Origin of the sequence: Allobosea sp. BH3 (assembly GCF_025499465.1) — a bacterium.
In the GTDB taxonomy this organism is placed as follows: Bacteria; Pseudomonadota; Alphaproteobacteria; order Rhizobiales; family Beijerinckiaceae; genus Allobosea.
The window spans coordinates 390,403-501,814 of sequence record NZ_JAIMCA010000005.1; the positions used below are offsets into that span (position 1 = coordinate 390,403).

Annotated in this window: 104 protein-coding genes and 1 riboswitch (2 of these 105 running past the window's edge); of the genes, 42 read left to right on the plus strand and 62 right to left on the minus strand. The window is 67.5% G+C overall.

The window, feature by feature from the left end:
• The 4 genes in view from BoBH3_RS18495 to BoBH3_RS18510 are tightly spaced (at most 16 nt apart) and all read left to right on the plus strand, a layout consistent with a single transcriptional unit that may run on beyond the window.
• On the plus strand, positions 1-680 hold the 3' portion of the coding sequence (locus BoBH3_RS18495; RefSeq protein ID WP_262332306.1) for a GntR family transcriptional regulator. It extends 28 nt beyond the left edge of the window; the window shows 680 of its 708 coding nt (coding positions 29-708); its start codon lies beyond the left edge, outside the window; it ends in the stop codon at positions 678-680.
• Entirely contained in the window at positions 677-1,624 is a 948-nt protein-coding gene (locus BoBH3_RS18500) for an isocitrate lyase/PEP mutase family protein (protein ID WP_262332307.1), read from the plus strand. The genes BoBH3_RS18495 and BoBH3_RS18500 overlap by 4 nt, the downstream gene beginning before the upstream one ends.
• A 12-nt stretch (positions 1,625-1,636) precedes the next feature.
• The gene (locus tag BoBH3_RS18505) at positions 1,637-3,031 is read left to right on the plus strand and encodes an FAD-dependent oxidoreductase (RefSeq protein WP_262332308.1); all 1,395 of its coding nucleotides are present in this window, start codon (positions 1,637-1,639) and stop codon (positions 3,029-3,031) included.
• Positions 3,032-3,047: 16 nt separating this feature from the next.
• A complete protein-coding gene (locus BoBH3_RS18510; protein ID WP_262332309.1) occupies positions 3,048-3,974 on the plus strand; it encodes a LysR family transcriptional regulator in 927 nt (308 codons plus the stop codon).
• Positions 3,975-3,980: 6 nt separating this feature from the next.
• On the opposite strand, the gene BoBH3_RS18515 is transcribed toward BoBH3_RS18510, so the two are convergent.
• Genes BoBH3_RS18515 through BoBH3_RS18525 form a run of 3 tightly spaced genes read right to left on the minus strand, consistent with a single transcriptional unit; the run spans position 3,981 to position 6,374 of the window.
• On the minus strand, positions 3,981-4,700 hold the full coding sequence (locus BoBH3_RS18515; protein WP_262332310.1) for an SDR family NAD(P)-dependent oxidoreductase: 720 nt from the start codon (positions 4,698-4,700) through the stop codon (positions 3,981-3,983).
• Positions 4,693-5,736 carry an LLM class flavin-dependent oxidoreductase gene (locus BoBH3_RS18520; protein ID WP_262332311.1) on the minus strand — a complete coding sequence of 348 codons (1,044 nt, stop codon included), beginning with the start codon at positions 5,734-5,736 and terminating at the stop codon, positions 4,693-4,695. Before BoBH3_RS18520 ends, BoBH3_RS18515 begins: the two co-directional genes overlap by 8 nt.
• Positions 5,733-6,374 carry an NADPH-dependent FMN reductase gene (locus BoBH3_RS18525; protein ID WP_262332312.1) on the minus strand — a complete coding sequence of 214 codons (642 nt, stop codon included), beginning with the start codon at positions 6,372-6,374 and terminating at the stop codon, positions 5,733-5,735. Before BoBH3_RS18525 ends, BoBH3_RS18520 begins: the two co-directional genes overlap by 4 nt.
• Positions 6,375-6,765: 391 nt before the next feature.
• Here BoBH3_RS18525 and BoBH3_RS18530 point away from each other — a divergent pair, with 391 nt between their 5' ends.
• From BoBH3_RS18530 to BoBH3_RS18540, 3 genes are read left to right on the plus strand one after another with little or no spacing between them, the layout of a single operon-like run.
• The gene (locus BoBH3_RS18530) at positions 6,766-7,746 is read left to right on the plus strand and encodes a Bug family tripartite tricarboxylate transporter substrate binding protein (RefSeq protein WP_262332313.1); all 981 of its coding nucleotides are present in this window, start codon (positions 6,766-6,768) and stop codon (positions 7,744-7,746) included.
• An 8-nt stretch (positions 7,747-7,754) separates the two neighbouring features.
• Positions 7,755-8,228 carry a tripartite tricarboxylate transporter TctB family protein gene (locus BoBH3_RS18535; protein ID WP_262332314.1) on the plus strand — a complete coding sequence of 158 codons (474 nt, stop codon included), beginning with the start codon at positions 7,755-7,757 and terminating at the stop codon, positions 8,226-8,228.
• Positions 8,228-9,727: a tripartite tricarboxylate transporter permease gene (locus tag BoBH3_RS18540; RefSeq protein ID WP_262332315.1), complete on the plus strand. Its 1,500-nt coding sequence runs from the start codon at positions 8,228-8,230 to the stop codon at positions 9,725-9,727. The genes BoBH3_RS18535 and BoBH3_RS18540 overlap by 1 nt, the downstream gene beginning before the upstream one ends.
• A gap of 15 nt (positions 9,728-9,742) precedes the next feature.
• Here the strand turns inward: BoBH3_RS18540 and BoBH3_RS18545 are convergent, their stop codons facing one another.
• From BoBH3_RS18545 to BoBH3_RS18585, 9 genes are all read right to left on the minus strand, one after another.
• Positions 9,743-10,735 (minus strand): ABC transporter ATP-binding protein, encoded by a 993-nt coding sequence (locus BoBH3_RS18545; RefSeq protein WP_262332316.1) that lies wholly within the window; start codon positions 10,733-10,735, stop codon positions 9,743-9,745.
• The gene (locus BoBH3_RS18550) at positions 10,732-11,781 is read right to left on the minus strand and encodes an ABC transporter ATP-binding protein (protein ID WP_262332317.1); all 1,050 of its coding nucleotides are present in this window, start codon (positions 11,779-11,781) and stop codon (positions 10,732-10,734) included. The genes BoBH3_RS18545 and BoBH3_RS18550 overlap by 4 nt, the downstream gene beginning before the upstream one ends.
• Positions 11,778-12,665 carry an ABC transporter permease gene (locus tag BoBH3_RS18555; RefSeq protein WP_262332318.1) on the minus strand — a complete coding sequence of 296 codons (888 nt, stop codon included), beginning with the start codon at positions 12,663-12,665 and terminating at the stop codon, positions 11,778-11,780. Before BoBH3_RS18555 ends, BoBH3_RS18550 begins: the two co-directional genes overlap by 4 nt.
• A 2-nt stretch (positions 12,666-12,667) precedes the next feature.
• Complete coding sequence (locus BoBH3_RS18560) at positions 12,668-13,621, minus strand: ABC transporter permease (RefSeq protein ID WP_262332319.1); 954 nt, start codon at positions 13,619-13,621, stop codon at positions 12,668-12,670.
• 70 nt (positions 13,622-13,691) lie between these two features.
• Entirely contained in the window at positions 13,692-15,299 is a 1,608-nt protein-coding gene (locus BoBH3_RS18565) for an ABC transporter substrate-binding protein (RefSeq protein WP_262332320.1), read from the minus strand.
• A 98-nt stretch (positions 15,300-15,397) separates the two neighbouring features.
• Positions 15,398-16,405, minus strand: coding sequence for an MsnO8 family LLM class oxidoreductase (locus BoBH3_RS18570; protein WP_262332321.1), 1,008 nt, complete (start codon positions 16,403-16,405; stop codon positions 15,398-15,400).
• A 53-nt stretch (positions 16,406-16,458) separates the two neighbouring features.
• Entirely contained in the window at positions 16,459-17,412 is a 954-nt protein-coding gene (locus BoBH3_RS18575) for an ABC transporter substrate-binding protein (protein ID WP_262332322.1), read from the minus strand.
• Between the two features lie 12 nt (positions 17,413-17,424).
• Positions 17,425-18,195 (minus strand): ABC transporter ATP-binding protein, encoded by a 771-nt coding sequence (locus BoBH3_RS18580; protein ID WP_262332323.1) that lies wholly within the window; start codon positions 18,193-18,195, stop codon positions 17,425-17,427.
• The gene (locus BoBH3_RS18585) at positions 18,188-18,934 is read right to left on the minus strand and encodes an ABC transporter permease (RefSeq protein ID WP_262332324.1); all 747 of its coding nucleotides are present in this window, start codon (positions 18,932-18,934) and stop codon (positions 18,188-18,190) included. The genes BoBH3_RS18580 and BoBH3_RS18585 overlap by 8 nt, the downstream gene beginning before the upstream one ends.
• 283 nt (positions 18,935-19,217) lie before the next feature.
• On the opposite strand from BoBH3_RS18585, the gene BoBH3_RS18590 reads away from it, so the two are divergent.
• The 12 genes from BoBH3_RS18590 to ureG all read left to right on the plus strand — a co-directional run bounded on the left by BoBH3_RS18590 (position 19,218) and on the right by ureG (position 30,037).
• Positions 19,218-20,687 carry a M81 family metallopeptidase gene (locus BoBH3_RS18590; protein ID WP_262332325.1) on the plus strand — a complete coding sequence of 490 codons (1,470 nt, stop codon included), beginning with the start codon at positions 19,218-19,220 and terminating at the stop codon, positions 20,685-20,687.
• A 106-nt stretch (positions 20,688-20,793) separates the two neighbouring features.
• Entirely contained in the window at positions 20,794-22,395 is a 1,602-nt protein-coding gene (locus BoBH3_RS18595) for an ABC transporter substrate-binding protein (protein ID WP_262332326.1), read from the plus strand.
• A 127-nt stretch (positions 22,396-22,522) separates the two neighbouring features.
• Positions 22,523-23,464: an ABC transporter permease gene (locus BoBH3_RS18600; protein ID WP_262332327.1), complete on the plus strand. Its 942-nt coding sequence runs from the start codon at positions 22,523-22,525 to the stop codon at positions 23,462-23,464.
• A 10-nt stretch (positions 23,465-23,474) separates the two neighbouring features.
• The gene (locus BoBH3_RS18605; RefSeq protein WP_262332328.1) at positions 23,475-24,359 is read left to right on the plus strand and encodes an ABC transporter permease; all 885 of its coding nucleotides are present in this window, start codon (positions 23,475-23,477) and stop codon (positions 24,357-24,359) included.
• Between the two features lie 128 nt (positions 24,360-24,487).
• Complete coding sequence (locus BoBH3_RS18610) at positions 24,488-25,327, plus strand: urease accessory protein UreD (RefSeq protein WP_262332329.1); 840 nt, start codon at positions 24,488-24,490, stop codon at positions 25,325-25,327.
• A gap of 8 nt (positions 25,328-25,335) precedes the next feature.
• Entirely contained in the window at positions 25,336-25,638 is a 303-nt protein-coding gene (locus BoBH3_RS18615) for an urease subunit gamma (RefSeq protein WP_262332330.1), read from the plus strand.
• Between the two features lie 39 nt (positions 25,639-25,677).
• Positions 25,678-26,259: a HupE/UreJ family protein gene (locus tag BoBH3_RS18620; protein WP_262332331.1), complete on the plus strand. Its 582-nt coding sequence runs from the start codon at positions 25,678-25,680 to the stop codon at positions 26,257-26,259.
• Between the two features lie 4 nt (positions 26,260-26,263).
• Positions 26,264-26,569, plus strand: coding sequence for an urease subunit beta (locus BoBH3_RS18625; protein WP_262332332.1), 306 nt, complete (start codon positions 26,264-26,266; stop codon positions 26,567-26,569).
• Complete coding sequence (gene ureC / locus BoBH3_RS18630; protein ID WP_262332333.1) at positions 26,569-28,281, plus strand: urease subunit alpha; 1,713 nt, start codon at positions 26,569-26,571, stop codon at positions 28,279-28,281. Before BoBH3_RS18625 ends, ureC begins: the two co-directional genes overlap by 1 nt.
• 1 nt (position 28,282) lies before the next feature.
• Positions 28,283-28,765 carry an urease accessory protein UreE gene (locus tag BoBH3_RS18635; RefSeq protein WP_262332334.1) on the plus strand — a complete coding sequence of 161 codons (483 nt, stop codon included), beginning with the start codon at positions 28,283-28,285 and terminating at the stop codon, positions 28,763-28,765.
• Positions 28,704-29,420 (plus strand): urease accessory protein UreF, encoded by a 717-nt coding sequence (locus BoBH3_RS18640; RefSeq protein ID WP_262332335.1) that lies wholly within the window; start codon positions 28,704-28,706, stop codon positions 29,418-29,420. Before BoBH3_RS18635 ends, BoBH3_RS18640 begins: the two co-directional genes overlap by 62 nt.
• Positions 29,417-30,037 (plus strand): urease accessory protein UreG, encoded by a 621-nt coding sequence (ureG, locus tag BoBH3_RS18645; RefSeq protein ID WP_262332336.1) that lies wholly within the window; start codon positions 29,417-29,419, stop codon positions 30,035-30,037. Before BoBH3_RS18640 ends, ureG begins: the two co-directional genes overlap by 4 nt.
• A gap of 221 nt (positions 30,038-30,258) precedes the next feature.
• On the opposite strand, the gene BoBH3_RS18650 is transcribed toward ureG, so the two are convergent.
• Both BoBH3_RS18650 and BoBH3_RS18655 read right to left on the minus strand, forming a co-directional pair.
• Entirely contained in the window at positions 30,259-31,878 is a 1,620-nt protein-coding gene (locus BoBH3_RS18650; protein WP_262332337.1) for a caspase family protein, read from the minus strand.
• Positions 31,879-32,277: 399 nt separating this feature from the next.
• Positions 32,278-32,808, minus strand: a complete 531-nt coding sequence (locus tag BoBH3_RS18655) for a hydrolase (RefSeq protein WP_262332338.1) — start codon at positions 32,806-32,808, stop codon at positions 32,278-32,280.
• Positions 32,809-32,931: 123 nt separating this feature from the next.
• Between BoBH3_RS18655 and BoBH3_RS18660 the strand changes: the two genes are divergently transcribed.
• Positions 32,932-34,425 carry an MDR family MFS transporter gene (locus BoBH3_RS18660; protein ID WP_262332339.1) on the plus strand — a complete coding sequence of 498 codons (1,494 nt, stop codon included), beginning with the start codon at positions 32,932-32,934 and terminating at the stop codon, positions 34,423-34,425.
• A 122-nt stretch (positions 34,426-34,547) separates the two neighbouring features.
• Here the strand turns inward: BoBH3_RS18660 and dapD are convergent, their stop codons facing one another.
• From dapD to BoBH3_RS18680, 4 genes are all read right to left on the minus strand, one after another.
• Positions 34,548-35,390, minus strand: coding sequence for a 2,3,4,5-tetrahydropyridine-2,6-dicarboxylate N-succinyltransferase (gene dapD / locus BoBH3_RS18665; RefSeq protein ID WP_262332340.1), 843 nt, complete (start codon positions 35,388-35,390; stop codon positions 34,548-34,550).
• A 63-nt stretch (positions 35,391-35,453) separates the two neighbouring features.
• Entirely contained in the window at positions 35,454-36,212 is a 759-nt protein-coding gene (gene cobF / locus BoBH3_RS18670; RefSeq protein ID WP_262332341.1) for a precorrin-6A synthase (deacetylating), read from the minus strand.
• A 175-nt stretch (positions 36,213-36,387) separates the two neighbouring features.
• Positions 36,388-36,654 (minus strand): hypothetical protein, encoded by a 267-nt coding sequence (locus tag BoBH3_RS18675; RefSeq protein ID WP_262332342.1) that lies wholly within the window; start codon positions 36,652-36,654, stop codon positions 36,388-36,390.
• A gap of 175 nt (positions 36,655-36,829) precedes the next feature.
• The gene (locus BoBH3_RS18680) at positions 36,830-37,816 is read right to left on the minus strand and encodes a TRAP transporter substrate-binding protein (protein WP_262332343.1); all 987 of its coding nucleotides are present in this window, start codon (positions 37,814-37,816) and stop codon (positions 36,830-36,832) included.
• A gap of 141 nt (positions 37,817-37,957) precedes the next feature.
• On the opposite strand from BoBH3_RS18680, the gene BoBH3_RS18685 reads away from it, so the two are divergent.
• Complete coding sequence (locus BoBH3_RS18685) at positions 37,958-38,833, plus strand: aldose 1-epimerase family protein (RefSeq protein WP_262332344.1); 876 nt, start codon at positions 37,958-37,960, stop codon at positions 38,831-38,833.
• Positions 38,834-38,845: 12 nt separating this feature from the next.
• Here the strand turns inward: BoBH3_RS18685 and BoBH3_RS18690 are convergent, their stop codons facing one another.
• From BoBH3_RS18690 to BoBH3_RS18715, 6 genes are all read right to left on the minus strand, one after another.
• A complete protein-coding gene (locus BoBH3_RS18690) occupies positions 38,846-40,435 on the minus strand; it encodes an ABC transporter substrate-binding protein (RefSeq protein ID WP_262332345.1) in 1,590 nt (529 codons plus the stop codon).
• 37 nt (positions 40,436-40,472) lie between these two features.
• On the minus strand, positions 40,473-41,981 hold the full coding sequence (locus BoBH3_RS18695) for a serine hydrolase domain-containing protein (RefSeq protein WP_262332346.1): 1,509 nt from the start codon (positions 41,979-41,981) through the stop codon (positions 40,473-40,475).
• A 10-nt stretch (positions 41,982-41,991) separates the two neighbouring features.
• Positions 41,992-43,152, minus strand: a complete 1,161-nt coding sequence (locus tag BoBH3_RS18700) for an amidohydrolase (RefSeq protein WP_262332347.1) — start codon at positions 43,150-43,152, stop codon at positions 41,992-41,994.
• Between the two features lie 168 nt (positions 43,153-43,320).
• Positions 43,321-43,467, minus strand: coding sequence for a hypothetical protein (locus tag BoBH3_RS18705; protein WP_262332348.1), 147 nt, complete (start codon positions 43,465-43,467; stop codon positions 43,321-43,323).
• 315 nt (positions 43,468-43,782) lie between these two features.
• Entirely contained in the window at positions 43,783-44,523 is a 741-nt protein-coding gene (locus BoBH3_RS18710; RefSeq protein ID WP_262332349.1) for a M48 family metallopeptidase, read from the minus strand.
• A 44-nt stretch (positions 44,524-44,567) separates the two neighbouring features.
• Positions 44,568-45,869 (minus strand): polyhydroxyalkanoate depolymerase, encoded by a 1,302-nt coding sequence (locus tag BoBH3_RS18715; RefSeq protein ID WP_262332350.1) that lies wholly within the window; start codon positions 45,867-45,869, stop codon positions 44,568-44,570.
• Between the two features lie 173 nt (positions 45,870-46,042).
• On the opposite strand from BoBH3_RS18715, the gene BoBH3_RS18720 reads away from it, so the two are divergent.
• On the plus strand, positions 46,043-47,377 hold the full coding sequence (locus tag BoBH3_RS18720; protein WP_262332351.1) for an ActS/PrrB/RegB family redox-sensitive histidine kinase: 1,335 nt from the start codon (positions 46,043-46,045) through the stop codon (positions 47,375-47,377).
• 99 nt (positions 47,378-47,476) lie between these two features.
• Positions 47,477-48,043, plus strand: a complete 567-nt coding sequence (locus BoBH3_RS18725) for an ActR/PrrA/RegA family redox response regulator transcription factor (RefSeq protein ID WP_262332352.1) — start codon at positions 47,477-47,479, stop codon at positions 48,041-48,043.
• A gap of 68 nt (positions 48,044-48,111) precedes the next feature.
• Here the strand turns inward: BoBH3_RS18725 and BoBH3_RS18730 are convergent, their stop codons facing one another.
• Positions 48,112-49,290 carry an MFS transporter gene (locus BoBH3_RS18730; RefSeq protein ID WP_262332353.1) on the minus strand — a complete coding sequence of 393 codons (1,179 nt, stop codon included), beginning with the start codon at positions 49,288-49,290 and terminating at the stop codon, positions 48,112-48,114.
• Between the two features lie 98 nt (positions 49,291-49,388).
• On the opposite strand from BoBH3_RS18730, the gene BoBH3_RS18735 reads away from it, so the two are divergent.
• Positions 49,389-50,348, plus strand: a complete 960-nt coding sequence (locus tag BoBH3_RS18735) for a LysR family transcriptional regulator (protein WP_262332354.1) — start codon at positions 49,389-49,391, stop codon at positions 50,346-50,348.
• On the opposite strand, the gene BoBH3_RS18740 is transcribed toward BoBH3_RS18735, so the two are convergent.
• The 6 genes from BoBH3_RS18740 to cbiE all read right to left on the minus strand — a co-directional run bounded on the left by BoBH3_RS18740 (position 50,340) and on the right by cbiE (position 55,298).
• Complete coding sequence (locus BoBH3_RS18740) at positions 50,340-50,807, minus strand: MmcB family DNA repair protein (protein WP_262332355.1); 468 nt, start codon at positions 50,805-50,807, stop codon at positions 50,340-50,342. The two genes, BoBH3_RS18735 and BoBH3_RS18740, sit on opposite strands and share 9 nt — an antisense overlap.
• 148 nt (positions 50,808-50,955) lie before the next feature.
• Entirely contained in the window at positions 50,956-51,567 is a 612-nt protein-coding gene (gene bluB, locus BoBH3_RS18745; RefSeq protein WP_262332356.1) for a 5,6-dimethylbenzimidazole synthase, read from the minus strand.
• Complete coding sequence (locus BoBH3_RS18750) at positions 51,564-52,892, minus strand: cobyrinate a,c-diamide synthase (protein WP_262332357.1); 1,329 nt, start codon at positions 52,890-52,892, stop codon at positions 51,564-51,566. Before BoBH3_RS18750 ends, bluB begins: the two co-directional genes overlap by 4 nt.
• Positions 52,889-53,653: a precorrin-4 C(11)-methyltransferase gene (gene cobM / locus BoBH3_RS18755; protein ID WP_262332358.1), complete on the minus strand. Its 765-nt coding sequence runs from the start codon at positions 53,651-53,653 to the stop codon at positions 52,889-52,891. Before cobM ends, BoBH3_RS18750 begins: the two co-directional genes overlap by 4 nt.
• Entirely contained in the window at positions 53,650-54,042 is a 393-nt protein-coding gene (locus BoBH3_RS18760; RefSeq protein WP_262332359.1) for a cobalamin biosynthesis protein, read from the minus strand. The genes cobM and BoBH3_RS18760 overlap by 4 nt, the downstream gene beginning before the upstream one ends.
• Positions 54,039-55,298, minus strand: coding sequence for a precorrin-6y C5,15-methyltransferase (decarboxylating) subunit CbiE (gene cbiE, locus BoBH3_RS18765; protein ID WP_262332360.1), 1,260 nt, complete (start codon positions 55,296-55,298; stop codon positions 54,039-54,041). The genes BoBH3_RS18760 and cbiE overlap by 4 nt, the downstream gene beginning before the upstream one ends.
• Here cbiE and BoBH3_RS18770 point away from each other — a divergent pair.
• Positions 55,297-56,061, plus strand: a complete 765-nt coding sequence (locus BoBH3_RS18770) for a cobalt-precorrin-6A reductase (protein WP_262332361.1) — start codon at positions 55,297-55,299, stop codon at positions 56,059-56,061. The genes cbiE and BoBH3_RS18770 overlap by 2 nt on opposite strands.
• Here BoBH3_RS18770 and cobJ read toward each other — a convergent pair.
• The 9 genes from cobJ to BoBH3_RS18815 all read right to left on the minus strand — a co-directional run bounded on the left by cobJ (position 56,004) and on the right by BoBH3_RS18815 (position 65,279).
• Positions 56,004-56,795, minus strand: coding sequence for a precorrin-3B C(17)-methyltransferase (gene cobJ, locus BoBH3_RS18775; protein WP_262332362.1), 792 nt, complete (start codon positions 56,793-56,795; stop codon positions 56,004-56,006). The genes BoBH3_RS18770 and cobJ overlap by 58 nt on opposite strands.
• Complete coding sequence (locus BoBH3_RS18780; RefSeq protein ID WP_410050629.1) at positions 56,792-57,469, minus strand: precorrin-2 C(20)-methyltransferase; 678 nt, start codon at positions 57,467-57,469, stop codon at positions 56,792-56,794. The genes cobJ and BoBH3_RS18780 overlap by 4 nt, the downstream gene beginning before the upstream one ends.
• A 66-nt stretch (positions 57,470-57,535) precedes the next feature.
• Complete coding sequence (locus tag BoBH3_RS18785; protein ID WP_262332364.1) at positions 57,536-58,165, minus strand: precorrin-8X methylmutase; 630 nt, start codon at positions 58,163-58,165, stop codon at positions 57,536-57,538.
• Positions 58,162-59,439 carry a precorrin-3B synthase gene (gene cobG / locus BoBH3_RS18790; protein ID WP_262332365.1) on the minus strand — a complete coding sequence of 426 codons (1,278 nt, stop codon included), beginning with the start codon at positions 59,437-59,439 and terminating at the stop codon, positions 58,162-58,164. The genes BoBH3_RS18785 and cobG overlap by 4 nt, the downstream gene beginning before the upstream one ends.
• Positions 59,436-62,831, minus strand: a complete 3,396-nt coding sequence (gene cobN / locus BoBH3_RS18795) for a cobaltochelatase subunit CobN (protein ID WP_262332366.1) — start codon at positions 62,829-62,831, stop codon at positions 59,436-59,438. Before cobN ends, cobG begins: the two co-directional genes overlap by 4 nt.
• Before the next feature lie 9 nt (positions 62,832-62,840).
• The gene (gene cobW, locus BoBH3_RS18800; protein WP_262332367.1) at positions 62,841-63,902 is read right to left on the minus strand and encodes a cobalamin biosynthesis protein CobW; all 1,062 of its coding nucleotides are present in this window, start codon (positions 63,900-63,902) and stop codon (positions 62,841-62,843) included.
• A 4-nt stretch (positions 63,903-63,906) separates the two neighbouring features.
• Positions 63,907-64,296, minus strand: coding sequence for a DUF1636 domain-containing protein (locus BoBH3_RS18805; protein WP_262332368.1), 390 nt, complete (start codon positions 64,294-64,296; stop codon positions 63,907-63,909).
• A 50-nt stretch (positions 64,297-64,346) separates the two neighbouring features.
• Positions 64,347-65,090 carry a CbtA family protein gene (locus tag BoBH3_RS18810; protein ID WP_262332369.1) on the minus strand — a complete coding sequence of 248 codons (744 nt, stop codon included), beginning with the start codon at positions 65,088-65,090 and terminating at the stop codon, positions 64,347-64,349.
• A gap of 12 nt (positions 65,091-65,102) precedes the next feature.
• The gene (locus tag BoBH3_RS18815; protein WP_262332370.1) at positions 65,103-65,279 is read right to left on the minus strand and encodes a CbtB domain-containing protein; all 177 of its coding nucleotides are present in this window, start codon (positions 65,277-65,279) and stop codon (positions 65,103-65,105) included.
• Between the two features lie 36 nt (positions 65,280-65,315).
• Positions 65,316-65,501: riboswitch (cobalamin riboswitch) on the minus strand.
• A gap of 179 nt (positions 65,502-65,680) precedes the next feature.
• Between BoBH3_RS18815 and cobU the strand changes: the two genes are divergently transcribed.
• Positions 65,681-66,199 (plus strand): bifunctional adenosylcobinamide kinase/adenosylcobinamide-phosphate guanylyltransferase, encoded by a 519-nt coding sequence (cobU, locus tag BoBH3_RS18820; RefSeq protein WP_262332557.1) that lies wholly within the window; start codon positions 65,681-65,683, stop codon positions 66,197-66,199.
• 13 nt (positions 66,200-66,212) lie between these two features.
• Positions 66,213-66,821, plus strand: a complete 609-nt coding sequence (gene cobO, locus BoBH3_RS18825; RefSeq protein WP_262332371.1) for a cob(I)yrinic acid a,c-diamide adenosyltransferase — start codon at positions 66,213-66,215, stop codon at positions 66,819-66,821.
• A 118-nt stretch (positions 66,822-66,939) separates the two neighbouring features.
• Here cobO and cbiB read toward each other — a convergent pair whose 3' ends face one another.
• Positions 66,940-67,917, minus strand: coding sequence for an adenosylcobinamide-phosphate synthase CbiB (gene cbiB / locus BoBH3_RS18830; protein ID WP_262332372.1), 978 nt, complete (start codon positions 67,915-67,917; stop codon positions 66,940-66,942).
• A 23-nt stretch (positions 67,918-67,940) separates the two neighbouring features.
• On the opposite strand from cbiB, the gene cobD reads away from it, so the two are divergent.
• The 3 genes from cobD (at position 67,941) to BoBH3_RS18845 (ending at position 71,244) form a co-directional block, all read left to right on the plus strand.
• The gene (cobD, locus tag BoBH3_RS18835) at positions 67,941-68,957 is read left to right on the plus strand and encodes a threonine-phosphate decarboxylase CobD (protein ID WP_262332373.1); all 1,017 of its coding nucleotides are present in this window, start codon (positions 67,941-67,943) and stop codon (positions 68,955-68,957) included.
• 82 nt (positions 68,958-69,039) lie between these two features.
• Positions 69,040-70,011, plus strand: a complete 972-nt coding sequence (locus tag BoBH3_RS18840) for a D-2-hydroxyacid dehydrogenase (RefSeq protein WP_262332374.1) — start codon at positions 69,040-69,042, stop codon at positions 70,009-70,011.
• Between the two features lie 18 nt (positions 70,012-70,029).
• Positions 70,030-71,244 (plus strand): MFS transporter, encoded by a 1,215-nt coding sequence (locus BoBH3_RS18845; protein WP_262332375.1) that lies wholly within the window; start codon positions 70,030-70,032, stop codon positions 71,242-71,244.
• 4 nt (positions 71,245-71,248) lie between these two features.
• Here BoBH3_RS18845 and BoBH3_RS18850 read toward each other — a convergent pair whose 3' ends face one another.
• Both BoBH3_RS18850 and BoBH3_RS18855 read right to left on the minus strand, forming a co-directional pair.
• Positions 71,249-71,770 carry a hypothetical protein gene (locus BoBH3_RS18850; protein ID WP_262332376.1) on the minus strand — a complete coding sequence of 174 codons (522 nt, stop codon included), beginning with the start codon at positions 71,768-71,770 and terminating at the stop codon, positions 71,249-71,251.
• Between the two features lie 105 nt (positions 71,771-71,875).
• Positions 71,876-73,522, minus strand: a complete 1,647-nt coding sequence (locus BoBH3_RS18855) for a GMC family oxidoreductase (protein ID WP_262332377.1) — start codon at positions 73,520-73,522, stop codon at positions 71,876-71,878.
• Between the two features lie 273 nt (positions 73,523-73,795).
• On the opposite strand from BoBH3_RS18855, the gene BoBH3_RS18860 reads away from it, so the two are divergent.
• The gene (locus tag BoBH3_RS18860) at positions 73,796-75,208 is read left to right on the plus strand and encodes a mannose-1-phosphate guanylyltransferase/mannose-6-phosphate isomerase (RefSeq protein WP_262332378.1); all 1,413 of its coding nucleotides are present in this window, start codon (positions 73,796-73,798) and stop codon (positions 75,206-75,208) included.
• An 18-nt stretch (positions 75,209-75,226) separates the two neighbouring features.
• Positions 75,227-77,266 (plus strand): NAD(+) synthase, encoded by a 2,040-nt coding sequence (locus BoBH3_RS18865; protein ID WP_262332379.1) that lies wholly within the window; start codon positions 75,227-75,229, stop codon positions 77,264-77,266.
• Positions 77,267-77,359: 93 nt separating this feature from the next.
• On the opposite strand, the gene BoBH3_RS18870 is transcribed toward BoBH3_RS18865, so the two are convergent.
• From BoBH3_RS18870 to purU, 11 genes are all read right to left on the minus strand, one after another.
• Positions 77,360-78,358 (minus strand): G1 family glutamic endopeptidase, encoded by a 999-nt coding sequence (locus tag BoBH3_RS18870; RefSeq protein WP_262332380.1) that lies wholly within the window; start codon positions 78,356-78,358, stop codon positions 77,360-77,362.
• On the minus strand, positions 78,358-79,236 hold the full coding sequence (locus BoBH3_RS18875) for a phosphatase PAP2 family protein (RefSeq protein ID WP_262332381.1): 879 nt from the start codon (positions 79,234-79,236) through the stop codon (positions 78,358-78,360). Before BoBH3_RS18875 ends, BoBH3_RS18870 begins: the two co-directional genes overlap by 1 nt.
• 27 nt (positions 79,237-79,263) lie before the next feature.
• Positions 79,264-81,210: an adenylate/guanylate cyclase domain-containing protein gene (locus BoBH3_RS18880; protein WP_262332382.1), complete on the minus strand. Its 1,947-nt coding sequence runs from the start codon at positions 81,208-81,210 to the stop codon at positions 79,264-79,266.
• Between the two features lie 95 nt (positions 81,211-81,305).
• On the minus strand, positions 81,306-81,713 hold the full coding sequence (locus tag BoBH3_RS18885) for a carboxymuconolactone decarboxylase family protein (protein WP_262332383.1): 408 nt from the start codon (positions 81,711-81,713) through the stop codon (positions 81,306-81,308).
• Between the two features lie 124 nt (positions 81,714-81,837).
• Positions 81,838-85,188: an autotransporter outer membrane beta-barrel domain-containing protein gene (locus BoBH3_RS24505; protein ID WP_316045116.1), complete on the minus strand. Its 3,351-nt coding sequence runs from the start codon at positions 85,186-85,188 to the stop codon at positions 81,838-81,840.
• 328 nt (positions 85,189-85,516) lie between these two features.
• On the minus strand, positions 85,517-86,491 hold the full coding sequence (argC, locus tag BoBH3_RS18900; protein ID WP_262332384.1) for an N-acetyl-gamma-glutamyl-phosphate reductase: 975 nt from the start codon (positions 86,489-86,491) through the stop codon (positions 85,517-85,519).
• A 346-nt stretch (positions 86,492-86,837) separates the two neighbouring features.
• Positions 86,838-88,694, minus strand: a complete 1,857-nt coding sequence (locus BoBH3_RS18905) for an ABC transporter ATP-binding protein (protein WP_262332385.1) — start codon at positions 88,692-88,694, stop codon at positions 86,838-86,840.
• Positions 88,695-88,713: 19 nt separating this feature from the next.
• Positions 88,714-89,655, minus strand: coding sequence for an ABC transporter permease (locus BoBH3_RS18910; RefSeq protein ID WP_262332386.1), 942 nt, complete (start codon positions 89,653-89,655; stop codon positions 88,714-88,716).
• The gene (locus BoBH3_RS18915; RefSeq protein ID WP_262332387.1) at positions 89,621-90,580 is read right to left on the minus strand and encodes an ABC transporter permease; all 960 of its coding nucleotides are present in this window, start codon (positions 90,578-90,580) and stop codon (positions 89,621-89,623) included. Before BoBH3_RS18915 ends, BoBH3_RS18910 begins: the two co-directional genes overlap by 35 nt.
• A 152-nt stretch (positions 90,581-90,732) precedes the next feature.
• Positions 90,733-92,520, minus strand: a complete 1,788-nt coding sequence (locus tag BoBH3_RS18920) for a peptide ABC transporter substrate-binding protein (RefSeq protein WP_262332388.1) — start codon at positions 92,518-92,520, stop codon at positions 90,733-90,735.
• Between the two features lie 207 nt (positions 92,521-92,727).
• Entirely contained in the window at positions 92,728-93,597 is an 870-nt protein-coding gene (gene purU / locus BoBH3_RS18925) for a formyltetrahydrofolate deformylase (RefSeq protein ID WP_262332389.1), read from the minus strand.
• A 338-nt stretch (positions 93,598-93,935) separates the two neighbouring features.
• On the opposite strand from purU, the gene BoBH3_RS18930 reads away from it, so the two are divergent.
• The 4 genes from BoBH3_RS18930 to BoBH3_RS18945 all read left to right on the plus strand — a co-directional run bounded on the left by BoBH3_RS18930 (position 93,936) and on the right by BoBH3_RS18945 (position 98,632).
• Positions 93,936-94,736, plus strand: coding sequence for an SDR family oxidoreductase (locus BoBH3_RS18930; protein ID WP_262332390.1), 801 nt, complete (start codon positions 93,936-93,938; stop codon positions 94,734-94,736).
• A 143-nt stretch (positions 94,737-94,879) separates the two neighbouring features.
• On the plus strand, positions 94,880-95,878 hold the full coding sequence (gene iolG, locus BoBH3_RS18935) for an inositol 2-dehydrogenase (RefSeq protein ID WP_262332391.1): 999 nt from the start codon (positions 94,880-94,882) through the stop codon (positions 95,876-95,878).
• Positions 95,878-96,675: an inositol monophosphatase family protein gene (locus BoBH3_RS18940; RefSeq protein ID WP_262332392.1), complete on the plus strand. Its 798-nt coding sequence runs from the start codon at positions 95,878-95,880 to the stop codon at positions 96,673-96,675. The genes iolG and BoBH3_RS18940 overlap by 1 nt, the downstream gene beginning before the upstream one ends.
• A gap of 229 nt (positions 96,676-96,904) precedes the next feature.
• A complete protein-coding gene (locus BoBH3_RS18945; protein ID WP_262332393.1) occupies positions 96,905-98,632 on the plus strand; it encodes a Na/Pi cotransporter family protein in 1,728 nt (575 codons plus the stop codon).
• Positions 98,633-98,796: 164 nt separating this feature from the next.
• Here BoBH3_RS18945 and BoBH3_RS18950 read toward each other — a convergent pair whose 3' ends face one another.
• Positions 98,797-99,117, minus strand: coding sequence for a YnfA family protein (locus BoBH3_RS18950; RefSeq protein WP_262332394.1), 321 nt, complete (start codon positions 99,115-99,117; stop codon positions 98,797-98,799).
• A 163-nt stretch (positions 99,118-99,280) separates the two neighbouring features.
• On the opposite strand from BoBH3_RS18950, the gene BoBH3_RS18955 reads away from it, so the two are divergent.
• The 3 genes from BoBH3_RS18955 (at position 99,281) to uvrB (ending at position 103,767) form a co-directional block, all read left to right on the plus strand.
• Positions 99,281-100,507 (plus strand): TIGR03862 family flavoprotein, encoded by a 1,227-nt coding sequence (locus tag BoBH3_RS18955; RefSeq protein ID WP_262332395.1) that lies wholly within the window; start codon positions 99,281-99,283, stop codon positions 100,505-100,507.
• A gap of 134 nt (positions 100,508-100,641) precedes the next feature.
• Positions 100,642-100,863, plus strand: coding sequence for a hypervirulence associated TUDOR domain-containing protein (locus BoBH3_RS18960; RefSeq protein WP_262332396.1), 222 nt, complete (start codon positions 100,642-100,644; stop codon positions 100,861-100,863).
• A gap of 171 nt (positions 100,864-101,034) precedes the next feature.
• Positions 101,035-103,767, plus strand: coding sequence for an excinuclease ABC subunit UvrB (gene uvrB / locus BoBH3_RS18965; protein ID WP_316045117.1), 2,733 nt, complete (start codon positions 101,035-101,037; stop codon positions 103,765-103,767).
• 34 nt (positions 103,768-103,801) lie between these two features.
• Here uvrB and BoBH3_RS18970 read toward each other — a convergent pair whose 3' ends face one another.
• Together BoBH3_RS18970 and BoBH3_RS18975 are read right to left on the minus strand one after the other, a co-directional pair.
• A complete protein-coding gene (locus tag BoBH3_RS18970) occupies positions 103,802-104,311 on the minus strand; it encodes a HEPN domain-containing protein (protein WP_262332397.1) in 510 nt (169 codons plus the stop codon).
• Complete coding sequence (locus BoBH3_RS18975; protein ID WP_262332398.1) at positions 104,298-105,380, minus strand: DUF262 domain-containing protein; 1,083 nt, start codon at positions 105,378-105,380, stop codon at positions 104,298-104,300. The genes BoBH3_RS18970 and BoBH3_RS18975 overlap by 14 nt, the downstream gene beginning before the upstream one ends.
• Positions 105,381-106,270: 890 nt before the next feature.
• Here BoBH3_RS18975 and BoBH3_RS18980 point away from each other — a divergent pair.
• Together BoBH3_RS18980 and BoBH3_RS18985 are read left to right on the plus strand one after the other, a co-directional pair.
• Positions 106,271-106,657, plus strand: coding sequence for a DUF6152 family protein (locus tag BoBH3_RS18980; RefSeq protein ID WP_262332399.1), 387 nt, complete (start codon positions 106,271-106,273; stop codon positions 106,655-106,657).
• Between the two features lie 70 nt (positions 106,658-106,727).
• The gene (locus tag BoBH3_RS18985) at positions 106,728-107,198 is read left to right on the plus strand and encodes a DUF6644 family protein (protein ID WP_262332400.1); all 471 of its coding nucleotides are present in this window, start codon (positions 106,728-106,730) and stop codon (positions 107,196-107,198) included.
• Positions 107,199-107,207: 9 nt separating this feature from the next.
• Here BoBH3_RS18985 and BoBH3_RS18990 read toward each other — a convergent pair whose 3' ends face one another.
• From BoBH3_RS18990 to BoBH3_RS19010, 5 genes are all read right to left on the minus strand, one after another.
• Positions 107,208-107,606: an NUDIX hydrolase gene (locus tag BoBH3_RS18990; protein ID WP_316045118.1), complete on the minus strand. Its 399-nt coding sequence runs from the start codon at positions 107,604-107,606 to the stop codon at positions 107,208-107,210.
• A 243-nt stretch (positions 107,607-107,849) separates the two neighbouring features.
• Positions 107,850-108,251, minus strand: coding sequence for a c-type cytochrome (locus BoBH3_RS18995; RefSeq protein WP_262332402.1), 402 nt, complete (start codon positions 108,249-108,251; stop codon positions 107,850-107,852).
• Positions 108,252-108,395: 144 nt separating this feature from the next.
• Positions 108,396-109,208 (minus strand): alpha/beta fold hydrolase, encoded by an 813-nt coding sequence (locus BoBH3_RS19000; protein WP_262332403.1) that lies wholly within the window; start codon positions 109,206-109,208, stop codon positions 108,396-108,398.
• Between the two features lie 292 nt (positions 109,209-109,500).
• Positions 109,501-110,199 carry a flavin reductase family protein gene (locus tag BoBH3_RS19005; protein WP_262332404.1) on the minus strand — a complete coding sequence of 233 codons (699 nt, stop codon included), beginning with the start codon at positions 110,197-110,199 and terminating at the stop codon, positions 109,501-109,503.
• Positions 110,196-110,903: a GntR family transcriptional regulator gene (locus BoBH3_RS19010; RefSeq protein WP_262332405.1), complete on the minus strand. Its 708-nt coding sequence runs from the start codon at positions 110,901-110,903 to the stop codon at positions 110,196-110,198. Before BoBH3_RS19010 ends, BoBH3_RS19005 begins: the two co-directional genes overlap by 4 nt.
• Positions 110,904-111,145: 242 nt before the next feature.
• Between BoBH3_RS19010 and BoBH3_RS19015 the strand changes: the two genes are divergently transcribed.
• A protein-coding gene (locus BoBH3_RS19015; protein ID WP_262332406.1) for an ABC transporter substrate-binding protein crosses the window boundary here: on the plus strand, positions 111,146-111,412 show its beginning. Its footprint extends 1,302 nt past the window's final position; only the first 267 of its 1,569 coding nucleotides appear in the window; it begins with the start codon at positions 111,146-111,148; its stop codon lies off the right edge, out of view.

A 111,412-nucleotide genomic window follows, 5' to 3' on the forward strand; every position in this document is an offset into this window, starting at 1 on the left:
GCAATGGCGGGCGACGCTCGGAGACCCTCGGCGACGAGGTCTTCGGGCATATCCTCGATCTGATCTACAATTGCGAGCTCGAGCCCGGCATGGTCGTCAACGAATCCGCTCTGGCCGGGCGCTTCGGTGTGAGCCGCGGTCCGATCCGCGAGGCGATCCGCCGCCTGCAGGGCATCCAGCTCGTCTCGCGTGAGCCCTTCATGCGCGCTCGCGTCGTCTCGCTGTCCAAGCAGGCGATCGCGGAGCTTTTCCAGATGCGCGAAGCGTTGGAGGGCTATGCCTGCCGGCTGGCTGCGACGCAGATGCCGGCTGCCGACATCGACGGGCTGATCGCCGATCTGGAGGCCGCCCGTGGCGGGCTTCTGCCGTCCGGCGAACGCTTCGACTTCCATGAACGGGTCGTGCGGGCGAGCGGCAACAGCCGCATCATCGATACGCTCTGCGGCGATCTCTACCATCTGCTGCGCATTTATCGCCGGATCTCCGGCGCCGTGCCCGAGCGGCACGAACTTGCTTTCACCGAGCATTGGCAGATCTCGCGCGCGATCAAGGCGCGCGACGCCACGCTCGCCGAATCCCTCATGCGCTCGCATGTCGAGCGCGCCGGCCGGCATGTGCTGGAACAGGTCCCCGAAGCGCCGGCGGCAGGCGCCGATGGCGAGGAGAAGAAGGCATCATGATCGCGAAGCGTGAAATCTCGGCCCCCGCGGCTTTCCGGGCGCTGCTGAACTCGGGCGAGTTCATCGTTTCGCCAGGTGTCTATGACGGCTACAGCGCCCGCCTCGTCGAGGCGTCGGGCTACAAGAGCGCCTGCACCAGCGGCGCCGCCATCGCCAACGCCATCCTCGGCGTCGAGGATCTCGGCATGATGGGCCTCAGCGAGAACGTCAATCACTGCCGGCAGCTCGCCCGCTCGATCTCGATCCCGCTGACCTGCGACGCCGACAATGGCTACGGCAACCCGATGAACGTGCACTACACCGTGCAGATGTTCGAGGAGGCGGGCGTCGCCGGCGTCAATCTCGAGGACCAGGTCAGCCCCAAGCGCTGCGGCCACATGCTCGGCAAGGAAGTGGTCTCGCGCGAGGAGATGGTGAAGAAGATCGAGGCCGCCTGCCTCGCTCGCCGCGACGACGACTTCGTCATCATCGCCCGCACCGATGCTCTCGCCGTCGAAGGCATCGAGGCGACGCTGGAGCGCATCCGCGCCTATGTCGCGGCCGGCGCTGATGCGATCTTCCCCGATGCGGTGAAGACCGAGGAGGACATCGCGCGCATCGTCGAGGCGGCCGCTGGCAAGCCCGTCTCCGTCAATATGGGTTTCGGCATTCGCCAGCGTCCCACGACGCCGCTCATTCCGCTCCCGCGCCTCAAGGCGCTCGGCGTGCGCCGCATCAGCCTGCCGCGCATGCTGCCGGCCGCTGCGATCAAGGCGATGCGCGAGGCTCTCACGGTGATGCGCGAAGTCATGGAGACCGGCGTTCCGGCAGACCGTTCGGATCTGCTGGTTGGCATCGACGAGATCTGGAACCTGATGGGCTTCCCGGCCATGCAGGCGCTGGAAAAGCAACTCCTGACCGTCGACAGCTACGAGACCAAGTACAAGACCGCTAGAAGCGCGTGATCCGATCGACCAATGACCTCTCTTCCTGACGGCGGCGCCGATCTCGACGTCGATGTTCTCGTGATCGGCGCTGGCGGCTGCGGGTTCGTGGCGGCGCTCGCCGCCCATGAGGCCGGGGCCGAGGTCGCGGTGGTCGAGAAACTGCCCCGCCTCGCCGGCAACACCATGCTGTCGAGCGGCTCCATCCCCGCCGCCGGCACGCGCTTCCAGAAGGCCGTCGGCATCGACGATTCCCCGGAACTCTTTGCAGCCGATCTGCGCCGCACCGCCGGCCCGCACGAGGCCGAGGCATTGGTCGACCGGCTCGCCGCCACCTCCGCCTCGATGGTGGAATGGCTCGCCGATCATCTTGGCCTGCCGATCGAGCTGATCGGCGCCTACAAGCATGTCGGCCACAGCGTGAACCGGCTTCACGCCGTGCCCTCGCGCCGCGGCGCCGATTTGATGCAGGGTCTTTGGCAGGCGGCCGAGGACAGGGGCATCCCTGTCGCCTTCGCCAGTCCGGCGACGGAGCTGATCGTCGAGGACGGGCGGGTGCGCGGTGCCCGCGTCGCCACACAGGGCAGCGAGGCGAGCGTGATCGGCGCCCGCGCCGTCATCCTCGCCTGCAACGGCTTCGGCCATGATCGCGAACTCCTGCTGCGCCATGCGCCGGACATTGCGGGCGCCGAATATTTCGGCGCGCTGGGGAGTGATGGCGAAGCCGTGCGCTGGGGTGAGGCGCTGGGCGCCCGCCTCGCCAATATGGGCGCCTATCAGGCCCATTCCGCCATCGCCCAGCCGCATGGCGAGTTGGTGACCTGGACGGTCGTCGAAAAGGGCGGGATCATCGTCGACGAAACCGGCCGCCGCTTTGCCGACGAGACGCTGGGCTATTCCGCCTTCGCCGCTCCGGCACTGGCGCGCGGCGGGCGCATCTTCGCGATCTATGACAGCCGCATCCGCGAGGCGACAGCCGCCGGCCAGCCGGATTTCGGTGTGCTGGTCGCCCATGGCGGCGCGCCGGACTACGTTGATGCCGCGTCGCTGGCCGCGGCCTGCAACCTGCCGGCCGATGCCCTCGCCGGCACGGTCACCGAGGCCGGGCGCGTGGCGGCCGGCGAGATGGCGGACCCGCTCGGGCGGCGCCAATGGGGCATGGGGCCGCTGCAGGGGCCGCTCGTGGCGACGCGCATCGCTCCGGCCCTGTTCCACACGCAGGGCGGCCTGCAGGTCGACGACGAGGCGCGGGTCATGCGCCGTGACGGCGGCTTCGTGCCGGGCCTTTACGCCGGGGGCGGCGCGGCGGCGGGCGTCAGTGGCCGTGCCGGCGGGGCTGGCTATGCCTCGGGCAACGGCCTGCTCGCGGCCATGGGTCTCGGCTTCATCGCCGGTCGGGCGGCGGCGCGGGACGGGTTGGCAGGCTGAAGGGGAAGCGCGGCGGATGGACCTCAGGGCGCTGCGCTATTTCCGGACCGTCGCCGAATGCGGTAGCTTCAGCCGCGCCTCTGACCTGCTGCGCATTTCCCAGCCGGCGGTCAGCCGCACGATCCGCGAACTCGAAGCCGAGCTTGGCAAGGAATTGCTGACCCGCGGGCGCGAGGGCGCGCGGCTGACCGAGGCCGGCCGCATCCTTTTCGAGCACAGCGCCCAGCTGCTGCGGCAGGTGGAGCAGGCGGCGAGCGAGGTGCGTCGCGGAACCGCGGCGCTCGCCGGCCGGCTGACCGTTGGCATGCCGCCCGGTGTCGGCCATCTGCTGGCGCCGCCGCTGCTCGCGCGTTTCGGCGCTGATTATCCCGATGTCGAGGTCCGCGTGATTGGTGGCTTCTCCAGCCAGCTTCACGACATGCTGGCGCGTCGGCAGGTCGATCTTGCCTTCGCGCATGATCCGCTGCCGCAGCGCGGCCTCAAGGTCACGCCGCTCCTGCGCGAGGAGGTCTTCGTCGTCGGCCTCGCCAGTCAACTGGCAGCAGGCGCCGACGGGCTGCCCTCGGGTGAGATCGTCAAGCTGCCGCTGATCCTGCCGAGCCGGCCCAATGCCTCGCGCCGGCTGTTGGATGCCTGGGCGGCCCGCGAGGGTCTCTGGATCGAGGCGCGCTACGAGGTCGACGATCACGTCATCACCAGTGGCCTCGTCAAGGCCGGCCTCGGCGTCAGCCTGATGACGCGGGCCACCATCGCCGCAGACATGTTGATCGACGCCATCGTCGCGCGGCCCATCGCGCCGCGCGCCTATTGGCCGCTGGCGCTGGTCGAGCCTGATCTGCCGACGCCAGCCCCGATCCTCGCCGCCTTCACGACGATGGCGCTCGGCGTGGTGCGCGAGATGACGGAGCATGATCGCTGGCTGGGTGCCATCGGCGCGGAGTGACCGCGCTCAGACCGGGGCGACCAGCGAGGCGCCGCCGCAGACATAGAGCGTCTGGCCGGTCATCGCGCCAGCCTCGGGCGCCAGCAGGCACTGCGCCAGATAGGCGACCTCGCCGGGCTCGATCAGCCTGCCGATCGGCAGGTTGACCGCCGGGGCCTCGCCGCGCGCGGGATCGCGCAGCATCGGCGTGTCGGTCGCGGCTGGAGCGATGACATTGACCGTGATGCCGCGCGGCGCCAGCTCCAGAGCCCAGCTCCGGGCGAGGCCGTTCAGCGCAGCCTTCGTCGCGGCATAAACGCCACGCGCTGGGCGTCCGAGCGCGCCACGGCTGGAGAGCAGCACGACGCGGCCGCCGCGATCCGGCAGCACGGCGGCGAGATCGCGCATGATCGTGATCGCTGCCCCGACATGCAGGCGCCAGAGCGTATCGACATCGGCGTCTCGAACCTCTTCGATACGCCCGGTCCGCATCACCCCCGCGCAATGCACGAAGGCGGTCGGTCGCGACGCCAGGATCGCGGGCAGCACAGCATCGAGTGCCGGCGCGTCCAGCAGATCAAGGATGACGGTCTTGAGCCCCGCGGCTTTTGCCTCGGACGGAGGAGCGGAACGGTCGAGCCCCGTCACCTGCCAGCCGGCCGCGAGCAGGCGGCAGGCGAGCGCGAGCCCGATGCCGGACGAGCTGCCGGTGATCAGCGCGTGCCGAGTTGGCATCGGATCAACCATGCACGGCCTCCGGCTGCGCGACCGGGACGCGCTCGCGCAGCAGCGGCATCACCTCCTCTGCGAAGGTGGTCAGCCCCTCGGCCATCGGGTGGAAGCGCAGCATCAGGCAGTCGACTCCGATCCGCTCGTAAGCCTCGATCCGCTCGGCCAGCTGTTCAGCCGTGCCGACCAGCCCGGCGCCAAGGCCCCGCGCCGCGACGGCCGCGATGCGGCTCGTCTTGCCGTATTCCAGAAGCTCCTCGGCGCGCGCAAGGGCCTCGTCCGAGGTTGGGGCGCAGATCACATGGGCGCTGAGGCCGATCTGGAGCTCGCGCCCATGGCCCGCCGCAAGCGCTTTCATCTCGGCGATCTCGGCGGTCATGTCGGCGAGGTTGCTCTCATAGAGCCGGTAGTCGGGCACATAGTCGGCAAACCAGAGGTCGCAGCTTTCCGCCACCAGCGCCTTGCCTTCGGGCGAGCGGCTTGCGGCGTAGATCGGCGGCGGCGTCCGGCGCGTCTTCAACGGCAGGCTTGCCTTGTCGACGTCGTAATAGCGCCCGTGGAATGAGAAGTCGTCCTGCGTCCAGAGACCGCGCAGCACCTGCACGAACTCGCCGAGCCGCGCGGCGCGTTCAGCGCTGTCCTCGAGCCAGCTGCCGTTGCCGAACAGGTTGAGCTCGTCCGGCCACCAGCCATTGACGAGGTTGATGGCGAAGCGTCCGCCACTGATGCGGTCGAGCGAGGCGCCCATCTTGGCGACCGCCTGCGGCGTCACGATACCGGGATGAGCGGCGACCATCAGCTCCATGCGGGAGGTCCGCTGCGACAGCGCCGACGCCATGACCCAGGATTCGAGGTCCGGCCCGAGCCAGCGCTCGGCGATCAGCGAGATCGAGAAGCCCGCCGCCTCGGCCTGCTGCAGGATCGCGCAGGCGAATTCGAATGAGCTGTCCGAATCTCCTCCCGCGCCCGGCGTGGTCAGCTCCGCGATCGCCTGCTTCATCTCCGGTTCGGAGCGGATCGTATGGGGCAGTGGCGCCCAGATGCCGAACTTCATGACATGGCTCCCGCCAAGCTGGGGTGATTGGAGGGCGTGCTCTGCGGCACGGCAAGCTGCTGCCGTGTGCGGGCGAATGCGAGCACCTGATCTCCGACGCGCTTCAGCTCGGCGGTGACGCCCTCGTCGCGGCAGCGGCCATCGACGAACAGGTCCTGCGACGTGCGGATCGCGGCGCCATAGGGCGTCGGCCAGCCACGCAGCGCATGGGCGATCGCCCGCAGTGCCGCCAGCGTCTGGCCGGCGGCCTGCCAGCCCGCCGCGCAGGCGATGAGCCCGATCGGGATGCCGTCGAGATAGGGGCGGGGATACCGGGAGAGCTCCTCGGCATAGTCGAGCGCGTTCTTGACGAGCCCGGAGATGCTGCCGTGATAGGCCGGGCTTGCGATCACGAGGCCGTCGCAGGCGGCCAGCGCCGAAACGAGAGCAGTGGCGCGATCATCGAGTGCAGCGCCGGGCTGATAAAGCGGCAGCATGAGCTCGCTACCCGCGAAGACGCGGATCTCCGCCTCTGTGGCCGCCGCGGAAAGCGCGAGCCGCATCGCCTGCTCGCTGCTGGAACGGTCGCGCAGCGTACCGCCGATCCCGACGATCAGGGGGCGCTTGGCGACGTTTCGTCGAGGCTTGGATGGCTGCATCGGGTCCGGCTCGTGGATGATCTGCCTGCACCAGAGCGCGCTGTGCTCTCCACGTCCAAGACCGTTTCGACATCGTGACCATAACGGAAGTGCATCAGCGGCCCGCATAACTGTTGACACTACATGTCGTTACGGGAGACTGCGCTGCCGTGCGGAGCTCAAGTTGGGGGTCATGGCGGGGATGTGAGTTTTAAAGAGTCGCTGCAGATTGCATCAGGGGTTGGGATTTTGACGCCACGGCGCAAGTCCACTCAAAATTTGCACAAATATACGGCAATCGCACGACCACAAAGTGTTGACATTTATCTGTCGTCGGCAAACTCTCGTGCTTGAAGGCGCCGCGGGATCGTCATTCGCGGCACCGAACGAGAGCCATAAGGGGATCACGACGATGAGCGTTGATGGTGGAGCCGGGGTCGGCCGGCGTACGGTATTGGCTGGCCTGGTCGGATCGGCAGGCATTCTCGCCAGCCGCAATGCCTGGGCGTTTCCGACCCAGCCGATCACCTTCATCGTTCCCTACGCGCCGGGCTCGACCGACCAGTTCGCCCGCGCCTTCGGCACCGAGATGGAAAAGACCCTCGGCAAGACCGTTCTGGTCGAGACGCGGCCCGGTGCCGGCGGCACGATCGGTGCGAACTATGTCGCCAAGCTCGCCAAGTCCGACGGCCATACCCTGCTGTTCTCGACCTCGGCGCCGCTCTCGGTTGCGCCCCATCAGAACCAACTTCCCTATGTGGTTTCTGACCTGCGCCCCGTCGCGCGCGTCGGCCTCGGCCCCAATGTCATGGGCGCCCGCGTCGGCGCTCCCTTCAACGATGTGAAGAGCCTCGTCGCCTATGCCAAGGCCAACCCCGAAAAGGTGACCTTCGGCAGCGCCGGCGCCGGCGGCGGCACCCATCTGGCGGGCGAGGCCTTCGCGCTGGCGGCCGGGATCAAGCTGACACATGTGCCGTTCCCGGGCGCGACGCCGGCCGTCGCGGCGACCGTTGGCGGCACCATCGATCTCGCGCTGGGCTTCGCCCAGTCCATCGTGCCGCAGGCCAAGGGCGGGCGCATGGTGCCCATCGCCCAGTTCGGCAAGACCCGCGCCAAGATCCTGCCCGACGTGCCGACCTTCATGGAATCGGGCGTCGATCTCGGCCTCTCGCCGCTGGTCGGCATCTGGGCGCCGAAGGCGACGCCCGACGCGGTTGTCCAGCAGATCGCCGCGGCTGTCGAGAAGGCAGCGACCGGCCCGGCCGTCGTCGCCTTCGCGCAGAGCACGATGACCGAGGTCGAATATGCCGGCCCCGATGTCTTCGCTCGCGAGATCGAGGAGGAGAGCGCGCTGATGAAGCCGCTGCTCGTCAAGCTCGGCATGGCCAAGTGAGCGATGAGGTGATCCGACCGGCGGACCGGGTCCGCCATCGGCTTGGCGGCGCGGCCGGCATCCTGTGCGGCCTCGTCGGGGCGTTCGCCTCGATGCAGCTCCCGCTCGGCAATGCGCGGCTGCTCGGCCCCGGCGCCGTGCCGCTCGTGCTTTCGCTGGCGATGATCGGCCTCAGCGCCGCCATGCTCCTGAGGCCGGCAAAGCCGGAGCCTGCGGATGAGGAGGATGGCGGGCTGCATGGCGCGGCGATGGTCGGCATCGTCGTGCTGCTGATCGCCGCCTTCGGCTTCCTGCTCACCCGGATCGGCTTCCTCCTTTCCGGCGGCCTGTTGATGTACGGCCTTTATGCAATCGGCGAGGAGCGCGTTCTGTCGCTCGGAGCGCTGGTCAAGGCCGTGCTGAGCATGATCGCCGCCTATCTGCTTTTCGTTGTTGCATTGTCGGTCAACATGCCGGCCGGTTCGCTCTGGGGTTACTACTGATGGAAGGCTTGCTCGGAGGCTTCGCCGTTGCTCTGCAGCCGGGCAATCTGGTCTTCTGCTTTGCCGGCGCCTTTGTCGGGACGCTGATCGGCGTTCTCCCCGGTCTCGGCCCCACGGCCGCCATCGCCATGCTGCTGCCGCTGACCATCGGGCTCGATCCGGTCTCGGCCATCATCATGATCGCCGGCATCTATTACGGCGCGAGCTATGGCGGCTCGACCACGGCGATCCTCGTCAAGATTCCGGGCGAGGCGCAGAGCGTCGTCACCTGCCTGGACGGCTACAAGATGGCCCAGCAGGGTCGCGCCGGCAGCGCCATCGCGATTGCCGCCATCGGCTCCTTCGTCGCCGGCACGGTGGGCGCGCTCGCCATCGGGCTCATCAGCATGCCGCTGGTCGAGTTCGCGGTGCGCTTCGGCCCGGCCGAGAACCTGGCGCTGCTGCTGCTCGGCTTCATCGTCATCCTCGTCCTGGCCAAGGGCAACGTCGTCAAGTCGCTGATCATGATCTGCGCCGGCTTGCTGCTCAGCATGGTCGGGCAGGATGTCATCACCGGCCAGCCGCGCTTCACGCTGGGTATTCCGGAACTGGCGGACGGCTTCGGTGTCGTCGTCGTCGCCATGGGTATCTTCGGCCTCGGCGAGGTCTTCGACAATGTCGAGAAGTTCCGCACCCGCGACATGCAGGCGGTCCCGGTCGGCAGCCTGATGCCGACGAAGGAGGATCTGAAGCGCTCGAGCATGCCGATCCTGCGCGGTTCGGTGCTCGGCTTCCTGATCGGCCTTCTGCCGGGCGGCGGCGCGACGCTCGCCTCGTTCATCTCCTATGGCGTGGAGAAGAAGTTCACCAAGCATCCGGAGGAATTCGGCAACGGCGCCGTCGAAGGTGTCGCAGGCCCGGAAGCTGCCAACAATGCAGGCGCGGCAGGGTCCTTCATCCCGCTGCTGGCGCTCGGCCTGCCGGGCAACCCCGTCACCGCCCTGCTGCTCGGCGCGCTGATCGTCCACAACGTCACGCCCGGCCCGCTGATGATCCAGGAGCGGCCCGAGATCTTCTGGGGCGTTGTCGCCTCGATGTATGTCGGCAACGTCATGCTGGTGCTGCTGAACCTGCCGCTGATCGGCGTCTGGGTGCAGCTTCTCAAGGTGCCTTACCGGGCGCTCTACGCCGCGCTGATCCTGTTCATGATCATCGGCGCCTACTCGCTCAACAATAACCCCACCGAGGTCCTGCTCCTGCTCGTCTTCGGCGTGCTGGGCTATGTGCTGCGCAAGCTCTCCTTCGATACCGCGCCGCTGATCCTCGCCTTCGTCCTCGGCGGCCCCATCGAGTTCAACCTGCGCCAGACCATGATGCTGGCGCGCGAGCCGGTCGAATATCTGATGGGCCGGCCGATCGCGCTGACGATCCTGGCTTTCGCGCTGCTGCTGATCGTGCTGCCGATGTTCTCGGCGGTGCGCCAGAAGCTGATGGTCGCCCGCGCCGTCAACGAGCTCTGAGAGCCGGCCGCTTCCTCAGGCCGGCGCCATGGCCGCAGCGGCGAGCAGGCAGCGGGCCTCATGCGCCACGCCGACCCGGACATTCTCCGGAACGGCCCTGGCGCATGCCTCCGCGAAGCTGTCGCAGCGCGGGCCGAAGGCGCAGCCCGGAGGCGGCGCCGCGAGGTCCGGCGGCGCGCCCGGAATGGCCCTGAGTCTCTGATCGGGCGCCAGCGTGCCATGGGCGCGGGAGGCGAGCAGCCCCTGCGTATAGGGATGGGCGGCGTTGCGGATCACGTCCCGGCAGGAGCCGCTCTCGACGATGCGGCCGGCATACATCACCGCGATCCTGTCCGCGATCTCGACCGCGACGCCGATGTCGTGCGTCACGAAGACGATGGCCAGGCCGAATTCCCGCTGCAGCTCGCGCAGCAGCAGCAGCACCTGGATCTGCACGGTGGCGTCGAGCGCCGTCGTCGGCTCGTCGGCGAGCAGCACCTTGGGCCGGCAGGCCAGCGCCAGCGCGATCATCGCCCGCTGGCGCATGCCGCCCGACATCTCGTGCGGGTAGTTGTCGAGCCGTCGCTCCGGCGAGGGAATGCGCACGCGCTCGAACAGCTCCAGCGCGCGTCGGCGGGCCTCGCTGCGGGAGACGCGCTCATGTCGCATCACCGATTCCGCGATCTGGTCGCCGATCCGGTAGACCGGGTCGAAGGCGAGGCCGGGGTCCTGGAAGATCATCGAGATGGTCTTGCCGCGATAGGCCGAGAGCTCGCGCGGGCTCATCGCCAGCACGTCGCGCCCGTCGACGCGCACGCTGCCGCCGATCTTCGCGGAAGAAGGATGCAGCCGCATCAACGCCCGCAGCGAGACACTTTTCCCCGACCCGGATTCCCCCAGCAGCGCCAGCGTTTCGCCGGGCTTCAGCGACAGATCCACGCCACTCACGGCCCGGATCAGCCCCTTGCCGGAGGCGAAGTCGACGGTGAGGCCGCTGGCCTCGACGATGGTGTCCGCGGTCGTGCTCATGCGGCGGCGAGCCTCGGATGGCCGGATTGCGGGTTGACGAGATGGCAGGCGGCGAGATGGTCCTGCCCCATCGTGCTGAGCTGCGGCTCGGCCTGGCTGCACAGCGTCGAGACCATCTTGCAGCGCGGATGGAAGCGGCAGCCGCTCGGCGGGTCGATTGGGTTCGGCGGGTCGCCTGTCAACGGCGCCTCCTCGGTGCGGTGGTCCGGGTCCATGGACGGCATGGAGGAGAGCAGCGCGACCGTATAGGGATGGCCGGGTGTGGCGAAGATCGGCTCGGAGGGGCCGAGCTCGGCGACCTTGCCGAGATACATCACCATGATCCGGTCGGACATGAAGCGCACGACGTTGAGGTCGTGGGTAATGAACATGTAGGTCAGGCCGAAATCGCGCTTGAGGTCGAGCAGCAGGTTCAGCACCTGCGCCTCCACCGACTTGTCGAGCGCCGAGACCGCCTCGTCGAGGATGAGCAGTCGCGGGTCGAGCGAGAGCGCGCGGGCGATGTTGACGCGCTGGCGCTGGCCGCCGGAGATCTCATGCGGATAGCGCCCGGCGAAGCGGCGCGGCTCCAGGCCGACGCGATGCAGCAGGTCATGCGCCTTCGCCAGCGCGGCGCCGGATTTCGCGCCATGCACGCGCGGCCCGAAGGCGACCGTCTCCTCGACCGTCAGCCGTGGGTTGAGCGAGGCGTAGCTGTCCTGGAAGACCATCTGCACCTGCCGGCGGAACGCGCCGAGGCTCAGCGCCTGGCTGCCGACGGCCTCGCCGTCGAACAGGATGTCGCCGGCATCCGGCTTGATGATCTGCATGACGAGCCGCGCCGTCGTCGACTTGCCGCAGCCGGACTCGCCGACGATGCCGAGCGTCTCGCCCTTGGCGATGCTGAAATCGACGCCGTCGACGGCGCGCACCACGCCGCTCTTACCCTTCCCGAAGAGGCCGCCCTTGCCGCCGAAATGCCTGACGAGACCGCGCACTTCCAGGAGCGGCGTGCCGGGGCCGCCCCGGTCTCGACTTGTTGGAACGGGAGGGGCACCGATGATCATTGCCGGACCTCCATCGCGCCGCGCAGCCCGTCGGAGAAGAGGTTGAAGGAGATCGAGGTGATGAAGATCATCACGCCGGGCAGCGCCGCCACCAGCGGCTGGTTGTAGATCGCCGTGCGCAGCGTGTTCAGCATCAGCCCCCATTCCGGCTCGGGCGGCTTCACGCCGAGGCCGAGGAAGGAGAGGCCCGAGGACAGGATCATCGAGACGCTGATCAGGCTCGTCGCATAGACGAAGATCGGCCCCAGCACATTGCCGAGCACATGCACGCGCACGATGGTCAGCGGTCCGGCGCCGGAGATGCGCGCCGCCTCGACGAAGTCGCGGTTGCGCGTCTGCGTCGTCACGGCCTCGGCGATGCGGGCGATCTGCGGCACGAAGACGACGGTGAGCGAGACGATCGAGTTCAGGATGCCGGCGCCGAGCGCGCCCGAGAGCGCGATCGCCAGCAGTACCGAGGGGAAGGCGAAGAACACGTCGATGATGCGCATCACCACGGTGTTGACCCAGCCGCCGACATAGGCCGCGAAGATGCCGATGCCGGAGCCGACCACGAAGGCCAGGATGACCGGCGTCACCCCCATGAACAGCGAAAGCCGGCCGCCATACATGAGCCTCGTCAGCATGTCGCGGCCGAGCTCGTCCGTGCCCAGCAGGTAGCCCGGCGTCCCGATGGCGCGCAGCCGTCTTGCCATCGAGCCGCGGAACGGGTCGGCCGGGGCGATGTAGGGCGCCAGGACCGCGGCGAGCACGATGAGCACGATGACGGCGAGCGCGGCCATGGCGACAGGGTCACGGCGCAGGCGCCGCAGCACGCTCGCCCAGTATCCCTCGCTGCGCTCGGCCGGCGGGATGACGATCGCGGAAAGGTCGACGGCGGCCATGCTCAACCTCTCTGGATGCGTGGGTCGAGCGACGATTGCAGCACGTCGACGATCAGGTTGAGGGCGACGAAGAACAGCGCCAGCACCAGGATCGTGCCCTGCAGCAGCGGCAGGTCGCGCTGGAAGATCGCTGTGTTGAGCAGGAAGCCGGTGCCTGGCCAGGCGAAGACCGTTTCGATCAGGATCGAGCCACCGAGCAGGTAGCCGAGCTGAAGGCCCATCACGGCCAGCGCCGTCGGCGCGGCGTTGCGCACGACATGCTTGAACACGGCCCATTCGCCCATGCCCTTGGCACGCAAGGCCTGGACGAAGTCCTGCGACAGGATGTCGGCGACGAGCGCGCGCACCGTGCGCGCGATGATGCCCATCGGGATGGCCGACATCGTGATCGCCGGCAGGATAATGTATTGCAGGTGCTCCCAGTCGAAGCGCCATGCGGTCGAGCCGCCGGGGCCGGCGCCGGTCGAGGGCAGCCAGCCGAGCAGCGCCGAGAACACGATCACCATCACCATGCCGAGCCAGTAATGCGGCACGCTGACGCCGAGGATCGAGACGACCGAGGCGAGCCGGTCGAGCACGCTGCCGCGGAAATAGCCGGCAACGAAGCCGAAGAAGGTGCCGAAGCCGAAGCCGATCAGCGTCGCCAGCGAAGCCAGGATCAGCGAGTTGCCGACGGCGCGGCCAACCTCGCTCGCCACTGGCCGGCCCGAGGCGATCGAGGCCCCGAGATCGCCCTGCAGCACCTTGAACAGCCAGATGCCGTATTGCACCGGCAGCGGCTTGTCGAAGCCATAGGCCGCGCGCATCTGCGCCTGCTGCTCGGCCGTGGCGTCGATCGGCATGATCGCCGTCAGCGGGTCGCCGGGCGCCAGATGCACCAGCAGGAAACAGACGATGCTGACCCCGAAGGCGACGGGCAGCACATAGACGAGGCGCTTCAGGGCATAGAGCAGCAAGGGGCGTCTCCCGGTGCGGATCCCGGCCGCCTGGAGCGGCGGCCGGGGTCTTGCGCGCTGTTTGGGCCGCTCACTTGTCCAGCGTGATCGGCGAGAAGTCCTGGAACCAGTTCTGCGCCTGGACGAAGCCCTTCACCTTGGTGGTCATGGCGCGCGGGTTCACGTCATGCGTCACCATCAGGAAGAGGGCGTCGTCGACGTATTTCTCGTGGATCTTCTGCAGGATCGTGGTCTGCTCCTTCGCATCAAAGGTGTTGCGCACCTGGTCGAAGAGCTTGTCCATCTCCGGGTCGCAGTAATAGCCCCAGTTCGTGCCAGCCGGCGGGGAGAGATTGCACTGCAGATGGCGGATGAAGCCGGTGAACGGGTCCTGGATGAAGTAAGTGTAGTTCATGGCGGTGCCGCCGCGCGCGCTCGCATCCTTCGCGCCGGCGCGCCAGATGTTGATGAGCTGGTTCCACTCGACCACCTCGAAATCGACCTTGATGCCGACATCGGCGAGGTTCTGCTGCACGAACTCGTTCATCGGCAGCGGCTGCATCTGGCCCGAGCCGGAGGGCGAGATCAGGATCTTGGTGACGAGCGGCTTCTCCGGCGTGTAGCCGGCTTCCTTCAGGATCTTCTTGGCCTCTTCAGGCTTGTATTCGAGCTTGAAGCTCGGCTTGCCGAACCACTGGTGGCCGGGCGGGAAAAAGCCCTCGGCCGGGATCATCATGCCCGAGAGCAGCTCCTTCATCCCCTCGCGGTCGATGGCGAGGTTGGCGGCCTTGCGGATGCGGACGTCGTTCCAGGGCGAGCCCTCGGCGCGCGAGAGATGCCAGGTCCAGTTATGCGGATAGGCGTTGGTGACGATCTTGAAGCCAGCAGAGGTCAGCGACTTTACGGCATCCGGCGACGGTGCCTCGATCCAGTCGACCTGCCCCGAGCGCAGCGCCGCGACGCGGGCATTCGCCTCCGGCAGAGGGATCAGCACCATCTTGTCGAGCTTCGGCACGCGTGCCTTGTCCCAGTAGCCCGTATTCGGCACGAGCTCCGCCCGCTCGCGCGGTACGAAGCCGGCGAGCTTCCACGGGCCGGTGCCGGAAGGCGACTTGGCGACGTTCTCCCAGCTCTTGCCCTGCTTCTCCCAGTTGGCAGGCGAGGACATCAGGATCCAGGCCAGCTGATAGGGCAGCGTGGCATCAGGGGACTTGGTGACGATCTCGAGCGTCAGCGGGTCGGCCGCGCGATAGCTGGCGACGGCCGGGATGCGGGAGCGGCCCTGGGCCGACTGGCGTGGGTCGAACTGCGGCGCGTCGTTCTTCAGCAGCTTGTCGAGGTTCCAGACCACGGATTCGGCCGTGAAGTCCGAGCCGTCATGGAATTTCACGCCGGGGCGCAGCTTGAAGACCCATTTCGTCTTGGCTGCGTCCGCCGGGTCGAGGGCCCAGCTCAGCGCGAGGCCGGGCATCAGGTCGGAGGGCTTGGTGGCGCTCGACAGGTCCCAGTTGATCAGCGCGTCATAGACCGTATAGCCCATGAAGCGCTGGCCCTCGCCGCCATTGTCGGTCTGGCCGGTCGTGAGCGGGATGTCCGAGGCGGTCATGCCGATGCGCAGCGTGCCTTGAGCGAGCGCGGCGCCGGCGAAGGATTGCAGCACAGCAAGCGTGAACGCGGTCTTCAATAGAAACGGGCGCATGAGCTCCTCCACATGGCGTCAGGCCACGTCAGCAAGCTCCATGCCACTCGTTCTAAAGTAGCGGCGGTGTCGATGCGCGCGCGTCGGTACAGCGTCGTCTACGAAACGAGAGCCCTTGCCAGAATCTCGTAGTTGCGCAGGCGCAGGGCCGGGTCGTCCAGGAAGTCCTGGATCATGAATTCCGTGATGCCCGTCTCTTCCGTCATCCGCGCGAGCGTCGCCTTCACCCGCTCCAGCGTGCCGACGATGAACATCGGCCAGGGCGTATCGTCTGAGCGGACCATGCCGCCCATGATCTCGATGGATTCGTCGAGCGAGGGCAGTTGCGGAACCATGATCCGCTCCGGCTTGCGCCGCTGCCGGAACACGGCCCTGACCGGCATGGCGAGCCGCTCCGCCTCGTCCTGCGTCTCGCCGAGGATGATGCGCACGGCCAGGAAGGATTGCGGCGCCTGCAGTCCCGCGGCGTAGCGCGAGGGCTGGAAGCTCGCCTTGTAGCCCGCGGCCGAATGCGGCGCCTGCTCCGGCTTGTGGAAGGCGCTGCAGGCGAGGCCGAGCCCCAGCGAGCCGGCTCGCGCCGCGCTCTCCTCGCTGGCGGCCAGGATCCAGGGCAGCGGCCCCGCGGGCTCGTCGTTCATGATCTTGATGTCGCGGAAAGGCGAGCTTTCGGGCAGATCGTTGCCGAGCCAGCCGATCAGCTCCTCGACGCGCGCGCCATGGTCGTCCGGCTCCGCTGCGCCGCGCAAGACTTGCAGCGCCCGGTCGGCGACCGGCCCCGCCGTGGCGCGGCCGATCCCGACATCGATGCGGCCGGGAAAGAGCGCGTTCAGCGTCCGCATCGCCTCGGCGACCTTGTAGGGGCTGTAGTGGTTCAGCAGCACACCGCCGACGCCGATCCTGATCCGCGAGGTCGCATTGGCGAGCGCGGCGGCGAAGACCTCCGGCGCCGGATTGGCCTCGAAGGCGACGTCGTGGTGCTCGACGATCCAGTAGCGCGTGAAGCCGAGTGTCTCCACGGCCTGCGCCATGGCGATGGCCGTGCGCAGCGCGTGGCTGGAGGAGCCGCCTTTCGGCAGAACGAGCGGATCGAGGATCGAAAGGCGCATGGATTCAAATCCGGGAGCGATTGGCGCCGGCCGGGGCCGGCGCCAGAGGGGCGTCACTTCAGGGCGAAGGCCGAGGGAGCGATCAGGCTGGCCTTGATGTCGATCGCCTTGGCCTTGGGCAGCATGCCGGCCTCGACCATGAAGGCCTGGTCCGCCGTCAGGTTGGCGGCGTCGTCTTCGGTCATCGTCGTGGTGAAGTCGTAGAGCTTCATCTGTGCGCGGGCGTCCTCGACCGAGAGCTTCTGCTCCTTGGCAGCGATCTCCAGCGCCTCCTCCGGGTTCTTGGCCATGAAATCGAGAGCCTTCTTATGGGCCTCGAAATAGGCGGCCAGCAGCTCCGGGTGTTGGTCGGCGAAGGCCGAGCGAGCGCCGATCACCGTCGTGGGCTTGATCAGCCCCTCGCCGCTGGTCAGCGCCTTGCCGCCCGCCTTCTCGACGACGACCACGTCCGCCCCGGCGAGCGTCGCGACGTCGACCTGGCCCGCAAGCAGCGCCGCGCGCGCCGCCGGCAGGTCCATGTTGATGTATTCGACGTCGTTGAGCGTCAGCTTCTGCGAGGCCAGGGCCGAGACCAGCAGCTGGTTCAGCACGGTGCCCTTCGGGCCCGCGATCTTCTTGCCCTTGAGGTCGGCGATCTTCGTCGGGCCGTCGGCGCGGGTCATCAGGAAATAGGCCTTGGGTGAGCGGGCATAGGCCGCGACCACCTTGAGATCGACGCCATTGGCGCGGGCGAGGATCGCCGAGGTGCCGCCGAGCACGCTGGCGATGTCGATCTCGCCGGCCGCGATCGCCTGCGTCTGCTGCGCGCCGGAGGTGATGACCGGGCTTTCGACCTTGATGCCGAACTTGGCGAAGGCGTCCTCGAGGAAGCCCTTCTGGCGCATCACGATGGAGGGCATGTTGAAGGGCGCGGTGACGTAGGTGATGCGCACCGTCTTGGGCTGTTGCGCGGCGGCCGGGCCGAGTGTGAGCGCCAGCGCGAGGCCGAGCGAGGCGATGAATTTCATGGCGATATCTCCTTAGGTGGCAATGGCTTCGGGCGTCGCCTCGGAAGGCGCCGCCGCGGCGGGCGGCGAGGCCGTCAGCTTGGCGAGGATGCGCCGGCGGTGGTCGTTGACCTCGGCCGTGGTCGGATCGCGCGGGAAGGCCAGGGCGATCGGCTCATGGCCGACGACCCGGCCGCGATCGAGCTCGAGCACATGCTCGCCGAGCAGCACGGCCTCCTCGACGTCATGGGTGACGAAGACGATGGTCGGGCGCTTGCGCTGCCAGATCGCGATCAGTTCGTTCTGCATCGCGCGTCGGGTGAACGCGTCGAGCGCGGCGAAGGGCTCGTCGAGCAGCAGCAGCTCCGGCTCCATGACGAGCGCCCGCGCGATGGCGACGCGCTGCGCCATCCCGCCCGAAAGCTGGTTCGGCATCGCCTCGGTGAAAGCGGAGAGCCCGACCGCCTCCAGCGCAGCGCGGCTGCGCTCCGCAACCACCTCCGGCGGCAGCCTGCGCCGCAGGCCGAAGGAGACGTTGCCGGTCACGTTCAGCCAGGGCATCAGCCGCGCTTCCTGGAAAACGACGCCGGTGCGTAGGGGTGTGCCGTCGCCGCGTCGCAATTCGCCACTGGTTGGCTGTTCGAGGCCGGCCAGCAGCCGCAGCAGCGTGGTCTTGCCGCAGCCGCTCCGCCCGACCACGGTCGTGATCGAGCCGCGCGGAAAGGACAGGCTGACATCGGCGAGCGCGACGACCTCGCGGTCCCCGAGCCGATAGCTCTTGCCGAGATGATGGGCCTCAAGCACGGGCCATCTCGAGATCGCCGGCGAGCCAGGGCGCCTTGCGCTGGATCAGGCCGCGCAGCAGGTGGTCGCTGATCAGCCCGAGCACGCCGATGACGAGGATGCCGGCGAGCACAATGTCGGTGCGGGCAAGGTTCTCGGCGTCGACGATCATGTAGCCGAGCCCGGCCGAGGAGGCGATCAGCTCCGCCCCGACCAGCGCCCGCCAGCTATAGCCGAGCCCGATGCGAAGCCCGACGACGATGGCCGGCAGCGCCGAGGGCAGCACGATCCTGAGCATGATCTCGCTGCGGCTGAAGCCGCAGACGGTGCCGACATCGATCAGCTTGCGATCCACCGCAGCGATGCCGCCGCGCACGCCGAGGAAGATCGGGAAGAAGCAGGAGAGGACGATGATGCCGATCTTCTGCGCCTCGCCGATGCCGAGCCAGAGGATGAGCAACGGCATCATCGCCAACGGCGGAATCTGGCGCAGGAACTCCAGCAGCGGCTCGATCAGGCGCCGCAGTGCGGGCGTAAGGCTGAACAGGGCCGCACAGGGCACCGCGATGGCGATCGCCAGCAGATAGCCGGAGACGACACGGCGGAGGCTTACCAGCGTGTGCTTCGCCAGCACGCCGGAGCCGGCAAGCTCGATCAGCGTCTCGAAAACCGTGCGCGGGGATGGCAGCAGGAAGGTGCTGACGAGCCCCGAGTTGCTCGCCAGATGCCACAGCACGAGCGCCGCAAGGAAGACCGCCAATGTCGAGAGCCGGGGCATGAAGAAAGAGGTGGCAGTGACAGATGTGCACGCGCTGTAATCCTCTGCGTGGGAATAGCAAGTCACTGATTATTCAATGGAATTATTCTAATGAGCGTTTGATTGCTCGCGACCGGGGCGCTGACGTCGTCCGCAATTCGGCCGTCCGCTGAGGAGAACTCTTCTTCGCTACGCCGGGAGCAAAGAAAAACCGGCTACGATCCTGCTTGACACGCACTTCCCCCCCAACCGAACATGTCGACCTGCTTGGGTAGAAGGGTCGGATATGCGCCTTTTCGCCGCGTCGCTTGCAACCGAAAGCAACACCTTCTCGCCGGTCCCGACATCGCGCGCCAATTTCGAGGCCTCGGCCTATTTTCCCGCCGGGGAGCACCCGGACCGAGCGACCCACACCACCGCTCCGCTCTATGTCGCCCGCCAGCGGGCGAAGGCTGGCGAGTTCGAACTTATCGAGGGCTCCTGCTTCTGGGCCGAGCCCTCGGGCACCTGCGCCAAGGCGGCCTATGAGGGCATGCGCGACGAGATCCTGGCGCAGCTCCGGGCGGCCCTGCCCGTGGATGGCGTGCTGCTCGGGCTGCACGGCGCCATGGTCGCGCATGGCTATGACGATTGCGAAGGCGACATCCTCGAGCATGTCCGCGCCATTGTTGGCCCCACGGTGCCGATCGGTGTCGAGCTCGACCCGCATTGCCACCTGACGGAGAAGCGCGTCCGGCTCGCCGACGTGATCATCCTCTACAAGGAATATCCGCATATCGACTTCGTCGAGCGGGCGCAGGAACTGGTCGACATCATCGTCCGGACGGTGAAGGGCGAGATCAGGCCGGTGATGTCGCTCTACGACTGCCGCATGATCGAGCTGGTGCCGACCACGCGCGAGCCCGGCCGCTCCTTCGTCGACCGGATGAGCGCGCTCGAGGGCAGGGACGGCGTGCTCTCCGTCTCGCTGGCGCATGGCTTCCAGCAGGGCGACGTGCCCGAGATCGGCACCCGCGTCCTCGTCGTCACCGCTAACGACAAGGCCAAGGGCGATGCGCTGGCGACGAAGCTCGGCGAGGAGTTCCGCTCGCTGAAGGGCCAGTTCGCGCCGCCGGTCGTGCCGCTCGACGAGGCGCTCGACCGCGCCATCGGCTCGACCGCCAACGGGCCGAGCGTGATCGCGGACTCGACCGACAATGCCGGCGGCGGGGCCGCTTCCGACAACACCAACATCATCCATCGCCTCCGCGAACGCGGAATCCGCGACGTGGCGATCGGCCCGGTCTGGGATCCGGTGGCCGTCGCCTTCTGCATCACGGCCGGCGTCGGCGCGACGATCCCGCTGCGCTTCGGCGGCAAGGCGGCCTCGACCTCTGGCACGCCGGTCGACGGCGAGGTGACCGTGCTCGGCGCCGTCCGCAACGGCACGCAGAGCTTCGGCACGGCCAAGGTGCCGATCGGCGATGCGGTCGGCATCCGCATCGACGGCATCGATGTTTCGTTGCTCTCGCATCGCTCGCAGGCGCTGGGCCTCGAGATCTTCACCAGCGTCGGCATCGACCCGACGCAGAAGCGCATCGTCAGCGTCAAGTCGACCAATCATTTCCACGCTGCCTACGGGCCGATCGCCAGCGAGGTGATCTACACCGACGGTGGCGGACCCTCGCATCTCGATGTGCGCAAATATCCGTATCGCAAGATCAACCGGCCGCTCTGGCCGCATGATCCGCTCCCGCCGGGCCGGCTCGTCGTCTGAAGCCGCAAGCACCGCAGCGGGAAGGAGAGAGGTGAATCCATGACTTCGTGAGAGCCAGACGAGGCGAATGCCCGCGGCTCTTTGGCCATCTGAGGAGGAGAACGACATGAAGACGACACGCCGCCGTTTCGTTCAGGGCAGTCTGGCCGCGGGCGCTTTCGCCGCCGCGCCGGCTACGATCCGCGCACAGACCACCCCCTCGGTGGACCGCACCATCCGCGCCGTTCTGCACGGCGACCTTCGCGTCTTCGATCCGATCTGGACGACGGCGAACATGACCTCCTACCACGCGGGGATGGTCTACGACACGCTGTTCGGCGTGAACGACAAATACGAGCCGCAGCCTCAGATGGTCTCGAAATGGGGCCTCTCGGACGACCGCAAGACCTACACCTTCGAGTTGCGCGACGGCTTGCGCTTCACCGACGGAACGCCGGTGACGGCGAAGGACTGTGTCGCCTCGATGCGGCGCTGGGCCGCGCGCGACGGCGGCGGCCAGCACATGCTGGCGCGTCTCGCCGACACTTCGATCAAGGACGACAAGACTTTCCAGGTCGTGATGAAGGAGCCCTATCCGCTGCTGGTGGAATGGCTCGCCAAGGCCGCCACCAACGTCTGCTACATCATGCGCGAGAAGGAAGCGCAGACCGACCCGATGCAGCAGATCCAGACGATCATCGGCTCGGGCCCCTTCGTCTTCAATCAGGACGCCGTCGTCCAGGGCCAGCGCTACGTCTACGACCGCAACCCGAACTACGTGCCGCGCTCGGAGCCGGCCGTCTTCACCTCCGGCGGCAAGGTCGTGAACGTCGACCGCGTCGTCTTCGAGAACATCGCCGACGAGGCCACGGCCATCGCCGCCATCCGCGCCGGCGAGATCGACATGATCGAGTATCCGAACGTCGATCTGCTCGACTCGCTCGCTGGCGAGAAGGACATCAAGCTCGAGGTCCTGAACAAGCAGGGCCAGCTCGGCTGGTGCCGCGTCAACTGGCTCCATCCGCCGTTCAACAACGTCAAGGCCCGTCAGGCCATGCTCCACCTCATCCACCCGACCGAGGTGATGAAGGCGACCTTCGGCGACGAGAAGTATTTCCGCGGCTGCTCCTCGCTCTTCGGCATGGGTACGCCGATGGAGAACGACGCCAATATCGGCTGGTTCAAGGAAGGTCAGAATATCGAGAAGGCCAAGCAGCTCCTGAAGGAATCCGGCTATGACGGCCGGCCCGTTGTGGTGCTGCAGGCGACGAACATCGCCTACATGAACAACGCCGCGAACCTGATCGCGCAATGGATGCGGCAGGCCGGCTTCAACGTCTCGTTGCAGGCGTCCGACTGGGGCGCTGTCATCACCCGTCGCGCCGTCAAGAACCCGCCGGACCAGGGCGGCTGGAACGTCTTCTTCACCTCGGGCTCGGTCAACGCCTTCGGCAACCCCGTGGCTCTCAGTGGCCATGCGGCCAATGGCGAGAAGGGCTGGTTCGGCTGGCCGACAGACGAGAAGCACGAGGCCTTCCGGGACAAGTGGGCGCAGGCCGCCACCGACGCCGAGCGCAAGCAGGTGGCGCGCGACATGCAGCAGAACGCCTGGGATTTCGTGCCGCACGCCTATTTCGGCCAGTGGTTCCAGCCCTCCGCGCAGCGCAAGCTTTCGGGACTGATCGGAATGCCTGAGCTGATCCCCTTCTGGAACGTCAAGAAGGGTTGAGGTTCCAAGGCGGCGCCCGTCCTCGCGGGCGCCGTTCGGCGGCGCGGGGCCGACTCCGCGTCTGGACCACCATCGCTGCCGCGCAGGCGTACCGCGGCAGGCCGGCTGAAGAAGGATGCCTCCGGATATGCTGAGCTACCTCGCCCAACGTCTGGCTTCGACGCTCCTGGTGATGACGCTGGTCGGCATCTTCGTCTTCATGCTGCTGCATTTTTCGGCCGGTGATCCGGCCGCCATCATTGCCGGCGACTACGCCACCCCTCAGCAGATCGAGGCGATCCGCAGCCGGCTCGGCCTCGACGATCCGCTGCTCGTGCAGTTCGGGCGTTGGGCGTGGCGTGTCGTGCAGGGCGATCTCGGCGTCTCGATCTTCTCGAACACGCCGGTCTCCACGCTCGTCCTGCAGCGTCTGGAACCGACGCTGTCGCTCGCAGTGCTGACGATGGTCTTCGCGGTCACCATCGCCGTGACATTCGGCGTGCTCGCCGCGTGGAAGACGGGCCGTCCGGTCGACCGGCTGCTGATGGGTTTCTCGGTGCTCGGCTTCTCGATGCCGACCTTCGTCGTCGGTTACGGGCTGATCTACATCTTCGCCATCGAGCTGCGCTGGCTGCCGGTGCAGGGCTACCGATCGATCGTGGAGGGCATCGGCCCCTGGTTCATGCATCTCGTGCTGCCGACGGTGACGCTCGGCCTCGCCTATGTCGCTCTGATCGCGCGTATGACCCGCGCTTCGATGCAGGAGGTGCTGGAGGAGGATTACATCCGCACCGCCAACGCCAAGGGCGTCCCGGCCCGCGCCATGCTGATGAAACATGCGCTGAAGAATGCCGGCGTGCCGATCATCACCGTGATCGGCATCGGCGTGGCGCTGCTGATCGGCGGCGTGGTCATCACGGAGACGGTGTTCAACATCCCCGGCATCGGCCGCCTCGTCGTCGACGCCATCGCCAAGCGCGACTATCCGATCATCCAGGGCGTCATCCTGCTCTTCTCCGGCGTCTATGTGCTGATCAACCTGGCCGTCGACCTGTCCTATTCGCTCATCGACCCCCGTATCCGGCATTGAGGGGCGAGCGATGACAGCGATCACCACAGCCCCGGCCGCCGCGCCCGTTTCCACCGGAAGCCAGCTCGCCCGCATCGGTCGCTTCGCGCGCCGCAACCCGACCATGCTGCTCGGTGCCCTGATCCTGATCTTTTTCGTCGGTGTCGCCATCGTCGCGCCGCTGATCGCCGGCGACCCGATGCTGAAGCTCCCGAACCGGCGCCTGCGCCCGCCTTCCCCCGAGCTCTGGTTCGGCACCGACCATCTCGGTCAGGATGTCTTCGCCCGCGTCGTCTACGGCGCGCGCGTCTCGCTCATCGTCGGCTTCAGCGTGGCGGCAATCTCGGTGCTGGTCGGGCTCACGATCGGCCTCTTCGCCGGCTATTACCGCTGGTTCGACAACGTCGTGATGCGGCTCATGGACGGGCTGATGGCGATCCCCGCCATCCTGCTCGCCATCGCGATGGTCGCGCTGAACCAGGGCAGCATCGCCATCGTCGTGGCGGCGATCTCGATTCCGGAGTTGCCGCGCGTCGTCCGGCTCGTCCGGTCGATCGTGCTGAGCGTCAAGGAGCTGCCCTTCGTCGAGGCCGCGCGCGCCTGTGGCGCGCGCACGCCGCGCATCCTGTTCCGCCACATCATGCCGAGCACCATCGCCCCGCTGATCGTGCAGGCGACCTATATCTGCGCATCGGCGATCCTGGTCGAGGCCTCGCTTTCCTTCCTCGGTGCCGGCGTCCCGCCCGAGGTGCCGAGCTGGGGCAACATGATCGCCTCCAGCCGGCTCTACCTCGCCCGCGCCCCCTGGACGATCTTCTGCCCCGCCGTCGCGCTGGCGCTCGTCGTGCTGGCGGTGAACCTGCTCGGCGACGGCTTGAGGGACCGGCTCGACCCACGCCTCTCCCGGCGGCTCTGAGGCCGCCGACATGGCATGATATTTGCCTATTTTTTCGGCAAGACCGATCGGGCGCAGTCTTGCCATTGGCGCCGCGGGACTGAATGCTGCGCTCGTTGTTCGGAGGAGAAACTGTTCTGGCGATGCTGATGGCTGCGGGCATACCGGCGTTTCAAGGGGCCGGGCCGGTGCGCATGCAGCGCGCCGTCGGGCGCGCTGGCGTGAGCTTTCGCAGCGACGCGGGCACGACGCGGCTGGAGCGCCTCTTCCAGGAGGGCTGCGCCAAGATTCGCCTGCCGCGCGCCATTGACGGCGCTGTCCCACAGGGAATCCTCATCAACACGGCCGGCGGGCTGACGGGCGGGGACCGCTTCGCCGCCGAGGTCGATCTTGGCCCGGGCACATCGGCCTGCATCACCACCCAGGCCTGCGAGCGCATCTATCGCTCGACCGGCGACGACGCAGTGGTCGCAAACCGCCTGCGGCTCGCTGACGGAGCCCGGCTCGCCTGGCTACCGCAGGAGACAATCCTCTTCGAAGGCGGCCGGCTCACGCGTCGGCTCGATGCCGATCTGGAAGGTGATGCCGAGCTCGTCGCGGTCGAGGCCGTGCTCTTCGGCCGGATGGCGATGGGCGAGATTCTGCGCAGCGGCAGCCTGCGGGACCGCTGGCGCGTGCGCCGCGACGGAAAGCTGATCTTCGCCGACGATCTCCGCTTCGAGGGCGATATCGCCGCGCAGGTGGCCCCGCAGGCCGTGATGGGTGGCAGGCGCGCCATGGCGACGGTGCTCTTCGCCGGCCCGGCGCCGGAGCGCTTCCTGGAAGCGGCCCGGCAGATCATCGGCCCCGCCGGCGGGGCCAGCGCCTGGAACGGCAAGTTCCTCGCGCGCCTCGTCGAGGAGACCGGGCTCGCCTTGCGCCGGCGGCTGGAGCCGCTGCTCACCCTGCTCATGGGCGGCCGGCCGCTGCCCAAGGTCTGGCAACTCTAGGAATAGCGATGAACCTGACACCTCGCGAGAAGGACAAGCTCCTGATCTCCATGGCGGCCATGGTGGCGCGCAAGCGGCTGGAGCGCGGCGTCAAGCTGAACCACCCGGAGGCGATCGCGCTGATCACCGACTTCGTCGTCGAGGGCGCGCGCGACGGCCGCAGCGTTGCCGATCTGATGGAGGCCGGCGCCCATGTCGTCACCCGCGCGCAGGTCATGGAGGGCATCGCCGAGATGATCCATGACGTGCAGGTCGAGGCGACCTTCCCCGACGGCACCAAGCTCGTCACCGTTCACGAACCGATCCGCTGAACCTGCCGATCCGCTGACAATCGCAAAGCAGAGGCTGCCATGAAGAGACTGACCCTCGCCCTGTTCCTGAGCGTCGCGGCCGCGAGCCCCGCCTTCGCCCATCTCAACCCGGCCGAGCACGGCTCCTTCGCCGCCGGCTTCTCGCATCCGCTCTTCGGCGCGGACCATATCCTGGCGATGGTCGGCGTCGGTCTCTGGGCCTTCCTCGTCGGCGGCCGCGCCGTCTGGGCGATTCCCACCGCCTTCGTCGCCACGATGATGCTCGGCTTCGCCGCATCGCTCGCCGGCATCGGCCTGCCCTTCGTCGAGCCGGTGATCGCGGCCTCCGTCGTCGTGCTCGGCCTGCTGGCGCTGGTCGCGCTGCAGGTGCCGACGCCGGTCGGCATGGCGGTCGTCGGTTTCTTCGCCCTGTTCCATGGCTATGCCCATGGCGGCGAGCTCGGCGAGGCGACGAGCGCGCCCTTCATGGTCGGCTTTGCGCTGGCCACAGTGCTGCTGCATGCGGTCGGTGTCGGCATCGGCTTTGCCGGCAATGCACTCTCGCATCGCGGGCGGATCGCGGCGCGCATCGCCGGCGGGCTGACCGCGCTGGGCGGGCTCTGGCTGGTCGCGGGAGCCTGATCCGATGATCCCCGGAGAGGTCTTTCCCGCCGCAGGCGATATCACCCTCAACGAAGGCGCGGTTCCGGTGACGGTGCTCGTCGCCAACACCGGGGACCGGCCGATCCAGGTCGGCTCGCACTACCATTTCTTCGAGACCAACGGGGCGCTCGATTTCGACCGAGCCGCTGCCCGCGGCATGCGGCTCGACATCGCCGCCGGCACCGCCGTGCGCTTCGAGCCCGGCCAGCAGCGTGAGGTGCGCCTCGTTCCGCTCGGCGGCGGGCGCGCCGTCTATGGCTTCCAGCAGAAGGTGATGGGGAAACTCTGATGCCGGCCAAGCTCTCCCACGCCGCCTATGCGCAGATGTACGGACCCACGGTCGGAGACCGGGTCCGCCTCGCCGATACCGACCTCATCATCGAGGTGGAGAAGGACTTTACCATCTATGGCGAGGAGGTGAAGTTCGGCGGCGGCAAAGTCATCCGCGACGGCATGGGCCAGAGCCAGATGAGCCGCGCCGAGGGCGCGGTCGACACCGTCATCACCAACGCGCTGATCGTCGATCACTGGGGCATCGTGAAAGCCGATGTCGGCCTGAAGGACGGCGTCATCGTCGCCATCGGCAAGGCTGGCAATCCGGACACGCAACCCGGCGTCACCATCGTCATCGGCCCCGGCACCGAGGCCATTGCAGGCGAGGGCAAGATCCTCACCGCCGGCGGCGTCGACGCGCATATCCACTTCATCTGCCCGCAGCAGATCGAGGAGGCGCTGATGTCCGGCATCACCACCATGCTCGGCGGCGGCACCGGCCCGGCCCATGGCACGCTGGCGACGACCTGCACGCCCGGCCCCTGGCATCTCGGCCGGATGATCCAATCCTTCGATCAGGTGCCGATCAATCTCGGCCTCTCTGGCAAGGGCAACGCCTCGAAGCCGGCTGCGTTGATCGAGATGATCGAGGGTGGTGCCTGCGCGCTCAAGCTCCATGAGGATTGGGGCACCACGCCGGCCGCGATCGACAACTGCCTCGCCGTGGCGGATGACTACGACGTCCAGGTGATGATCCACACCGACACGCTGAACGAGAGCGGCTTCGTCGAGGACACGGTTGCCGCCTTCAAGGGACGCACCATCCATGCCTTCCACACGGAGGGCGCGGGCGGCGGCCACGCGCCGGACATCATCAAGGTCTGCGGGCTGCAGAACGTCATCCCGTCCTCGACCAACCCGACCCGGCCCTACACGCAGAACACCATCGCCGAGCATCTCGACATGCTGATGGTCTGCCACCATCTCTCGCCCGCGATCCCCGAGGACATCGCCTTCGCCGAGAGCCGCATCCGCAAGGAGACCATCGCGGCCGAGGACATCCTGCACGATATCGGCGCCTTCTCGATCATCTCCTCCGACAGCCAGGCCATGGGCCGCGTCGGCGAGGTGCCGATCCGCACCTGGCAAACCGCGCACAAGATGAAGGTCCAGCGCGGGCGCCTGGCCAGCGAGACCGGCGAGAACGACAATCTGCGCGTGCGCCGCTACATCGCGAAATACACGATCAACCCCGCCATCGCGCAGGGTCTGTCGAAGCATGTCGGCTCCATTGAGGTCGGCAAGCGCGCCGATCTCGTGCTCTGGAACCCGGCCTTCTTCGGTGTGAAGCCCGAGATGGTGCTGGTCGGCGGCATGATTGCGGCAGCGCCGATGGGAGACCCCAACGCCTCGATCCCGACGCCGCAGCCGATGCATTACCGGCCGATGTTCGGCGCCTATGGCCGCGCCCCGGCGATGTCCTCGGTCACCTTCGTCAGCCAGGCCGCCATTGCCGGCGGGCTGAAGGAGCGCCTCGGCGTCGCCAAGGGCATGGTCGCGGTCGAGAACACGCGCGGCGGCATCTCCAAGGCCTCGATGATCCTCAACGATGCGACGCCGCATATGGAGGTCGATCCCGAGACCTATGAGGTGCGCGCCGATGGCGAGCTCCTGACCTGCGAACCCGCCACCGTGCTGCCGATGGCGCAGCGCTACTTCCTGTTCTGAGATGCTGCGCGCCCTTTCCCATAGCCATGGCGGAGGCGAGCCGGCCGGCACGCTGCGCCTCGACCATTCGGGGCGGCATCTGCGCCGCAAGCTCGTCACCACCGACCAGGGCGAGAAGGTGATGGTCGACCTGCCGGAGCCCGTTCTCTTCGCCGATGGCGACCGGCTCGTGTTGGAGGACGGCCGGTCGATCGCCATCGTCGCAGCCGAGGAGCAGCTCTACGAGGTGCGGCCCGGCCCGGCATCGCCCCTGCGTCATCTCGCCTGGCATCTCGGCAACCGCCATCTGCCGGCGCAGATCGACGAGGACCGCATCCTGATCCAGCGCGATCACGTCATCCGCGCCATGCTGGAAGGGCTCGGCGCCTCGGTCCGCGAGGTCGTCGCGCGCTTCCAGCCCGTGCATGGCGCCTATCACGCCCATGGACACGATCAATCGCACGGCCACCACGGCCACGGGCAACATCACCACGATCATGACTGACGCCACGACGCTGGCCCGGCTGATGACCTGGCTCTCCCCGGCCTTCCCGGTCGGGGCCTTCGCCTACAGCCACGGGTTGGAGCGGGCGATCCATGACGGGCTGATCGCGGACCGGCTCGCGCTCGTCGCCTGGCTGCATGCGCTGCTCGAACACGGCTCCGGCTGGAACGACGCCGTGCTGCTGGCCGAGACCTGGCGCCGCACCTCTGCCGGCGAGGACATTGCGGAGGTGGCGGAGCTCGGCGAGGCGATGGCCGGCTCGCGCGAGCGCCATATGGAGACGACGCTGCAGGGCGGCGCGTTCGTCGATGCGATGACGTCCTGGGGTACTGTAGAACTCGCGGACGGGGAGGGCGCTATGCCCTATCCGGTTGCCGTCGGCACGGCTTCCGCGCGCCATGCGGTCCGGCTGGAGGAGGCGCTCGTGGCCTATCTCCACGCCTTCGCCTCGAATCTGGTCCAGGCTAGTGTCCGGCTGGTCCCGCTCGGCCAGCGCGACGGCGTCGCGGCGCTGGCTGCGCTGGAGCCCGTGGTGCTGCGCACCGCGCGCCGGGCATCGGCCTCGACGCTCGACGATCTCGGTTCCTGCACGCTGATCGCGGACATCATGTCGATGAACCACGAAACGCAATATTCCAGGGTGTTCCGCTCGTGAAATCCTCAAACGGCCCTCTTCGCGTCGGCATCGGCGGTCCGGTGGGCGTCGGCAAGACGACACTGACCGAGAAGCTCTGCAAGGCGATGCGGGATCGCTACTCGGTCGCCGTCGTCACCAACGACATCTTCACCAAGGAGGACGAGCTGATCCTCAACCGGCTGCAGGCCCTGCCGGAGGAGCGCATCCTCGGCGTCGAGACCGGCGGCTGTCCGCATACCGCGATCCGCGAAGACGCCTCGATCAACCTGGCCGCCATCGCCGAGATGCGCCGGCGCTTTCCGGACCTCGACGTGGTCTTCATCGAGTCAGGTGGCGACAACCTCGCCGCGACCTTCTCGCCGGATCTCGCCGACATCACCCTCTACGTCATCGACGTCGCGGGCGGCGAGAAGATCCCGCGCAAGGGCGGGCCGGGCATCACCCGTTCCGACCTCCTGATCATCAACAAGATCGACCTTGCCCCCTATGTCGGCGCCAATCTCGACGTGATGCGCTCGGACACCGAGAAGCAGCGAGCCGGCCGGCCCTTCGTCTTCTCCGATCTCAACCGGCGTATCGGCGTCGACGATATCGTCGGCTTCATCGAGGAGAATGGCGGGCTGACGGCGCATTGACCGGGCTTTGATCGGCCTGAAACGTCATTGCGAGCGAAGCGAAGCAATCCAGGGGCGGCAGAGTTCTGCATCCCCCTGGATTGCTTCGTCGCTTCGCTCCTCGCAATGACGGCAGAGTTTCGAGAAGCCTAAATGCACGCTGGACGCCGGCATCAACTGCGAGATCAAAAGAAAAAAGCCGGCCCTTGAGGCCGGCTCTTTCACTTGGTCTGGTCTATCGCTCAGCGGCCCAGGATGCCGCCCATGATGGCGCCGCCGATGATCCCGCCGATGACGCCCGCGCCGGCTGCGCCGCCCGTATCCGCGCCCCTGCTCTCGCGAGTGCGGACCTGCCCCTGGTAGCCGCCGGCGGCGGTGCCACGGGCGGCTGTTCCCTCTGGGTTGCCGCCGCGCTGGCGGGCGAGATCGCGCTGGTACATCTGCTCGCCCTCGTCGACGACCTTTCGGGTCTTCGGAGCCTGCTCGCGGGCGGCCGCCTTCTTGCTCGCGTCATCGGCGAGCGAGCGCTGATAGGCCGTCTCGCTCTGGGCGCGCAGCGCCGTCGCCTGCATGGCGGTGAAGAAGCCGGTCTCCGGGATGCCGCGCGACTTCTGCCACTCCTGGATCGCCTTGCGGTGGCTCGGGCCGAAAGTGGCCGAGGCCTTGCCAGGCTGGAGACCCGAGATGCGCAGGCGGTTCTGCAGCTCGCGGCGATCGTTGGCGGAGAGCTTCATCTCCGTCTCGGTCTGCGCGGTGCCGATTTCCTTCTTCAAGGCTTCGTCGGTGACGCCGGCCGGAGTCTCGGTCGCGGTGGCCGCCGGCTTCGCAGCATCGAGGCTCGCGAGGCGATTGCGCGCAAAGCTGGCGAACTGGCCGGTCGGGAAGGAGTCGAGATAGGCGCGATAGTCAGCCGCCGAATTACCGCGCTCGGCCACTTCCCAGGTCTTCACGTCGAGCTGGGCGCGGTCGAGGCTGGCCGGAGCCGGCATGGCCGGGACCGGAACCGCGGCGTCGATCGCCTTGGTGGCAGCCACGCCCGGATCGACGGAAGCGAGCTTCAGCGTCGGGTTGAGCCTGAACTCGCCGATGATCGAGGAGTTCGTCCAGGGCTTCTGCTTCTTGCCCGTCGATTCCCAGACATCGGCGCGCACGCGGTCCATCACCGTGGTGATCGAGACCTCGGGAGTTTCGATGTGCTTCAGCAGCGCCGAGGTGAACGGGCTGTTGCCGTCGCGCTCGCCGTCGAGCGCGGTGGCGCGCGGATCGGTGGCGAAAGCGATCAGGATGCCGGAGGCCGACTGTGTCTCGATGGCCGTCAGGCCGCGGGTCACGGCGCGGGACTTGGCTGCAAGCTGGCTGGCGAAGGGGTTGTCGCGGCAGGCGTCGAGAATGAGGATGTTGACGCGCTCGTCACGCTGCATCTGGCGCAGCACGAGCTGGACGTTGACCGCCTTGAAGTCGAGATCGGCTTCCGAGCGCAGCGAGGCGTCGACCGGGATGAGGTAGTTCTCGTCGCCGACGGCGATGCCGTGGCCGGCATAGTAGACGAGCCCCGCCTTGGCGCCGTCGAGCTTCTGTGCGAACTCGCGCACAGTCGTCGTCATCGCGTCCATCTTCAGGTCGTAGCCTTCGACGACCTCGAAGCCGAGCCGCTTCAGAGCGGCGGAGACACCCTTGGCGTCCCGCTGCGGATTGGCCAGCGGCGGCACCGACGTATAGGCGCTGTTGCCGATGACCAGCGCGACACGGCGCTCCGGCACGGCGGCCGAGGCGGGCACAGTCAGAGCCATGGCACAGAGCGCCAGCGCGATGGCTGCGGCCAGCCGGGCATGGAACACCGAAACCAGAGACGCGCAATTCACGACAACCTCCCCCGATTCAGGAACGCGGCCAATCTGGGCCGCAGAAATACCCGCGCGGCACACCGCACGAGCGAGAAAACGATGACAATAAACACTAAGGTCGATGCACATATCTACCGCAACGCTTCCCGACGGTAAACCGGATTGCCCTTTGGTCGCCCAAGGGTCAATTCAGGTTCAATCGGAAGCGCGGGTTTTTGTGCCCCCAGTCCCTTTTTTGCAACCTCACGCGTGAGGCAGGACTGCAGCATCCTCTATTTGCATGAGGCGTTCTGTGATGTCGGTCACGGAGAGCAGGGCATTTTCGAGCGGAGCTGGTTCCGGTTCGCGTGAAGAAAATCCGACACAACAAATGGATGGAGCGTTTTCGCGTTTCGGAGAAACGTTGAAATGCGCCAGTCAGCGGATCAGTTTCGAGACCGGCCTGAACTGCGGATGCTCCGCCGTCCGCAGCCATTCGAACAGGACCATCTCCGTCGTGACGATCTCGGCGCCATGGTCCGCCATCCGTCTGAGCGCGATTTCGCGTGATTCGGGCGCGCGCGAACCGATCGCATCGGCTGCCACGACGACCCGGCGACCCCGGGCCCGCAGGCTCAGCACCGTCTGCCCGACGCAGACATGCGCCTCGCAGCCGCAGACGACGAGATCGACAGCGTCGGCGACAGCGTCCCTGAAGGCAGGCTCGCCGCAGGCGTCGAAGCTCATCTTGGTGATGACCGGGCCTGCATTTGTGAGTTCGGGGACGGTTGGGCCGAGGCCGCGCGGGTTCTGTTCGGTGATGAGGAGGGGGATCGAGAGCAGGCGTGCGGCCTCCGCCAGTCGCGACGCATTCAGCAGCACGCGCTCGCCGTCATGGATCGCCGGCATCAGCCGCGCCTGGAGATCGATGACGACCAGCATCGCGTTCTCCGCCGTCACGAGTGGCATTTCCGGCCTCCTCCCACGTTCCGCCCTCATCGCAGGGCCGACCCCACACCGTGACTCTGGCGCATGACACGGCCACTCACTAACGTCCGCCATTCCTCAAATGCAGGCAAGATCGCCATTCTCATGGACCAGCGGCTCGATACACAGATTCAGGCGGCGCCGCTGACGCAGGAGGATATCCGCTCGATCCTGCTCGGCATCATGCTGGCGATGTTCCTGGCGGCACTCGACCAGACGATCGTCGCCACCGCCCTGCCGACCATGGGGCGCGAATTCGGCGATGTCGCCCACCTGTCCTGGATCGTCACGATCTATCTCCTGGCCTCCACCGCGGTCACGCCGCTTTATGGCAAGCTGGCAGACATCCACGGGCGGCGCGTGGTGCTGCTCTCCGGCATCACTGTCTTCGTGGTGGGCTCGGTCGCCTGCGCGCTGTCGCCCACGCCGCTTCTGCTCGTGGCGTCGCGCTTCGTCCAGGGCCTCGGCGGCGGCGGCCTCATCGCATTGGCTCAGACCATCATCGCGGACATGGTGCCTCCGAAGGAGCGCGGGCGCTATCAGGTCTATTTTGCCGCCGTCTTCCTGTCCTCATCGCTGCTCGGGCCCGTGCTGGGCGGGGTGATGGCGGAGCGGCTGCATTGGTCGGTGATCTTCTGGATCAACCTGCCGCTCGGGCTCGGCGCCTACTGGATGACGAGCTCGGCGCTCAAGCGCCTGCCGCGCCATGAGCGCCCGCACAAGCTCGACGTGCTGGGAGCGCTGCTGATGACGGCGGCGACGATGTCGCTGCTGCTCGCTCTCTCCTGGGGCGGGACGGCCTATCCCTGGCGCTCCTGGCCCATTGCGACGCTGATCGTCGCTGCTCTGCTGCTCTGGGCGCTCTTCGCCTGGCGCCTGCGTACCGCCGAAGAGCCACTGATCCCGCTCGACATCCTCGCCAACGGCGTCGTGCGCCGGGGCACGGTCGCCGCCGGCTTCGGCATGGGCACCTTCATCGGCCTGACGATCTACCTGCCGCTTTATTTCGAGACGGTGATGGGCCTGAGCGCCACCTACTCCGGCCTCGGCCTCCTGCCGCTGACCTGCGGCACGGTCATCGGCGCGACGAGCTCTGGTCGGGCGATGGTGCATCTGACCCATTACAAGCGCGTGCCGCTGGTAGGGCTCTCTGTCGCGTTTGTCGGCGCGATCCTTCTCGCGGTCTTCTCGGGGCGGATTTCGTTGCTGCCGCTCTGCGCCCTGCTGGCCGTGGTCAGCCTCGGGCTGGGCACCCTGCTGCCCGTCGCCACGGTCGCAATCCAGAACGCGGTCAAGCCACACCAGCTCGGCACGGCGACGGCGGTGGCTAATTTCTTCCGCCAGATCGGCGGGGCGCTGATCGTCGCGGCCTTTGGCGCGATCGTGCTCGGCGGCGTCGGCGGAGCCGGCGCGCATCTTTCGCACGAGGCCCTGCAACTGGGCGCTGTCGATCGGGAGACGATGGTGACGCTGTTCCGCTACGTCTTCGCTGCCGCCGCCCTCGGCTTCGCGCTCGCCCTCATCATGCTGGCGCTGATGGAGGAACTACCGCTGCGCGGCCACGCCGTCGAGGACGCGAAGGTCATCGGCGGCGAATAGGATTCACGGGGCCGTCATGCTCGGGCCTGACCCGAGCATCTCGTAAACCAGGGCTTCCTCGTCTGAAATTCTCGGGTCCGCGCAGGGCGCGGCCCGAGCATGACGCCTAGCCGCAGCGGCCCTCAGTCGCGCAGCAGCTCGTTGATGCCGGTCTTGGAGCGGGTCTGGGCGTCGACGGTCTTGACGATGACGGCGCAGGCGAGCGAGGGGCCAGGCGTGCCATCCGGGAAGGGCTTGCCCGGCAGCGCGCCCGGCACCACCACCGAATAGGGCGGCACCTTGCCGATATGGACCTGGCCGGTGGCGCGGTCGACGATCTTGGTCGAGGCCGAGAGAAAGACCCCCATCGAGAGCACCGAGCCCTCGCCGACGATCACGCCCTCGACCACCTCGGAGCGGGCGCCGATGAAGCAGTTGTCCTCGATGATGGTCGGGTTGGCCTGCAGCGGCTCGAGCACGCCGCCGATGCCGACGCCGCCCGAGAGATGCACGTTCTTGCCGATCTGGGCGCAGGAACCGACCGTCGCCCAGGTGTCGACCATGGTGCCGGAATCGACATAGGCGCCGATATTGACGAAGGAGGGCATCAGGATCACGCCCGAGGCAAGATAGGAGCCCTTGCGCGCGGCCGCCGGCGGCACGACGCGGAAGCCCGCGGCGCGGAAGCGGTTCTCGCCCCAGCCTTCGAACTTGGAGGGAACCTTGTCCCAGAACACGGCCTCGCCGGGGCCGTTGGCGATGATCGCGTTGTCGGTCAGTCGGAAGGAGAGCAGTACCGCCTTCTTCAGCCATTGATGCACGATCCAGTCGGCACCCTGCTTCTCAGCGACGCGAGCCTGGCCCGAATCCAGCATCTCGATGGCCTGCTCGACAGCTTCGCGCACTGGCCCTTGCGTCGTGACGCCGATCTCGGAGCGGTTCTCCCAGGCGGCTTCGATGGTGGCGGCGAGATCGGCGAGGGACATGCGCGCAGCTCCGGCAGGGTTCTTGAAGATCGTGGCGAGCGATGGCGGATGAGCGCGTGCGCGTCAAGCCGGCCGGCGGCGCAGCAGATAGGTGTCCATGATCCAGCCGTGCCGGGCGCGCGCCTGTGCGCGGACACGAGCGATCTCCGCGGTGATCTCTGCCAATGGCCCCGCCATCAGGATCTCGTCCGGCGTGCCGAGATAGGCGCCCCACCAGATGTCGATGTCTTGCGGATTGATTGCCGCGAAGGCCTGCTCGCCGTCGAGCATCACCACGACACTATCCTGATCCGCCGGGAAACCGGCCGCGAGCCTGCGTCCCGTCGTGACGAGGATCGGTCCGCCGATGGTGTTGAGCGGAATGCGATGGCGCGCCGCCAGCACCTGCACGCTGCTGATGCCGGGATAGACCTGCCAGTCGAGCGCGAGCCCCGAGGCGGCGACCCGCTCGATGATCCGCAGCGTGCTGTCGTAGAGCGCCGGATCGCCCCAGACCAGCAGAGCCCCATTTTGCCCCTCATGGAGCTCCGCCTCGAAGAGCGCGCGATAGCCGGCGGCGATGCGCTCGTGCCAGTCGTCCACGACGCCGCGATAGTTGTCGCCGGCCTCGGCACGCTTCGGGATGGCGACCGGGACGGTGCGATAGCCCGGCTTGCGGATGAAGCGGCGGCAGATCGTCTCGCGCAGCGCCCTGAGCGCCGCCTTCTCCTCGCCCTTGTCGGGAATGAACAGGACATCGGCGCGGTTCAGGGCCTCGATCGCCTCGACCGTCATGTGGTCGGGATTGCCGGCCCCGATGCCGATGATGAGGATTTTGCGCATGCCGCCCCGCCGATGGCGAGGGGCTTAGAGCATCGGGTCGAAAAGGGGAACGGCCTCTCGGCTACGGGGCGTCATTCTCGGGCCTGACCCGCGAATCTCATGCACAAGAATGCGCCGGAGTATCTCCCCGCCAGAGATGCTCGGGTCAGGCCCGAGAATGACGCCGTCTATGTCTTCAGGCCGCGCGACCGATGTTCTTCTCGGCGCGATCGCGCGGAAGCGCCGGCCCTTGCTCGGGCAGGGTGACGGCCAGCAGGTCGACGAGCCGTTGCATGCGCGCCGGCAAGGCGGAAGCGGCTTCGAGATCGGCTCGGCCCCTCGCCATGGCGAGCGCCCGGCGCAGCTCCAGCCGGCTCGCGCCGGTGCGAACGATCTCGTCCATGACGATCCGGTCGATCGGGCCGATCGTCGCGTCGACCTCTGCCTCGGTGATCCCAACCATCCCGACACCTCCGTCGCTTGATTCCGGGTCGGCGCCAGAGATAGGCAGATGGCGAACGCAATACAAGTGTTTGTTTTTACTGCATAAATAGAACGATTCGAAGGTAATCTTCCCATCTTGCCCTGCCCGCGTGACCCCATCATGACGGGAGGGGCCGCCCAGCCGCTGGCGGTGCTCAGGCGCTCTTGGCGATGGCCTCGATCCGCTCGATGCCGCCGAGCCGTGGCGCGAAGCTCGTCCAGACCTTGCGAGCGCCGGCCTGCCACCCCTCGCGATCCTCCGCCGGCGCGACCTTGCCGCCCTCGGCCGCGGCGCGGGCCATCGAGGCAGCCTCGTCGGCCAGCATCAGCACGTCGAAATAGGCGGCGCCCTCGATCACCGCGGCGGCGAGCGCCTCGCGATCCGGCGGCGTCAGCCCTGTCCAGAATCGGCCGCCGAACATGACGACACCGCTCGCCCAGATGTGGCCCGTTTCGATCAGCCAGGGCACGACCTCATGCAGCCGGAAGCCGACATAGGCGGATTTCGTCAGGTCCATGCAATCGACCACGCCGGTCTTCAGGGCGTTGTAGGTCTCGGGGATCGGGATCGGCGTCGGATAGGCGCCAAGCCCTGACCAGAGCTCGGTATGGAGCGGGCTCTGGATGACGCGGATGCGCTTGCCTTTGACCGAGGCCGGCGTCGTGAGCGCCTCCTTTGCCAGCAGGTGCCGGGCGCCGTAGTTGATGTAGGCCGGCACGATGAAGCCCTGTGCTTCATAGCGTGTCTTCAGATCGGCGCCCAAGGGGCCTGCCAGGACGCGACCGAGATGGCCACGATCGCGGAACAGGAAGGGCAGGTCGAGAATCTGCCCTTCGGGCACCCAGGCCGACAGGGTCGAAACGGTCGAGAGCGCGGCGTGAATCGAGCCCAGCCGCAGGCCCTCCGCGACCTCTTTCTCGCCGCCGAGCGCGGCATTGGGCACGATGCGCAGGTCGAACCGGCCCGGCGCGGAGCGCTCGAGCACATCTGCGATCCGGCGCCAGATCTTCGTCTCCGGCTTGTCCTCGCCGAGCAGGGACGCGACCGTGACCGGCCGGCCCGCTGCGAAGGCCCGTGCGCCGCTGAAGACGGCGGGCGCGGCAACAAGGCCGGCAGTGATGTGACGGCGGGTGAACGGCAAGGGGGACCTCCGCGGATATCGTAGCGGCATCGCCTGAAACGCGCACTGCGGCAAGTGGTTGCCGGGCATGGCGGTATCGCGATTTCGTGCTCGGCGCCAATCGGCTATCCAGTGCCGCAGCGACCGGCGGAGACTTGCCTGATGACCGACACCCACGCGATTTCCTCCGGAGCCCTGCAGGCGACTGTTCGGGCGCAGGGTGGCGAACTCGTTGCGCTGGCCGATGCGAAGGGGCCGGCGCTCTGGCATGGCGGGCCGGAATGGCCGCGCCATGCGCCGGTGCTCTTCCCGGTTGTCGGGCGGCTGACGGACGATACGCTGATCCATCAGGGCCGCAGCTACCGCCTGACCCAGCACGGTTTCGCCCGCGACGCACTCTTCACCTGGGTGGAGCGCGGCACGGACCGCGCCGTGCTGGAACTGCGCGAGAGCGCCGAGACGCTGGCGATCTATCCCTTCCGCTTCGTGCTGCGGATGATCTACGCGGTTGCCGGCGATACGCTGAGCGTGACGACGCAGGTGAGCAACCCTGCCGAAACGCCGCTGATCTGCGGCGTCGGCGCACACCCGGCTTTCCTCTGGCCGCTCGTCGAGGGCGTTTCCAAGGAAGCGCATCGGCTGAGCTTCCCGGAGGTAGAACCCGGCCCCGGCCGCGCTGTCGAGGGCGGGCTGATCGGCGGGCCGCTCCCGCTGCCCTTCTCGGGCAAGGAATTGCCGCTCGCGGAAGGCCTCTTCGCCAATGACGCGATCGTCATTCCCGATGTCGCCAACCGCTCGGTGCACTTCGCGGCGCTCGACGCCGCCGGGCAGGAGCGTCGCGCGCTGACGGTCAGCTGGGAGGGGTTCTGGGACCTCGGCATCTGGTCGAAGCCGACGGGCGCGCCCTTCCTGTGCATCGAGCCCTGGGCCGGCATGGCGAGCCCCCTCGGCTGGCAGGGGGAGTTTGCCGACAAGCCCGGTATCATGGCGCTGGCGCCAGGCGAGAGCCGCGACTTCACCTGGCGCGTGACGCTGTAGAGCCCTACGAACTTATTTCTTCTCGATGTTCCAGAACAGCATGACCGGCGCCGCCAGCACGCCGGCCACGTTGGTGCGGCGGGCATAGGGCTGGTCGAACTGCCCGAGCACGCGATAGGGCTGCACCTCGGCGAGGCGCTTATGCAGCGCTTCCAGCGCGACCTTCCGGCTCGCATCGTCAGGCGCATCGACGAAGGCGCCGCGCAGCTTCTCGGCCTCGGCGTCGCAGGGCCAGCCGGACCAGGCGCGCTCGCAGCCCATATTGGTGCCGATATTGGTCAGCGGAGACTGCATGGTCGCGCCGGAGGCGAAGGTCACGAAGAGGTTCCAGCCGCCCTGATCCGGCGGGTTCTTGTTCTGCTGGCGGGTCGTGACCGCGCCCCAATCGGCGAACTGCACATCGACATTGAAGCCGACGGCCTTGAGGGCAGCTCCCGCGACCTCCGCCATGCGGCCGATCGGCGCGATGTCATTGCTGGTGCTCAGCACCAGCTTCTCGCCCTTGTAGCCGCTCTCCTTGAGCAGCGCCTTGGCCTTCTCCAGATCGGGCTTGGCATAGCCCTCTGCGCCGGCCTCGATGCCGTTCGGCCCGCCGCAGACGAAATAGGCGCTGCAGCGCTTCCACCATGTCTCGTCGCCGAAGCCGGCGGCAAGGAAATCGGCCTGGTCGGTCGCATAGGCGAGGGCGAGACGCGCCTTCGGATTGTCGAAGGGCGGGTGGAGATGGTTCGGCCGCAGCATCGCCTGGGTGGAGAGGTTGGAATAGCGCTCGACCTTGACCTGGCTGTTCCCCGAGATGACCGGGATCAGGTCCTGGCTCGGCTGCTCCCAGATGTCGATCTCGCCGGTCTGCAGCGCCGCGGCGGCGGTCGCAGCGTCCGGCATGATCAGCCACTCGACCCGGTCGACCTTCACGACGCGCCCGCCGGAGAGCCCGTCGGCCGGCTCGGAGCGCGGCACATAGTCGGCGTTGCGGTCGTAGACGATCTTGGAACCGCTGCGCCATTCCTCGCGGTTGAACTTGAAGGGGCCGGAGCCGATGGTCTCCATCACCGGCTTCATCGGGTCGGTCTTGGCGTCGGCCTCGCGCATGATCACCGGGATCTGGCCGACGGCCGAGCCGAGCGCGAAGGGCACCAGCGCCAGCGGCCGCTTGAGCTTCAGCTTGAAGCTCGCATCGTCGATGGCCTCCATCCCCTCGGTATATTCGCCGAGCTTGCCGCCGATGGTGTCGCGCTTCATCCAGCGCGTCAGAGAGGCGATGACGTCCTTGGTCGTCACCGGCTGGCCGTCATGGAATTTCAGGCCGGGGCGCAGCTTGAAGGTCCAGGTGAGCTTGTCCGACGAGGTCTCGAAGCTCTCGACCATCTGTGGCTTGGGCTCGAGATTGGAGTCCCAGGCGAAGAGTGTCTCGTAGATCATCAGCCCGTGCATGCGGGTGATGACGATGGAGGCAGAGACGGGGTCGAGCGTCTTCAGGTCCGCATGCGGAGCGACGCGCAGCACGCGGTTCGCGGCCGGTTGGGACTGGGCCGCAGCCGATAACGGCAGCAGCGCGGAGGCCGAGAGCAGAAGCGCGGCAGCGAAACGGGGCAGGTGCATAGGGTCGTCTCCTCCATAGGCACCGGCTGGCGCGTCGTCAGCCGGCGCGGTGCATTTGCAAAATTCTTGCCCGGTGGCCGGAGACCCGCAGGTCGCCCTCGCCATCGAGCCAGAGGCAGGGCCGATAGCGCCAGGGGCCGTGGAGCAGATCTCCCAGAGCCCGGCCGTTTGGCAGCGGTGTCAGCTTCGTCACCGTGCCGCCGGAAGGCCACGCCATCAGCGCCGTGCCGTCCGCCCGGATCTCGATCTCGGTGCCGAAGCGCGGCTCGTGCCAGCGGCCGACGAGCCTTCCGTCGAGCGCGGTGCCGCCGGGCACGCGCCGCAGCGTTCTATTCGCGCCGCCGATCAGGCCCGAAAGCGTGTCGGCCCCCTCTGCGCGCAGACGGATGTCGAGATAGGCAGGCAGGCTGCGTAAGCCCCCTTCGCCATCGCCGACGAGGCGCTCGAAGCCGCCCATGAAGCTGATCGAATCCGGCGCGAGCTCCGCCCAGAACGGCCCTTCATCCGCGGCGAACAGGCCGGCGGGCGCTTGGCCGGCGGCCGGAAGCTCCTCGCCGAGGAGCGCCGCGAGAACGGTCAGCGCCGGCCAGAGCGCCTCTTCCTCGCGGTTGGTCATCACCACGACGCCGACGCCATGGGCCGGCGCTATCAGGAAATGATTGCGATAGCCCGGCAGCGAGCCGCCATGGCCGATGACGTCGGTGCCGCCGAGCCGGCTGCAGACCAGCCCGAGCCGGTAGGCGCTCTCGCTGCCATCTGCGAAATGGCGGGGCGCGGCGAGCTTCTCCAGCATGCCGGCGAGCGGTCCGCGTCCGGCGAGCAGCGCCGAAAGCCAGCTCGCGAGATCGGTGGCGGAGCCGGCGATGCCGCCCGAGGCAGAGAAATGGAAGCCGTAATGGCCGCGCCGCCAGCCTTCGGCCGCGCGCCAGTAGCCGGTGGCGAGGCCGGGAACGATCTCGGCGCCGTCATAGGGCAGTCGGAAGGCGAGGCCGAGCTCGCCGGAGAGCGCCGCGACGATTTCGGCATAGGGCTTGGCCGAAACCTTCTCCAGCACGCGTTGGCCAAGGCGCCAGCCGGTGTTGGAATAGGCCATCTCCGTGCCGGGCGTCGAACTCAGCGACGGAAAGAGCCTTGCGAGCGCGAAGATCTCCTCGGCATCGAGCGTCGCCGTATAGGGCACGCCCTGCTGCCAGAAGGCCTCCATCATGTCAGGCAGGCCGCCGGTCATGTCCAGCGCCCGGCCGAGCGTGACTGCGGCCAATGGCGCCGGCAGCTCCGGCAGCCAGCTTCCGAGCGTGGCATCGAGCGGCAAGCCGGCCCGCAGCAGCGCCACGGCCAGGACATGCTTGCTGATCGAGGCGAAGCGGTTGACCGTCGTCGGCGTGAAGGGCAGGCCATGCTCGATGCTGGCGAGCCCCCCGGCGAAAGCCTCGCGCACGCCGTCGCGGTCAAACAGGATGACCGTGCCGCCCGGCCCGGCTTCGCGCTGCCAGCTTGCGGCGATCTCGTCTGCGCGTTTGGCGGCGCCCGCCCAGTTCAGCGTCATCGGTGCGGCCTCAGGCTTGCGGGAGGGCTTCACCCAGCAGGTTGCGGATGGCGCGCATGAAGACGCGCGCCCCGGTGCCGATGGCGTCGTCCGGGAAGTCGAAATCCGGATTGTGCAGATGGGCCGTGGCGCCGGAGCCGAGCAGGAACATCGCGGACTTGGCCTTGCGCCCGAACAGGCCGAAATCCTCCGAGCCGCGCGAGGGCGGCGTCGGCCCGTGCGGCACCTTCTCCTCGTCCATCGCCCGGCGCAGCATGGCGACGACCTCCGGCTCGTTTTCGCAGTGGTGGAAGATGTCGTGATAGCTCAGCGCGACGGTGAGCCGGCCCGCCTCGGCCGCATCGCGCGCGAGCTTTTCTGCGGCCTCGCAGAGAGCACCCATCTGCGCGTCGTTGACGGTCCGCAGCGTCGCCCACAGCTCGCCATGGCCCGGCGCGATGCCGAAGGCCTCTTCGCCGATGGAGACATGGGTGACGGTCACGAGCCGGAAATTCGCATCGAGCGGGCCGCCGGGGCCGAGCGCGGTCAAGGCCGGAATCAGCGCCGCGATGGCCGGCGCCGGCGAACGGCCATGCTCTGGCGTCGAGGCATGCGAGGTCTCGCCGGTCAGCACGATCTTGATACCGCGGGAGGCGCAATTGGCGGCGCCCTCAGAGATGCGTGCCTGCCCAACGGGAACGCCCGGGCGGTTGTGCAGGGAGAAGGCGTAGTCGGGCGCGATCTCCGCGAATTTCGGGTCGGCGATGACGGCGGCGGCACCGGCGCCGGTTTCCTCGGCGGGCTGGAACAGCAGGATGGCGCGGCCGCGCTGCGGCGGGTTGCGTGAGAGGCCCCGCGCCACGCCCGCCAGGATGGTCATGTGTCCATCATGGCCGCAGAGATGTCCCTTGCCGGGAATCTCGGAGCGATGGTCGCTGTCCGACAGTTCCTCGATCGGCAACGCATCGAGTTCGGCGCGGATCATCACCGTGGGACCCGGCTCGGCGCCCTCATAGATGGCGGCGACGCCATGGCCGCCGAGCCCGGTGACGATGCGGTTGGGGCCGGTCGGCTTGAGGATTTCGACGATGGTAGCGGCGGTCTCGCGTTCCTCGCCCGAGATCTCGGGCCGGCGATGCAGCCGGTGCCTGAGCTCGACGAGCTCGACCATATCGCTGTTGGTCAGGAACATAGGCCTTCCTCTCCCTGCGGCCGGCACTTCAAGCGGGTGGCCGGCTCTTGGCAGAGGTTCGACAATTCGCGCGGCTCGGCAAGGCGGTCCTGTGCCGGGGCGCCATGCGCTGGGTCGTCGGCTCGAAAGCGGGGAGGCGACTTTCGGAGGGCGTCGATGCCCTGTGCGTCAGTCGGCGAATTCGGCGTCGACCTCGGCGTCGAAGGCCCGCGCCAGCATGGCACGGCAGGCCTCGGCCTGTGCGCGGGCGGAATCGAGCGCGATATGGGGCATGATCTCGGCGAGATCCCGCAGCGCGAAATCCACGGCGGACATCAAGCCGAGCGCGGGCTCGGGCGGAGCGGAAGGTTCCGGCGGGCGACGAAACGCAATGACCTGACCCATAGACTTACTCACGCTGACGGCGAATCGGCGGTCAGTGTGGGGGGCGAGGTTTCAGGAAGTGGTTAACGCGACTGGCGGGCGCGCATTGAGGTCCATTTCGAAATTCTCAGCCCTCATCCTGAGGAGCCGCGGCAGCGGCGTCTCGAAGGATGCTCGAGGAGGCTCCTGAACCATCTGGAAAATCCTTCGAGACGCAGCCTCCGGCTGCTCCTCAGGATGAGGGCTGAAGGGGCCCCGCGGTGCGACTCAGCCGAAGCCGTGCAGACTCGCGCCATGGCGCTTGAGCCAGGCTTCGGCCTCTTCGGTCTGCGGGTAGAGCTTGTGGGTCAGTGCCCAGAAGCGATGCGAATGGTTCATCTCCTTGAGATGCGCCACCTCATGCGCTGCGAGATAGTCGAGCACGCCGGGTGGGGCCAGGATGAGCCGCCAGGAGAAACTGAGATGCCCCTGCGAGGAGCAGGAGCCCCAGCGGCTCGTCGTGTCGCGGATGGTGATCTTGCGCGCCGGGATGCCGAGCGTGGCGGTGTGGCGGCGCACCGCCTTCTCAAGGTCCTGCAACGCGAGGCGGCGCAGGAAATCCTTCACCCGGCGCGGCACATGGGCGGCCTCGCCCGCCACCGCGATGATCGGCTGGCCGTCCTGGTCGCGCGTCGCCTGCGTCACGCCGCGCGCCTTCGACCAGTGCACGATGCGGTGCGGCACGCCGCGCAACGGCACGGACCGGCCGGTCTCGAAGGGGACGATCTGCGGCCGCTTGGCGATGCGTGCCGCGATCCAGCCGCCATGGTTCTCCGCGAAGACCCGCCCGGCCGCGAAATCGGCGCGCTCGGGCAGGGTCAGCGTGATCTCGCCGGTGGCCTGCGAGACGCGCAACGTCATCCGCCGCGCATTCGCACGCCGCTTCACCAGGACGGGAAAGCGCGTGCCGGCATGGACGACCTCGATCCGGTCGGGGTCCGGCTGGCGCCTGAACAGGGAGATGCGCATCGCCTGCGATTGTGCGGGATTCGCGGGCGATGGGGAAGAGCTCGTCAGCCCGCGACCTTCAGCGCCTTGCGCTGTTCGCCGGCGCTGCTGTTGCGACGCTCCTTGGCGGCTTCCATGTCGAGGCTGACCATGAAGTCCGAGATGCGCGGCGCAATCTCGGAGCGGAAGCGCGAGCCGTTGAAGACGCCGTAATGACCGACCTTGGGCTGGAGGTAATGCACGCGCTTGGAGTCTGGGATGTTGACGCAGAGGTCGTGCGCGGCCTGCGTCTGGCCGACACCGGAGATGTCGTCGTTCTCGCCCTCGACCGTCATCAGGGCGACACGGCGGACGGCCGTCAGGTCGACGGGCTTGCCGCGGTGCTTCATCGTGCCCTTGGGCAGCGCATGCTGGACGAAGACTGTATCGACCGTCTGGAGGTAGAACTCCGCGGTCAGGTCCATGACGGCGAGATACTCGTCATAGAAGTCGCGGTGCTTCTCGGCGGAATCGCCGTCGCCGGTGACGAGGTGCTTGAACATCTCGTAATGGGCGGTGACGTGGCGGTCCATATTCATCGCCATGAAGCCCGAAAGCTGCATGAAGCCGGGATAGACCTGCCGGAACGCGCCCATATGCGGCATCGGCACGACCGTGATGCAGTTGCGGCGGAACCAGTCGATGCCGCGCTCCTGCGCGAGCAGATTCACGGCGGTGGGCGAGCGGCGGGTGTCGATCGGGCCGCCCATCAGCGTCATCGAGCGCGGCGCGCAATTGTCGCCTTCCGCCTCCATCCGCGCGATGGCGGCGATGACCGGCACCGCCGGCTGGCAGACGGCCATGACATGCGTGTCCGGCCCCAGCGTCTGCAGCATCGAGATGACGTAGTCGATATAGTCGTCGAGATCGAACCCGCCGGCCGAGAGCGGTACGAGCCGGGCATCGATCCAATCGGTGATATAGACCTCGTGGCCGGGCAGGAAAGCCTCGACCGTGCCGCGCAGCAGCGTGGCGTAGTGGCCGGACATCGGCGCCACCAGCAGAACCTTGGGCTGCGGCTTGCGCCGGCCCTCGATCTGGCGGTCGAAATAGACGAGCCTGCCAAACGGGCGCTCCCAGACGACGCGCTCCACGACCGGCACCTTGACGCCGTTGATCGTGGTCTCGTCGAGGCCGAAGGCCGGCTTGCCGTAGCGGCGCGTGACGCGCTCGAACAGCTCGCAGGAGGCCGCCATCGTGCGCCCGAGCGGCGTATAGGTCAGCGGGTTTGCCGGATTCTTGAACGCGAGATGCATGGCGTCCGAGAGGCCGCGCATGGGGCTCACCATCATGTGAACCGCTTCATAAGCGTGGTAGGCGAAGGACATCGGGGCCCCTTGCATTCTGTTGTTCCTTGCTATGCAACATAGCATGCTGCATCGCAGCGATGCACCTTAAGTCTATTTTATTCTCATTCAACCCGGCTAAAGGCTAAGAATCTCCTATTCAGGGGATAAGCCTCGGCGTTTATGCGCCGCGGCCAGATGGAGGCTAAGCCGACGTGAACGCCCCGGACCTCTCGGAACCGGCCCTGGCCCGCGCCAGCCGCGATCTCAGGCTCGATACGCTGGTCAGGCTGCGCTGGCTCGCCATTGTCGGGCAGAGCGTCGCCGTCGCCGGCGTCCATTTCGGCCTCGGCTTCACGCTTCCCTTCGGCTGGTGCTTCATCGTCATCGCCGTCTCCGCTTCGCTCAACATCGCGCTGCGCATCCGGTTCCCGCTCAGCCACCGTCTGACCGACGGGCCGGCGACGGCGCTGCTCGCCTTCGACATCGTCCAGCTCGCCGCGCTGCTCTTCATGACGGGGGGCTTGCAGAACCCTTTCGCGATCCTTTTCCTCGCGCCGGTCATGATCTCGGCGACCGCGCTGCCGCCGCAGCGCACGCTGCTGCTGGGCCTGCTGGCGATCGTTCTGGCGACGGCCATCAGCCGCTACCACATGCCCTTGCCCTGGGCCGGGGATGAGCGGCCGGTGCTGCCGCCCTTCTACCAGCTCGGTAACTGGGTCGCGCTGGTGCTGGGGCTCTCCTTCACCGGCATCTATGCCTGGCGCGTCGCCAAGGAGGCGCGGGACCTCTCCGACGCTCTCGCCGCGACCGAGCTGGTGCTCGCCCGCGAACAGCATCTGTCTCAGCTCGACGGGCTCGCCGCCGCCGCCGCCCATGAGCTCGGCACGCCGCTGGGCACCATCGCGCTCGTCGCCCGCGAGCTCACCCGGCTCGCCCCGCCCGAGGGCGAGATGGCGGAGGACATCGCCCTGCTGCGCGAGCAGGTCGAGCGCTGCCGCGGCATCCTCGGCAAGCTCTCGAGCCTGCAGGACGCCGATGGCGGCCCGCTCGACCAGCTCACCTTGCGTCTCCTGATCGAGGAGGCGGCCGGGCCGCAGCGGCCCTTTGGCGTGCCCTTCGAGATCACCATGACGGGCGAAAAGCCGGAGCCGATCTGCCGGCGCAATCCGGGCATGATCTACGGCCTCGGCAACATCGTCGACAATGCGGTCGACTTCGCCAGCGCGACGGTCAGCATCGCCGCCGATTGGACGCAAGGTGGCCAGGTCGTGCTGACCATCGCCGATGATGGGCCGGGCTTCCCGCCCGACGTGCTGATGCGCGCTGGCGAGCCTTATCTCTCGCGCGGGGCGGGCGAGAACCGTGCCGGCGGCGGGCTGGGGCTCGGCCTCTTCATCGCCAAGACGCTGCTTGAGCGCGGCGGCGCGACGCTGGAATTCTCCAACCGGCCCGCGCCGGCGAGCGGCGCGTCGATCCGCATCGCCTGGCCTCGCGACGTGTTCGAGGCCGGTCGATCGGGCGATGGGGCTACCCAGCCGTGGGCATAGACACTAAATGAAGCCGGCTGAGCCGAAATTCGGCCGGCGCAACGACACGACACTTCGCGCAGCCGCAGCGCGCCTGGAGCAAGCGGCAAGGAGACGATGATGCAGGATACGCCGAGCGAGAGCGGCAGGCCCGAAGCGGGCGCCGACATGACCCTTCTGCTGGTCGACGACGACAAGCCGTTCCTGACCCGTCTCGCCCGCGCCATGGAAGGCCGCGGCTATGCCGTCCGCACCGCCGACAGCGTCGCCGCTGGCCTCGCCGCGGTGGAAGAGGCTGCCCCCGCCTTCGCGGTGATCGATCTCAGACTCGGTGACGGCAACGGCCTTGACGTCATTGCCCGCCTCAAGGAGCGCCGCCCCGACGCGCGCGGCGTCGTGCTGACCGGCTACGGCAATATCGCGACCGCCGTCAGCGCCGTGAAGCTCGGCGCCTTCGACTTCCTCGCCAAGCCGGCCGATGCCGACGAGATCCATGCCGCGCTGGCCGCACAGCGCGATGCCCGCCCGCAGCCGCCGGAAAACCCGATGTCGGCCGACCGGGTGCGCTGGGAGCACATCCAGCGGGTCTACGAGCTCTGCAGCCGCAACGTCTCCGAGACGGCCCGCCGGCTCGGCATGCACCGGCGCACGCTGCAACGCATCCTCGCCAAGCGTGCACCACGCTGAGATGCCGATATGGCAAAGCCGCCGGACCTGAGTCCGGCGGCTTTTTCTTTTGTCCTGGCGGCCTGTGATCAGGCCGTGCCGGCGCAGGCGACACGCGCCGAGCGTCGCTCCAGCGAGACGGCGAAGGCGGCAAGGCCCAGCGCCACCAGCGGCACCAGCGCGGAGACCGGCGCGATGGCGCCATAGCCCAGCCCCTGCGTGATGACCGCGCCGCCGAGCCAGGCGCCGAAGGCGTTGCCGAGGTTGAAGGCGGCGATGTTGAGGCTCGACGCCAGCCCCTGACCGGCGCCGCCGGCCTGCTGCAGCACCCACATCTGGAGCGGTGCGACGGTGGCGAAGGCGGCAGCCCCCAGCACGAAGGCGGCGGCGACCGCGCCGATCTGGCTGTGGAAGGCGAAGGTTGCGGCGAGCATCACCACGGTCATCAGCGCGAGCGAGCCGATCAGCGAGGGCGCGAGGCTGCGATCGGCCCAGCGCCCGCCGAGCAGGTTGCCGACGACGAGCCCGGCACCGAAGACGAGCAGGACCGGCGAGACGGCCGCTTCGCTGAAGCCGGCGAGCTCGATCAGGATCGGCTGGATGAAGGTGAAGATCGCGAAGATGCCGCCGAAGCCGAGCACGGTCATGACGAGGCCGAGCTGGACCTGCGGCCGGGCCAGGACCTTGAACTCTTCCGACAGCGGGCCGGGCGCGGGGCGCTCCCGGTCGGCCGGGACAAGCGCGGCCAGCACGAGGAAGGCCACCACGCCGATGCCGGTCACGGCCCAGAAGGTCGAGCGCCAGCCATAGGCGAGGCCGAGCCAGGAGCCGAAGGGTACGCCGAGCAGGGTCGCGAGCGTCAGCCCCGTGAACATCAGCGCGATGGCCGAGGCCTTGCGCTCCGGCGCGACGAGGCTGGTCGCGACGACGGAGCCGACGCCGAAGAAGGTGCCGTGGGCCAGCGCCGTCACGATGCGCGCGCCCATCAGCCAGCCGAAGCTGGGGCTCAGCGCCGCGGCGAGATTGCCCAGCGTGAAGATCGCCATCAGCACGAGCAGCGTCGTCTTGCGCGGCAGGCCGCGGGTCAGGATGGTCAGGATAGGCGCGCCGACGAAGACGCCGAGCGCATAGCCGGTCATCAGCAGGCCGGCGAGCGGGATGCTGATGCCGAGGTCGGAGGAGACCTGCAGCAGCAGGCCCATGATGACGAATTCGGTGACGCCGATGCCGAAGGCACCGACGGTCAGGGCATAAAGGGCAACGGGCATGGAATGCCTCCGGGAACGGGTTCGGCCCCGCAGATAGCGCCGTGCGTGCTTGTGAATTAGACTGCGGCAAAGATCAGCAATTGTGAGGTGAATTCACAGTGCCGCGGCCCGAGGTCAATCGCTCTGGCGAGATGGAGGTCTTCGCCCGCGTCGTCGAGCTCGGCGGCTTCTCGCCGGCGGCGCGCGCGCTCAGGATGACGCCTTCGGCCGTCAGCAAGCTCGTCGCCCGGCTGGAGGCGCGGCTCGGCGTCAGGCTCATCGTCCGCTCCACCCGCAAGTTCATGCTGACCGAGGAGGGGACCACCTTCCATGAGCGGACGCTGCGCGTGCTCGCCGATCTCGACGAGGCCGAGCGGGCGGTCGCGGCGTTCCAGATCCCGCGCGGACGACTGCGCGTGAACGCCAATGTCGCTTTCGGCTGGCATTACCTGCTGCCGGTGGCGCCGCGCTTCATGGCGGCGCATCCCGGCATTCAGCTGGACATCTCGATCACCGACGCGGTGATCGACCTGGTCGATGAGCGTGCCGATGTCGCGATCCGCGTCGGCCCGCTCAAATCGTCCCAGCTCGTCGCGCGCAAGCTGGGCGAAAGCGTCTCGGCGATCGTCGCCTCGCCGGATTATCTGGCGGCCCGGGGAGCGCCGGATCATCCCGATAAGCTCGCCGGCTACGATCTCATCACCTTCAACTTCGCGCGGCACCGCGACACCTGGCCCTTCGTCATCGACGGTGAGCGCGTCTTCCTGCCGGCTCATGGCCGCGTCACGGTCGGCGATGGCGAAAGCGCGCGGCGTCTCGCGCTGGCCGGTCAGGGCCTGACGCGGCTCTCGCTCTTCCATATCGCCGACGACATCGCCGCCGGCCGGCTCGTGCCGGTGCTGGAGGCCTTCAACCCCGGCGATGTCGAGGAGATTCACGCCGTCTATGTCGGCCATGGCGGGCGCCTGCCGGCCCGCGTGCGCGCCTTCATCGACTTCCTCGTCGCAGAGATCGACCTGCGCCCCTTTGCAAGGCCGCTAGCACCGACGCGGAAAGCGCAAGCTGCCGCCTCAGTCTGAGGGGGAAGGGTCCTCGATCAGGGCGAGCCGGTCCGAGGCCAGCCGCGCCAGTGCTATCGTCAGCATCTTGCGGCGCGCGGCGTTGAGCGGATGGCGCGGCGGCTCGCGCAGCAGGGCGCCGCCATAAGCGTCCGCGACGATCAGTCCGACATCCTCGGGCAGGATCTCCTGCGGGAAATCGGGCGCCACGGCGAAGAGGAAGCCGTCGCAATAATCGCGGTAATCCGGCCATTTGCCGTCGACGCGATAGTCGGCGATGCCGGACTTGACCTCGACGACCCAAAGCTCGCCGGAGGGCGAGAGCGCGACGATGTCGCCGCGCCGTCCATTGGCGAAGGTCATTTCCTTGACGATGGCATAGCCGCGCTCGCGCAGATGGCGCGCCGCGCCCCGGCACACCATGCGTGTGATGTCGGGCCGCGCCGGTGGCGGGTTCAGGAGGGATTCCGTGAGGGACATGCCTTTATGTTCCCTCTTTGTTTCATGAAATGCAAGGCTTCAGCGCGATGGCATCGGACCGGAAAGTGTAATCCGCTTTTCGGAATAATCCGATGCGATAACAATGCGATAGATCATCGTGGCCGCGTCCGATGGAACGCGCGATGATCTAAGCCGTGTCCCAGCCTTCCCGGATCAGCTCGGGCGTGTCGCATTCGTCTTCAGCCCAGCCGATGCAGAGATAGGCGATCAACTTCCACGCTGGCGGTGCCTCCAGCGCGGCACAGATTTCCGCCGGCTCCAGGATCGAGACCCAGCCCACGCCGAGCCCCGCGACCCGCGCCGCGAGCCAGAACTGCGTGATCGCCGCGACGACCGAATAGTCGAGCATCTCCGGCATGGTCTGCCGGCCCAGCCCATGGCCGCGATCCGTGCCGTGGTCGCAGAACACGGCGAACTGCACCGGCGCCTCGCGCAGGCCCTCCAGCTTGAGCCTTGCATAGAGCGCGGCGCGCTCGCCTTCATAGGCGCTCAGCGCTTCTGCGTTGCAGCGGCTGAAGCTCGCCTGCACCGCCTCGCGCTGTCGCGGATCGTCCACGGCCATCCAGCGCCAGGGCTGCGAATGGCCGACGGAGGGCGAAAGCTGCGTTTGCGCGATCAGCCCCTCGATCAGCTCGTCCGGCACGGGATCGCGCCGGAAGCGCCGGACATCGCGCCGCCAGCGCAGCAGCTCCGTGAATTGCGCTGCGAACGCCGCGTCGAAGACGGGCGGCGTGCTCACGGCGCTCCGGCCGTCGCGATGGCGTGGAAGAACGAACCGGTGACGTGGCCGCGCCGGCTGCCGGCAGGAGCGGGGGCCGAGCCATGCGGGTCCGTCACCACGGCAAAGGGTGGGTCCTCGCCCTGCGCGACGATGCTGGCATAGTGGAACTCATGCCCGGTCAGGGCCGTGCCGGCGGGGCCGAGCGGCCCGTCCGCCTGCAGCACGGCGCGGCGATAACCGAGATTCATCTTCCGCTTGGCGAAGGAGGTCTCGACCGAGAGCAAGCCCGCCATGGCATGGGCGGAGCCATCGGCATCTGTCAGGCTGCTCCCGAGCACCATGTAGCCGCCGCACTCGCCGTGGACCGGCCGGGCCTCGGCAAAGCGGCGCAAGCCATCGAGGAAACGGCCCGCCGCTGCAATCGTACCGGCATGAAGCTCGGGATAGCCGCCCGGCAGCCAGCAGGCGTCGCAATCTTCCGGCGGAGCCTCGTCCCTGAGCGGCGAGAAGGGGATGATCTCCGCGCCTGCCGCACGCCAGCCGGCCTCGACATGCGGGTAGACGAAGGAGAAGGCGGCATCCCGCGCGATCGCGATCTTGCGTCCAGGCGCGGGCAGGGGCGGCGGGCCATCGCTTGCGGCGGCCACAAGCTTCGTCTCGCCGGCCGCCGCGATGACGGCATCGAGGTCGACGGCTGCCGCGACAGCCTGCGCCAGCGCATCGAGCCGCGCATGGAGATCGGCCGTCTCGCCGGCCTGCACCAGCCCGAGATGGCGTTCCGGCAGGATCAGGCTCGCCTCGCGCGGCAGAGCGCCGAGCACCGGCAGGCCGATCCGCTCCATGCCCTGTCGAACCAGCCGCTCATGCCGAGCGCTTGCGACCTTGTTCAGGATCACGCCGGCGATACGGATGCGTGGATCATAGACCTTGCAGCCGAGTGCGACTGCCGCCACCGATTGCGCCGCCCCCGAAACGTCGATGACGAGCACGACCGGCCAGCTGGTCAGTGCGGCAATGTCGGCGCTCGCCCCGGTGTGTCCTTCAGGGCCCGGCACCGCATCGAACAGCCCCATCGAGCCTTCCGCGACGACGAGGTCGGCACCTTCCGTCGCCTCGCGCGCAATCTGCGCCAGCAGCGCGTCCGGCATGGCGTAGGAATCGAGATTGGCGCTCGGTGCGCCGGTCGCGGCGGCGTGGAAAGCGGGGTCGATATAATCCGGCCCGCATTTCAGCCCGCGCACAGTCAGCCCGCGCTGCGTGAGCGCGCGTTGGAGCCCGAGCGTAATCGTGGTCTTGCCCGAACCGGAGCGTGGTGCGGCGATAAGCAGTCCTCGCGCGCTCATGCCCCGCCCCGCGGCCGGAAGCGCCGGTCATAGTCGACCGAATAGAGAGCGCTCTCGCGGAAGTCTTCCGCCGCCAGCGCAGGTCCGACGAGGATCAGTGCCGTGCGTTCGAGTTTGCTGGCCTGCACCTGCGTGGCGATGCCGGCGAGCGTGCCGCTCAGAACCGTCTCGTCCGGCCATGTCGCGCGGAACACCACTGCGACCGGGCAATCCGCGCCATAGAACGGCGTCAGCTCCGCCACGACCTGCTCGATCACATGGATCGAGAGATGGATGGCGAGCGTCGCGCCCGAGGCGGCGAAGGTGGCGAGCGTCTCTTTCTCCGGCATGGCCGAGGCCCGGCCGGAGGTCCGCGTCAGCACGAGCGATTGCGCCACGCCCGGCAGCGTCAGCTCGCGCTTCAGCGCGGCGGCCGCAGCGGCGAAGGCCGGCACGCCGGGCGTTACGGTGTAGGGGATGCCGAGCGCATCGAGCCGGCGCATCTGCTCGCCGCAGGCGCTCCAGATCGAGAGATCGCCGGAATGCAGCCGCGCCACGTCCTGTCCCGCGAGATGCGCCCCCTGCATCTCGGCGACGATGGCGTCGAGATCGAGCGGGGCGGTGTCGACGATGCGCGCGCCGGGCGGGCACCAGTCGAGCATCGCCCTGGGGATCAGCGAGCCGGCATAGAGGCAGACCGGGCAGGCGGCGATGAGGTCGCGTCCGCGCAGCGTGATGAGATCAGGCGCGCCGGGGCCGGCACCGATGAAGTGGATGGTCATGCCGCAGCCCGCGCCAGTGCGCAGGTGACGCGCGCATTGGCGATGCGCGGCTGCACCAGCGTCCCGCCGGGCCCGGCCGCAGCGAGCGCCGCGGCCTCCGCCACAGAGCCGACGCCATAAAGCGAGGCGATGCGGGTCGAGCGTGTGGCGCAGGCCGCCTCGAAACCCTTCAGCGCTTCGTCGGGGATTGCCACGAGTTCGGCGCCGCGCTCCGTCGCCGCCGCGACGAGGCCGGGCTCGGCGAGCCGGCTCGCCAGCGTGGCGAAGCGCACCGCCGTCGCGCCGGCAAGCCCGGCGACGGCCAGTGCCGCGTCGAGGCAGGCGAGGATATCGCCCGCCCCGGTTCCAGGCCGGAGGCCAATACCCGCGATCAGGCGGCCCTCGCTCAAGGCTTCTCCACCCGCCACTGCGTGACCGGCATCGCCGGGCGCCAGCCATGCTTGCCGCCGACCGGGGCGAGCCGGTCGATCGAGATGCGCCGCAGCGAGCCGCCGTGCACGGCATAGAGCTCGGCCAGCTTGGCCTCGCCCTCGATGGTGACGACGTTTGCGACGAGCCGCCCGCCCGGCTTCAGCGCTTCCCAGGCGGCCTCGAACAGCCCTTCCTCGGTCAGCCCGCCGCCGATGAAGACGGCATCCGGCGCATCGCGCCCGACGAAGCCGGCAGGCGCCGCGCCCACGACCGTGACGTTGAGCCCGCCGAGCTCGAGCTTGTTGCGGGCGATGCGCTCGGCCCGGTCGGCCTTCGCCTCGAAGGCTATGGCCCGGTTGTGCATATGGCGCTGGCACCATTCCACCGCGACCGAGCCCGAGCCCGCTCCGACATCCCAGAGCAGCTCGCCGCCGCGCGGGGCGAGCGCCGAGATCGTGACGGAGCGGATCTCGGACTTGGTGATCTGCCCGTCATGGGCGAACCATTCCTCGTCGAGCCCCGGCGTCAGCGGCAGGATGCGCGAATCGCGCGTGGCGACGACCTCGACGGCGATCAGGTTGAGCGGCACCGTGCCGTCGAGCGCGAAGGCGGAGGCCTGTACTTCGCGGACGCGCTCCTGCGGCCCGCCGAGCGATTCCATCACGGTGATGCGGCTGCCGCCGAGCCCGCGCGCGGTCAGCAGTTCGGCGACAGCGCGCGGCGTGGTCTCGTCCCAGGAGAGGGCCAGGATGCGCGCGCCAGGCTGCAGATGCGGCACGATGCGGTAAAGCGTGCGCCCATGAAGCGAGACCAGCGCGCATTCCTCCTGCGGCCAGCGCATCCGCGTGCACGCCATCGAGAAGGAGGAGAGCTGCGGGATGATCCGCATCTCCTCGGCCGGGATCGCGCGGCTCAGGCTGTTGCCGATGCCGTAATGGAACGGGTCGCTGGTCGCGAGCACGCAGACCTTGCGGCCGCGCTCGGCCAGAATCTGCGGCAGCGCGTTGCGGAAGGGCTGCGGCCAGGGCCGGAGCTCGCCCGGCACGGTGCCTTGCACCAGCGCGACATGCCGGTCGCCGCCGAAGACGATTTCGGCGTCGGCCAGTGCGGCGCGCGCCTCGGTGCTGAGGCCGGCCGGGCCGTCCTCGCCCAGGCCGATCAGCGAAAGCCATGGTGCGGGAACCTCAGGCCCCGTGCTCGACTTTGGAACGTTTTCAAGCAAGGATTGCGTCATGACCGTTCTCATTCTCGGTGGTACGGGCGAAGCTGCGGCGCTTGACGAGCTTCTTGCTGATCAGGCTCCCGAGATTCGCGCCATTATCTCGCTGGCGGGGCACACCGTCGATCCCCGGCCGACGAATCTGCCTGTGCGCGTTGGCGGTTTTGGCGGCATCGAGGGGCTGCGGCGTTATCTCGTCGAGAACGGCATCGTCGCCGTCGTCGATGCGACGCATCCCTTCGCGTCCGTCATGCCCTTCAATGCCGAGCATGCCTGCAAGGCGGAAGGGGTGCCCCTGCTCGCCATCCGCCGCGAGGGCTGGAAGCCACAACCCGGTGACCGCTGGAAATCCGTGCCGGACATCGACGCCGCCGTTCAGGCGCTGGGCAACGTGCCGCGCCGCGTCTTCCTCACCGTCGGTCGGCTGGAACTGCCGGCCTTCGCCGATGCCCCGCAGCACCGCTACCTCGTGCGCGCCATCGAGCCGATCGGAGATCGCCTGCCGGTGCCCCATGTCGACGTTATCCTCGCGCGCGGCCCCTTCGACGCCGATGACGAGGAGGATCTCATGCGCCGCGAGGGTGTCGAGATCCTGGTCAGCAAGAATTCGGGTGGCTCGGCGACGGTCGGCAAGCTTGTCGCGGCGCGCCGGCTCGCCTTGCCGGTCATCATGGTGGAGCGTCCGCTCAAGCCTCATGTCGAGACCGTCGACCATATCGATCAGGTCCTGCCCTGGCTGGTGACGCAGGGGCTCTTCGTCACCGAACGCGGCGTATAGACGTAAGGCTGCTCTGCGCCCCGCGCGATCAGCCGCGTGCTCGACGCTCCGATCATCACCAGCGTCGCCATATCGGCCGTGTCCGCGGCGGCGACCGCTTCCGTAAGCGTCAGGATGCGCAGGTTCTCGTCCGGCCGGCCGACCGCTCGCGCGAAAAGCACCGGTGTCCGGCCCTCCCGGCATTGTGCCGCCAGCTCCAGCGCCTTGCCGAGCTGCCAGGGCCGCGCCTTCGAGATCGGGTTGTAGAGGCAGATCACGAAATCGGCGGCCAGCGCCGCTTCGAGCCGGGCGGTCACCACCTCCCAGGGCTTGAGATTGTCGGAGAGCGAGATCGCGCAGAAATCCCCGCCGAGCGGCGCCCCTGCCCGCGCCGCCGCCGCCAGCATCGCCGTGATGCCGGGTTCGACCGTGATCGGAATGGCCCGCCAACCGGGTTCGCCAGCCTCGAGCGCCTCGAAGACGGCCGCCGCCATGGCGAAGACACCGGGATCGCCGCCCGAGACCACAGCGACCGTCCGGCCCTCTGCTGCCAGTTGCAGGGCATGCGAGGCGCGCTCGACCTCGACGCGATTATCCGAGGCGTGCTTGGTCAATCCCGCCCGCTCCGGCACGCGGTCGACATACGGGCCATAGCCGACGATGTCGGTAGCGATATCGAGCGCGGCCTGTGCGGCTGGCGTGATCCAGTCCGCTGTGCCTGGCCCGAGTCCGACGATGGTCAGAGACCCCGTCACAGTCGCCGCCCCTCGCCGGGCACCAGCACCATGGCGAAATAAGGCGCCTCGTCGTCGGCCTTGTCGGCGAGGCGGGCCACCACCTGCCGCTCCATCGTCGCGCGCTCGACATAGACCGCGCGCTCTTCGAGCCCTGCTGCGATCAGCGCGCGCCGCACCTTCGGCAGGTTGCGGCCGAGCTTCATGATCACGGCTGCGTCCGTGTCGGACAGGCGCCGCGCCAGCTCCGCCTCGGGCAGCGTGCCGGGCAGCACGGTCATCACGTCGTCGCCCCAGGTGATCGGCGCGCCGGCCTCGCCCCAGGCGCCGGTCATGGCGGTGACGCCCGGCACGACCTCGCAGGGGAAGCGCATGCTGAGCCGCCGCCACAGATGCATGAAGGAGCCGTAGAAGAACGGGTCGCCGTCGCAGAGCACGGCGAGCGTGCGCCCGGCCGCCATCTCCGCCGCGAGGCGTTCGGCCGCTTCCTCGTAGAAGGCGGCGATCGGCTCGTCATAGGCAGGATCGCCCACCTCGGCCTCGGTCGTCACGGGGAAGGCGAGCTCGATCTCGCGGGCAGGGTCAGGCGCGAAGATGGCGTCCGCCGTGGCGCGGGCATTGCCGCGCCGGCCGCGCTTGCAGAAATGGACGAGCCTGTCGGCCCTCGCGATGACCTCGCGCGCACGGACCGTCATCAGGTCCGGCGCACCGGGGCCGAGGCCGACGCCGTAGAGCAGGGTCTTTGCTGTCCCGCTCACGAGCTATTCCTTGTCCTGAGCCAGCGCATTGACGGCCGCTGCCGCCATGGCCGAGCCGCCACGCCGTCCATGCACGACGAGGAAGGGCACGCGCCGGTCCTCAGCCAGTGCCTGCTTGGATTCCGCCGCGCCGACGAAGCCGACCGGAATGCCGATCACAGCCGCGGGCTTCGGCGCACCGGCATCGAGCATCTCGAGCAGGCGAAACAGCGAGGTCGGGGCATTGCCGATGACCACGACGGCACCGGCGAGATGCGGCTTCCACAGCTCCATCGCGGCGGCCGAGCGCGTCGTACCCATCTGCGCCGCCAGCCCCGGCACCTGCGCGTCGTCGAGCGTGCAAAGAACCTCGTTGCCGGCCGGCAGGCGCGCGCGCGTCACGCCGTTGGCAACCATCTTGGCATCGCACAGGATTGGCGCGCCGCCCTTGAGCGCAGACCGGGCTGTCTCGGCGAAATCGCCCGAGATCTCGACGTCGCGCGGCAGATCGGTCATGCCGCAGGCATGGATCATCCGCACCACGACGCGCTCAGCCACGCCGTCGAAGCGCGCGAGATCGGCCTCCGCCCGGATGATCGCGAACGAGCGTTCGTAGATCGCCGCTCCATCCTGGATATAGTCGTATGCCTTCAACCGCGCGGCCTCGTTGTCCGCGTGGCCTCGGAGAGCCGCGCGTGAATATCTTCGCCGGGCTGCAATCGCGCCAGCAGCGCCGAAAGGTCAAGCGTCGCGATGGCATTGTCCCGCGCCGTGCCGCCGCAGATCACATCATAGAGCCCGCCGCGCCCGACCAGCGTCAGGTCGGACGCAGTCGGATGCGCGCAGGATTTGACGCAACCGGAAACATGCAGGGTCGCTCCCTGCGCCAGCAGATCGGCGGTGGCTTCGGCCAGCCTGGCGGCATCGGCCATGGTGGGCGCCTCGGCGCGCGAGCAGGCCGGGCTGCCCGCACAGGCCTGCACAGACAGGCGCGGGTCGTCGTCACGGGTGATGACGCCGAGCGTATCGGCAAGCTTCAGCAGCTGCTCCGCCTCGCCTTGCGCCAGCTTGCGGAACGCCAGCCCGCGCCAGGGCGAAAGCCGGATCTCGGCATGTTCGGGCGCTGTCGCCGCGAGCTGCGTCAGTGTCCCGGCATCGCAGCGGCCGAAAGGCAGGCCGATCAGCACCGCGAAGCGATCATCCGCCATGGCGAAGAGGCCCGCGCGACGAGGCTGCGAACGCACGGGCGGAGGCGTGGTCTCGGGCAAGGTGGTCAGGTTCGCGAGAACATCGTCCGGCAGATCGCGCAGGCGCCGGATGCCATTCGGAGCGCTTCGATGCAGGTGCGCGAATCCGGCAAGCACCGACCCCACGGCCGCTGCCGCTTCCCCCTCGGCCAGAGGCCCAAGCCAGCACCGATCCGCCAGCCCGAGCGCAACGAACCCTTGCGCGACCCCGACGAGCCGCAGGTCACAGGCGAAGGCGTCGAGCGAGGACAAGCCGCCATCATCGACGATGATCGAGAACTTGGGCGGCAGGCCGGAAACGCTCCGGGCTTGCTCTTCGATCCGCGCCGCAAGCACGATCGCGTCGATCAGGCCAGCTTCCGCCAGCGGCGAAACCAGTGTCAGGCGTTGTGGTCCGTCGCCGTCATGCTCGTCGACGAGCCGTTCCGCCAGCAGTTGCTCGACAAGGATCGGATGGCTCTCCGCGGTCACGCCGCGGATCTGGAGATTGGCGCGGGCGGAGATTTCGAGAAGGCCGTTGCCATGTGCTTCCGCAAGTGCAGCGATCTGCTTCAGCCCCGCAGGTGTCAGCCTCGCGCCCGGCGGATGCAGGCGCACCAGCCAGCCGTCGCCGGTCTCCATCGGCTTCAGCGTGCTCGGGCACCAGCCGCGACGCAGTGCTTCTCGCGAGGGCGCGCTCATTCCGCCGCCTCCCGCGCCAGGAAGGCGCCGACCGAGTTGCGCCGGCTTGTCCAGAATCCGCGCCGCGCCGCTTCGGCCAGACGCGAGCGGATCGATGCTGCGGCCGGCGCATTGGCGGCTTCAAGCGTCGCCCAGACGGCCGCATCGGCGCAGTAAGCATCGAACACGGCATCGAACAGCCCGTCCGCGACCGCATCAGTGCTGGCGGCGAAGACGAAGAGCGTATCGACCGCCTCGGCCAGTTCCGCCGCGCCGCGCCAGCCATGGGCGAGCTGCGAGGCGATCCAGCGCGGATGCGTCAGGCGGCCATGGACGATGCGGGCAATGTCCTCGGCCAGCGTGCGCGCCTTCGGCGCCTCGGGGTGCGAGCTGTCGAGGCTGTAGAGGGCGGGATTCGCGCCGAGCGCCTTCGCCGCCGCCGCGAGCCCGCCGATCACATCCGCCGCGCTCGTCGCTTCGAGAATATCGCGCCCGGCCGTATCGCTGACATGGATGAAGGCGTCCGACGAACGGATGCGGTGGGCGAAACCCGCGTCGAGCGCGCCAATCCCCTCCGCTCCGCCATAGGCATGGTCGGACGCCGCGAGATAGGCGCTGCCCAGTTCGTCACGCATCGTCCAGTCGCCGTCGAGCGCCCGGTCGGCCATAGCCGCGCCATAACGGCCGGGCGCTGCGCCGAAGATGCGCGCGCCATGCTCGCCGCGCCGGCGGGCAGAGGCGGGCTCGTTCCAGTCCTCCGGCTCGTCCAGCGCCGCGACCGCCCGCGCCGCCTGGTCGAGCAGCGCGATCTGCCCGGGGAAGGTGTCGCGGAAGGTGCCGGAAATGCGGATCGTCACGTCGAGGCGCGGGAAGGCGAGCTTCGGCTGCGGCACGATGGAGAAGCCGGTTACGCGGGTCGAGGCGTGGTCCCAGAGCGGCTCGACGCCCATCAGTGCCAGTGCATGCGCGATGTCCTCGCCGCCCGAGCGCAGCGTCGGCGAAGCCCAGAGATCCATCACGATCCGGCGCGGATAATCGCCATGCTCCTGCAGATGCCGTGAGACGACGGCCTGCGCCGCCAGCTTGCCTAGCCGCGTGGCGGCGCGCGTCGGGCTGGCGCGCGGATCGAGCGTCGAGAGGTTGCGCCCGGTCGGCAGCACGTCCGGCCGCCCGCGATGCGGCGAGCCGGCGGGGCCGGGCGGCACGAAACAGCCGTCGAGCGCGCGCACCAGGTTCTCACGCTCGCTGCGGGCTGAAACCGGGTCGATGTCCGAATGGCCGAAGACGTGCAACCCGTCGCGGAAAGGCAGTTCGGCGATGTCGCAGAGATGCGCGTCGAGCCGCGTCAGCGCCTCGTTCATCTCGGTGTCTGCAGCAACGCCGCAGGACGCGGCCAGCCCGCTCGCCTCGGCGCGCGAGCGGATTTCCGCCGCGACGATGTCTGCCCGCCGCGGATCGAGCACCTGCGCCTGCGAGAATTCCTCGACAAGGTCTCGCAGCAGCGCGGTCTCGCCCGCCGGCTCAGCCTCCGCCAGCGGTGGCGGCAGATGGCCGAGCGTGACGGCCGAGAGCCGTCGCTTGGCTGGTGCAGCCTCGCCCGGATCGTCGACGACGTAAGGATAGATCACCGGTAGCCCGCCTATGGCCAGCCGCGGCCAGCAGCCGGCCGACAGCGCCACCGCCTTGCCCGGCAGCCATTCGGTGGTGCCGTGCGTGCCAAGATGGATCAGCGCGTCGACGGCCTCCGTCTCGCGCAGCGCGAGATAGAAGGCGAGATAGCCATGGCCGGGCGGAGCATCGGGATCATGGTAGCGCGCTTTGCGGTCGGGCGTCGCGTCGCGAGGCGGCTGCAGGGCGACGGTGAGATGGCCGTAGCGCACGGCGCGGAAACGAAAGGCGCCGTTTTGGCAGGCGGGGTCGGCCTCGGGCGCGCCATGAGTCGCGAGGAGGGCTTCGCGATCGGTGGCGGGGATGGAGTCGAGCCAGCTGCGATAGGTGGCGAGCGGCAGAGTAACGACGGTTGGACCTGTGGTCAGAGCCTGCATCATCTCCCAGCCCTCATCCTGAGGAGCAAGGCGCAAGCCGTGCGTCTCGAAGGATGGTCCAGAGCGCGCTGGAACATCCTTCGGGACGCCGCTTTGCGTCTCCTCAGGATGAGGGCCGAGAGAGCCGACCTCGTAGCGTGCCCCGGCCAGCAACTCCCGGATTGCGGTCACGCTCGCCGGCGTGTCGAGCCCCACGGCGAAGCCCGCCCGGCCGCCGCGTGAGGGATAGTCCGACATCACCAGTGCCAGCCGCCGCTCGCGCACAGGCTTGCCCGAGAGCGCGATCCAGCCAGCCGCGAGATCGGCCAGCGCCGCGATGCCCTCCGCATCAGGCACGAGCCGCCGGATGGCGAGGCCTGTTGCCGCTTGGGTCTCCTCCGCCTTGAAGGCGACGGGGATCGCGCCGATGCGCCCATCGAATTCCGGCAGCGCCACTTGCATGGCGAGGTCAGCGGCCGAAAGCCCGCGCGGCGAAGCCTCCCAAGCCTCGCGCGGGCTGCCGACCGGGACCGCCTGCAGAACCGGGCAGTCGGCCGCGTCGAGTACGAAATCTGCGCCCTCGCGGGCGGAGAAGGCGGTGGTGGTGACGACCAGGTCCGGCTTGCGGGCCGCGATCAGCGCAGCGAACTCTGTCGTGACAGCAGGGTCCTTCAGGCTGGTCAGCGCGAGCGGAAGGGGAGCGAGACCGCGCGCCGTCAGCGCTGCGGCGATCGCCTCGCCCATGGCCGTGTCACCCGCCGCGACGCCCGAGCGATAGAGCAGGATCGGGACGAGCGGGCGGTCGGCGGGCAGGGCGGCAAGCGCCTCGCGCCAGGGCAGGGGCTTGCCGCCATCACCGAGAGCGAGGAACGGCGAAAGGGCGATGGGGGCGAGGTCCGCATTGTCGCCCTTCGCCTCCAGGTAGCCGTCTATCCGCCCCAGCAGCCGGCGCATGTTCTCCGCGCCGCCACCGGCCTCGAAATAGGCCAGCAGCTCGGCAGCGAATGCCGGCTCCACCGTCGCATGCTCCGCCAGCCGCGCATCATCGCGCGCGTCGCCGGGCAGGATCGCGAGCGGCACGTCGTGCTTCCGGCAGGCCGCTCCGAGCTGTTCCACCCCATAGCGCCAATAGTCGAGCCCGCCGAGGCAGCGCAGCAGCACGAAGCGGCATTTGGTGGCCGTCTTTTCGATCAGGAGATCGACCGAGAGCGGGTGCCTCAGCCGCCTCAGCGGCGCGAGTCGCAGCGACAGGTTTCCGCCGGCCGCCGCCAGCGCCGAGAGGTCGCTGTCGGTGAAGGACAGCACGAGCACGTCTCCCGGCGGCAGGTCGAGATCGACGGCGTCTTCGCCGTCGTCGAGCCTGATCTCGCTGGTCGGGAGAAGGTGCATCGCCTTGTGTCACGCCCCCGAAAGCGCGGCTTCCACGGCCTTGAGGTCGAAGCCCTTGAGGCCGATCACCGTGAGGCGCCCGTCGCGCGGCTCGCTCGCGCCCCAGGGCCGGTCGAAATGATGGCCGACGCGCCGGCCGACGCCCTGCACGACGAGCCGCATCGGCTTGCCCGGCACGGCGGTGAAACCCTTGAGGCGCAGCACGCCCTCGGCCTCGGCCGCCTTGGCGATGCGCGCCGACAGCTCCTCCGGCGCGAGCCCGGCCGGCAGCGGTAGCGCGACCGAGTCGAAATCGTCATGGTCGTGATCGTGCTCGCCCTCGCCCTCGCCATGATGCGAGGGGCGGGCGGCGAGATCGCTCTCGGCCGCGGCGCCCAAGCCCACGATCAGCGCAGGCTCGACCTTGCCATGCGCGGTCTCGACGATCTTGATCGCCTTGGGCAGGTGCTCGGCGATCTCGGCCTTGACGCGGGCGCGGCCGGCTTCGTCGACGAGATCGCTCTTGTTGAGCAGGATCAGGTCGGCGCAGAGGATCTGATCCTCGAACACCTCTTCCAGCGGGTTATCGTGCTCGACGGAGGCGTCGGCCGCCTTCTGCGCGGCGAGCGCCTCCGGGTCGTCGGCGAACTGGCCTTCCGCCACCGCCGGCCCGTCGACCACGGCGATCACGCCGTCGACGGTGACGCGGGCGCGGATCGCCGGCCAGTTGAAGGCCTGCACCAGCGGCTTCGGCAAGGCGAGGCCGGAGGTCTCGATCAGGATGTGCTCGGGCGGGTTCGGGCGGTTCAGCAGCTTTTCCAGCGCCGGCACGAAATCGTCGGCGACGGTGCAGCAGATGCAGCCGTTCGGCAGTTCGACCACGTCCTCGTCGCTGCAGCCGGCGATACCGCAGCCCTTCAGGAACTCGCCGTCGAAGCCGAGATCGCCGAACTCGTTGACGAGCACGGCGAGCTTCTTGCCCTGCGCGTTCTCGAGCAGGTGGCGGACCAGCGTCGTCTTACCGGCGCCGAGGAAGCCGGTGATGATGGTGCAGGGCACCTTGCCGAGAGCGGCGGTCTGCGGGGCGTTCATGATGTCATCCTTGCTGGCGCGCCGGCAAAGGCGGCACGCGTGCGACCACGCCCTTGCGGAAGGACTGCGGCCGCTCTTTCCAGGGAACGATGCCGTTGGCGCTGGCGGCATAGGCCTCCGCAGCACCGACGATCTCGTCGAGATGGGTGTCGGTTTCGAGGTCGCCGATCAGATAGGTCCATTTGCCGTCGGCCGCGAAGGCGACGGTGCAGGGCCGCTTGCAGACGGCGAGGCATTCGACGGGCAGCACGGGGATCGCGCTGCCCTTGGCGATCAGGCGCTCGGCGAGCGCTTCGGCGAGCGCCAGCCCCGGCTGGTCGAAACCCTCCGGAAGATCGGCGCGCGCCCGCCTGCACGCGGTGCAGACATGGATGGTGAGGTCGCCCTCGGACATGCGGCTTGCCTTTTCGGGACGCGGGCTCGGCCGAAGCCGCGCCCGCGCTTTCAGCCTGCGACGGCCACGCGCCGGCTCGCCCACGGCCAGAGCTTGCCCACGGCGAAGCCGGTGGCGAGCCACAGCGCCGCCTGGATGGCGAGCGACAGCGCCGCGAAATGCGCCGCGATCTCGGCCGGCACCTTGCTTTCCGGCGCGGCCGGGTGCGGCGCGCCGATCAGATGCGGGACCAGCAGCGCGACGATGGCGAGCGCGCGCACCCAGGGCTGCTCGAAGCGCAGGAAAGCGAAGAGGCCCCCGGCAGTGGCGAGCGCAGCGAGCACCCACCAGAGTTGGCGCTGTTCCAACGCAGCGGAAGCGGCGCCCGGCAATTCGGGCGCGAGCCCGGTCGCCGGCACGAGTCCGAAGGCGAGGAAGCCGCAGGCCGCCCAGATCAGGGCGCGTCGCTCATCGATCGCATCGCCCGCCGCGATCATTCCGGCGAGCAGCAGCGCGGCGAACCCGATCGCGGTGGCGATGGTGACCGCGCTGGTGAGGAGCGTGCGCTGGAAGCCGTCCTGCGGCTTCCATTCGGCATGGTCGTGGCCGGCGCCGTCGCCCGCTGCGCCATGGGCGAGGATCAGCTTGGCCTGGCCGTCGAAGCTGGCGAGCGTCGGCGCCTGCAGGCGCAGCGCTGCCTCATAGGTCTCGGCCTTGAGAATGAGCGGGGTGGTGGTGACATGCTGGAGGGCGGCGACGATCAGCCCAGCCAGAAGCCCGGCCAGGATGCTGACCGTGAGAACACGCGTGACCATGGATGCTTTCCCTCAGTGGCAGGGAAAGGCGAGGCCGTGGCGGGTATCGTGCGCGGCGTTGTGCACGTTCGACGAGGCCGCGAAGCCGGTCGTGTAGATCAGCGCGACGCCGATCACGAGCGCGGCGGCGACCGCCTTGACGCGCTCCGAGACGCTGAGCTGGGTGGTGGAAACCGAAGCCGTGTTCATCATGCTCTCCGTGGCCGCCCCGCCGGCAGCCGGTTGGATCGTTGCGGGTTGACGGCAGGTCTCCTGGCTCGCGGATTTGGCGCCCTGTGCCGCCTTCCCGGAACGAGCGTTCCAGTGGCCGATGGCAAAGGACATCCACTTACAGTTGCGGGGGCAGCCGCGGTTTCGCACCGCGTTCCCTTTTCACCTCCTCGCGGAGGCACCGTCAGAGATCATCATTAGCCATGGATGCGATGCTGTGCAATGCAATGCGCGATCTCTTCGTGAGCCCTCATCCCGAGGAGCCGCGTCAGCGGCGTCTCGAAGGATGCTCCAGATGTCTCCGGAGCCTCCTGGACCATCCTTAGAGACGGCCCTTAGGGCCTCCTTAGGATGAGGGCTCAGGAAACGCAGCGGATATGATGCCGAACGAAATCCCCCGCCTCACCCTCGTCCTCGGCGGCGCCCGCTCCGGCAAGAGCCGCCATGCCGAGGCGCTGGTCGAGGCTCTGCCCGCACCCTGGACCTATATCGCGACCGCCGAGGCTTATGACGACGAGATGCGCCAGCGCATCGCCGAGCATCGCGCCCGCCGCCCGGCCAATTGGCAGACGGTCGATGCGCCGCTCGCGCTGCCCGAGGCGATTCGATCGCAGCCGGCTGGCCGCCCGATCCTCGTCGATTGCCTGACGCTCTGGCTGACCAACCTCATTCTCGCCGAGCGCGATACGGCGGCGGCCGCCGAGGCGCTGCTCGCCGCCTGCGAACGTCCCAGCGGGCCCATCGTGCTGGTCTCCAACGAGGTCGGGCTCGGCATCGTGCCGGATAATGCGCTCGCCCGCCGCTTCCGCGACGAGGCCGGCCGGCTGCATCAGGCGCTGGCCGCCCGGGCCGAGCGGGTTCTGTTCATGGTCGCCGGGCTGCCCATGCAAGTGAAGTGAAGCGAGCGAAGTGATGACGACGGATCAGGAAGCAGCCCGCCACAAGGCGAAGATGGAGAAGCGCAAGGCGGTGCAGGACGCCGAGGTCGCTTCCAAGACGGTCGAGAAGGGGTTGCTGATCGTCAATACCGGCCCCGGCAAAGGCAAGTCGACGGCGGCCTTCGGCCTGATGTTGCGCGCGCTCGGTCATGGCTGGCGCATCGGCGTGGTGCAGTTCATCAAGGGCGCCTGGTCGACCGGCGAACGCAAGGCGCTGGAAGCCTTCGCCGATCAGGTGAGCTGGCACAGCATGGGCGAGGGCTTCACCTGGGAAACTCAGGACAAGGCCCGCGACATCGCCGCGGCCGAGCGCGCTTTCGCCAAGGCAACGGAGCTGATGGCCGATCCCGCGATCAGGCTCCTCGTCCTGGACGAACTCAACATCGCGCTGCGCTACGACTACCTGCCGTTGGCGGAGGTGGTGGCGACGCTGCGCGCACGTCGCCCTGACCTGCACATCGTCGTCACCGGCCGCAACGCCAAGCCGGAGCTGATCGAGGCGGCGGACCTCGTCACCGAGATGACGCTGGTGAAGCACCATTTCGCCGCCGGGGTGAAGGCGCAGGAAGGGATCGAGTTCTGACGCCCTGCAGCACGCGTCATTCTCGGGCGGAGCGAAGCGCAGACCCGAGAATCTCAGGACGAAAGGCGCAGGAGCCCCTTCCGGCAAGAGATGCTCGGGTCGAGCCCGAGCATGACGGCTAAGCGAGCACAAACACTGCCGCCACCGCCGCAAGCGTCCACAGTAGCCCGCAGGCCTTCCGGTAAAGCCCCAGCGCCCGCCGGATATCAGCCGCCGTCGCCTCGGCCCGGCCATCGCCCATCCAATGATCCTCCACGCGCGTCTGCCCGTAGATGCGCGGCCCGGCGAGCCTGAGGCCCAGCGCCCCGGCCATCGCCGCCTCCGGCCAGCCGGCATTGGGCGAGCGGTGCTTGCCCGCATCGCGCCGCACGGCCCGCATCGCGCCGCGGGCATCGGCCTGCCGATCGAACGCCGCGGCCGCGATCAGCAATAGCGCCGTCAGCCGCGAGGCCGGCACGTTGACGAGGTCGTCGAGCCGCGCGGCCGCCCAGCCGAAGGCGAGATGGCGCGGCGTGCGGTGGCCGATCATCGAGTCGGCGGTGTTGATCGCCTTGTAGGCGGCGATGCCCGGCAGCCCGCCGAAGCCGAGCCAGAAGGCCGGCGCGACGATGCCGTCCGAGAAATTCTCGGCCAGGCTCTCGATGGCGGCCCGCGCGACCCCGGCTTCGTCCAGCGTCTCCGGATTGCGCCCGACGATCATCGAGACCGCCCGCCTGCCGCCATCGAGCCCGTCACGCTCCAGCCCCTCGGCGACGCGCGCGACATGCTCGTGCAGGCTGCGCTGGGCGATCAGCGTCGAGGCGATCAGAGCCAGCGGGATCAGGCCGAGCGGTCCCGCAGTCAGCAGCAGCTGCTGGACGACGGTCGAGAGCGCGATGGTGATCGCGAGCAGCAGCATCAGCGCCAGCACGCCCATCGCCTTCCGCCAGCCGAACGATGCGCTCTCGCGGTTGAGCCCACGGTCCAGCGCGGCGATCAGCCGGCCGATCCAGGTGACGGGATGGCCGATTGCGGCATAGAAGCGCTGCGGATAGCCGAACGCTGCCTCGACGATCAGCGCGAGCAGCAGCAGGGGCAGGCTGTCGGAGAGATTCATGCAGGGCGCGTGGGGCGGGATCGGTGGCTGAGGACGGCATCTGGCATGGCGGCGATCTCGCCACGGCGCGCGCGCTCTTTCCGGAGGCGCCCGAGCCCTGGATCGATCTTTCCACCGGGATCAATCCGATCCCCTACCCGCTTCCGGCGCTGCCGTTAAGCCTCTGGGCCCGCCTGCCGGGCGCCGAGGATGAAGCGGCGCTGATCGCCGCGGCGCGCGCCGTCTATCGCGTGCCGGAAGCTGCCGGCATCGTCGCCGCGCCCGGCACGCAGATCCTGATCGAGCTTCTGCCGCGGCTGGCGTCCTCCGGGCCGGTTGCGGTGCTCGGCCCGACCTATGCCGAGCACGCCCATGCCTGGCGCAAGGCCGGCTTTGCCGTGACAGAGGCCGCCAGCCTCGCCGAAGCGGAAAAGGTCGCGACCCTCGTCGTGGTCAACCCGAACAATCCCGATGGCCGCATTCTGCCGCAGGCGGAACTGGCCCGCCTCGCCGAGCGCTGCGCCGCGCGTGGCGGCCTGCTGGTCGTGGACGAGGCCTTCGCCGATTTCACGCCGGAGGCGAGCATCGTCCCGGATCTGCCGCCGGGAACGGTGGTGCTGCGCTCCTTCGGCAAGACCTATGGCCTCGCGGGCCTGCGGCTGGGGTTCGCCATCGGCGCGCCGGAACTGATGGCGCGCCTGAAGGCCGCGCTCGGACCATGGTCGGTCGCCGGGCCCGCCTTGCATGTCGGTGCGCTCGCCCTCGCTGATCTTGGCTGGCTGGCGCGGACCGCGGCGGAGCGGGCAGGGGATGCCGCGCGTCTGGATGTACTGCTCGCGCCGCACGGCAAGGTCGTCGGCGGCACGAGTCTTTTTCGGCTGCTGGAGACCCCGGCCGCCCCGGTCCTCTTCGCCCGCCTCGGCCGCCACGGCATCTATGTCCGGCGCTTCCAGCAGGCGCCGGAGCGAGTGCGCTTCGGCCTGCCGGGTGACGAGCCCGGTTGGTCGCGGCTGCAGGCGGCGCTGGCCGGAGATGTGCCGGCTGCATCGACGCCAGCGTGAGACTTGCATGCGATGGGCGCCGGGACAGGCGTCCCGCGGCCGGCTAGTGTCGCCGGCGCGATTCCTGAGGAGCGAGACGACAATGGCCTTCCTGCCGCCGGACAACGAGCTGACGATCGGCTTCGCCCATGCTGCCTATCAGCTTGGGGATGAGTTCGCTGCGCGGGGCCGCCCGATCCGCAGCTTCGAGGTCCGCAGCGTCGACGAGTTGCGCGAGCGCGCGCCGGAGGCCGATCTCCTCGTCGTCTCGGGCCTTTGGCGCAACGATCTGCTGCCGCGGCTGCCGAAGCTGCGCTTCATCCAGTCGATCAGCGCGGGCACGGACCAGTTCGACAAGGCCGAGATCGCCAAGGCCGGCATCCGCCTCGCCAGCGGGCAGGGCGCCAATGAGCGGGCGGTCGCCGAGCATGCGATGGGCCTGATCCTGACCTTGACCCGCCAGATCCATTTCGCCCGCGACCGGCAGGCGAGGCAGGAATGGCGCCCGATGATCGGCGAGCGCGCCCTGCGCGAGGACGAGCTTGCCGGCAAGACGCTGGTGATCGTCGGGCTCGGCCGTATCGGCCTGAGGCTCGCCAAACTCGCCAGCGCCTTCGACATGCGCGTCATCGGCGTGCGCCGCAATCCGGAGCCGCAGCCGGGCGTCGAGAGCGTGGTGAAGACGGAGCGGCTGGCCGAGGCGGTGGCACAGGCCGATGTCGTGGCGCTCACCTGCCCGCTGACACCCGAGACCAAGGGGCTGATCGATGCCGCCGTCCTGGCGGCGATGAAGCCCTCGGCCTTCCTCGTCAATGTCGCCCGCGGGCCTGTCGTCGATGAGGAGGCGTTGCTCAATGCACTGGGCAACGGCCAGATCGCCGGCGCCGGCCTCGACTGCTTCAATGAAGAGCCCCTGCCGTCCGCCTCGCCCTTCTGGCGTCTGCCGCAGGTCGTCGTCACGCCGCACAGCGCCGGCGAGACCCGTGCCTATGAGGGCAACGTCATCGACATGCTCCTCGACAATCTGGACAGGCTGCAGCGCGGCGAGGCCGCCTTGCTCAACCAGATCGTCTGACCGGCGGCAGGAGCGGCCATGGCCTGGTCCATTGCATCCCGGCCCGGCGGGCCGGCCCTCATCGTCGCGCTCGGCATCACGCAAATCTTCGGCTACGGCGCGCTCTACTACGCCTTCTCGGTGCTGGCTCCGCGCATCACCGAAAGCCTCGGCTGGGCGCCGGAATGGACCTATGGCGGGCTCGCTGCCGGTCTTCTCCTGGGCGGCGCCGTCGCGCCCCTGACCGGCGGCCTGATCGATCGTTACGGCACGCGGATGGTGATGACGATCGGCTCCGCGCTGGCCGGCCTCTCCCTGCTCGCGCTGGCGGAGGCGCGCGGCATCGTCAGCTATGTCCTGGCGATGGTCGCGCTGCAGGCGGTGACGACGGCGGTCTTCTACGATGCGGCCTTCGCCGCCCTGACGCAGGCACGCGGCAGCCGGGCCCGCCTCGCCATCAGCCAGCTCACCCTGATCGGTGGCTTCGCCTCGACGCTGTTCTGGCCGCTGACCACGAGCCTGCTGGCGGTGCTGGACTGGCGCGGCGTCTACAGGCTCTACGGGTTGTCGCAACTCCTGGTCTGCGTGCCGCTCCACTTCTTCTTCCTGCCGGGGCGGGTGAAGCGGCCGGTGGTGGCCTCCGCCGCCCATGCACCGGCGCTCGAGGCCGAGCCGGAGATCACCTACCTCACTGGCGATGCCCGCCGCCGCGCCTTCCTCCTGCTGGCGCTCGCCTTTTCGCTGCAGGGCTTCGTCGTCTCCGCGATGTCGATCCACATCCTCGCCCTGTTGCACGAGTTCGGCGTGAGTGCCGCGGTCGCGGTCGGCATCGGCGCGATGATAGGCCCTTCGCAAGTGGCTGGCAGGCTGGTCGAGATGCTGTTCGGCCGCGCCGTCTCGCCCGTCACCACGGCGTGGGTCTCGGGCCTCCTGATGCCGCTCGGCCTGCTGCTCCTGCTGGTCGGCGGGTCGCTGCCGGTGCTCGCCGGGCTTTCGGTCATCGCCTACGGCATCAGCATGGGGCTGAGCTCGATCGTGCGCGGCACCGTTCCGCTTCAGCTCTTCGGCCCGGTCGGATTCGGCGCGATGATGGGCAAGCTCTCGGCACCAGGCCTCGCCATCAAGGCGGCCGCACCGCTTGCCGCGGCGGTGACGCTGGAGCGTGCCGGGGTGACGGCGGCGACCCTGCTCTTCGTCGTCTTCTCGGGCGTCGCAGCCGGCGCGCTCTTCCTGCTGGCTCGTACCCGCCCGTGAACGCTCAGGCCGTCAGGCCCCGCCACCAGCGCCGCGCGGCGTCGCGCGTGCGGATGGCGAAGGCATAGGCCGCCGAGGCGCGCACCCAGCCGAGGACCCGGTCGCGTAGCCGCGTCACCAGCCCCATGATCCAGGCGAACCAGGCATAGGTCAGGAGCTTCTCGCGCCCGGCCTCATAGATGCGCTCGACGATCAGGAAGCTGGCGAGATGCGCGAGGCCGAGCACGATGAGACCCGGCCAGAACGCCCCACGCGCCATCAGCACGAGGCCGACCAGCTTCAGCGGCTCGGCGATAGCGAAGGGCACGGCGAGCGCGAGCAGCACCAGCGGGCGCGGCAGCCGCGACACCGCCTCCTCCAGCCGATGCACTAGTCGCAACGATGCGAACCAGCGAACCAGCGGCCCGTAGAACGGCCGCGCGATCTCGTCGAGAATGATGAAGACCGTCAGGACGGCGCGGACGATCCCGAGCGCAAGCCGGGCCGGCAGGCTCTTCTCGCGTGGGTCCTGGGGTTCAACGGGCATGGCATGATCCGGCAAAGAACCGCTCTTCATAAGCCGCTCATCATGGCTTTTCGGAGCCGGGCTTCCGAAGCTGCCCGGGTCCTCGACGTGGATGGCCTGCAAGCCTCAGGCCCGCGCATCCTCCCGCAGCATAGCGACGCCCTTTTCGGCGATCATCATCGTCGGGTTGGCCGTGTTGCCCGAGGTGATGGCCGGCATCACCGATGCGTCGATGACGCGCAGGCCCGAAACGCCGCGCACGCGCAGGCGCTCGTCCAGCACCGCACCGGGATCGTCCTCGCGCCCCATCTTCGCGGTTCCGACCGGGTGGAAGATCGTGGTGCCGAGGTTGGCCGCCGCTTCCAGCAGCGCCTCGTCCGAAGCTGCCGCCTCGCCCGGCAGGTATTCCTCCGGCCGGAAGCGGGCGAGTGGCGCCTGCGCCACGATCCGCCTTGTCAGCTTCAGCGCGTCGATCGCGACCTGCCGGTCCTCCTCCGTATCAAGATAGTTCGGCGAGATCATCGGCGCGGCGAAGGGGTCGGCCGAGCGCAGATGGACGCTGCCGCGGCTTGTCGGCCTCAGATTGCAGACGCTGGCGGTGAAGGCTTCGAAGGGGTGCAGGCCGGAGCCCCAGCTATCCAGCGAGAGCGGCTGGAAATGATATTGCAGATTGGCCGTCGCATAGTGCGGCGATGACTTCGCGAAGGCGCCGACCTGCGAGGGCGCCATGGTCAGGGGCCCGGTCCGCAGCGCCGCCCATTGCAGCGCCATCATCGGCCGGCGCCAGAGCTTCGCATAGTCGCCGTTCAGCGTCTTGACGCCATGGACCTTATAGACCGGCCGGATCTGCAGATGGTCCTGCAGGTTCTCCCCGACCCCGGGCGCATCGACCAGCGTCTCGATGCCGAACTCCTGCAGCCGCCTGCCCCCGCCGATGCCGGAGCGTTCCAGCAGCACGGGCGAAGCCACGGCGCCGGCCGAGAGCACGACCTCGCCACGCACCTCGACCTTGAGCTTCTCATCGCCATGACTGAACTCGACGGCCTTGGCCCGGCCGCCCTCGAAGACGATGCGCTCGACATGGATGCCCGTCTCCAGCCGGAGATTGGCACGTCCTTGCGCGAGCAGCGGCTTCAGGAAGGCGCCGAAGGCGCTGAGGCGCCGCCCGCGACGCTGGTTCACCTGAAAATAGGATGAGCCTTCATTGTCGCCCGTGTTGAAGTCCGGGATCTTCGCGATGCCTGCGGCTTCGGCCGCGTCGCGGATGGCGTCGAGGATAGCCCAGCGCACGCGCGGATGCTCGACGCGCCATTCCCCGCCCGCTTTGTGCAGCCCGCCGGCTGGCGGCCCGGCATGGTCCTCATGCCTGAGGAAATAGGGCAGTACGTCGTCCCAGCCCCAGCCGGAAAGCCCGCTCTGGCGCCAGCCGTCATAATCGGCGGCCTGGCCGCGCATATAGACCATGGCGTTGATGGAGGAGCAGCCTCCGACGACCTTGCCGCGGGGATAGGCCAGGACGCGCCCGCCGAGCCCGGCCTGCGGCTCGGTCTGGAACAGCCAGTCCGCGCGGGGATTGCCGATAGCGAAGAGATAGCCGACGGGGATGTGGAACCAGATCCAGTCGTCCGCTCCCCCCGCCTCCAGCACGAGGACCTTGTTGGCGCGGTCGGCGGCGAGCCGGTTGGCCACGACGCAACCGGCGGAGCCGGCTCCGATGACGACATAATCGAAAGTGCCGATCAGGCGGCGCTCGGAGGCATCGGCGGTGGACATGGCGTTCCCAAGGCTGTGTTCTGTCGTCCCGCTCATCATCGGCGGGTTTTCGGCAATCTGGCACAGGCGCGGCCGGCGGGACAGCGCGGGGATGCTCATTGGCGGCTGGGCATGCCCGCTCAACCCGCCAGTCGCCCTGCGTAAATCCTTGCTACGGAGGCCGGCGCCGCCTGTTGGCGTGACCCTCGCATGTGGCGGACTTGCTGCCGGGCGGAGCCTTGCCCCGTCACGCCCGGCAGCATAGAGCATCTTCTGTTGCGGAAAGGTCGATCCATGCCGTCGAAGATCATACCTGTCGTGATGTGCGGCGGCGCCGGGACGCGGCTATGGCCGGTCTCGCGCGATTCGATGCCGAAGCAGTTCATTCCGCTCCTCGGGCAGGATTCCACGTTCCAGCGCGCGATGCGGCTGGTGTCGGACCCGTCCGTCTTCGAGCCGGCGATCGTGATCACCAATACGGAATACCGCTTCACGGTGCAGGAGCAGCTCCAGGCGCTCGGCATCACCGCCCAGATCGTGCTGGAGCCGAGCCGCCGCGATTCCGCCGCCGCCGTCGCTGCCGCGACCGAACTCGCGCTCGCCCGCGATCCCAAGGCGGTCGTCGGCGTCTTCGCGGCCGATCATGTCGTCCAGGAGGCCGGTCTCTTCGTCGAGGCCTGTCGCAAGGCCGGTGTCGCGGCAGCTGATGGTCGTATCGTGACGATCGGCATCCCTCCGACCCATCCGGCGACCGGCTATGGCTATATCCGTCCGGGCGACGAGATCGGCGAGGATGCCCGCCAGGTCGCGGCCTTCGTCGAGAAGCCGGATGCGGCGCGCGCCGCGCAATACCTGCTCGACGGCTATTTCTGGAATTCTGGCAACTTCATCTTCGATGCGGTGACGATGCAGGCGGAGCTCGCCGCCTTCGCGCCGGAGGTGGCCGCGCCCGTGGCGGAGGCGGTCGCCGCGGCCAGGACCGATCTCGGCTTCCTGCGGCTGGACGAGAACGCCTTCGGCGCCGCGCAGAAGATTTCGATCGACTATGCCGTGATGGAGCGCACGAGCAAGGCCGCGGTCGTGCCGGGCCGCTTCGGCTGGTCGGATGTCGGCGGCTGGTCTGCAGTCTGGGACCTTGCGGAGAAGGATGCCAGCGGCAACGTCGTCGAGGGGCGCGGCTATGTGCTCGAGGGTTCGGGCAACCTCATCCGCTCCGAGGAGGCGCTGGTCGCGCTGATCGGGCTCGACGACGTCGCGGTGATCGCGACCCGCGACGCCGTGCTGGTCACGCCCAGGGCCAAGGCCGACAAGGTCAAGGAGATGGTGGCGCTGATCACGGCCGCGGGCGAATCCGAGGCCGGCGCCCATCGCGAGATCCAGCGGCCCTGGGGCAAGTATCTCTCGATCGATATGGGCGCGCGCCATCAGGTGAAGCGCATCACGGTCAAGCCCGGTGGCGTGCTCTCGCTGCAGAAGCATCATCACCGCGCCGAGCACTGGGTCGTGGTACGCGGCACGGCCGAGGTCACGCGCAACGACGAGACCATCATGGTGCATGAGAACGAGTCGATCTATCTGCCGATCGGCTGCGTTCACCGCATGGCCAACCCGGGCAAGATCCCGCTCGAACTGATCGAGGTGCAGGTCGGCTCCTATCTCGGGGAGGATGACATCATCCGCATCGAGGACATCTATAAGCGTGTCTGAGCACGCGCAGGGGTCTGCATGAGCTTCCGCAACATTCACGCCCACGGCCTCGTCCGGCTCGCCTGCGCCGCGCCGCGGCTCAAGGTGGCTGATCCCGCCTTCAACGTGGCGGAGACGCTGGCGCTCCTGCGCCGCGCGGATGAAGGGGGCGCTTCGCTCGCGCTGTTTCCCGAGCTCGGCATCAGCGCCTATGCCATCGACGACCTGCTGCAGCAGAACGCTCTGCTGGACGCCGTGCAGGAGGCGCTGTCGCGGCTTGTGGTCGAGAGCCGGACGCTTCGTTGCGTGGCCGTGGTCGGCGCGCCGCTCAGGGTCGAGGGCCGGCTGTTCAACTGCGCCGTCGCGATCCATCGCGGGCGCATCCTCGCGGCCGTGCCGAAGACCTACCTGCCGAACTATCGCGAGTTCTACGAGCGCCGCCAGTTCGCCTCGGGCGAGCGGGCGGGTGCACTTTACATCGACCTCTGCGGTCAGGAGGTGCCGTTCGGCACCGACATCCTGCTCGCCGCCTCCGACATTTCCGATCTCGTTGTCCATATGGAGATCTGCGAGGATGTCTGGACGCCGATCCCGCCCTCCTCCTACGCGGCACTCGCCGGCGCGACGGTGCTGCTGAACCTCTCGGCCAGCAACGTCACCATCGGCAAGTCGGACTGGCGCCATTCTCTCTGCAAGGCGCATTCGGGGCGCTGCATCGCCGCTTATGCCTATTCGGCTGCCGGCACCGGCGAGTCGACCACCGACCTCGCCTGGGACGGGCAGGCGATGATTTACGAGAACGGCATCCTGCTCGCCGAGGCCGAGCGCTTCGCCGCCGAGCCTCAGCTCATCCTTGCCGATATCGATCTCGAGCGGCTGGCGATGGACCGCATCCGCCAGAACACCTTCGGCGACAGCGCCGACATCCACCGGGACAAGCTCGGCTTCCGCCGGGTTGAGTTCGCTTTGGAGCCGGAGCTTCAGGTCGATCTCGGCCTGAAGCGCGAGGTCGAGCGCTTCCCCTTCGTGCCGAGCGACGATGCCCGGCTGAACGAGCTCTGCTTCGAGGCCTACAACATCCAGTCGCACGGTCTGCGCAAGCGGCTGGAGAGCACGCGCCTCGACAAGGTGGTGATCGGCGTCTCCGGCGGCCTCGACTCGACGCAAGCGTTGATCGTCGCGGCTCACACCTTCGATGCGCTGGGTCTGCCGCGCGAGAACATCCTCGCCTATACGCTGCCGGCCTTCGCCACCAGCAAGGACACCAAGGACAATGCCTGGCGGCTGATGCGCGCGCTTGGCGTCAGCGCCGAGGAGATCGACATGACGCCGGCCTGCCGGCAGATGCTGATTGATATCGGCCACCCCTTCGCCAGGGGCGAGCCCGTCTACGATATTACTTTTGAAAACGTGCAGGCCGGCGCGCGCACCTCGGTGCTGTTCCGCCTCGCTAACCGGCACAACGCGCTGGTGATGGGCACCGGCGATCTCTCGGAGCTGGCGCTCGGCTGGTGCACCTATGGCGTCGGCGATCACATGTCGCATTACAACGTCAACGGCTCGGTGCCGAAGACGCTGATCCAGCACCTCATCCGCTGGGTCGCCCAGTCCGGCCGCTTCGGCACTGAGGCCTCGGATGTCATGCTCGACATCCTCGCAACCGAGATTTCGCCGGAGCTGGTGCCTGGCGAGGGCGACAAGCCGGCGCAGAAGACCGAGGATTTCGTCGGCCCCTACGCGTTGCAGGATTTCAACCTCTACTACACGACGCGCTACGGCTTCCGCCCGAGCAAGATCGCGTTCCTCTCCGAGCATGCCTGGCGCAATGCCGCGGCCGGGGACTGGCCGCCGCATATCGAGGATGCCAAGCGCGTCGCCTACGACCTTCCGGTCATCAAGCGCTGGCTCGGCGTCTTCATCCGCCGCTTCTTCGAGACGAGCCAGTTCAAGCGCTCGGCCCTGCCGAACGGACCGAAGGTCTCCTCCGGCGGCTCGCTCTCGCCGCGCGGCGACTGGCGCGCACCCAGTGACGCCTCGGCCGCGCCCTGGCTCAAGGACTGGGAGCGGATTCCGGACTGAGCGGCGGAGCGATCGGTTCAGGCCATTTTCGGGGCAAGCATTGGCTAATCCCCGGCTGGCGACTGCCGTTGGTTCACGCCTGCCGGAGACTTGCTAGTTGAGGCAGTAGCTGACCGTCACAGCCTCCCGGCTCTGAACGGGGTCCGGCGTGGCGATCGTCTCGACCTGGCTGCCCTGACGGTGGACCATGCGTATCAGGCGCGCGCCCTGCATGTCGCGGATCGCAGGCTCTCCCCGGACGCTCGCATAGCAGCGGAACGTCGTGTCGTCGAAGTCGGGCGTCATGAAGTTCGTGAAGGGGTGCTGAACTCTCTTTGGCCGTTCCAGCACGCATTCAGCGTCGAGCGCCCTGGGCTCCAGGCCGGGCTTCGGTGTTGCCACCAGCACGGACTTGGTCGCCGCTCCGGTATCGAGATTCGCCATCTTCATGAGAACGCCGATAGTCGGGATGACGAAGAGGGCGGCGATGACCCGTTCTTTGATCCCGGGGCAGAAATCTGAAAAATCATCGTAGTTTGGCCCGGTGGTGTCAGCCGGGTGCCACCACTGCCACCAGGCTCGGACGCGCTTGGTGACGTTGCCGGCGACGTCTTCTTCGATCTCCTGAACGGTTCCCAGTTGCGGCAGCGATCGAGAGTTCCTCCGATGGCCGTCGAAGCCGATCCAGGTGGAGCACGCATACTCCCCTGCCACACCGTGGGCGGGCGCCCGGAAATCCGGAACTTTCCAGATCCCGATCATGAAGTCGAACGGTTGCCCACGGTAGGGCGATGAGATGACGGCTCCAGACCAGTTGCGGCTTGTCTGCAGGTGCCCCTTCGAGCTCGACCGGTTGTAGCCGGTGCGATGAGCGCTGATAGTTGACGGTCCGGGCCCGACATCCTTGGCCGTGCTCGATATCGCAAGCGCGTGCCAGAGCTCGAAAGATGGCGTTCCTCCGACGGGTCGGGGCGGCAGGCCGCGCATCAGGGCGTCCTTGGGGGACAGGGTGTCGACGTCGACGCCGTTTTCCAGCTTCAGGAACCGCTCTCTGCCTGCCGCGACACTCCGCAGAAAAGCCAGCAACTCCTGGTCCTGAACAAGTTCAGCCATCACCAGGGCTCCTTCTTGGCCTCTGCGACGACTTGAAGGAAGGTCGGGCAGGTCTTGAGAATGTCGAGGAGCTCATCGGCCAGGTTTTTCCCGGCAGCACTGTCTGTTGGGAAATGAAGACCTGCGATCTCTCGATTCTTCGCAATTCGATCGGCGAGCACCCTGAGTGCTTCGGTGAGCGGACCGTGATTGCCCGGGATCGCTCCGTGAGGGGTGGTATCGATCACGAAAGAACCGGACAGCGCAAAATCCAGAATGATAAATACCAGATGTGACTGTGTGGCGTGTCCGCTTGGCCAGGAGGGATGCGACGGCACGGATAGCGGCGGAAACAGGGCCGGGCAAACGGTGGAAGGGCGAGCGCGCTTTTCCTGATACTTGAAGTACATCACGGCGACTGTGGCGACGACTTCTGCAATGTGGAGAAGGGTTCGTGTGGCTGGGCGCGAACCGGGCGATATTTGCAGCAGGCCGGCAAAATAGCTGAGAAATTCTCCATTTTGGGAAAGGATCTCGCCGAGCGCATCCGCCCTGTTATCTGTCGCCATGACAAGTAATTTCGCTATTTCGCCTGCTGGGTCATGCAGAGGATCGGCAGCGTCGCCGTTGTGGTCGACCTTGAGATTGAAGGCGGTCCAGGTCACTCGCTTCAGGAATTCAGCCAGAACAAGCTGAGCCCGCCACTGAGCGCCCCAGCGTTCATCCGGGAATGTCGGAAGCGGGGTTGTCGTCGGCGCAGCGTCGCCTCCCGCCTCCAGCACGAACGGCCAGTCGATGCGGTCGGCAAAAACCCAGCCATCCACGGCCACCGAGCCTCCCGCGTTTCCGGTGTTTCCAGTATTGCCGGTGTTTCCGGTATTCCCCGTGTTTCCAGTCATCACCATCCTCCCGCCGCGTTCGGATGTTCAATCTGGCAGGCCGGCGCGGCGCAGCCTGTCGAGAAAATCGCTCCTGATGGTTCCCGGTAGTGGCGTCTGGTGCCCGAACGCGCTCAGGCGGAAAGCCGGATCGAGCTTGAGGAGCCGGGCGGCGTGAGCGCTCGCCTCGTCCGGCAGCCCGAGTGCTACGAGGCTTGCGATCAGGCAGCGCACATTGGATGTGAGCCGCCCATTGTGGTTGTTGGCCCGCAGCGCCCAGCGCGCGGCCTCGTCGTAGTTCCCGTTCAGATAATGGGCCTGGGACAGGATATGCTCGTGATAGACGACGTGCGGCCCGCGCGGAGAAAGCTTCAGCCCTGTCTTCGCCCTGAAAACAGCCTCCGGGCCGAAGCCGAGATAGCCCTGCGTGACGCTGCTGAGCGTCCAGGCCATCGCGCAGCTCGGCCCGCATTCGAGCGCCCTGTCCTGCAGTTCAGCCGCCGTCTCGAAATCCTTCAGGAGATAGGAATGCACATGACCGTAGATCGCGAGCGCTAGGGCGTCGGTTTCATCGCGTGCGATGGCCGCCTCCGCGTGTTCCGCAGCCTCCGCGGTATCCGCACGGGGGTCTTGCGACCAGCCCTGTCCGACGCGAAGGAGGTGCCAGTAAGCGGAATAGGAATGGGCCGGCCCGTATTCGGGATCGGAGGCTATCGCGCGCTGGAGCAGCCCCTTGGCGCGCGCGAAGGCGGTCGGGTCCATCTGGAACAGTGGGTCCAGGGCCTGCAGCAGGTAATCATAGGCCGTGAGATTGGCGGGAGGCTGCCGCAAGGCCCGGCTGCGTTCACGTTCTCGGATCTGGGGCGCCAGCGCGCCGACCACGCGCAGGGCGATCCTTGATTGGAGATCGAACAGCTCGTCGAGCAGCCCCTCCTGCTGATCGGTGTACAGGACGACGCCGGTCGCAGCCTCGTTCAGTTCGGTCCTGATGCGGATACGTTTTCCCGAGCGCTGGATGCTGCCGTGCAGGATGTAGCGAACCCCGAGTTGGGCCCCGATCCGCCGAATGTCGCGCTCGCCCGAATCGAGGCCGATGCCCGCGCCGCGCGAGAGCACGAAGAGCTCCTTCAGGCCGGCGAGAGCGTGAATGATGTCATCGACAATCCCGCTGGAAAAATAGGACTGATCGGCCGGGGCGCCATGCTCGACGAAAGGCAGGACGGCAATGAAGGGTCTCTGCTCGGTGCCCGGCGCGTCTTCACCCAGCCGACGCTCGCTTGGGTCGCCAAAGCTCAGGCTGACCGCCTCGACGGGCCGGCGGATATTGCGCAGGGGCAGCTCGCCGAGATCGTGCCGGTGCACGTCCGGCGCCGGTCCCACCATTTCGGCAAGCTCGCGCGGCAACACGATTCCGCCGGGCAGGGCGAAGCTCTGCAGGCGGGCCGCGATGTTGACGCCGTCGCCATAGACATCCCCCGGCTCGACGATCACGTCGGCGACGTTCACGCCGATCCGAAGCTGGATGCGCTCTGCCGCCGATGCGCCTTGCGCGTCTCGGCTGGATGCTTGTTGCACGGCCAGCGAACACGAGATGGCATCTTGCGGCGTCGAAAAGGTTGCGATGAAGCCGTCGCCGGTGCTCTTTACGAAATGGCCGCCATAGGTAGCGATTTCGGGTTCTATTACCTCGCGCCGGAGGGCGGATAATCGTGTGTAAGTTGCCTCTTCGTCTGTTTGCATGAGGCGTGAGTAGCCGACGACATCAGCGACAACTATTGCAAGTTGCTGCCTGTTCATTGGCTTTTTCCGCCGGATGAAGATTAATTCGGTAGAGGCGCTCTCGGTAGCCGGTCGGGAAATGTGGACATGAGAGGTCCGCGCCGACCGTGCCGATGAAAGTGCGCCGCACGCGCGAAAGATGCAAGGCGATCCGCGGTCATACGCGCGCGGAACGACGATGCTTCTAGGAGAGCCGCAACGGAGGTACGCTCCCAATCTTGCTCATTTGCGGCTTGAGCCTCGTGGAGATACCCCGACAGAAAGGCCCCGCGGCTCCCACCGCCGGCTGATCGCTTCGAACGCCCGAGAGTTCAGGCGTCCTTGTCGGCCCCCACCAGATCCGCGCAGTGCCGCAGCACGTCCGCGCCGGTCTCGTTCCAGGTCGTGATGCCGCCGGCCATGATGACCTGGACGAGCCCCTCGGTCAGCTCGGGCAGGGTGAGGCCGGCGCGGATCGCGTTGGCCGCATGGTTGCGCGCGCCGACCTTCTGGCCGATCAGCGTGTCGAGCAGCGCGAAGATCAGCTCCTTGGTCTTCAGATCCAGCGCGCCGCCCTCGGGCCGGTCCCGCATGATCGCGCTGCGGATCAGCCCATAGCCGGCGAAGGCGGCGGGCGCATGCTCGGCCAGCAGCTTGAAATTGTCAGGCACCCTGCCGGAGGTGGCTTCGAAATTGGCGATGCCTGCCTTCGTCGCCGCATCGATCAGATCGTCATTCATCGTAGCCACCCATCCTGCGCCGCCGTTCCGTCGCGGCGCTGTCAGGGTCAGCATGTCCCTGCGCCGGGCCTCGATCAAGCCGAGCGCGCGCAGGACGGGGCGGCGGGGCGTTCGTCCCCCTCCGTCAGAAGTTCACGGCGAGCCTTGCGGTTCCGCCGAGGCTTCGGGTGCCGGCGGAGAGTTCGCTGTCCATACGAATGCCAAGGGAGACGCGTTCGCTGAGCCGGGCGTCGAGGCCGGCAGCGATCAGCGCGCTGTCCTGGTCCGGCCTGGCGCCGCTGGCGGAGAAGCTCGCGCCCGGCAGCACGATCAGGCTGGCCGTGAGGCCGGCATCGCGCTGGAAGTAATGCGCCCAGGCCACCCGCACGAAGCCCGTGACCGGCACAGCGCCGAAGCGCGCGCGGCCGTCGAGCTGCACGCCAAGCTCCGAGCGGCTGGTCATGTCGTCGCGGCCGGCGAGGCTGAGCGCGGCGGCATTGCCGCCCGGCCCGGCCCGCTCCACGACGGCGGGGCTGCTCACATGGCTGGCCTGCAGCGCCGCCAGCGGCGAGAATGTCAGGCCGCCCCAGCTTGCCAGCTGCGCGCTCGCCTGCAGCCGCCCGCTCCAGACCGTGCTGGCATAGGACGATGTCAGCGCATTGCCGAGCGCCGGCACGGCACGATGGACGTCGTTGTCGAGCCGGGCATAGCCGCCGGCGGCGGCAAGATCGACCGGGCCGATCCGGGTCAGGCCGTAGAGGCCGGCCTGGAAGACGCCACTCTCGACCTTGCCGGCCCCGCCGGAGAGCGAGGCGCGCACCTGTCCGAGGCCGAGCGCGACGCCGGCGACCGTGCCCGGCGCCAGCAGCACATCGGCGCCGACCGCCAGATGCGCATCGTCGAGCGTGCGGTTGGCCGATCCGACGCTGCGCTCGCCCTCGGTGCGTCCGCGCGCGCCGAAGGTCGCGCCCCAGAGTGAGAAACGCGCCGGATCGAAAGAGGCAGGCCCGGTGGCGCTGCGCTTCGAGGGCAGGTCGGCGGTGAAGCCCGCCGCGCCGTTCGGGCCCCCGGAGGCACCGGCCAGGCGGCCGCGGCCGTTCGGATCGAGCATCGCGCCGAGGAACTGGCCGGCGGCCTGGAAGCCGAGAGCCGTTACGCCGGCATGGGCCTCGCCGGAAAGCTGGTTGACGGCGGCGCCGATGCTGCTGGCCGGCTGGTTGTAGAGGTTGAACAGCGGCGAGGCATTGCCGCCATTCGCCACCGCGCCGTCGATGGCGGAGGCGACCGCATAGGCGTTGGCCGGTGCCGTGGCGCCCATTGCGGTGAGTTGGCGGGGCGACAGCGTCAGCAGCACCTCATTGCCCGTATAGCTGACCTCGGTGGCGATGCCGGCGCCGAAGGCGCTGTCGACCGCGCCGAAGGTGCCGCTGCGCCCGCCGGCTGCCGAGAGCAGGGTATAAGGGCTGTTGAAGCTGTAGGAGCCGCCGAGCGGCACGAGCTGCAGCGTGCCGGCGAGGCTCGCCGTGCCGGTGACGTTGACGCGGTCGGCCACCGGGCCTTGCACCTCGGCGAGATAGGTCGCGCCGGCGCCGAGTGTCAGGTTGCCGAGCACCGTCAGCGTGCCGGGCGAATTGCCGGGCGACAGCGTGCCGTTGACGGTGAGCGCCCCGATCCTGCCGGCGCCGCCGATCGCGCCGCCCGCGTCGACGGTGAGCGCCGAATGCTCGATCGAGCCGTTCACCACCAGCGTGCCGCCGGAAACCGTGGTGGCGCCCGTATAGGTGTTGGTCCCGTTCAGGATCAGCGTGCCGGGCCCGGTCTTGGTGAGCGTGCCGATGTCGGAGATCACGCCGTCGAACGTCGAGCTGCCGCTGAAATTCGCGACGATCGCGCCGGCGTTCTCGATCCGCTCGGCGAGCACCGTGCCGGCGGCCCCACCATTGCCGATGCGCAAGGTGCCTGTCGACGCGATGATGATGCCGCTGCCGGCCGCGACCTCAAGCGTGGCGCCATTGGCCACGATCAGTTCGCCCGAGCAGACGCAGCCGACGAGAATGTCGGAATCCGATCTCAACCGTGAGCCGGACCCGGTGACCGTGACCATGCCGTCTTCAATGAAGAGCCCGCCGACCCGCATCGAGGCTCCGTCTGCCACCGTGAGCGACGAGGACAGGCTGGTCGAGCCTAGGACGTCCATTGTCGCCGCAACAGTCGCGGTGGTGCCTGCACCGGTCACGATCATGGAACCGTCCAGCACGCGCAGCAGGCCCGCGAGGTCGGGGAGATTGAGGGTGGCGCCGCCGGAAATGCGCAATGTGGAATCCGAGACCAGCACCGCGGCGGCTTCCATGCTGGCTGCCGGCCCGGCAACCTCCAGCATATATCCGGCCGAACCCGCCACGAGGAGGTTCCCGCCGATGATGCTGGTGCCGGTCAGCGTTTGCGATCCGCCCGTCCCGCCGACGGTCAGATTGCCGTCGCCATTGTCCCGGATATGACCGTCGAAGCGGAGGGCAGCCCCGCTGCCGATGATGTCCAACCCCGAACCGGCTCCGAGCGTCACCTGCCCGCTGCCCGTCGCCCCGCTCAGCCCCGCGATCTCGCCAGCGACGCCGTCCGCGATCTTCAGCTCTGCCGCCGTAGCGACGGTCACGATGGTCGCGGTCGGCAGTGCCGATGCGTTGTCGACCAGCAGGGTGCCCCCGAGGATACGGGTCGCGCCGCCATAGGTGTTGGCTCCCGAGAGGGTCAGCGTCCCGGTGCCGGTCTTGGACAGGCCGCCAGCGCCGGAAATGACGCCGGCGAACGTTGTGTTGGTCGCATCGCCCACTGTCAGGCCGTTCGACCCCAGCGTGATCGTGCTCGCGGCGTCGCCCGTGATCGACGCGATGCCGATGCCGCCGCCCGCATGGGAAGCGATGTCGAGCTGCGCGCCGGTCAGGGAGATCGAGGCGAATCCGCCGGACGAGAAATCAAAGAAACCTACGATCCCGCCGTTGGATGTGATGGTCGCGCTGCTTGCTCTGGAGCCGCCGTAAAAGGACAGCGTTCCGCTGTTGGAAATGATCGCGCTGCCAGCGGTGGCGGTGTTCTGGAATTCGAGCGTGGCTCCGACGTCATTGAACAGCGTGGCGGTGCTTGCCGAACCGCCCAGGAACTGGGTCGTTCCCAACAGATTGTCCAGCCGCACGACCGTGCCTGAGATGTCGAAGCCGCCCGTGATCGTGAGCAGGTCGTTCGATCTGTTGGCGAAATTGTAGCCGGCGCCGCCGCTGACCTGCAGCGTGCCGAGATCCAAGGCCGTGTAGATGGCGATGTCGCGGTTGGCCACAGCTGCCCCAAAGATCGCCGTCGAGGCGCTTCCGACAGGCGCGGCACCACCCGTCCAATTGCCGCCGGTCGTGTAGGAATCGTCACCGCCTGCGCCGGTCCAGGTCGCGGTCTGCGCCAGCGCCGGCGCAGCGGCCAACAGGCCGGCCAGCGAGGCGCCCAGCATCAACGCAGTTTTGCGAGGGAATCTCTTCCGGTCGGGGCAGGGGTGATGCGCCGCGGCGTCCTGGAGGTCGCGAGACAGCAAGGAGAGGCAGGCCATTCTCTTCCAGATCCACGCTACGCCCGTCGTCATCCTCAGTCGGACGCAGGCTCGGCAGCGCGGCAATTCATCATCCCTGCGGCACGACGGCAATCCATCGGCCTGCCGCATGGGGCTGACTATTTTTGACGCTGCGTCAGCTACTCGCCCGGATGAGGTTCAGAATGGCTGCTTGCGACCCTTTGCGGACATGCGAAGCGAATTGAGCAACTGCCCTGGGGCCCCGTCCTTGTCATGGCCAAACGGGTGCGCCATCCAAACCCGCTGTTTCCGGTAACCCGCATATCAGGTTCGCATTCTGCACTGCCTGACCTGCCGCTCCCTTGCCCAGATTGTCGACCACGCCCATCGCGATCACCAAGTTGCGCGCGGGGTCGGCCGCATAGCTGACGAAAGCGAGATTCGAGCCGGTAGCCCATTTGGTCTGCGGCGGCTTGTCGGTCACGCGGATGAACGAACGCCCGGCGTAGAAACGCCGGGCCGCTTCCAAGCACTGGCCGGTGGTGGCGCTGCCGCGACAATAGATGGTGGCGAGAATGCCGCGGGTCATTGGAACCAAGTGCGGCGTGAACACCAGCCCGGCTGCGCTGCCGCCGCTTAGCCGCTCGATCGTCCTTTCGATTTCGGGCATGTGGACATGCTGGAGCAGCCCGTAGGGTATCAGGTTCTCGTTGCTCTCGGCGTAACCGAACTTGCTGTCGCCGCCGCGACCGGCGCCGGAGATGCCCGTCTTGACGTCGATCACGATGTTACCCGGTTCGATCAGTTTTTCGGCCAACAATGGGGCCAGCGCGGTTATTGTCGCTGCGGGGAAGCACCCCGGGTTGGCAACGCGGGTCTGGCCCTCGATCCGGGCCGGCCACACGTCGGCCAGGCCGTACGCCCAGCCCTCGACGTAGCGGTGGTCGCCGCCGATATCGACGATCTTCACATCCCTTGAGACAAGCGCCAGGGCATCGGCCGATGCGCCCGTGGGCAGCGACGCGAACAGCACGTCGAGCTTTGGTAGGGTCACAGGGTCCCACTTCTCGATTACCAGCTCGGCCAGCTTGGCCGGCACGCCGGGGAACCGATCCACTAACCGACTGCCGGCGCTGCTCTCGCCCGCTGCGTAGACCAACTCGAAAGACGGATGACTCGCGATCAGGCGCATCGCTTCGCCGCCGCCAAAGCCACTGATCCCAACAATGCCGACGCGAATGCTCATGAAAGTGTCCTTCTGGTATTCGGGCAAAAGAAAACCCCCGAAGCCGAGGGCTGCGGAGGTTCAGGAGCGCGGACCGGAGCCACTCCGGTGAGTGAGGCCTACGGTAAGGCAGTCACCACGCGGAAGAACGCTGATCGACGCGCAGCCCGAAGAGCCGCCGCCTGGGTGCAGCTGCGTCGGCGTCGATCACAAATGTTCCGGTTCCTGGGCATGTCGTTCAACACTGTCGCTGCCCACATCAATCGTCAAGCGTGATGTCTGGTGACGTTCCGGACAGCACAACCCCGCGCCCACAAAAAAGCCCGCGGCTTGCGCCGCGGGCTGATCGTTTCGAGCTTCGAAGGGCTCAGGCCGCGACGGCGGCCGGCTCCTTCTTCTCCCACTCCTCGCCCCAGATCATCACGGCGTGGCCGGGCGAGACTTCGCGGTACTGGCGCACCGGCGGGTCGTAGTCGGCCGGGCGGACCGGGCTCTTGATCTCGTCGTTGGAGACCGGGCGCTTCTCGAGGCGCCGCGCCGGATCGGCGATCGGCACCGCCGCCAGCAGGCGCTTGGTGTAGGGGTGCTGCGGGTTCTGGAAGATCGCCTCGCGCGGGCCGATCTCGACGATCTCGCCGAGATACATCACCGCGACGCGATGGCTCACGCGCTCCACCACCGCCATGTCGTGCGAGATGAAGAGATAGCCGAGGCCCATGCGCGCCTGCAGGTCCAGCATCAGGTTCACCACCTGGGCCTTGACCGAGACGTCGAGCGCCGAGACCGCCTCGTCGGCGACGAGGAGACGCGGCTCGACCGCGAGCGCACGCGCGATGCAGATGCGCTGGCGCTGGCCGCCCGAGAACTCGTGCGGGAAGCGGTTGGACATGTCGGGCGAGAGGCCGACGCGCTTCAAGAGATCGGCGACCTTGTCGCGCGCCTCCGAGCGGTTGGCGAGGTTGTTGATGATCAGCGGCTCAGCGATGGCCGTGCCGACATTCATGCGCGGATTGAGCGATGCGAAGGGGTCCTGGAAGATCATCTGCATGCGCTTGCGCTGCTCGCGCAGGTCATGCTGGTTGAGCTTCAGCACGTCGACGCCGTCCAGCAGCACGGTGCCACGGAGCGGCTCGATGAGCCGCATGACCGAGCGGCCGGTGGTCGACTTGCCGCAGCCGGATTCGCCGACCAGCGCCAGCGTCTCGCCGGCCTTGAGCGAGAAGGAGACGTTCTCCACCGCATGGACCCGGCCCTTCACCGAGGAGAGCAGGCCGGAGCGGATGTCGAAGCGGGTGGTCAGGCCGATGACCTCGAGCACCGGGCGCTCGGCCGCCTGGACGGTGTCGGGCGTCTCGGTCGGCACGTCGGACTCGCCGGTGGCGCGGTCGACGACCGGGAAGCGCATCGGGCGTCCGCGGCCGATCATCGAGCCGAGCTTCGGCACGGCCGAAAGCAGCGACTTGGTGTAGGGCTTCTGCGGATTGGCGAAGATGTCCTCGGTCTTGCCGGTCTCGATCTCGTCGCCGGCGTACATCACGACCGTGCGGTCCGCGATTTCGGCGACCACGCCCATGTCGTGGGTGATGAAGAGGACGGACATGCCCTCCTCGTCCTGCAGCGTCTTGATGAGCTCGAGGATCTGCGCCTGGATCGTCACGTCGAGCGCGGTGGTCGGCTCGTCCGCGATCAGCAGCTTCGGCTTGCAGGCCAGGGCCATCGCGATCATCACGCGCTGGCGCATGCCGCCCGAGAAGCGGTGCGGATACTCATGGAAGCGGGATTTCGCCGCCGGGATGCGGACCTTCTCGAGCAGGCGGATCGTCTCGGCCTCGGCCTCGGAGCGCGACAGGCCGCGATGCAGGATCAGCGCCTCGGCGATCTGGAAACCGATGGTCAGCACCGGGTTCAGCGAGGTCATCGGCTCCTGGAAGATCATCGCGATCTCGTTGCCGCGGATGTGCCGCATCTCGGAGTCCGGCAGGGTCAGCAGTTCCTTGCCGTTGAGCTTGATCGAGCCTTCGATCTTGCTGGAGCCGGGAGGCGTCAGCCGCATGATCGAGAGCGCGGTCACGCTCTTGCCCGAGCCGGATTCGCCCACGACCGCGAGCGTCTCCTTCGGCTTGATGTCGAAGGAGATGTTGCGGACCACCGGCTTCCACAGCCCCTCGACCCTGAAGGAGGTCGTCAGGTTCGAGACGGTCAGGATGGGTGAGGGGGACGTCATAACTGCTCCTTCGCCGTAATCAGATGACGCGACGCGGGTCCAGCGCATCGCGCAGGCCGTCGCCGATGAAGTTGATCGAGAGAACCGTGAGGAAGATCGCGGCACCCGGGAACAGCGCCCAGTGCGGCGCGGTGTCGAGCTGGTCCTTCGCGTCGAACAGCAGCCGGCCCCAGGTCGGGATGTCCGGCGGGAAGCCGAGACCCAGGAAGGACAGCGTCGATTCGGCGATGATCGCCGTGGACACCTCGATGGTCGAGGCGACGATGACCGGCCCCAGCGCGTTCGGCAGGATATGCCGCACCATCTGGCGCATCTTCGTCGCGCCCTGGGCGCGGGCGGCTTCGACGAATTCCTTCTCGCGCAGCGAGAGGAACTGCGCCCGCACGAGGCGCGCCACCGGCATCCAGCGCAGGCCGCCGATGACGATGACGATCAGCACGAAGACACCGCCTTCGACGCCGAACAGCGCCTTCAGCTGCTCGCGGAACAGGTAGATGATCAGCAGCAGCAGGGGCAGCTGCGGCAGCGACAGGAACAGGTCCGTCACCCACATCAGCACGGGGTCGGCGACCTTGCGCGACATGCCCGCCAGCGCGCCGATCAGCACGCCGACGAAGGTCGCGACCACCATGGCCGCCAGCCCGACGGCGAGCGAGATGCGCCCGCCATACATCATCCGCGCCATGATATCCTGGCCGAGATCGTCCGTGCCCAGGGGGTGGGCGAGCGAGGGACCCTGCAGGGTCGCCGAGAAGTCGATGTCGTTGATCGCCACCGGCCAGAGCCAGGGACCGACGATCACGCTGACGATCAGCAGGGTCAGGATCACCAGGCTCGCCATGGCGAGGCGGTGACGGCGGAATCGGCGCCAGGTCTCGCGCGCCGGCGAGACCGAGACCGGGGCCGCGATGGCAGCCACGGCTGGATCAGCCGAAGGAGATGCGAGGGTCGAGCCAGCCATAAAGAAGATCCGCGATGAGGTTGAACAGGACGACCAGGCAGGAGAAGACGAAGGTGACTGCCATGATCACCGGTGTGTCGTTGGCGAGGATAGCGTCGATCAGCAGCGAGCCGATGCCGGGCACGCGGAAGATCTGCTCGGTGACGAGCGCGCCGCCGAATACGGTGGGCATCTGCAGCGCGACAAGGGTCACGACCGGGATCAGCGCGTTGCGCGTGATGTGGCGCAGCGTGACGGTCCTTTCGCCCAGGCCCTTGGCGCGCGCCGTCGTCACATAGTCGAGCCGGATGACGTCGAGAACGGCGGAGCGGACATAACGCGTGTAGGAGGCCGCCTGGAACAGGCCGAGCACGGTGATCGGCATGATCGCCTGGCGGAACATCTCCCAGTACCAGCGCCAGCCGGTCGCCGCGATGTCGGAGCGATAGACGAAGGGGAACCAGTCCAGCGAGACCGAGAAGATCAGGATGAAGAGCAGGCCGGTGAAGAAGGTCGGCAGCGAGAAGCCGACGAAGGCCAGCGTGTTGGCGATCTGGTCGAAGACCGAATAGGGCCGCGTCGCGGCATAGATGCCGACCGGCAGCGCGACGCACAGCGCCAGGATCTGCGACGAGCCGACGACGAAGAGCGTGGTCGGCAGGCGCTGCAGGATCAGGTCGTCGACATTGATGCGGCTGGCGAAGGAGAAGCCCCAGTCGCCCTGCACCATCAGCCCGAGCCAGCGCACATAGCGCACCATGATCGGGTCGTTGAGGCCGAAGCTGGCGCGCAGCGCCTCGCGGACCTCGGGCGGGACGTTAGGGTTCGTCGCCATTTCCGAGAACGGATCGCCCGGCGCCAGGGCCAGGATGGTGAACAGGATCACGCTGATGCCGAGCAGGCTTGGAATGGCGATAAGAAGCCGCCGTATCAGATAGGTCGCCATGAAATCATCTCTTGCGTGCGCGGCGGTGCCGCGGAGCGAACGCCAGTTGCAAACAACGGTCCCTTGCGGCCGTGCAGGCTGCAAGGGACACGCCGATGTGGTTGCCGCCCTTCACGGAAGACCTTTTCCGTGAAGGGCGGCTCGATGCCGGATTAGGTACGATACCAGGCCGCGATGTTCCAGGTATCGACGTCCCAGCCGCTGTGGTCGTGCATGACATTGTTCACCGAGGCGGCGACACGGGTGCGCGACAGGAGCGGCAGGATGATATTGGCCTCGCAGAAGATCTCGTTGACCTTGATCAGCAGCGCGGCGCGCTTGGCCGGGTCGAGCTCCTTCTGAGCGGCCTTGTAGGCCTCGTCGGCAGCCGGATCCGTGTAGCGGGAGACGTTGCGGCCCAGCCACTTGTTCTCCTTGTTGGCGACTTCCCAGGACGTGAACTGGTTGAGGAAGCGCTCCGGATCGGGCTGCGGCTGCGTGGTGGTGTACATCTCCATGTCGACATAGAGCTTGGTGTAGGTGTCGGGGTTCGCGACGTCCGACGAGAAGAACACCGAAGCCGTGACCGACTTGAGCTCGAGGTCGATGCCGGCCTTCTGGCAGGCCTGCTTGATGATCGCCTGCGTCTTCTGGCGCGGGGCGTTGATCGAGGTCTGGTAGACGTATTTGAGCTTCTTGCCGTCCTTCTCGCGGACGCCGTCGGCCCCGCGCTTGTAGCCGGCGTCGTCAAGGATCTTGTTGGCCTTGTCGATGTTGAACTCGTATTTGAGCTTGCTCGACTTGAACTGCTTCGGCTCGTTGACGAAGCTGGCTGTGGCGATGCCGCCGCGGCCATAGATGAACTTCTGGATCGAGTCGCGGTCGATCAGCAGGTTGATCGCCTCGCGGACCTTCGGATCCGACAAGGTCGGGTGCTTGGTCTTGATGCTCGAGCGCTCGCCGTCAACCTCGGTCCACGGATCGGTCGGGTTCAGGATGATGAACTCGATATCGCCCGAGGCAACGGCGCTGATCTTGCCGCGGCCGCCGGTTTCCATGCGCTTGAGGACCTCGTCCTCGACCTGCAGGTTCCAGGCATAGTCGTATTCGCCGGTCTGCAGCACGGCGCGCGCCGCCGAGACGGCGTCACCGCCGCCCTTGACTTCGAGCGTGTCGAAATGCGGCTGGTTCTTGATGTGGTAGTCTTCGTTGCGCGCGCCGGTGAGGATGTCGCCCGGCTTGAATTCCACGAACTTGTAGGGGCCGGTGCCGACCGGCTTCAGGTTCGCGGGAGCCTCGCGGGACTTCGCGCCGATATACTCGCCGAAATGGTGCTTCGGCAGGATCTGGCCGGCGACGCCGACGAAGGGGTCCGCCCAGAACGGCGTCGGAGCGGCGAAGGTGAGCTTGATCGTGTAGTCGTCGACCTTCTCGACCTTGATGTCCTTGTAGGAGCCGGTGGTGTAGGCGGCGGTCGCCGGGTCCTTGGCATATTCCCAGGTGAAGACGACGTCGTCGGCGGTGAACGGCTTGCCGTCATGCCACTTGACGCCCTGCTTCAGCTTCCAGGTCACCTGGGTGCCGTCGGCCGAAAGGCCGCCATTGGCCTTGGAGGGCACCTCGGCGGCGAGGCAAGGGATGAGGTTGCCTTCCTTGTCCCAGCCGGCGAGCGGCTCGAAGAAGATGCGCGAGGCGATCTGGTCCTTAGTGCCGGAGGCGAAATGCGGGTTGAGCAGGGTCGGCGCCTGCCAGAGCAGCACCTTCAGCGGGCCACCGCCGCCGGCCTTCGTCGGCTTGTAGGGCAGCGTCGCATTGGCCATCGCGACGTCGTTCCAGGCGAGGATCTGGCTCGCGATCGGCGCGGTGATGCCGACGGCCGCCATTCTCTGGATGAAGGAGCGTCGCGACAGCGAGCCTTCCTTCACATCCGCGACCATGCCGCGGATTTCTTTTTCGTTCATCGGTTGCCTCCACGTTCAAACAAAATTTATCCCCCGGCGCTCTCACGCCGTGTTCTCGTTGGTGTCTCAGCAAGGCATGTGCCAACGAAAGCGTCAACTGGGCAGCGCAGGACGAATTTGCGCCTGCCGCGGGGCAGCATGCCCAAAGCCCAGGCAAAACAGGCTATTTGGCCTGCTCTCTGGCCTCACTTTGCAACTTTATGCCGTTCAGTCCGTGAATACGACAGTTTTCTTTCCGTTGAGAAGGACGCGGTCTTCGAGGTGATGGCGCACCGCCCGCGCGAGCACGCGGCGCTCGATGTCGCGGCCCTTGCGGACAAGGTCCTCGGGCGTGTCGCGATGCGAAATCCGCTCGACGTCCTGCTCGACGATGGGGCCTTCGTCGAGATCGGAGGTGACGTAATGCGCGGTGGCGCCGATCAGCTTCACCCCGCGCTCATGGGCCTGATGATAGGGTTTGGCGCCCTTGAAGCCGGGCAGGAACGAGTGATGAATGTTTATGCAGCGACCGGCCAGCTTGGCCGAGAGCCCATCGGATAGCACCTGCATATAGCGGGCCAGCACGACGAGTTCGGTCTGCGTCTCCTGGATCAGCCGCCAGATTTCCGCTTCCTGCTCCATCTTGGTCTGGCGCGTCACCGGCAGGTGGTGGAAGGGCAGCGTGCCGAGATCGGTCGAGGCGATGTGCTCGCGTTTATGGTTGGAGACGATCGCGGTGATCTCCATCGGCAGTTCGCCGATGCGCCAGCGATAGAGCAGGTCGGCAAGGCAGTGGTCGAATTTGGAGACCAGCAGCATCACGCGCTTGGGACGCGAGGCTTCGCTGAGGCCAATCTCCATGTCGAAGCGCTTTCCGAGCGCGTGAAGCGATTCCGCGATCGCCTCGTGCGGTTGGCTGCCGTCGAGCCGGTTGAAGACGACGCGCATGAAGAAGCGGTCCGTCTCGGTGTCGTCGAATTGCTGGGCGTCGAGGATGTTGCAGCCGGCCTCGAACAGCAGGGTCGAGACGGCGGCGACGATGCCCGGGCGGTTCGGGCAGGAGAGGGTGAGGGTCGAGCTGCGGTCGAGAATGGTCATGGGAACACACCTGTATGCCACCTGTGGGGGCGGCCCTTTAGCGATCGTCTGAATGAGGCATGAGGAGAGGGAGGGCTGCGCGTCGCGCTGCCGTCAACCTCGTCCGGTGCTGCTTTGCGGCCTGGGAAGGCCGCTGAGGCTCGTTGCCGTCATGATCGCGAGATGCGTTCCGGTTATCCAGCCTCGCGGCTGCTGCACTGCAACAGCGCGTGCGCGCGGTTCTTTGTCAAGGCGGCAGGCTTTTGTCGCCTTGACTTGCCGGCATTGAAATAGAATGTTTGTTCCAAATGAAGCGGTGATAAAAAAATCCTGCCGTTTCGTCTTGGGAGGCGTGTCCATTGCCGGAAGCCGGATCCTTCAGCCGCAGCCTTGCTGGCAAGGCGGCTATCGTCACGGGCGCAAGCCAGGGACTGGGCGAGGCGATTGCGCGCGAATTCGCGGCCCGAGGCGTCGCATCGCTGCTGTTGACCGGGCGCAACGCCGGGCGCGGCGAGGCGGTGGCGGAAAGCCTGCGCGGCGAGGGCGTTGACGCCCGCTTCCACCAGGCCGACCTCTCCGATCTCGACGCCGTGCGGCAGATCGTCCCGGCGGTCGAAAAGGCCTTCGGTCGGCTCGATATCCTGGTCAACGCCGCTGGCGACACGGACCGCGGCAGCATCTTCGATACCTCGCCGGAGCTCTATGAGCGCATCATGGCGGTAAACCTGCGCGCGCCCTTCTTCCTGATCCAGGATGCCGCCGAACTGATGCGTCGGCAGTCCATCGCGGGCGCCGTCGTCAACATCCAGTCCATGTCGGCCCATGGCGGCCAGCCCTTCCTCTCCGCCTACAGCGTCTCGAAGGGCGCGCTCGCCGTGCTGACGAAGAATGTGGCCTATGGCCTGCTGAAGCATCGCATCCGCGTCAACGGCCTCAATATCGGCTGGATGGCGACGCCGGGTGAGGATGCCATCATGAAGCTCAGGCATAATGCGCAGGATGGCTGGCTGGATGAGGCCAACGCCTCCCAGCCCTTCGGCCGCTTGATCGATCCGCGAGAGGTCGCCAAGGCTGTCGCCTATCTCGCCTCCGACGAGTCCGGGCTGATGACCGGCGCCAACATCGATTTCGACCAGACCATCCTCGGTGCGCATGACTGATTTCATGCTACCCGTCCGGGCCGTCATTGCGAGCGCAGCGAAGCAATCCAGGGGGCGCAGAGCTCTACGTCCCCTCGGTTGCTTCATCGCCGACGCTCCTCGCAACGACGCTCCGTGCCGGCCATAATGACAGGACACACCAAATGAAGATCGGATTGCTGGGCGCCGGCCGTATCGGGCGCATCCACGGGCTGAACGTCGCTGCGCGCGGCGATGCCGAGCTCGTCGCCGTCGCGGATGCGATGTCGGACGCTGCAACCTCGCTGGCCGCCGCAGCCGGCGCGAAGGCTGCCAGCGCCGAGGCGATCCTCGCCGATCCCGCCATCGATGCCGTGCTGATCTGCACGCCGACCGACACCCATGCCGACTTGATCGAGGCTGCCGTCACCTCCGGCAAGGCCGTCTTCTGCGAGAAGCCGGTCGATCTCGACGCCGCCCGCATCCGCCGCTGCCTTGCTACGGTGGAGAAATCGGGCAAGCCGCTGATGATCGGCTTCAACCGCCGCTTCGATCCCAATTTCGCCGCGCTCGAGAAGCGGCTGCGAGCGGGCGAGGCCGGCGAGATCGAGATCGTCACGGTGATCTCGCGCGATCCCGGCCCGCCGCCGGTCGACTATGTGAAGCGCTCGGGCGGCCTCTTCCGCGACATGATGATCCATGATCTCGACATGGCGCGCTTCCTCCTCGCCGAGGAGCCGGTCGAGGTCTTCGCGCTCGGCTCCTCCCTCGTCGACAAGGCGATCGGCGAGGCCGGCGACGTCGATACCGCCGCCGTGCTGATGAAGACAGCCTCGGGCCGGATCGCCCAGATCTCGAATTCCCGCCGCGCGACCTATGGCTACGACCAGCGCATCGAGGTGCATGGCTCGAAGGGCATGCTGCGCGCCGGCAATATCCATGAGACCACCGTCGAAAGCGCCACCGCCCTCGGCTTCCGCGCCGACCCGGTGCAGAACTTCTTCCTGGAGCGCTACGCTGCCGCCTATCGCGCTGAGCTCGACGCCTTCATCGCCGCCTGCAACGGCAAGGCCGCGCCGTCGCCGACCGGGCTCGACGGGCTGAAGGCGCAGATTCTCGCCGACGCCGCGACGGAGTCCGCAAAGAGCGGCAAGCCCGTCCGCGTCGATCTGGGAGCCAAGTGATGGCCGGTGGTTCGATGACGCCCGCTGAACGCGATCTGCGCTACTACGCTGCCCTTGGGCTCGCCGCCGAGGCAAGCCATCTGGCGCTCGCCTATTTCAACAAGCGCGAGTCCCTCGGCACCACGATGAAGGGTGCTCAGGACTGGCTGACCGTTGCCGACGGCAAGGTCGAGGCCTTCCTGCGCGAGCGGCTCACCGCGCTCTTCCCGAACGACAGCGTCATCGGCGAGGAGGGCGGCGGCGAGGCCTCCGACGCCGTCTGGATTCTCGATCCGATCGACGGCACCGCGAATTTCGCCCATGGCGACCGCAACTGGTGCATCTCGATCGGCTTCCTCGCGGATCGGAGGCCCGAGATCGGCGTCGTGGCCGCTCCGGCGCTGGGTGAGGTCTATGCCGCGCGGCGCGGCGCCGGCGCGACCCTGAACGGCGATCCGATCAAGGTGTCCGGCGCCACCGACATCGCCCGCGCCTCGGTCGAGCTGGGCTGGTCGACCCGCGTGCCGGCTGCGAACTATCTCAAGGTCATCGAGCGCGGCTATGCGGCCGGCGCGGCCGTGAGGCGCGGCGGCTCCGGCACGCTCGGCCTTTGCCACGCCGCCTGCGGCTGGAGCGAGGGCTATGCCGAGCTCCATATCAACGCCTGGGACGTCGCGGCCGGCATCGTCATCGCCAGCGAGGCCGGTGCCTATATCAACGATTTCTTCGCGGGCGAAGGCATCAGCAAGGGCAATCCGATCCTGTGCTGTACGCCGGCCCTGGCGTCCGTGCTCAAGGAGATCACCGGAATCGGCTAGCCGGCTCGCCAGATTGTCGATTCCGCCGCCGCTTTGCTTCGTCAGAGCAGCGGCGGGATGAGAGGGTTGCGCCTGCGCAGGCATCGCAAAATGCCGTCGGAAAGGCCTAAAAATTGGATTCCTGCCGCATTATCAGCACTTTCAGACGCTATTCCTGTTGAGTTGGCTAATCAAAAATTGATAGATTCAACCGAAGATCGACACTGAGCCGGAGAAAGACCGCATCGAAATGGCGACGGGCGAGAGCGCAACCAACATCCTGATCCACCTGGCCGGCGGCGTCGCGCTGCTGATCTGGGCGGTCCGGCTGGTGCGCACCGGCGCGATGCGGGCCTTCGGCACGCAGCTCCGGCAGGCGCTGCAGAGCTTCACGCGCAACCGTTTCGCTGCCTTCGGCAGCGGCGTCGCCGTCACCATGGTCCTGCAGAGCTCCACAGCGACGACGCTGCTGGTGTCCTCCTTCGCCGGTCAGGCGCTGATCGGCTCGGCCATGGCGCTCGCCGTCCTGCTCGGTGCCAATCTCGGCACCGCGCTCGCGGCCTTCGTCATCTCGATGGATCTCGGCTGGCTCTGGGGGCTCTGCCTCGCGGTGGGCGTCGCGATGTACTTGTCGAGCGAGGCGATGGAGCGGCCCCGCAACATCGGCCGGGTGCTCGTCGGCATCGGCCTGATCCTGCTGTCGCTGATCGAACTCAATACCGCTGCCGCGCCGCTCGCCCAGTCGCAGACCTTCCGCACCGTTTTGGGCGCCATCGGCAGTGAGCCGCTGCTGGCCGTGCTCGTCGCCGTCGCCGCCACCTGGATGGTTCATTCCAGCATCGCGATCATCCTGCTGGTCGCGACCTTCGCCGCCTCGGGTCTCTTTCCGCCCGCCACGGCGCTGACGCTGGTCATCGGCGCCAATCTGGGCAATGCGCTGATCCCGGTGCTGGATCAGCTCGGCGCTCCCGCCGGCCAGCGCCGCGCCGCGGTCGGCAACCTCCTGACCCGGCTCGTTCTGGCGCTCGCCGTCCTCCCCTTCGTCGGCCCGCTGGCGCAGTGGCTGCAGGCCCTGCCCTGGGCGGATTCCCGCCTGGCCATCGAGTTCCATGTCGCGCTGAACCTCGTCGGCGCCGTCGTCTTCCTGCCCTTCGTCAAGCCGGTCGCAGCGCTGGTGGAGCGCTTCATGCCCGGCAAGGAAGAAAAGTCGGAAGCAGTGGCGCCGCGCTATCTCGACCCCAACGCCCTCGACAGCCCGACCGAAGCGCTGGCCGGCGCCATGCGCGAGGCGCTGCGGCTGGGTGACCGCGTCGAGGTCATGCTGCGCGATACCATGACGCTGCTGGAGAAGGACGAGCTCAAGCTCTCGCGCGCCATCGCCGCAGCCGATGACGGCGTGGACACCATCCACGAGTCGATCAAGCTCTATCTGGTCAAGGTTTCGCGAAACGAGCTGACCGAGGGCGAGAGCCGGCGCCTCTTCGAGATCATCACGCTCATCACCAATCTCGAGCATATCGGCGACATCATCGACAAGAACCTGCGTGAGCTCGCCGAGAAGAAGATCCGCAAGCGCTATTCCTTCTCGCCCGAGGGGCTGGCCGAGATCCGCGAGTTCCACCAGCGCGTGGCCTCCGCGCTTGCGCTTGCGCTCAACGTCTTCGCCACGCGCGACCTCGTGCTCGCCCGCCAGCTCTTCGCCGACAAGGCGTCGATGCGGGAGGCCGAGCGGCGTGCTGCCGACAGCCATTTCCAGCGCCTGCGCTCGGGCCGGCCGGAATCGATCGAGACCAGCGCCATCCATCTCGACATCATCCGGGACCTGAAGCGCATCCACGGCCACATCGTCTCGATCGCCTATCCGATCCTGGAAAGCGCCAACGAGCTGCGCGAAAGCCGCCTGCGCGACACCAAGGCCGCCGCCCGCAACGCCGAGACGCCGACGGTCCTGATTCCGGCTCCGCATTCGGGCGGGTGAGGTTCGCCGGATAATCTCGGCCGACATCCCCGAGCCCTCATCCTGAGGAGCAGCCACAGGCTGCGTCTCGAAGGATGCTCCAGATATCGCGGGAGCCTCCTGAAGCATCCTTCGAGACGCCCGCTCGCGGGCTCCTCAGGATGAGGGCTGGTGGGAGACGATCCTCACCGCGGCGCCGCCATGATAACCGCGGCCCCGGCGAGGCAGATCAGCCCGCCGGTGATGTCCCAACGGTCTGGCCGCAAGCCTTCCACCGCCCAGAGCCAGCCGAGCGAGGCGGCGATATAGACCCCGCCATAGGCGGCAAAGGCGCGCCCGGCCGCCGCGCTCTCGACCAGCGTCAGCAACCAGGCGAACAGCGCCAGCGACACCAGCCCTGGCAGCAGCCACCAGATCGGCTTGCCGAGCCTCAGCCATCCCCAGAAGGCGAAGCATCCCGCGATCTCAAAGAGCGCGGCACCGATATAGGCGGCGATGGTCGGCATGGTTGGTCCGGTCGGAGCAGGGTGGAGGGTTTCGCGAAGCAGGCTGAAAGTCTAACCGTCATTGCGAGCGGAGCGAAGCAATCCAGGGGCGGCCGTGCTCTACGTCTCCTGGATTGCTTCGCTCCGCTCGCGTTGACGAGGACGGATACGGGACAAAGGCCGAATGCCAGCACGCGACATCGCCATCATCGGCGCAGGCCCAGCCGGGCTCGCCGCCGCCGAGCGGCTGGCGGAAGCCGGTCACCGCGTCACGATCCATGAGCGCATGGCCTCGCCGGCGCGCAAGTTCCTGCTGGCCGGGCGCGGCGGCCTGAACCTCACCCATTCCGAGCCGTTCGAAGCCTTTCTCGCCCGCTATCGCGAGGCGCAGCCCTGGCTGGAGCCGGCCCTGCGCGCCTTCCCGCCGCAGGCGCTGCGCGATTGGGCCGACGGGCTCGGCGCCGAAACCTTTGTCGGCTCCAGCGGCCGCGTCTTTCCGCGCGCAATGAAGGCCTCGCCCCTGCTGCGCGCCTGGCTCGGCCGGCTTGATGGCCTCGGCGTCCGGCTGGTCTCGAACAGCCTCTGGACCGGCTGGGACGAGAATGGCGCGCTGACCTTCCGGGCCGCCGATGGCGCGGTCGACGCCCACCGCCCGGACGCGACCTTGCTGGCGCTCGGCGGAGCGAGCTGGCCGCGCCTCGGCTCGGATGGCGGCTGGGCGCCGCTGCTGGCGGAGCGCGGCGTCGCCATCTCGCCGCTGCGCCCCGCCAATGCCGGCTTCACGGTGGCATGGTCTGCCCTGATGCGGGAGCGCTTCGCGGGCCAGCCGCTGAAGCGCATCGCCATCCGCTTCGCCGGAGAGGAGGCCGCGGGCGAGGCGATGATCGATGCGGAGGGAATCGAGGGCGGCGCGATCTACGCGCTCTCGGCCCCGATCCGCGAAGCGATCCGGCGCGATGGCTCCGCGATGATCAGCGTCGATTTAAGGCCCGGCGTGACGGCAGACGACCTTGCCGCCCGCCTCGCGAAGCGCCGCAAGGGCGAAACGCTCTCCAATCATCTGCGCAAGGCCGCCGGCCTCGCCCCCGTAGCCATCGCATTGCTGCGCGAGGCCGCGGGGCAGGCCCTCCCGGCGGAGCCGGAGGCGCTCGCCGTGCTGATCAAGGACGCCCCGCTGCGGCTTGGCGCGCCGATGCCACTCGCCGGCGCCATCTCGACGGCCGGTGGCATTCCCCGCGATGAGATCGATGCCGGCTTCATGCTGAAGCGCCTGCCTGGAACCTTCGTCGCCGGCGAAATGCTGGACTGGGAAGGCCCGACCGGCGGGTACCTCCTGCAGGCGAGCTTCGCGACCGGCGTGGCGGCGGCGGAGGGGATGAAGGAGTGGTTGGGGCGGGGCGCGGCCGAGTAGGGCGCGGGAAACTCCTCCTCGTTTGAGCGATCTTGGTCGTGGCTCCCTCGCAGAGCCTCTAAGGAATGCGCCTTCCGAGTGATCCAGATCCCGCCTTCGCGCGTTCACTCCGCATCGGCGACGCGGAGCCCGTCATGACCAAAACTCTTGAACCTGGAACCGATGTCACCTGGCGCTGGGGCGCGTATGTCGCGCGCGGAAGGGTCGAACAGGTTTTCACCGAGCCCGTGACCCGCACCATCAAGGGCACGGAAGTCCGCCGCAACGCCTCGTCCGACAATCCCGCCTATCTGGTGACGCAGGCAAGGGGCGGCTACGCACTGAAGTCACATAGCGAGGTCGAGGCGGAGGGGTAGTGGGCGGCGGCCTCGGTCGCCCGCTCCCCGACGGCCTTCGGTCGGGGAGCCCGAGGCCTTCCGCATGCGGCCGAGAGCGATGACGGCCTCCTGTCAACTCCTGTCACCAATCGCATCCGCGATGCGCGCCACCCCCTCGCATCGCACCGCGTTCCGCCCCATATTGCAGCCATGCCCAAAAGCCCCGATACCGCCGCGACGAAGCCCAAGGCTGCCAAATCTTCGGCTGCCAAGAAGCCGTCCTCGGCCCGCACGCCGAACTCCAAGGCCTCGAAGCCCGAGCTGAAGCCGCTCGAAGGCTATCTGGCGGACCTGCTGAATCCCGCGATCAACCGCGGCACGGCGGTGCCCGGCGGCGCGTCGGGCTTCAAGGACACGCCGCAGGCCGGCTACGAAGCGAAGCCGAGCTATGCGCTGGAACGGCCCGGCGGCGAGGAGCGGCCGAAGCGCAAGCTCTCCAAGAAGGCGGACGCCGCCTTCATCGGCGCCGAGGGCGCCGCGGCCGCGACGGCGACCTCGCTGCAGCATCTGCTTGAGACCGGCAGCCCCTTCATCGATCCCGGCAAGGCCTGGACGCCGCACCGCCCGCCGCGCCCGGAGAAGTCGGAAGGTGGCATCGCCTTCACGATGAAGTCGGACTTCTCGCCCTCGGGCGACCAGCCGACCGCCATCGCCGATCTCGTCGACGGCATCCGCCGGCAGGAGCGCGACCAGGTGCTGCTCGGCGTCACCGGCTCGGGCAAGACCTTCACCATGGCGAAGGTGATCGAGGAGACGCAGCGCCCGGCGCTGATCCTCGCCCCCAACAAGACGCTGGCGGCGCAGCTCTATGGCGAGTTCAAGAGCTTCTTCCCCGACAACGCGGTCGAGTACTTCGTCTCCTACTACGACTACTACCAGCCGGAGGCCTACGTCCCGCGCTCGGACACCTATATCGAGAAGGAATCTTCGATCAACGAGCAGATCGACCGCATGCGCCACTCGGCGACGCGCTCCCTGCTCGAACGCGACGACGTCATCATCGTCGCCTCGGTGTCCTGCATCTACGGTATCGGCTCGGTCGAGACCTATACGGCGATGACCTTCTCGGTGAAGCTCGGCGAGCGCATCGAGCAGCGCCAGCTCATCGCCGATCTCGTCGCGCTCCAGTACAAGCGCACCCAGCATGATTTCGCCCGCGGCACCTTCCGCGTCCGTGGCGACGTGATCGAGCTCTATCCGGCGCACTATGAGGACCGCGCCTGGCGCATCGGCCTGTTCGGCGACGAGGTCGAGAATATCAGCGAGTTCGACCCGCTGACCGGCCAGAAGACCGGCGAGCTGGAGTTCATCAAGGTCTACGGCAATTCGCACTACACCACGCCGCGCCCGACGCTGACCCAGGCGGTGAAGTCGATCAAGCAGGAGCTCAAGGGCCGTCTCGACGAGCTCAACCGCATGGGCCGCTTCCTGGAGGCGCAGCGGCTGGACCAGCGCTGCACCTTCGACATCGAGATGATCGAGGCCACCGGCTCCTGTAATGGGATTGAGAACTATTCGCGTTATCTCACTGGCCGCAAGCCGGGCGAGCCGCCGCCGACGCTCTTCGAATACCTGCCCGACAACGCGCTGGTCTTCACCGACGAGAGCCACGTCACCGTGCCGCAGATCGGCGGCATGTACCGGGGCGACTTCCGCCGCAAGGCGACTTTGGCCGAGTACGGCTTCCGCCTGCCCTCCTGCATGGACAACCGGCCGCTGCGCTTCGAGGAATGGGACGCGATGCGGCCCCAGTCCGTGCATGTCTCGGCCACGCCCGGCGGCTGGGAGATGGACCAGACCGGCGGCATCTTCACCGAGCAGGTCATCCGCCCCACCGGGCTGATCGACCCGCCGGTCGAGATCAGGCCGGCCAAGCACCAGGTCGCGGACCTGCTCGACGAGGTCAAGGAGGTCACCGAGAAGGGCTATCGCACCCTCGTCACCGTGCTGACCAAGCGCATGGCCGAGGATTTGACGGAGTATCTGCACGAGAACGGCGTGCGCGTGCGCTACATGCACTCCGACATCGACACCATCGAGCGCATCGAGATCCTGCGGGACCTGCGGCTCGGCGCCTTCGACGTGCTGGTCGGCATCAACCTGCTGCGCGAGGGCCTCGACATCCCCGAATGCGGCTTCGTCGCCATTCTCGACGCCGACAAGGAGGGCTTCCTGCGCTCCGAGACCTCGCTGATCCAGACCATCGGCCGCGCCGCGCGTAACGTCGACGGCAAGGTCATCCTCTATGCCGACCACGTCACCGGCTCGATGGAGCGGGCGATGGCCGAGACCAGCCGCCGTCGCGAGAAGCAGGAGGCCTACAACCTCGAACACGGCATCACGCCGCAGACGGTGAAGAAGAACATCGGCGACATCCTCGGCTCGGTCTATGAGCGGGACCATGTCACGGTCGACAAGGGGCTGGTGGCGCCGGCCTCCGGCCACAACCTCAAGGCCGCGATCGCCGATCTCGAAAAGCGCATGCGCGAGGCCGCCGCCGATCTCGAATTCGAGACCGCCGCCCGCCTGCGCGACGAGATCAAGCGCCTCCAGGCGACGGAACTGGCGATCAGCGACGACCCGCTGGCGCGCCAGGGCGATGTCGAGGCCTCTGCCGGCAAGTTCCGCGGCGAGCGCCAGTTCGGCAAGGCCGCGAATCTCCCGCCGACCCGCGCCCGCAAGCCCACCGACGAGGACATGGGCCCGCACAACTGGGGCGGCGGCGAAGCCAAGCCGAAATCCGGCCCGGCCCCGAAGCGCGGCGAAAAGCCGAACCCGCTGCTGACGGGCATGTCACGCGTGCGGAAACCGACGCTGGACGAGATGGGGCCGGTGCCGGAGCAGCGGCCGAAGGGGGCGGCGGAGAGGAAGGGGCGGAGGTAAATTGATTAGAAATTAAAGTATAATTGATAATTATTCAGGAAAAAGCATCGTCAAATATGTATAATATTCTTTTTCCGGAAGTGTGTGTTTTAACAGCCTCTTCGATTGTCGTATTTCTTCCTCGGGCATGAGCAAAATCGTGACGCCAATTGAGTATTTGCTCGTAAGATGTTTCGATGTTTGACCCTGTTCGTTCCAAAATTGAATTTTTCTTCTGAGAAAGATTTCGCTTAAATCTGCTATGGATTGCAGGATCAAATGTCTCACAGTATTTTTTAAGGTCGCTGACTCTTATTTTGCTGTTTAATCTTTCATAATTGCGGACGGTGAAGCCGCCAAATGCTGCGTGGTGTCTGCTGGCGTAATCGCATAATATTTCTTTTACGCAAGTTTCATATGTTGCCGCCATTGCGACAACAAGAAGTCCAGCCAAGTCAGCGCGAAAGGTCACGCTTCTGGGAGAGCTCGATGGGATTAAGCTATTAATCTCCTCAATTAAATCATCAAGCGTGGATAATTGCCGGATCACATCAGATTTTGCCATCGGAAATCACTTCCTTGGCGCGTTTAATCCTCTCCTTAACTGTCAAAGTATCTGTTGTTGCGCCTCGTAGGTATTTATCAAACGTGGCATCCTTGGCGAGGGAATCATATTTTTTCTTAAGTTGATCAGATGTTACGGCATTGTCCTCAAGGAGTGCGATCATGACACCCTCAAGCATTGCTGCATTTACGACATTCCGTGGGCGGAATGGCCGATCCAAAGTGTTGGCGACCAGCTTAACTGCTTCTGGAAAACGTTTTTTGAATGATTCCGCGCGTGCGCTATCAAATTTCCTATTTTGATCCATTTGATTGTTAAGGTATTTAAGCATTGGCTTTTCGTAATCTTGCCAATTGTTAAAGAGTGAGAACAATCGAAGGACGATCTCGAGGTCTTTTTGATTCTTATCCGAGTTTGAGATTCCGAGTATCTTTCGCCAATCTGAATTAATGTTTAACTCTCTAAGTTCATCAACAATATTGCCTCTATAAACAGCATTCCGTATCTCTTGAGGTTTAAGCTGCGTTCCGCCGGTGTTGAGTCTCTGGAAGATATGGAAAACACTGTCGTTGCGAAGGCTTGGCTTTAGCTGTTTAATATGAATTGCTCTGAGTGACGTGTTATGAAGCCTGCGTTGGTCTCTTGTACTCAATTCAGAAAATGTTTTTCCATTATAATCGGATCGTTCGGACAGGCCTTTTAATCTAAAAACTTGTCTTTTCCCGTGATTATCAGTCTCTCCGAAGTAGCCTTCAAAGAAATATTTTACGGACATAATTCTCTGCTGTCCGTCAATTATTTCTAACTGATCGTCATCATTTACATAAAGAAATACTTGAGGAACAGGTAGGCCCATCAAGAATGATTCAATCAACCTTGATGCCTGTTCGATCTTCCAGACATACTTTCTCTGGTAGAATGGGACGATAATATCGTTCTGCCTGACCTTGTTGGCTAAAAGTTCTAAGGTCGGGTCGGCTGGGGATACGGAAATATCAAATTCTACGAACGGGGTTTCGTCGCCTTCTTCTTCTGTTTCGAGTTCAACGTCGTCCGATTGCATCGTCATCGCGCAGGATCCTCCAAGTAACACGATCCTGAGATTCGCCTCGGCCGTCAATCGTAGTCGTGCTCGTCGATCGGTGCGTCGGCGCACCGCCCACTTCGTCTAGATTTCGCTCCGCTGGGGATGAACATAATACGTTATGTGAATATAGCCGCAGGGAGCCCTTGCCATCCGGGAGAAGATTCCTGCCGGGCCTGCGTCAAATTTATCCCCGCCCTTGCGCCCCGACCCTATCCTCCCTCCACCTCATCCCCGAGGGGCAGCCATCCGGAGGTATGCCAGTGGCGGGGTTGAGGGCGGCGCCTGCGGGTGGAGTTACGATCCACTCCCGGGAGGCTTCGGGGCACCGCCCTGGGGGTACTACGGCCCCTGTGCGAGGAGCTCGCTGGAAGGCTCGGCCGGTGACGGATTGCGTAAGCGAGGGCGCGACGAGGCGATGAGCCGAACTGGCGTCCGGACCCGCAGTTCCCGATCTGCCCAGCCGTATAAGCGCGGCCCGGAGACTGAAGAACGCCGATGAGCGGAGCGCCACGGGGCGTGCGGATGGTGGCTCAATCCATCCGCGCCGCATCCTGGCTCAATGGAAGCGGCTGACTACCAAACCTGCGCCTCGCGGCGCTCCGCTGCCCCTCATTTCTACCGCACGCGGAAACGCGGGCGGCGTAAACTCACGCGTCATTCTCGGGCGGAGCGCAGCGCAGACCCGAGAATCTCAGGCAGGAAGGCAACAGAGCCTCCTTCGGCATGAGATGCTCGGGTCAAGCCCGAGCATGACGCCGGTGGCGGGCGCCTCGCCCCCCCAACGCAGATGTGATGGCCCGGCTGCAACCCGGCCGTGCCAGTCTCGTTGCGGAGGGAGCGCCCGCGTGGCGCCTGAAAAGGGGAGAACTGCCATGACGATGCTGAACCGCCGCCGCCTTTCGCTCGGGCTCGCCGCGCTCGCTGCCGCCGCCGCCCTGCCGGCGCTGGCCCATCACGGCTGGTCCTGGGCCGAGGGCGAGCAGATGACCCTGCAGGGCAAGATCAGCAAGATCTCGATGGCCCCGCCGCATCCGATGCTGATGGTCGAGTCCGAGGGCAAGCTCTGGCAGGTCGATCTCGGCAATCCCAGCCAGACCGAGCGCTCCGGCTTTCGCGGCGACACGGCCAGGCCCGGCGATGCCATCACCGCGCTCGGCAACCGCCATCTCGACAAGACCAAGCTGCACATGAAGGCCGTGCGCATCACCATCGCCGGCCAGAACTACGACATGTATCCCGAGCGGATTCGGACCAACTAGCATCGGCCCGAAAAGTGGGAACCGGTTTTCGGAGTAAGCCGATGCGTGAAACAGCAGGCCGGCCGGCTTGATGGCGTTCCTCGAAGCGCTGGGCCATTGGCCGGGCGCGCTGTGGCTGCAGCGCTCCGGCACGGCCTATCTCTTCGTCAATGCCGCGCACATCCTCGGGGTCGGCCTGCTGGTCGGCGCCATCCTGCCGCTCGATCTCCGGCTCGCCGGGCTGATCCGCGGCGCCCCGCTCGCCGCGCTCGCGCCCTTCCTGACGCGGGCGGCGGCCTTCGGCCTCGGGCTCGCGTTGCCGACCGGCTTCTGGCTCTTCACGGTGAAGCCGCTGGAATATGCCGGCAACGCGGCCTTCCTCTGGAAGCTCGCTCTGCTCGCGCTGGCGCTGGCCAATATCGGGCTCCAGCATCGCGGCGCGGCATTGCAGGGCGCCGTCGCGAGCGGGCATGTGCCGGCCCGCGTGCGGGCGAGCGCACTGGCTTCGTTCAGCCTCTGGCTCTGTGTGCTCGTCGCGGGGCGATGGATCGGCTTCGCGTGAAGCGCGCGCTCACGCTGCGACGACGAGCTGCGTTTCCAGCTTGCGGATGGCGGTGCCGAGCTCGGGTTCGTCGACCAGGTCGGCGGCGTCGGCGAGCTTGAACCAGTGCAGGTCGCGCTCGTGCTGCTCGGCCCAGCTGTCGAGCTGCTGCTCGACCTCGAGCAGATAGAGCTTCACCTCGCAGAGGGTGAAATGGTCGCTCATCCGCTTCCAGTAGGTGTAGCGTCCGGCCGGCTTGTCGCTGATGCGGCCCAGCACGCCGGCCTCTTCATAGGCCTCGCGGGCAGCAGCGTCGCGATCCTTGAGGCCCTTCATCGGCCAGCCCTTGGGCACGATCCAGCGCCGCGTCGTGCGCGAGGTGACGAGCAGGATTTCCGCCGAGCCGTCGAGGGCGCGGCGGACCGGCATGGCGGCGATCTGCGACCGCTTCTCCCCCGCTTTCCGCCTCGCCTTCTTCATCGCCGCCGCAAGCCCCTTTTCTGCCCGCAGATTCACCCCGGGCGCGAATCATCGCAGTTCCACCGAAGCGAATAGATATTGCATCGCTTTGCGAAAATGGAAGAGGCGTTCTGCCGGGAAACTGTGCGCGGCCGGGCTGCGGAACGGGCATGGCGCCGCTCGGCGCGGCAGCCGGGGGGCGATGTGGGCGGCTCAGAGCTTCTTGCCGTCCTTGTCGTACTGCCTGAAGAAGGCGATCAGGTCCCTGATCTCCTTCTCGTTCTTGATGCCGGGGAAGATCATCTTGGTGCCGGGGATCTTCGCCTTCGGGTCCTTGATGTAGTCGGTGAAGGTCGCCTCGTCCCAGGTCAGGCCCGAGTTCTTGTTGGCGGCGGAATAGCTGTAGCCCTCGGCGGTGCCGGAATGGCGGCCGATCAGCCCGTTGAGCTCGGGGCCGACGATGTTGCGGGCGGTTTCGCCAACCTGGTGGCAGGCGCGGCACTTGGCGAAGGCGCGCTCGCCGGCGGCGGCGTCCTGTGCGGCGGCGGGCTGTGCGATGAGGGCAGGGAGCAGCGCTAGGCTGAGAAGGGCGAGGCTGGCGAAGGCGGCGCGCATGGGTCGGCTCTTTCGACGTGGGTGCTCCTCGGAGACGTTCCTTGGAGACATTCTCACATAGCCGAAAGTGCGGCCTTTGAGGCAGAGGCCATTTCGCCGCGCCGCCCCGCTTTCACGCAAGGCTGATGAGAAGGAGCCCGGCTCTCAGAGCTCGTGGATCCATTCCGCCACGGTGGCGGTGAAGATGTCCGGCCGCGAGACCGGGAAGAGATGCCCGCCGGTTTCCATGATGGCCTTGCGGCAGCCCGGCAGCGCCGTGGCGATCGCCTCCTGATGATAGACCGGCACGACCATGTCGTCGCGCGTGCCCATGACCAGCACCGGCATCGGCAGCACGGGGACGTCGGCCGAGCCGTCATAGGCCAGCAGCGCGTCGATGCGCTCCCGCATCACCGTCCGCGCCTGCTCGCTCACCGGTGCGGCTTCCAGCGCCGCGTCGTAGACGGACCAGTTCGCCTCGATCCAGCGCGGCTGGTATCCGCTCAGCACGGAGATCGCGGCATAGGCGAAGGGGTCTGCATCGAGGATCTGCCGCCGCGCGCCGAAGAGCCCGGTCATGAAGCGCCCGGCCTTGAGCCAGCTCGCGCTCGAGATCAGCCCGTCGAGGCGTTCCGGCGCGAGCCTGCCGATCGTCTGCGCGATGCAGCCGCCGGTGGAGTGGCCCAGCACCACGGCCCGGTCGATGCCGGTCGCGTCCAGTATGGCGATGCTGTCGCGCGCCAGCAGCTCCATGTTGCAGGGCGCCTCGCCCCGCGTGCTGGCGCCGATGCCGCGCTGGTCGAAACGGATGACATGGAAGGAACGGGAGAGGGTGGAGGCGATGTCGGTCCAGAAGGCGGCCGTGCCGGAGAGGCCGCTGACCAGCAGCAGCGGCTGGCCATGCCCTTCCCGGAAGGCATGGAGCGTCGCGCCGTCCGGCGTCTCCACCTTGAAGTCGATGATCTCGGTTGTCGTCATGCGTCACCTTGCAGGGGCGCTGTTGGCGAGTGCTGCGCTGGCGACGCTCCGCTCGACATCCCCCGTCCCTCCCTGCAACGAAAAATCCCCGCTGCGATGATCCGGCTCTTGAGGTGGCCGGTTCGATCGATTGGTGGCAGGATGGCGCATCAGGACAGCCCCCGCCATGGTGTGAGCGCAGGGGGCGGAATGTTCTTGACGCAGAGCAAATAGACAAAGGACTAATTGGTCCGCGTCTTGTGCATGGCTATGCGCGGGCGAGCCGCTATTGGCCGTGCCGCGCCGCGGCGTCTCAGCGGCGGCGGTTAGCAGCTTCCGGATCGGCCCGCCAGGTCGCGACCGGCATCGTCGGCAGGTCGAAATAATCCCGCGTCGTCGCATAGCCATGGCCGCCCATGCGGCCGACGGCGTCGAGCGCGGCCGGGTCGACATGAAGATTGCCGGCATTGACCGTATCGGCCCGGAAATGCGCGTAGACCACCTCGCCGAGGATGATCTCGCGCGAATTGCCGATACCGAGCGTGGTGTGGTGCCGGCATTCGAAGGCGGCCGGCGCCTCGCCGATCCAGGGGCAGGGCACCTTGACGCCGGGCTGCGCGGTCAGCCCCGCTTCCGCCAATTCGTCCGTGCCGGGCTCGAAGGGCACGGCGCAGATGTTCATGCCCTCGACCAGCGCGTCCGAGACGATGTTGACTGTGAAGGCCAGCGTCTCGCGGACATTGCGGCCGGTGTCCTTCTGCGCGCCGGTCGGCCGGTATTCGACGCCGAGCGCCAGGATGGCGGGATCGGCCGAGAGGCAGTTGAAGAAGGAGAAGGGTGCGGCGTTGACCCGGCCCTGCGCATCGACCGTCGTCACCAGCGCGATCGGGCGCGGCACCACCGCGCCGATCAGCAGCTTATAGCGCTCGCGCGGCGAGAGCGCCGCGAAGTCGAAGGTGACGATGCCGGGGGCGGCTTCGGCCCGCGGCTTTCCGGCCGGTTGAGCGGTCACGATGGGGTCAATCCTTCGCTAAGGGCATAGGGGGCGAGCACGTCGCGGATGTCGCGCTCGATGCGCGGCGTGAGCAGCGCTCGGGTTACCACCGCACGCAAATGATGGTCCATCAGATCGGCGGCGCGGGCGGCGTCGCCGGCGCGCAGCGCATCGATGAGCTGGCGGTGCTCGGAGACGGCGCATTCGGAGGAGTGTGGCCGCCCGTAGATGGCGAGGATCAGCGAGCAGCGCGAGGACACCTCCTGCACATAGCGCAGCAGCAGGGCGTTGCCGGTCATCTCCGCGAGCCTGATGTGGAACTCGCCGGCGAGCCTGATCGACTCCGGCCCATCCTGGCCATGGGCCTGCTCTTCCTGCCGGACATGCGCCTCGAGCTCCGCCGCCTGTGCGGCGGTGAGCCGCCCGGCCAGGCTCTCGGCCACCAGCCTCTCGAGACTGCGGCGGACATCGAAGACGTCGCGCGCTTCCTCCAGCGTCGGATAGGCCACCGAGGCGCCGCGATTGGGCTTGAGCTCGACCAGCCCTTCTACGGCGAGCCGGCCGAAGGCCTCGCGCACCAGCGTGCGGCTGACCCCGAGCTGCTCGCCGATGGAGTCCTCCGGCAGCTTCATGCCGGGCTTCAGCGCCTGCTCGATGATCGCGCGCCGAAGCGCCCGATAGACGGATTGCGCCCGCAATACCGGCGCATGCCGTTCCTTCATGGTGGCCTTCCCCCGTCCTGAACCGACCTTTTCGGAGGGCGTCAATGTCACGAGTCCGGGCTCCAATCCAGTTTCTGCTTGTCTTCAATAATCGCATACAATACGTTTCTCATATCGTATGCAATAGTGATGAATAAACGCACACAGAACGGCGCTGAAAGCGCCACGGTGCACAAGGGAACGGCGGAATGGTTTCGGCGCCTGCCTTCGGCGGCGCCGCTCGTGACAAAGGGGAGAGTTGAATGACGAAGGCTTGGTTGCTGGCGGCCGCTGCCGCCATGGCGCTGTCCGGCGCGGCGGAAGCGAAGACGCTGAAATGGGGTGCGGCGCGCGAGATCGCCTCGCTCGACCCCTATTCCTTCGGCGAGACGTTCACGCTCTCCGTGCTCAATCACGTCTATGAAGGGCTGGTGCGGTATACCGGCGATCTCAAGATCGAGCCCGCGCTGGCCGAGAGCTGGGAGACGGTGTCGCCGACGGTCTGGCGCTTCAAGCTGCGCCAGGGCGTC

What these genes read in the sequence shown, in the direction of transcription:
- BoBH3_RS18500 (WP_262332307.1), top strand. Translation starts at nt 677, where the DNA reads ATGATCGCGAAGCGTGAAATCTCGGCCCCCGCGGCTTTCCGGGCGCTG.
- BoBH3_RS18505 (WP_262332308.1), top strand. Translation starts at nt 1,637, where the DNA reads ATGACCTCTCTTCCTGACGGCGGCGCCGATCTCGACGTCGATGTTCTC.
- BoBH3_RS18510 (WP_262332309.1), top strand. Translation starts at nt 3,048, where the DNA reads ATGGACCTCAGGGCGCTGCGCTATTTCCGGACCGTCGCCGAATGCGGT.
- BoBH3_RS18515 (WP_262332310.1), bottom strand. Translation starts at nt 4,700, where the DNA reads ATGGTTGATCCGATGCCAACTCGGCACGCGCTGATCACCGGCAGCTCG.
- BoBH3_RS18520 (WP_262332311.1), bottom strand. Translation starts at nt 5,736, where the DNA reads ATGAAGTTCGGCATCTGGGCGCCACTGCCCCATACGATCCGCTCCGAA.
- BoBH3_RS18525 (WP_262332312.1), bottom strand. Translation starts at nt 6,374, where the DNA reads ATGCAGCCATCCAAGCCTCGACGAAACGTCGCCAAGCGCCCCCTGATC.
- BoBH3_RS18530 (WP_262332313.1), top strand. Translation starts at nt 6,766, where the DNA reads ATGAGCGTTGATGGTGGAGCCGGGGTCGGCCGGCGTACGGTATTGGCT.
- BoBH3_RS18540 (WP_262332315.1), top strand. Translation starts at nt 8,228, where the DNA reads ATGGAAGGCTTGCTCGGAGGCTTCGCCGTTGCTCTGCAGCCGGGCAAT.
- BoBH3_RS18545 (WP_262332316.1), bottom strand. Translation starts at nt 10,735, where the DNA reads ATGAGCACGACCGCGGACACCATCGTCGAGGCCAGCGGCCTCACCGTC.
- BoBH3_RS18550 (WP_262332317.1), bottom strand. Translation starts at nt 11,781, where the DNA reads ATGATCATCGGTGCCCCTCCCGTTCCAACAAGTCGAGACCGGGGCGGC.
- BoBH3_RS18555 (WP_262332318.1), bottom strand. Translation starts at nt 12,665, where the DNA reads ATGGCCGCCGTCGACCTTTCCGCGATCGTCATCCCGCCGGCCGAGCGC.
- BoBH3_RS18565 (WP_262332320.1), bottom strand. Translation starts at nt 15,299, where the DNA reads ATGCGCCCGTTTCTATTGAAGACCGCGTTCACGCTTGCTGTGCTGCAA.
- BoBH3_RS18570 (WP_262332321.1), bottom strand. Translation starts at nt 16,405, where the DNA reads ATGCGCCTTTCGATCCTCGATCCGCTCGTTCTGCCGAAAGGCGGCTCC.
- BoBH3_RS18575 (WP_262332322.1), bottom strand. Translation starts at nt 17,412, where the DNA reads ATGAAATTCATCGCCTCGCTCGGCCTCGCGCTGGCGCTCACACTCGGC.
- BoBH3_RS18590 (WP_262332325.1), top strand. Translation starts at nt 19,218, where the DNA reads ATGCGCCTTTTCGCCGCGTCGCTTGCAACCGAAAGCAACACCTTCTCG.
- BoBH3_RS18595 (WP_262332326.1), top strand. Translation starts at nt 20,794, where the DNA reads ATGAAGACGACACGCCGCCGTTTCGTTCAGGGCAGTCTGGCCGCGGGC.
- BoBH3_RS18600 (WP_262332327.1), top strand. Translation starts at nt 22,523, where the DNA reads ATGCTGAGCTACCTCGCCCAACGTCTGGCTTCGACGCTCCTGGTGATG.
- BoBH3_RS18605 (WP_262332328.1), top strand. Translation starts at nt 23,475, where the DNA reads ATGACAGCGATCACCACAGCCCCGGCCGCCGCGCCCGTTTCCACCGGA.
- BoBH3_RS18610 (WP_262332329.1), top strand. Translation starts at nt 24,488, where the DNA reads ATGGCTGCGGGCATACCGGCGTTTCAAGGGGCCGGGCCGGTGCGCATG.
- BoBH3_RS18615 (WP_262332330.1), top strand. Translation starts at nt 25,336, where the DNA reads ATGAACCTGACACCTCGCGAGAAGGACAAGCTCCTGATCTCCATGGCG.
- BoBH3_RS18620 (WP_262332331.1), top strand. Translation starts at nt 25,678, where the DNA reads ATGAAGAGACTGACCCTCGCCCTGTTCCTGAGCGTCGCGGCCGCGAGC.
- BoBH3_RS18625 (WP_262332332.1), top strand. Translation starts at nt 26,264, where the DNA reads ATGATCCCCGGAGAGGTCTTTCCCGCCGCAGGCGATATCACCCTCAAC.
- ureC (WP_262332333.1), top strand. Translation starts at nt 26,569, where the DNA reads ATGCCGGCCAAGCTCTCCCACGCCGCCTATGCGCAGATGTACGGACCC.
- BoBH3_RS18635 (WP_262332334.1), top strand. Translation starts at nt 28,283, where the DNA reads ATGCTGCGCGCCCTTTCCCATAGCCATGGCGGAGGCGAGCCGGCCGGC.
- BoBH3_RS18640 (WP_262332335.1), top strand. Translation starts at nt 28,704, where the DNA reads ATGGACACGATCAATCGCACGGCCACCACGGCCACGGGCAACATCACC.
- BoBH3_RS18655 (WP_262332338.1), bottom strand. Translation starts at nt 32,808, where the DNA reads ATGCCACTCGTGACGGCGGAGAACGCGATGCTGGTCGTCATCGATCTC.
- BoBH3_RS18660 (WP_262332339.1), top strand. Translation starts at nt 32,932, where the DNA reads ATGGACCAGCGGCTCGATACACAGATTCAGGCGGCGCCGCTGACGCAG.
- dapD (WP_262332340.1), bottom strand. Translation starts at nt 35,390, where the DNA reads ATGTCCCTCGCCGATCTCGCCGCCACCATCGAAGCCGCCTGGGAGAAC.
- cobF (WP_262332341.1), bottom strand. Translation starts at nt 36,212, where the DNA reads ATGCGCAAAATCCTCATCATCGGCATCGGGGCCGGCAATCCCGACCAC.
- BoBH3_RS18675 (WP_262332342.1), bottom strand. Translation starts at nt 36,654, where the DNA reads ATGGTTGGGATCACCGAGGCAGAGGTCGACGCGACGATCGGCCCGATC.
- BoBH3_RS18685 (WP_262332344.1), top strand. Translation starts at nt 37,958, where the DNA reads ATGACCGACACCCACGCGATTTCCTCCGGAGCCCTGCAGGCGACTGTT.
- BoBH3_RS18690 (WP_262332345.1), bottom strand. Translation starts at nt 40,435, where the DNA reads ATGCACCTGCCCCGTTTCGCTGCCGCGCTTCTGCTCTCGGCCTCCGCG.
- BoBH3_RS18695 (WP_262332346.1), bottom strand. Translation starts at nt 41,981, where the DNA reads ATGACGCTGAACTGGGCGGGCGCCGCCAAACGCGCAGACGAGATCGCC.
- BoBH3_RS18700 (WP_262332347.1), bottom strand. Translation starts at nt 43,152, where the DNA reads ATGTTCCTGACCAACAGCGATATGGTCGAGCTCGTCGAGCTCAGGCAC.
- BoBH3_RS18705 (WP_262332348.1), bottom strand. Translation starts at nt 43,467, where the DNA reads ATGTCCGCCGTGGATTTCGCGCTGCGGGATCTCGCCGAGATCATGCCC.
- BoBH3_RS18710 (WP_262332349.1), bottom strand. Translation starts at nt 44,523, where the DNA reads ATGCGCATCTCCCTGTTCAGGCGCCAGCCGGACCCCGACCGGATCGAG.
- BoBH3_RS18715 (WP_262332350.1), bottom strand. Translation starts at nt 45,869, where the DNA reads ATGTCCTTCGCCTACCACGCTTATGAAGCGGTTCACATGATGGTGAGC.
- BoBH3_RS18725 (WP_262332352.1), top strand. Translation starts at nt 47,477, where the DNA reads ATGCAGGATACGCCGAGCGAGAGCGGCAGGCCCGAAGCGGGCGCCGAC.
- BoBH3_RS18730 (WP_262332353.1), bottom strand. Translation starts at nt 49,290, where the DNA reads ATGCCCGTTGCCCTTTATGCCCTGACCGTCGGTGCCTTCGGCATCGGC.
- BoBH3_RS18740 (WP_262332355.1), bottom strand. Translation starts at nt 50,807, where the DNA reads ATGTCCCTCACGGAATCCCTCCTGAACCCGCCACCGGCGCGGCCCGAC.
- BoBH3_RS18750 (WP_262332357.1), bottom strand. Translation starts at nt 52,892, where the DNA reads ATGAGCGCGCGAGGACTGCTTATCGCCGCACCACGCTCCGGTTCGGGC.
- cobM (WP_262332358.1), bottom strand. Translation starts at nt 53,653, where the DNA reads ATGACCATCCACTTCATCGGTGCCGGCCCCGGCGCGCCTGATCTCATC.
- BoBH3_RS18770 (WP_262332361.1), top strand. Translation starts at nt 55,297, where the DNA reads ATGACCGTTCTCATTCTCGGTGGTACGGGCGAAGCTGCGGCGCTTGAC.
- cbiE (WP_262332360.1), bottom strand. Translation starts at nt 55,298, where the DNA reads ATGACGCAATCCTTGCTTGAAAACGTTCCAAAGTCGAGCACGGGGCCT.
- BoBH3_RS18780 (WP_410050629.1), bottom strand. Translation starts at nt 57,469, where the DNA reads ATGACGGTCCGTGCGCGCGAGGTCATCGCGAGGGCCGACAGGCTCGTC.
- cobG (WP_262332365.1), bottom strand. Translation starts at nt 59,439, where the DNA reads ATGAGCGCGCCCTCGCGAGAAGCACTGCGTCGCGGCTGGTGCCCGAGC.
- cobN (WP_262332366.1), bottom strand. Translation starts at nt 62,831, where the DNA reads ATGCACCTTCTCCCGACCAGCGAGATCAGGCTCGACGACGGCGAAGAC.
- cobW (WP_262332367.1), bottom strand. Translation starts at nt 63,902, where the DNA reads ATGAACGCCCCGCAGACCGCCGCTCTCGGCAAGGTGCCCTGCACCATC.
- BoBH3_RS18805 (WP_262332368.1), bottom strand. Translation starts at nt 64,296, where the DNA reads ATGTCCGAGGGCGACCTCACCATCCATGTCTGCACCGCGTGCAGGCGG.
- BoBH3_RS18810 (WP_262332369.1), bottom strand. Translation starts at nt 65,090, where the DNA reads ATGGTCACGCGTGTTCTCACGGTCAGCATCCTGGCCGGGCTTCTGGCT.
- BoBH3_RS18815 (WP_262332370.1), bottom strand. Translation starts at nt 65,279, where the DNA reads ATGAACACGGCTTCGGTTTCCACCACCCAGCTCAGCGTCTCGGAGCGC.
- cobU (WP_262332557.1), top strand. Translation starts at nt 65,681, where the DNA reads ATGCCGAACGAAATCCCCCGCCTCACCCTCGTCCTCGGCGGCGCCCGC.
- cobO (WP_262332371.1), top strand. Translation starts at nt 66,213, where the DNA reads ATGACGACGGATCAGGAAGCAGCCCGCCACAAGGCGAAGATGGAGAAG.
- cbiB (WP_262332372.1), bottom strand. Translation starts at nt 67,917, where the DNA reads ATGAATCTCTCCGACAGCCTGCCCCTGCTGCTGCTCGCGCTGATCGTC.
- BoBH3_RS18840 (WP_262332374.1), top strand. Translation starts at nt 69,040, where the DNA reads ATGGCCTTCCTGCCGCCGGACAACGAGCTGACGATCGGCTTCGCCCAT.
- BoBH3_RS18845 (WP_262332375.1), top strand. Translation starts at nt 70,030, where the DNA reads ATGGCCTGGTCCATTGCATCCCGGCCCGGCGGGCCGGCCCTCATCGTC.
- BoBH3_RS18850 (WP_262332376.1), bottom strand. Translation starts at nt 71,770, where the DNA reads ATGCCCGTTGAACCCCAGGACCCACGCGAGAAGAGCCTGCCGGCCCGG.
- BoBH3_RS18855 (WP_262332377.1), bottom strand. Translation starts at nt 73,522, where the DNA reads ATGTCCACCGCCGATGCCTCCGAGCGCCGCCTGATCGGCACTTTCGAT.
- BoBH3_RS18860 (WP_262332378.1), top strand. Translation starts at nt 73,796, where the DNA reads ATGCCGTCGAAGATCATACCTGTCGTGATGTGCGGCGGCGCCGGGACG.
- BoBH3_RS18865 (WP_262332379.1), top strand. Translation starts at nt 75,227, where the DNA reads ATGAGCTTCCGCAACATTCACGCCCACGGCCTCGTCCGGCTCGCCTGC.
- BoBH3_RS18870 (WP_262332380.1), bottom strand. Translation starts at nt 78,358, where the DNA reads ATGGCTGAACTTGTTCAGGACCAGGAGTTGCTGGCTTTTCTGCGGAGT.
- BoBH3_RS18875 (WP_262332381.1), bottom strand. Translation starts at nt 79,236, where the DNA reads ATGACTGGAAACACGGGGAATACCGGAAACACCGGCAATACTGGAAAC.
- BoBH3_RS18885 (WP_262332383.1), bottom strand. Translation starts at nt 81,713, where the DNA reads ATGAATGACGATCTGATCGATGCGGCGACGAAGGCAGGCATCGCCAAT.
- BoBH3_RS24505 (WP_316045116.1), bottom strand. Translation starts at nt 85,188, where the DNA reads ATGCTGGGCGCCTCGCTGGCCGGCCTGTTGGCCGCTGCGCCGGCGCTG.
- argC (WP_262332384.1), bottom strand. Translation starts at nt 86,491, where the DNA reads ATGAGCATTCGCGTCGGCATTGTTGGGATCAGTGGCTTTGGCGGCGGC.
- BoBH3_RS18905 (WP_262332385.1), bottom strand. Translation starts at nt 88,694, where the DNA reads ATGACGTCCCCCTCACCCATCCTGACCGTCTCGAACCTGACGACCTCC.
- BoBH3_RS18910 (WP_262332386.1), bottom strand. Translation starts at nt 89,655, where the DNA reads ATGGCTGGCTCGACCCTCGCATCTCCTTCGGCTGATCCAGCCGTGGCT.
- BoBH3_RS18915 (WP_262332387.1), bottom strand. Translation starts at nt 90,580, where the DNA reads ATGGCGACCTATCTGATACGGCGGCTTCTTATCGCCATTCCAAGCCTG.
- BoBH3_RS18920 (WP_262332388.1), bottom strand. Translation starts at nt 92,520, where the DNA reads ATGAACGAAAAAGAAATCCGCGGCATGGTCGCGGATGTGAAGGAAGGC.
- purU (WP_262332389.1), bottom strand. Translation starts at nt 93,597, where the DNA reads ATGACCATTCTCGACCGCAGCTCGACCCTCACCCTCTCCTGCCCGAAC.
- iolG (WP_262332391.1), top strand. Translation starts at nt 94,880, where the DNA reads ATGAAGATCGGATTGCTGGGCGCCGGCCGTATCGGGCGCATCCACGGG.
- BoBH3_RS18940 (WP_262332392.1), top strand. Translation starts at nt 95,878, where the DNA reads ATGGCCGGTGGTTCGATGACGCCCGCTGAACGCGATCTGCGCTACTAC.
- BoBH3_RS18945 (WP_262332393.1), top strand. Translation starts at nt 96,905, where the DNA reads ATGGCGACGGGCGAGAGCGCAACCAACATCCTGATCCACCTGGCCGGC.
- BoBH3_RS18950 (WP_262332394.1), bottom strand. Translation starts at nt 99,117, where the DNA reads ATGCCGACCATCGCCGCCTATATCGGTGCCGCGCTCTTTGAGATCGCG.
- BoBH3_RS18955 (WP_262332395.1), top strand. Translation starts at nt 99,281, where the DNA reads ATGCCAGCACGCGACATCGCCATCATCGGCGCAGGCCCAGCCGGGCTC.
- BoBH3_RS18960 (WP_262332396.1), top strand. Translation starts at nt 100,642, where the DNA reads ATGACCAAAACTCTTGAACCTGGAACCGATGTCACCTGGCGCTGGGGC.
- uvrB (WP_316045117.1), top strand. Translation starts at nt 101,035, where the DNA reads ATGCCCAAAAGCCCCGATACCGCCGCGACGAAGCCCAAGGCTGCCAAA.
- BoBH3_RS18970 (WP_262332397.1), bottom strand. Translation starts at nt 104,311, where the DNA reads ATGGCAAAATCTGATGTGATCCGGCAATTATCCACGCTTGATGATTTA.
- BoBH3_RS18975 (WP_262332398.1), bottom strand. Translation starts at nt 105,380, where the DNA reads ATGACGATGCAATCGGACGACGTTGAACTCGAAACAGAAGAAGAAGGC.
- BoBH3_RS18980 (WP_262332399.1), top strand. Translation starts at nt 106,271, where the DNA reads ATGACGATGCTGAACCGCCGCCGCCTTTCGCTCGGGCTCGCCGCGCTC.
- BoBH3_RS18985 (WP_262332400.1), top strand. Translation starts at nt 106,728, where the DNA reads ATGGCGTTCCTCGAAGCGCTGGGCCATTGGCCGGGCGCGCTGTGGCTG.
- BoBH3_RS18990 (WP_316045118.1), bottom strand. Translation starts at nt 107,606, where the DNA reads ATGCCGGTCCGCCGCGCCCTCGACGGCTCGGCGGAAATCCTGCTCGTC.
- BoBH3_RS18995 (WP_262332402.1), bottom strand. Translation starts at nt 108,251, where the DNA reads ATGCGCGCCGCCTTCGCCAGCCTCGCCCTTCTCAGCCTAGCGCTGCTC.
- BoBH3_RS19000 (WP_262332403.1), bottom strand. Translation starts at nt 109,208, where the DNA reads ATGACGACAACCGAGATCATCGACTTCAAGGTGGAGACGCCGGACGGC.
- BoBH3_RS19010 (WP_262332405.1), bottom strand. Translation starts at nt 110,903, where the DNA reads ATGAAGGAACGGCATGCGCCGGTATTGCGGGCGCAATCCGTCTATCGG.